The following is a 115,343-nucleotide window of genomic DNA, read 5'->3' as shown; positions in this document are numbered from 1 at the left end:
GACACCCCCGCGACGCTCGTCTCGTTCGAGGACCTCCTCTCGCGCGCGGACCTCGCGTCGGTCCACTCCCCGCTGACCGACGGGACGCGCGGCATGCTCGACGACGACGCCTTCGCCCGGATGAAGTCGACGGCGTACCTCGTCAACGCGGCGCGCGGTCCCATCGTCGACGGCGACGCGCTCCGGACCGCGCTGGAGGCCGGCGAACTCGCCGGCGCCGGTCTCGACGTCTTCCCCGAGGAACCGCCGGCGCCGGACGACCCGCTCCGGGACCACCCCGCCGTCGTCGCGACGCCGCACGTCGGCTGGTACTCCGAGGAGGCGAACGAGCAGCGACGACGGGACGCCGCCGAAATCGTCCGCGCCGCACTCGACGGCGACGACGTCCGGAACGTCGTCAACGGGGTCGATGCCTGACACCACGAGGCCCAGCCCGTCCCCAGGAGCGTACGACTCCGTCCGCCGGTCGCTGCCCGGTCTCTCGGTCCTCGTCGCCGTCGCCGTCGCCGCGCGAGTCGTCGCCTCGGCGTTTCCGGGCGTCCACCCGCTGGTCGTCGCCGTCGGCGTCGGCGTCGTCGTCGCCAACCTGTACGGAGTTCCGGCGTGGGCCGAACCGGGAGTCCAGCAGTACGGACTGCTACTGGAGACGGGCATCGTCCTCCTCGGTGCGGGGCTCTCGGTGGCGGCCGTCGCGGACGTCGGACCGGCGGTGGTCCTCCTCGCGGTCGGGGTGGTGGCGTTCGGCGTCCTGCTCTCGGAGGCGCTCGGGCGGTACGTGTTCGGCGTCCGCGGGCGTGCGTCCTCGCTCGTGGCCGCCGGCGCGAGCGTCTGCGGCGTCTCGGCGGTCGTCGCCGTCGCCCGGGGCATCGACGCCGACGAGACGGACGTGGGATACGTCGTCTCGACGGTGCTGCTGTTGGACGCGGTGACGCTCGTCGCGTTCCCCCTCGTCGCCGGACCGCTCGGCCTCTCGGGGCGCGCGTTCGGCGTCTGGGCCGGCCTGTCGATGTTCTCGACCGGACCGGTCGCCGCCGCGGGGTTCGCCGTCTCCGAGACGGCGGGGACGTGGGCGACGATGACGAAACTCGTTCGCAACACGCTCATCGGTGCCGTCGTCGTCGGGTACTCGCTGGTCTACGCGGACGCGACCGGCGACGACGTGGACCTCCGCGGGTCGCTCCGCACGCTCCGGAGTCGGGTCCCCTGGTTCGTCGTCGGCTTCCTCCTCCTCGCCGCCGCGGTCAACGTCGTCCCCGTCGGACGGTCGACGCTGGCGACGCTCGACGCCGCGTCGGACGTCCTGTTCCTGCTCGCGTTCGCCGGTCTCGGCTTCAAGATAGAGCTGTCGGCGGCCCGGCGGGCTGGCGTGCGACCCGTCCTGCTCGCGGCGACCCACCTCCTCGTCGTCTCGACGCTCGCGCTCCTTGCCGTCCGCGCGCTCGGCGTCGCGTGAGCCGGGTCGCGGGCGAGGGGCACCCGGGACGGGGACGCAAGGCTTATCGGCCGTAACTGTGTGCGTGACACTACACGTCATGAGCCTAGAGCACACCGACCAGTACGACGCGAACCTGCTCGTCGACGGGGAGTGGATAGCGGGTGACGACCGATTCGAGGTGACGAACCCGTACGACGGGAGCCGGGTCGGCTCCGCGCCGGCGGCGACCGAGGAACAGGTCGTGGCGGCCGTCGAGGCCGCCGACCGCGCGCACCGCGAGTCCGACCTGTCCGCCTACGAGCGGTACGAACTGCTGACCGAGACGGCCGACCGCCTCGAAGCCGACCTCGACTCGGTGGCGGAACTGCTCACGGCGGAGCAGGGTAAACCCCTCTCGGAGGCCGCGACGGAGGTCGACCGCGCGGTCCAGACGCTGCGGCTCTCCGGCGAGGAGGCCAAGCGCCAGTTCGGCGAGTACGTCCCCATGGACGCCCAGCGGGGGTTCGACCGGACGCACGCGTTCACCCAGCGGGAGTCGCTGGGCGTCGTCGCCGCCATCACCCCGTTCAACTTCCCGCTGAACCTGATGGTCCACAAGGTGGGGCCGGCGCTGGCCGCGGGCAACGCCGTCGTCGGGAAGCCGGCGTCGAACACCCCGCTCGTCGGCGTCCGCCTGTTCGAGTACCTCGACGAGGCGTGCGAGGAGGTCGGCGCGCCCGACGGCCTGGTGAACGTCGTCACCGGGAGCGGGAGCGTCGCCGGCGACGTGTTCACGAGCCACGACGCGGTCGAGGCCATCTCGTTCACCGGGAGTACCGCGGTCGGGAAGCGCATCGCCGACGAGGCGGGGATGCGCGAGGTGACACTCGAACTCGGGGGGAACGACCCGACCATCGTCTGGGACGACACCGACATCGAGGCCGCCGCCGCGAACGTCGTCGGCGGGGCGTGTTCGAACGCGGGGCAGGTGTGTAACAGCGTCGAGCGGGTCATCGTCCCGGAACACGTCGAGGAGGAGGTAGTGGCGGCGCTGGTGGACGCCGCGGAGTCGCTCGTCGTCGGCGACCCGACCGACGACGAGACGGACGTCGCCTCGATGGTCGACGACGAGCAGTTCGAGTCGGTCGTCGAGGTCTTCGAGGCGACCGTCGACGCCGGCGCGACCGTCGAGAGCGGCGGCCGGTACGGCGGCGACCTGGGCGACCGCGTGTTCGAGCCGACGGTCCTCTCGGGCGTGACGCCGGAGATGCCGGCCGCGAAGGAGGAGACGTTCGGCCCGCTGGTCCCGGTCATCGCGGTGGCGGACTTCGACGAGGCCATCGCGGAGGCGAACAACACCGAGTACGGCCTGGAGGCGGGGCTGTTCACGCAGGACATCGACCGGGCCAAGCGGGCCGCCGACGAGATAGAGGCGGGCGGCGTCAACATCAACACCGTGAGCGGGTTCCGCGCAGACCACATGCCGTACGGCGGGTTCAAGGACAGCGGCAAGGGCAAGGAGGGCATCAAGTACGCCGTCGAGCACTTCAGCCGGGAGAAACTCGTCGGGTTCCACCAGGGGTTCGGCGACGACGCCTGACGCCTCCGGACGTCCGCCATCGCCCGATAAACGGTGAACGGGACCGACCGGACGACCGAGAACCGAGAAAAGAAAACCGGGGCGTCGAACGCGGGGGGCGACCGAGGGCGCTACTCCGACTTCGGGGTGAGCAGCCCGGCGTCGATCCACGCGCCCGGGGAGTTCTTCATCTTGCGGTGCTTGTCGCCCTCGGTCGGGATGTTCCAGTCGTCGTTCGTGACCCAGCCCATGCTCGACCGCTCGACGATGGGACTCTCGGGGAGCGTCTGGCTGTACGCCCACGCGAGCGTCTGGATTATCTCCGCGTTCCGCCCCTCGTCGACGGACGCCGCGAGTTCCTTCAGCATCTCGCCGACGTTGACGGTCTGGGTCTCCCCGTCGGGGTTCCCGATGGGCATCGGCACCTCCACCTCGCCGCCGTTCTTCTCCTTTCCGGGGTAGCCGTTGTTGTCGTGTCGGTGGCCGTACAGCGAGGCGTTCAGCCCGTTGTACGGGTAGACGCGCCACCCGCCCCAGTACATGAAGTTGGCCGTGAAGTCGTTGCTCGGCCACGTCTCGCCCCAGTACTTCCCGCTCTCCTCGGTGACGAACTGCGCGTTGATGCCGAAGTTGTTCAGTTGGCTCGCGACGGTCTGGCCCGCCTTCACCCACGGGCCGAGGTTCGAGGGGCTCTTGATGGGCAGTTCGAACGGCGACCCGTCCTCGAGCATCCACGTGTCCCCGTCCTTCGACAGCCCCGCCGACTCGAGGAGCGAGGTGGCCCGCTCCGTGTCGACCGGGTAGGTGGGGTAGTTGCTCAGCACGTCCTCAGGGATGTACTGGCTCTCGGAGACGCTGATGCCGGTGATGTACTCGTCGGCCGTGCGCGTCCCGCCCATGTTCCCGGCGATGGTCTCCCGGTCGAGGACGTGGGTGATGGCCTGCCTGACGCGGCGGTCCCCGAGCGGTTCGATGTTGTGGTTGTACCCCAGCCCCAGCCCCGCCGTCTGCGGGATGGTGACCGAGACGGCGTGGTCGGGGAACTGGTCTTGCACCTCGGCCGGCGCGCTCTGCCCGAGCGCGTCGGTCTCGTCGGAGAGGAACTGCTGGAGTTGTCGGTCGCTGTTCGGCGCGAACAGGACTTCCGCCCCTTCGGCGCCACTCCACTCTCCGGAGGCCCAGTGACCGCTGTGTACGTCAGCCTTGTACCGCTGTCCGGTCGCCTCGGTTATCTTGAACAGCCCGTTACCGATGCGCTCGTCGATGGTGACCTGCGCTTCGAGTTCCTGGAGAATCTCGTCGTGGAGGTCGGTGTCTTCGGGGTTCTCGGCGATCCGGTCGGCGTACTCGCCGAAGTGTGAGTACGGCGTCGACATCACCCGCGTCAGCACCTGCGTCTGGAGGATCTGCGGGTTCGTCTCCCCGGTCAGCACCATCTTGAACGTCTTGTCGTCCGGCATCTCGAACGCCTCCGTCACGCTCGGTAGGAACGCCTCGCGGCCGCCAGCCCGCTCCAGTTGCGCCAGCGTCCAGACGTCCTTCGAGGTGACCGGTTCGTCGTTGTGCCACCACGTCGAGTCCTTGAGCGTGATGGTGAGGGACGGCTCGTCGCCGTCGAACGTCCAGTCCTCGGCCAGCATCGGGTAGAACAGTTCGTCCTCCAGCCCGTAGTGGGTCTCGGCGAGTTTGTCCCACACGAACTGCCGCGAGGTTCGCTGTTTCGGGTTGTAGAAGTTGTAGTGAAGTTGGTTCGGTGGGTCCCGAAGCCCCGACGTACTCCAGAGGGGGTCGGCCACCGACCCCCCGCCGCCACTGCTGGTCTCCTCGCTCGCGGTGGTCTCCTCCCCACCGCCCTCCGTATCGGACGCGGTCGTTTCACCGCCGGCTTCGGTGGGTTCGGCGTCGCCTCCGCCGGAACATCCGGCGAGGCCGACGACCGTTCCCATCGACCCGACTTTCAGAAGCGTCCGCCGGGAGTAGGCCCTCTCTCGGTTCTCTTGACTGCCATTCTCTGGCATAACGGGTAGTTCCACACACCGATATAAATATCTTTGTGGTATGACGAAAAATCTTCCTGCGAGCGCTGAGCGGGGACCGCTTCGTCGGCTACGGACCGTGGTCCCCCGTCGTCGTCCACGGGAAAACGAGGCGAACAAGCTTTATTACTGTCGCCACGACTTACCTTGGTAGACAACACATGGCGTACTACTACCTCAAACGCGTCGTGCAGTCGATACTCACCCTCTGGGCTGTCACGACCATCTCGTTTTTCCTCATCAGGCAGCTTCCGGGGGGGCCGGTCGCGTACCTGAAGGCACAACTCATCCAGCAGGAGGGTGAAATCGACCCGGAACGGCTGAACCGACTGGTCGAGGCGTACGCGAACATCAGACCGAACACGCCGGTCTGGGAGCAGTACCTCCACTACATGGAGGCGATTCTGCTTCGTGGCGACTTCGGCACCTCGTTCTGGTACCAGGAGCCGGTCGAGGGGATACTGCTGGAGGCGCTCCCGTGGACCGTCTTCCTCATGAGCACCGCGCTGTTCATCAGCTTCTCGTTCAGCGTCGTGATGGGGTCGATGATGGCGTACTGGGAGTCGAGCCGGTTCGACGTCGGGTCGACGCTCGTCCTGTTCGTGACGGGGTCGATCCCGTACTACGTCCTGGCCATCCTCTTCGTCTACTTTCTCGGGTTCCAGCTCAGTATCTTCCCGACCGGCGGGCGGTTCGACGAGTCGAGCGTGTCCGTCGGGTTCAACCTCGCGTTCCTCTCGAGCGTCCTCTGGCACGCCGTCCTCCCAATCGCCTCGCTCGTCATCGCGCGCAGCGCCGGTGCCATCGGGATGCGCGCGAACGCAATCCGCGTCCTCGGGGAGGACTACCTCCGTGTCGCCCGGTTGCGCGGCCTCCCCGAACGGCGCATCGGGCTCAGGTACGTCGCGCGGAACGCGATACTCCCCGCGTACACGAGCCTGCTCATCGCCATCGGGACGCTGTTCGGCGGGTCGGTCATCCTCGAGCAGATATTCAGCTACCCGGGCGTCGGGTTCTACCTGGTGAAGGCCATCCGCGCGCGGGACTACACGCTCATGATGGGCGGGTTCATCCTCGTCACGGCGGCGGTGGTCGTCGGCGTGTTCGTCGCCGACCTGACGTACGGCTACCTCGACCCGCGGGCGGGAGGTGAGTCGCGTGAAGCGTACTGACGGTGGGTCGACGTTCGACGGACGGGGGAGCGCCGCGAGCGGCGTCGAACTCTCGCGGCGCGAGCAGGCGTTCCACCTCTACGACCAGTACGTCCGCGCGCCGATGGCCATCATCTGGGACGACTGGCGCGCCAGAATCGGCTTCACCATCGTCGCCGCGTACCTCCTCATGGGGGTCGTCGCGTGGGTCAGCACCACCGACTGGTGGGTCCTGGCCGACGTCAGCCTCGTTCCGGCCCCACAGCCGAACGAGGGGCCGCGCCTGCTCAGCCCGTTCGAGGGGTGGTACAACGTGTTCACGGGCGACCCGGGAGCGCTCGAACAGATGATAAAGTACCCCCTCGGGACGGACGGCATCGGGCAGGACCTGTTCGCGTACATGGTCCACGCGACCCCGCCCATGCTCCAGATGATTCTGGCCGGGTCCGTGTTCGCGACGTCGGTCGCGGCCGTCGTCGGCATCATCTCCGGGTACAAGGGCGGTCTGGTCGACCGGGTACTCATGACCATCACGGACGTCATGATGACGATTCCCGGACTCCCGCTCGTCATCGTCATCGTCGCAATCCTCGAACCGCAGAACCCGATGATAATCGGGCTCGCGCTCGCGGTCCACCGGTGGTCCGGGTTCGCCCGGTCGCTCCGCGCGCAGACGCTGACGCTCCGCGAGGAGAGCTACGTGGAGGCGTCCCGGACGATGGGACTCGAGACGAGCCGCATCTTCAGCCGCGATCTCATCCCGAACCTCATGCCGCTCATCGCCATCTACTTCATGAACACGTCGCGCGGCATCATCTTCGCGTCGGTGGGTCTCTACTACCTCGGGCTGCTCCCGTTCTCGACGTTCAACTGGGGCGTCATCATGAACACGGCCTACTCGACGAGCGGGGCGCTGTACACGCTCGACGCCGCCCACTGGCTCCTGGCCCCGATGGTCACCATCGTGGTGTTCACGCTCGGCCTCATCCTGCTCGCGCAGGCGATGGACCGCGTGTTCAACCCGCGCATCCGCGCGCGTCACGCGAAGACCGTCGAGAGCGAGGACGCGGAGAGCGGTGACACCAGCACGGTCAGCGGGGTGATCGAGTGATGACCGTCTCCGAGACCGGCGAGACGGACGGGACCGACGGGACCGACCGACAGTCGGAGGACGTGTTGCTGGAGGTGCGCGACGCGAGCGTCACGTTCGACATGGACCGCGGCGAGTCGCGCGTCCTCCACGACGTGAACCTGGACATCGTCCGCGAGGAGATCGTCGCCATCGTGGGCGAGTCGGGGTCGGGCAAGTCGATGTTCGCCTCCGCGCTCCTCGACGCGGTCGTCGCCCCCGGTCAGCTCTCGGGGAGTATCACGTACCACCCGACGGACCGCGCCCCCGTCGACGTGCTCGACTTGAGCAAACGGGAACTCGACCGGGTCCGCTGGGAGGAGATCGCCATGGTGTTCCAGGGCGCGCAGAGTTCGTTCAACCCCACGATGAAGATTCGCGGGCACTTCAAGGAGACCATCAAGTACCACAAGCAGGACATGGCCGAGGGGATGGAACACGCCCGGGACCTGCTCTCGGACCTGTACCTCGAACCCGAACGCGTGCTCGACGCCTACCCGCACGAACTGTCGGGCGGGATGAAACAGCGCGCGCTCATCGCGCTCTCGCTCGTCCTCAAACCCAACGTGCTGGTGATGGACGAACCGACGGCCGCGCTCGACCTGCTCATGCAGCGGTCGATACTCAGCCTGCTGAAGAACCTCCAGGAGAAGTACGACCTCACCATCGTGTTCATCACGCACGACCTGCCGCTCGTCGCCGGCCTCGCGGACCGACTGGCGGTGATGTACGCCTTCGAGTTCGTCGAGGTGGGACCGACCGTGGACGTGATGCAGGACGCCGCGCACCCGTACACCCGGTCGCTGCTCAAGGCGGTGCCGAACCTCACGGTCGAACTGGACGAGATGCGCCCCATCGAGGGGTCCAGCCCCGACCCGGTCAACGTGCCGGAGGGGTGTTCGTACCACCCGCGGTGCCCGCTCGCGACCGACGTCTGCGTCGAGAACGACCCTGGGCTGGACGGTATCGACGAGGAGGCGGCCCACCGCGTGGCGTGTTACCACTGGGACGAGGCCGCCGACGCGATTCCGTACCAGCTCGACGAGGAGGAGGGACGATGAGCGGCGACGACCCCCTCCTGTCGCTGGAGAACGTCGACGTCCACTTCGAGGACGAGGGGCTGGTCAACCGACTGCTCTCGCGGGACCGCACCGTGCAGGCCGTCACGGACGTCTCGCTCGACATCCACGAGCGGGACATCGTCGTCCTGGTCGGCGAGTCGGGCTGCGGGAAGACGACGCTCGGGAAGACGACCATCGGTCTCCAGCGCCCGACCGCCGGGAGCGTGAAGTACCGGGGGCAGGACGTCTGGGAGGCGCACGACGGCCGCAATAGCGACATTCCGTTCCGCGAGATACGGAAGTCGCTCCAGATAATCCACCAGGACCCCGGGAGCAGCCTCAACCCCAACAGGAAGGTCGTCGACAGCCTGGTCGAACCGCTCCGGAAGTGGCAGCCGAGCCTCTCCGGGGCCGACCGCCGCGAGCGCATCTACGAGATGCTGGAGCGCGTCGAGATGACGCCGGCGGAGGACTACGCGCACCGCTACCCCCACCAGTTGAGCGGCGGGGAGAAACAGCGCGTCGCGCTCGTCCGGGCGCTGTTGATGAACCCGGACCTCATCCTCGCGGACGAGGCGGTGTCCGCGCTCGACGTGAGCCTGCGCGTCGACATGATGGACCTGATGTTCGACCTGCGGGACAGCTTCGACACCGCGTACCTGTTCATCAGCCACAACCTCTCGAACGCGCGGTACTTCGCGGAGAAGGTCGGCGGGCGCATCGGTATCATGTACCTCGGGAAACTCGTCGAAATCGGGCCGGCCGAGCAGGTCATCCGAAACCCGAAACACCCCTACACGAAGATACTGAAGTGGGCGACCCCGAGCCTGAATCCGGTCGTCGCCCGGGAGAAGGTGTCCGACCGGCCGCCGATGCGGACCATCGACATCCCCGACCCGGTCGACCCGCCGACCGGCTGTAAGTTCCACACCCGCTGTCCCGAGGCCCGCGAGTGCTGTACGCGGACGGAACCGGACCTCGTCTCCGAGGCGGGCGGCGGTCACCCGGTCATGTGCTTCCGCCAGTTCGAGGACCACGAGTACTGGGACAGCCCGCCGCTCGACGACGAGGCGGCAGAGCCGGACGTGTCGACGGCCGCGAGCGACGACGACTGACGGCTCCCGGTTCTCTTCGCTCGCTCTGTCGTCCCGAACTGAACCGTCGAGCGTCGGCGACGCCTACTCCCGGCCGGACCACGGCTCCGGCCGCGGCTCTCCGCTCGTCTCCCCCTCCCCCTCTTCGGGACCGAAGCCGTCGCAGTAGCGAGCGAACGCGACGAGTCCGAGCAGCGAGCCGCCGGTCGGCACCAACGCGACGACCGTGATGACGAACGAGGCGGAGCCGCGCGGCACCAGGAACAGCAGGACGGCCAGGAGACTGAACAGGGCGACGTTCACCAGAAGCAGCGTCCGGGAGGCGGCGACGGCGTCGCAGAACACGTCTTTGCGGGTCTGGTGGTCGGTTCCGGGGTCCATGGGCGGTGGACGAACGCGGCTCGGTTAGTGGTGTCGGTCGAACCCCCCGCCCGCGAACCCCGAACCGGGAAGCCGACGGTCGTCACGCGTCACTCGCCGACTTCGTCGTGAATCTCGCGCAACAGCAGTTCGACCTCGTCGAGGAGGAGGTCGTATATCGCCTCCCCCTTCTCGGCGGACGCGAGCGTCGGGTCACCGATGGCGCCGGTTTCGGTGTACCGGCTGAACGGCCGGTACACCGAGAGCGGACCGCCGTCGAACATCTCGCGGCCGGCGTGGCTGTACGGTTCCTCGCGGACGGTCGTCGAGAACTGGTCCGTCCGGACCAGGTCGGGATACAGGTGCAACATGAGCGACGTCTCGAACTCGCCGGCGTGCGCCATGCCGCCGAGGTCCGACTCGCGGACCTCGTCGATGAACGACGCAGCGAGCGCGAAGTAGGTGACACCGAGCACCTCCAGGTCCGGGTGAGAGACGCCGAGCGTGTTGACCGCCGTCGACAGCACGGCGCTGTTGCCGCCGTGTCCGTTCACCAGGAGCACCGCGTCGAAGCCGTACGCGGTCGCGGAGTCGACGACGTCCTCGATGTACGCCCGGAGCCGAGGGAACGAGACGGTGACGGTGCCGCCGAAGGAGACGTGGTGCGGGGAGTAGCCGGCCCAGATTGGCGGGAGCACGAGCGTCGGTACCTCCTCGCTCACCCGTTCGACCCCGCCGGTCGCCACCGCCTCGACCAGCAGCGAGTCCGTCGCCACCGGCAGGTGGTGGCCGTGCTGTTCGATACTCCCCACCGGTACGACCAGCACCGAGCCCGCCGCCTCGGCGGTCTCGGCTACCTCCGGATACGTCTTCGTCGCCCACTCGCGAGCGCCTGCGTCGGTGGCGTCGAACATCACGTCTACCCGTTTCCCGGAAAGGGTATAGCTGTTCGCGCCGCGGGTCCGACGCCGACCCGGTCGAATCGGTCACTCGACGTGAACAGAACGGAGGGCGACGCACCACGGTCCGGCGAGACGCGTCCGTGTGCCGGCGGCGGCGACGGCGTCGACGTTCGGGGAGGTGTCCCGTCCGTAACCGTACCAGCGAGGTGGTCCGGTCGCAGCGAGTCGACGTCGAGGAGCAACACCCCGTGGAACCGGTCCGGGTCGCGTCGCCACATAGCTTCGTCGGCGGAGCGGGCGTCGCACCGGCCGTGCGGTCTCTCTGCGGAAGCGCGGGGTTCCGGTCGGCGGCCCCCGACGAGGGTTTATGTGGCGCGTCACCGAACGACGGTACCACATGACACGCCCGAACGTGGTACTCGTCCTCGTCGACGACCTGGGGTGGCGCGACCTGGAGTGTTACGGGAGTACCTTCTACGACACCCCGAACATCGACCGACTCGCCCGGGCGGGCGCCAGGTTCACCGACGCGTACGCGGCGGCGCCCGTCTGCTCGCCGACCAGGGCGAGCATCGCGACCGGGAAGTACCCGGCGCGCGTCGGCGTGACGGACTGGATAGACTTCTCCGGCGGCACGCACCCCGCGAGCGGGAAGTTAATAGACGCCCCGTACGTCGACCACCTGCCGGCGTCCGAGACGACGGTGGCAGACCTCCTCAGCGAGGCCGGTTACCGGACGTGGCACGTCGGCAAGTGGCACCTCGGCGGGGGACGGAACCGTCCGGAACACAACGGGTTCGACGTGAACGTGGGGGGGTGCGAGTGGGGGATGCCGACCAACGGCTACTTCAGCCCCTGGGGGATTCCGACGCTGTCCGACGCGCCGGATGGGACGTACCTCACCGACCAGTTGACCGACGAGGCCATCGAACTCGTAGAGGGGTGTGACGACCGACCGTTCTTCCTGAACCTGTGTTTCTACGCCGTCCACACGCCTATCGAGAGCAAACCGGAGTACGCCGACGAGTACCGCACGGAGCGGACCGAGCGCGGACTCGACGACGTTCGAGAGTTCGCGGAGGGGGCACGGTTCCCCTGCGAGCACAAGAAGGACCGGCGGATTCGGCGGCGCCTCGTCCAGTCCGACCCCGAGTACGCAGGCATGATACGGAGCCTCGACGGGAACGTCGGCCGCCTGTTGGACGCCCTCGACCGGACCGGCGTGGCCGACGACACCGTCGTGATTCTGACCTCGGACAACGGCGGACTCGCGACGGCCGAGGGGTCGCCCACGTGTAACGCTCCGCTCCGCGACGGGAAGGGGTGGATGTACGAGGGCGGCAACAGGGTTCCGCTGCTCGTCCGCTGGCCGGGCGTCACCGACCCCGGCACCGTCGTCGACGCGCCCGTCACCAGCCCGGACCTCTACCCGACGATGGCGGACTGCGCGGGGGTGTCCGTCCCGGACGGACAGGCGGTCGACGGCGCCTCGCTCGCTCCCCTACTTCGCGACGGGGAGGCGCTCGACCGCGAAGCCATCTTCTGGCACTACCCCCACTACGGGAACCAGGGTGGCACGCCGGCGTCGGCCGTTCGAGCGGGCGACTGGAAACTCGTCGAGTTCCACGAGACCGGTCGCGTCGAACTGTACGACCTCCGTGACGACCCGAGCGAGCGGGCCGACCGGAGTTCGGCGGCGGAGGCGAGAGCCACCGACCTCCACGAGCGACTGGTCGAGTGGCGGCGGTCCGTCGGTGCGCGACTCCCGGACCGCAACCCCCGGTTCGAGTCGTGGGACGACAGAGCGGAACCGGGGCACGGCCGGTCCGACGCCGACGGTGAGAGCGCGCCGGGGGTCGACAGGGAGCGGTAGCCCGCGGGCAGAGTAAAGAGTGGGTGCGCGACGAAAACCGGGTCGAGAGATAGAGTTCCCCCTCGACGCCGGCGCCCTGTCGGAGTACCTGGAGAACCCGGCCGTGACCGCGGAGTACCAGCGGCCGGCGCCCGAACCGACATCGTTCGCGTACGGACTCGAACCGTTCGGCCCGGCGGACGGACTTCCGTTGTAGAATCACTGGCGTGGGGGGTCGACGAGACCGTTCTACCTACCCGGATAGTTGGGTCTAGCAGAGTTGGTCACGTTGGGTGAACGGTTCGCTCGAACGGGCTCTCCGAACGACCTCGACAGAGTCGGTTCCGTAGCGGCGTCGTCACCGTGTGCTTCCCCTCCGACGAATCTGCCGCGAAGCTGGAGTCGCCGAAATATCGGGGGAGGACCACCGGACAGCCGACCGACGGTAGTTCACGTCGAGTGAACCGAATCGTCCGAATCCCCGGCTCTGGCGGTGCGGTGAGCCAGCCGCCGCACGCCATTACATAGGTACGGGTGTAATTCGAGTCGACCGCCGGAGGAGTCACGCTTCGCACGGACTACGCGGAAACGGTCGCGTCGCGCACGAACGAGACAGAGGAGCGTGGCCGCCGTCGGCCGAGCGGACTCCTCAGGAAGCGCGTTCGTTCACGTCTGGAGAACAGGAGGGTCGAGTTGCGTTCCGGTCCCCGACAACGCCGGAATACCCGCCTCTCGTTCGACCGTAACCGAACGACCGTCGACTGTCGAGTCTCCCGTCGTGCCCGCCGGGAGTGGGGTCGCTACACGCCGTCCCAGTCGTCCCGGAACGCCCGGTACCCGGCGGGTCCCGTTCGTGCGGCGTCGCGCAGCGGGTCCGGGTGGTCCCCCCGGTGCGTCTCGATCCACGAGGCCAGTTCACGGTCCAGGTCGGCGACCACGCCCGGGTGTTCGTCCGCCACGTCCTCCTGTTCCCACCCGTCCGTCTCGACGTCGAACAACTGCCGGTCGGGGACGACGCCACCCCACATCCCCGGGTGGTAGGTTCGGACGTACTTCCACCGGTCCGTCCGGACCGCCCGTTGAGCCGTGTACAGTCCGTGGTCGACGACGACGCGGTCGCGCCAGTCGGCGGTGGCGTCCTCGAGTATCGGCCGCAGCGAGCGGCCCTGCCAGCGCGCCGGACGGTCGAGACCGGCGTAGTCCGCCAGCGTCGCCGGCATGTCGACGTTCGTGACGAGGTGGTCCCGACCGCCGTCCTCACGGGGACTGTCCGCCGGGGGCTTGACGAGCAGCGGGACCCGCTGAGTGCCGTCGTGGGTGCTCCAGTGTTCGCGGTAGACGCCGTGTTCGCCGAACTCCTCGCCGTGGTCGGCCGTGACGACGACGAGCGCGTCCTCGTACAGACCCGCCTCGCGCAGGGCCGCGAACAGCCGTCCGAGGTGGCGGTCGGCGTAGCGTATCTCCGCGTCGTAGTTCGCTAGCATCTCCCCGAGGTCGTCCCTGTCCCCGATTCCCATGTGCTCTGCCGACCGCCACGCGTCCCACCTCCGGTGCTCGCGTATCGCCTCGGCGGTGGGGTGCGGCGGGAGCGGACCGTCCCTGAAGGCGTCGACCTGCTCGTCGGACCGGAGATACGGCCCATGGGGGTCCCACAGCTGGACGTAGAGGAAGCCCTCGTCGCCGTCGTGTCCGTCGAGTATGTCGACGGCCTCGTTTACGACCGTCTCCGCCCGGACCGTCTGAAAGGCCTCGTCGGGGCCCTCGGGTTCCTGCGGCTGGCGTAGTTGGTGCCACGTGTTCTGGAACCACGGAGCGGGATGGCGCGGGAAGGAGGTGACCGCGTACGTCGGCGTCCGGTTCTCGTAGAACAGTTGCGGGAGTGTCAGCCACGGCGTCCCGTCGACGTGGTCGACCCACGACCCCGCCCAGGCGACGTCGTGCGCCGGCGTTCTGAGCGTCTGTGACGGCGGGCCGTGCGTCTCTATCCCGTTGTTGATTCCGTACCGGCCTGACAGCAGCGCGGCCCTGGAGGCCATACAGGGGGAGTTCGAGACGTACGCACGGTCGAACCGGACGCTCTCCTCGGCGAACGCGTCGAGGTTCGGCGTGGTGGGCTGCTCGTACCCGTACGCTCCGATGTGGTCCGGTCGGAGCGAGTCGACGTCGATGTAGATTATCACGCTGAAAGCCCTACACGGACCGACCGTATAAGTCCGGACGGTCGTGGCGTCACGCCTCCGAGGCTGGAATCCGGCGACCGACACCTGGCGAGAGCCACCTCGTCGATTGAGAGACCGAAATTTTTTCACGTCGACTCATCGAGAGGTGCGAGTTGATAGTTTTGAATCGACAGACAATCCAGGCGGGAGTTCCCGACTTCGTCGTCACCGTTCGAACGGCGGAGTTCGAAGGGACCGGAATCGCTGTCGACGTCCCGGTCGTCTCTCGCCCTCGGCCAGTCGTACGACTCCACCTCGCTCCCGTCGTCCGGACGTCGTCACCTCCGTCACTCGTTTCTCTCGGTCCAGTGAGCGATAAGTTCGATAGGAGGAGTGAACCACCGCGTCCGCTCGTCCACTACGCCACTGCACAGCCCCGGCGAGCGCTCGGACCGGTGGCTGTATCGCGTTTTCTCCCTTGGTCGGGTCGGCCACGAGCCGTCGTACTCGGAGACGGTCGCTCTCGAGTCGAACCGTATCCTCGCTCGTAGCGGTTCTATCTATTTCGAGTACTAGAAGAGAACTAGATATGTTCGTCCCGACTCTCAGTTCGGGGTCCGGACGAGAGCGTTCCAGCCCCGACGCCGACGGGATAGAGTGCAGCCCGGTCGAAGCGCTCTTCGGGACCGACTCGGCTACTCACGGGGGAGCCGTCTGAGCACGTGGGCCCTTATCGGAGTTCCGGAGCGATACCGGGACACCACGTTTCCGGTGAAATCACGCGCTTGGACCCGTCGAGTTCCGCCCGAGGAACCGGTGACGAGGAGACGCGGTAGCGGTTCCGCCGACCCCACGCGAGCGTGTTTCACCGGAAGTCCGGTGTGCAGCTCAGCGCTCGGACGACGCCAAGTAGACACCCCCCGGGAGACGGTCTGGTGTCGCGCACACCGGATTTCCGGTGAACTGCACCCGAACCCGAGGACGGGCGGTCGTCGTCAGTCGATCGTGTCGGCGAGGACGTCTCTCACGACCCCGGGTTCTTCCAGGAGCGTGTGCTCGGTGTAGCTCCCCTCGGCGCTCCCGCCGCTGTGGCGGGACTGCTCGACGATGTCGAGGAAGGCGTGCTCCTTGAGCAGATCGCGGACGCGACGGAGCGACAGCGAGTCCGACCCTTCCTGTCGGCAGATCTGCTCGTAGAGTTCGTAGATTCGGGTGGTGCGGAACCCCTGGTTCTCCACGTCGTCGTCGGTGTCCCCGGGCCCGTTGAGCGAGAGCATCGTCAGCGCCTGGAGCACGTAGCGCGAGTGCGGCGTCGACCCTCGAATCAGTTCGCGGAACCGGTCGGTCTCGGCGCGCTCTCGCGCCTGCGTGATGAACTCCTCGCGGACGGTCGCCGCCTCCTCCGACTGGGCGATCTCGCCCGCGTATCGGAGGATGTCGATGGCCTTCCGAGCGTCCCCGTGTTCGCGGGCGGCGAGCGCCGCGGCGCGCGGAATGACGCCGTCCTCGAGGACGCCGTCGCGGAACGCGTCGCTCCGAGCGGTCATGATTTCGTTGAGCTGTGAGGCGTCGTACGGGGGGAAGACGAACTCCCGTTCACAGAGACTGGACTTGACCCGCTCGTCCATCCGGTCCTTGTACTTTATCTTGTTGCTGATGCCGACGACGCCGATCTTACACGAGGTGAGCTTCCCGGCCTCTCCGGCCCTGGAGAGTTGCATCAGGATGTCGTCGTCCTCCAGTTTGTCTATCTCGTCCAATAGGATGAGGACCACGTCGTACTCGTCGTCGAGAATCTTCCAGAGCCGCTTGTAGTACGTCGCGGTGCTGATACCCTTGTCGGGGATGTAGACGTCGGTACCCTCCCTGTTGACGCTGCTCGCGATGGTCTGGACCGCCTGCGTCTCGGTCCCGTCCTGCGCGCAGTCGACGTACGCGTGGGTCGCGCGAACCCCCTCTTCGTCGGCCGTCTCGACGAGTCGACTGGAGACGTACTTCGCGCACAGTGACTTCCCCGTGCCCGTCTTCCCGTAGATGAGGACGTTGCTGGGACTCTGGCCGAAGATGCCCGGGTTGACCGCGTTCGCCAACTGGCTTATCTCCTCGTCCCGGCCGACGATCCGTCCCTCGTCAGGGAGGTGGTTGATCTCGAGGAGTTCCTTGTTCACGAACACCGGGTCCTCCCGTATAAACAGATCGTCTGACTCGGACATGCTCTACACACCGAGTTTCCGGTGAATCGTGTTGACTCTTTCCCTCACGCGCACACACCACGTTTCCGGTGAAACCGCACGCGACGGTCCCTCCCCTCCACGGGAAGAGTAGGTAGTGGTTCACGGGAAACACGGGAAAACCCGGCATCCAGCCCGGGCGCGGTCTCGCGGAGACGGCGTCCGCCGCTATCAGTACTCGGAAAACACGCCGTAGGAGGGTCGCTTCGACTGGACCCTATCGGATACCCGAGCGACATCCATCGCTCTCCTAGTTGGTTAACGACTTAGTCAATGAACGGTTGGGGATGAGGGATGATAAAGGTACGTCAGACGCCGTTCGTCGACAGTCGCCGTGAACCTCCACGACGCCGGCTTTCCACCCCGGTTTCACCGGAAACGTGGTGTGTATGTGCCCGAGGTATCTGCCCGAGTATCGACACCGCCGCTGTCCGAGGGCCAGTCTCACCGGAAACACGGTGTGCGACGGGGGTGGCGTCGGTGTGTGACAGCGGGTGTGTGAGACGACTGGTTGCGACGTACGTGAGGCGACTGGTTAACCCGGACGTGGGGCGTCGAATCGACCGAGAGGCGGGATTCCACCGGAAACCCGGTGTCCGAGTGAAGGCGTACCGAATCCTCACTCGTTTAGTGTCGGCCGGACGAGAGGGGCCGCGTGAACCACCGCGACCTCACGCACGCCGTCGAAACGGGACTCCCCGTGTACCCGGGTGACCCTCCCGTGACAGTCGAACCACACGCGACGATTTCCGCGGACGGATACCGGGTCTCCGCTATCGAGTGCGGAAGTCACGCGGGGACGCACGTCGACGCACCGAGTCACACCGAGCCCAGCGGTCGGAGCATCGACGACTTCGACGTCGACCGGTTCGCGCTCGACGCAGTCAAGGTGGACTGTCGGGGCCTCGCCTCACGGGAACCCATCGAACCGGAGGCGCTCCCGACAGCCGAGGCGGACCTCCTCGTCGTTCACACGGGCTGGGACGAGCACTGGGGCGAAGACGAGTACCTCGACCACCCGTATTTGACGCCCGCGGCCGCCGACCTCTGCGTCGAGCGGGGGTACGACGTCGCCGTCGACACGCTCAGCGTCGACCCTACTCCGACGGACGACGCAAGGTCCGATGAATCGACCGGAGACGACCCGGAAGACGAACTGGTCGGAGACGACCCGGGAGTCCGGGCGCACCACGCGTTGCTCGGACACGACCGGCTCGTCTTCGAGAATCTGAGGGGCTTGTCCGGACTCCCCGAGCGATTCGAGTTCCTCGCCTTTCCGCTGAACCTCGCCGGCTGCGACGGCGCGCCGGTCCGGGCCGTCGCCCGCTACGACTGAGCCGTGGCGCGGGGGCCGCGGCACGTCCCTCGTTCGCCGACGGTCGGCGCCAACCGGTTCGCGCCCGGTTCGTCGAACCCGCGTGTGGTCCCCGGGACTACGCCGAGGTCGGCGACTTCGGGTCTCGACGCGGACGTGGTCGGGTCTCCAAATCGGACGATTCGAGGACGGCTTTCAGTTCGTCGAGTTCCGCGCGGAGTCGTCGCGTCATCCCCCACCGCATCAGTGGCGGGAACACGGTGAACAGGAACGCCGTGACCCGGCCGTCCGCGCCCGCTTCGACGGTACTGGTCACTCGAGTCGCTCCCCCCTCGTCGGTGAGCGCGAGTTCGTTCTCGAACGGGAACGGTCCCTCTCGCGACCGCATCGCGAGCCGAGTCGGCGCGTCGAGCGCCGTGACCTCCACTCGTGTCGGCGTCGTCCGGCCCGCGTACGTGTACTGGAACTCGTACACGTCACCGACGCTTCTGCCGTCACCGGAGCGCAGTCTCGTCTCGGACACCCCGGCGACCCAGTCGTCCATCGTGGTGAACTCCGAGAGATACTCGAACACGTCGTCCACACTGCGGTCGACGAGCACTGACGCCGACGCTCGGATACTCGGAACCATGGTTCTCAGACGTTCTCTCGGCTAATAACTGCGACACTCGATTCACGAACTGTGGGTTCCGACCACCTACCTCACCAGTGGGCGGGAGTCGCCCCGTTCGCCCAGAATCCATCCATCCTCGGAATCCATCCACCCGCCCGGAGTCCACCCACCCGCCCGGAGTCGACCCACTCGCCGACGGTCCGCTCTCCCGTCGACGCTCGACTCAGTTTGACGACAACTCCTCGACGTCGAGTCCCCCGCCGATCTCGAACGTGTACACGTCGCACTCGACGCCGGTCGCCGAGCGGTAGCGCTCGGTGACGGTCTCGGTGACCGACCCCCCGGTGTCGGGGTCGATGAGGGCGACGACGCTCCCCCCCCACCCTCCCCCGACCAGCCGGGACCCGTAGACGCCCTGGCAGTCGTCGAGGATGTCGACGACCGTGTCCAGTTCCTCACAGCTCACCTCGTAGTCGTCCCGGAGGCTCCGGTGGGACTCCCGTACGAGCGCGCCCGCGCTCTCCACGTCGCCGCGGGACAGTGCGTCCGCAGCGACCTCGACGCGGCGAATCTCGGTCGTGACGTGGCGCGCTCGACGGTCGAGCGGGGGGTCGAGTCGCTCGATGTACGCGTCGAGTTCCTCGGGCGTCACGTCCCGCAGCGACCGAACCCGCTTGCCCATCGCCGCGTCGAGCGCCGCGGTCGCCTCGTGACACTCGCGGACGCGGTCGTTGAACCCCGAGTCGGTCAACTCGTGTTTGACTCTGGTGTCGACCACGAGGAGGCTCACCGCGTCCGGGTCGAGCGGGATAGGTTCCACGTCGCGGGAGCGGCAGTCGATTCGGAGGGCGTGGCCGGGTTCGCCGAGCGCGCTCGCGAACTGGTCCATGATGCCACAGGCCATCCCCACCTCCTCGTTCTCCGCTCGCCAGCAGACGTCCGCGAGCCGTTCGGCGCCGAGCCCCAGCCCGTGTACCGCGTCGAGCGCGCCGGCGACGGCGACCTCGAGCGAGGCGGACGAGGAGACGCCGGCGCCGAGAATCATGTCGCCGCCGATAGCGAGGTCCGCCCCCACTTCCCGGTCGACGTCGCTCGAGAGGACGGTCGCCGTCCCGACGACGTAGGCGGCCCAGCCGTCCGCGTCGGCGCCCACCTCCGTTTCGATGCTCTCGTCCATCTGGGCGGAGTACGCGCGCACGACCCCGTCGTCGCGGGGTCGTGCGGCGACCGCCGTCGACCGGTCGATGGCAGCCGGCAACACCAGGCCGTCGTTGTAGTCGACGTGTCCGCCGATGATGTTCACCCGACCCGGTGCGCGCGCCCGAACCGCCGGTTGCTCGCCGTACTGGGCCTCGAACACGGCCGTGACGGCTCGCCCGTCGTCGTGACCAGTCATCGTCTCCGTTACCACCTCTACGGCTGTCACCTTGAATCCTTACCGGACGACGGCGAACGTCCTCGACTCTAGAGGACGACATCTCACCCCGGCGCGCTTCGGTCGGCCCACGTCGCTCTCTCCCGCATCGCCGTCCGCCTCACTCCACAAAAATTACTATAACTATAGTAAATTCACGAAAAGCCCTATATCCCTCCGCACCCTCCATGAGAACGCTATGAACGTACCCACCGAGCGCCCCGCGAACTCGACCGGGTTCGAAACCGTCCTCCTCGCCGTCGGCGGACGCGACGACGCTCGCGTCGACGCACTCGTCGAGGCGGTCGAGGAGGTGGCGGCCCCGAACGGTGCGACGGTCGTCGTCGGGCACGTGTTCGACCCGGACTCCTACCGGGAGACCGTCGAACAGATTCTCGGCACCGACACCGGACACATCGAACCCGACGAACTCGCGTCCCGGATGGCGGTCACCCGAGCGGTCGGCGACCGACTCGCGGAGTCCGTGGACTGTGTCCCCCGCGGCACGACCGGATCCAGCGGCGAGGGAATCGTCGACATCGCCGAAGCGGTCGGTGCAGACCGCGTGTTCATCGGCGGCCGGCAGCGCTCCCCGGCGGGGAAGGCCATCTTCGGGAGCACGGCGCAGGAAGTGATGCTGAACGCCCCGTGCCCGGTCACGTTCGTCCGCGACCAGGAGTAGCTAGACGAAACGCGCGGTCTCTCGACGCTCTCCGACCGGTCGCGCGCTCTCCCGCCCGTCAGTCGGCGTGCGTGAAGATGTACGCTTTCCCGTCGTCGACGCCCACGCAGAGGTCGAGCCGTTTCGAGAGGTCGAGGCTGGTCGGGTTCTGCTTGCAGACGACCAGGTCGTCGAACGGCTTTCCGCAGGCCGGGCAGGCGACCGCGACGGTGTTCTGGAACGACTTGATGGCGGTGTTCTCCTCGCGCGGCGTCAGCGAGGAGCGGAGTTCGTCGGTGTCGATGTCCATACTCCCGGGTACGACTGGGTCCTAATCAATCTCCGGACGCCCGCGCTCGCCGCCGTCGCGCACCGGGCGAGTCCTCCATCTCGACCGCTCGCTCTCACAGCTGTCGCGACCGTCCGCCCGTCACAACTGCCGTCCGACCGCGTTCAATCCGCCGTCGACGTCCAGCGTCGTCCCGGTGACGTACGAGGCGGCGTCGGCGGCGAGAAAGGCGACTCCCTCGGCGAGTTCCTCGGGTGGGCGTGGCGCTTCAGAATGGCCGGTCCGTTCTCGCGGCGCGTCGTCACCTCCGCGACGCGCTCCGTCGGTCGCGTCGCCGCGGTGGGAGTCGGTGATGGTCCAGCCGGGCGACACGGCGTTCGCCCGGACGCCGCCGGCATAATTACGTTCTCGAACGACGTTGATTTCAGTATGGACGTTCGCCGCTGGACCCCGTTCACGTACCTCGTCCCGGGCCGGTACGTCGACAGGGACGAGTGGTGGGAGCGGTTCGACCTGGTCGAGTGGTCGAGGTCGGAGTACGTCTGGACGGCCGACGACTGGAACGGGTTCCTCGACGTCGCCCAGCATCCGCGCGAGTGCGTCGCCAGCGGACGGGGCGACTGTGAGGACTACGCGCTCGTCGCCGTCTCCTGGGCGGTCGCACGTGACCGGGACGGCGTCGGACTCGGGTTCTGCTGGGACCGTTCCCGCCCGTGGCCGACGCACGTCGTCGCGTACGACGACGAGCGCGTGTACTCGTCGGGCGACATCGTCACGGGGAGCGTCGACGACTGGATACGCGACTCGAAGTACGTGTTCGCCCTCCGCCGCCGGATCACCTGACCTCCACGCGGACCCGACGCGACCACCCTGCGGCAACGCGACGCGCGAGGGTGGGTGCGGCCGAGTCGCCGGCGGGTCCGTCCGTCACGGCGACTCGCGACCGGTCGGTGCCGGAGCGGCCTCACGGTGGACCGGACCCGACTGCGATTCGAGTACTCTCTAAACAGCGTAAATAGCAGAGGTGGACGGAGGGACCGGAGAAGCCACCACGAGACGGTCTGTATCGAGCTATTTCTGAATAGCGTGAATACTGTGGATAGAATGAGTACGTCCACCACGAGACCGCACAGCGAGGCTTCCGTGCGGCCGCCAGCGTCGCCGTGGACGAGGTCGTCGACACGCTCGACGTCCCGACGGGGGCGACCCGAGTGCTGGATGTGGGGGTGGTCACAGCCTGTACGCGATAGAACTGTGCCGGAAGCACTCGTCTCTCTCGGCGACCGTCTTCGACCACCCCGAGGCACTGGCCGTCGACCGGGACGACATCGCGGCGGCCGGGCTCTCGGACCGGGTTGAGACGGCCGGCGGGGAGTACTGGACCGACGACCTCTGAACGGGGTACGACGTCGCACTCGTCTTCAACGTCGTCCACGCCCACGACGACGCGGAGAACGGACGACTGTTCGACCGCGTCGGGGGGGCGCTCGCGCCGCGGCGCGCGGAATGACGCCGTCCTCGACCAGTTGGCGGGGTCCGCCCGGACGCCGGTCGGCGCGACCGGACTCGGCTTCGTCGGGCTGACGTACCCGACGACCCTCGGCGCCGAACTCCACCCGTACGTGGAGGTGAGCGAGTGGCTCCGTACGGCCGGATTCACCGACGTGCGTCGGTCGTCCATCCGCCGGACGAGTCCGGGTAACACGCTCGCCCAGGCGACGAAGGCGAACGCGTGACCGGCGTCGGGGCCGGTTCGTTCAGACGAGCGTGTCCGTTCGGGTCCCGCGGTCAGGCGCGGTCGCCCGGCGAGCGGTCGACCAGCGACGCCACCGTCTCCACGGCGTACGGGACGAACCGCTCCGAGTAGCCCGCGGCGAAGCCGACGGCGAGGAGGAGTGCACCCGGGACGGGGTCCGCGTCGAACACCCGCAAGTGGAGGAAGACGTACAGGAACAGCGCGGATATCGCGCCGATGACTCCGCGAGCGAAGGTGACGGCGATGCTGGTAATCTGCTGGGGGACTCTCGTCGAGACGGGCCGCTGCCGCAGCGACAGCATGCCGAACAGGGAGGCGCCGATGACGCCCATCAACAGGACGAAGACGGCGAAGCCGGCGCGCTGCGTCTCCGGACTCGCCGCCAGCGCGCCGAACGGGGAGACGAGGAACTCGCCGAGGGTGGCGAGCGGGCTGTCCGCGTCGACCGCTCCCGCGGCGGCGAACTCCGCGAGCGCCGCCAGCAGGACGAACGTCGCCGTCGAGAGGATGCCCACCCACATCAGTTCGTTGAACTGCGACTGGAAGTAGCGCCGCCGTCGGTGGACGCTCTCGAACCGGTCGTCGAGGACGCGACTCGCCTCCCGGACGACGTCGCCCGTCAGGTCGGGTCTGAGCCGGCCGTCGGAGTCACACAGCAGCGCTTCGACCGCGCTCCGGTGGTGAGCGTCGAGGCCGGCGCGAGCCTCGTCGCGAATCCGCGTCGCCCTGGCCGTCAGCCCGTCCCCGCCGGCGGCTTCGAGCCCGACGATTTCGACGCGCTTCGCCGCGTGGAACAGCGCCCACCCGTCCTCGGTCCGGCTCTCGGCGAGCGCGCGCTCCGCTTCCGTCATCAGCTCCCGGCCACGGACCGCCCAGTTCGGGTCGGCGTCGAGGGCCAGGTCCTCCCGGACGGTGTCGGCCAGCCACTCGAACTCGGACCTGAACGCGGTGAGTTCGTTCTGGAGTCGGAGATAGCCGACGTCGGTCCGACGCGCCCGGGAGCGCCGGATTCGAGCCAGCACGCCGACTCGGTCGTCCCGCGTCGTCTCCAGTTCCGCGCCCTCCGTCTCGACTGCCATCTCTGTTCACTCCCGTACCTGTTACAGATAGTACGGTTCGTCCGAGTATAGTCGTATCTCCGCTCCGAACGGTGCGGGAACGCCCGTCACCGGGAGGATTCGCAACCGCGACTCGACGGTACGACGCGAGCGTCGTCGGTCACTCGAAGTAGCGTTCGACGATCTTGTCGGCCGTCCGAGCGGCGAGCGCCTGTCCGGTGTTGGTCGGGTTCGCGCCGCCGACCCCGTTCGCGAGCGCGCTGTGGTCGGCGACGAACAGGCGGTCCACGTCGTACGCCTCGCAGGCCTCGTCGACGACTTTCCCCATCCGCATCGTGCTGTGGACGTGCAGGGCGGTCGGCGGCGAGTCCGACCGGTGGACGTGTGAGGCGCCGGCCTCGCGGAGTATCTCCGCGGCGATTTCCGCGAGCCTGTCGCGGCGTTTGCGGTCCCCGTCGCTGGGTTCGTAGTTCACCAGCGGAATCGGCCCGTGTTCGTCGGCGACGCCGTCCGCTACCGACACGCCGTTTCGCTTCCACGGGCGGTCGTCGCTCACGACGAGCACCTGGAGCATCCGGCAGTAGTCCGACAGGAGGCGCTTGAGGTCCGCCCCGGCGAGGCGCCCCATCGTGTCCCACGGCGCGTTCGTCGTGTCGTTCTGGAACGCGAAGCCCGACGCGCTGGTGCCGAACCCGAGGATGGCACCGAGTCCGGGCGTCGTCCCGACGGTCTGGAGCATCCCCAGCCCGGGGTAGTCGAAGCGAGCGGCGATGTCCTGTCCCTGGTGCTGGTCGACGGTGTCCGTTCCGAGCGTCTCCTCCAGGTCGTCGGCGTCCCACAGGCCCATCACGTTGTCGCCGAAGTGGATGGTCATGCCGCGGCCGACCCAGTCGTTCCGCGGCAGGTCGGCGTTCAGCCAGAGGCGCGGCGTCTCGATGGCGCCCGCCGCGAGGACGACCACCTCGGCTTCGACGCTCGTCGTCTCCCCGACCACGTGTCGCGGAACGTCACGCCCGTCGCCGTCCGACGGTCGGCGAAGCGCGACTCCGTGTCGACGTCCGTCGCGAACGCGTTGGGGCGGACGGTGACGTTGCCCGTCCGCAGCGCCGGGGGGACGAAGCTGACGTTGCTCGCCCGCTTCGCCTTCTCCTCGAAGGGCGCGCCACGCGGGTGGGGGTTACCGGCGATGTTCCCGAGCGCGAGGGTGTCTCCCTCGACGTCGGGGTACCGGAAGTCGCCGTCGTATCCCGCGTCGACGTGGAGTTTCTCGTCCGGTTGCCGGATGGCGTTTGGCTGCGGTCGGTACCCCGGTTCGGTGACGTTCAGCCCGTCGAGGAGGTCCCACCCGGCGGCCGCCGCCCCCCGGAAGAACAGTTCCTCCTTGGCGGTGACGGGCGCGGGCGTCACCTCGCACATCGCCTCCATCTCCTGGTAGTACGGGACCAGGTCGGCGTAGTCGAGTGGCCAGTGTCCCTGCTCGTCGATGGACGCCGGGTACGCCCGCGGGTGACTACCGGTGTAGTGGAGCGTCGTCCCGCCGACGCCCGCACACTGGAGGATGGCGCCGTCGCCCGGGAACTTCCGGAACCAGAACCCCCGCTCGTGGTCCGCGGGGCCGAACACGAGCTTGTTCACCATCTCGAACTCCCGGGTCGTGAACTGCTCGTCGAGCAACTCGCCGCTCAGGTCACCGACGTCCGACGACGTCTCCCCGCCGGGGTCCTCGTGCGGTTTCGGCCACTGCTCGTTACCGTGGAACGGTCCCGCCTCCAGCAGGAGGACGGACAGCCCCGCCTTGCCGAGTCGCCACGCCGCGACGGGGCCGTCTCCGCCGGCGCCGACGACGACGGCGTCGTAGCGTCGGTCGACCATCAGACGCCCTCCGGGAACGGCTCCTCGTAGCCGCTCGTGTCGTACTCGTTCTCGCGGAACGCCCCCGACCGGTGCACGACCCGGACGGGCGAGGGGACGTCCGCGTCGATGGTCGTCCACGCCTCGCCGTCGCCCAGCGGGCTGTCGTCGCTCCCGAGGTACCCCCGGAGCGCGGCGTACCCGTCCGCGAATCCCGGGAAGTCGGTCTGTCGCCAGCTCTGGACCGCCGAGGGGACGTTCGGGTGGACCCGTTCGCTGGGGGGCTGCGTGAACTCGTCGTACCCCTGCCACTCGCTGTAGTATATCATCTCAGAGAACCCGACCACGAGCTGTCCGACCAGCCCGGCGTCCACCTCGAACAGCGTGTCGTCGAACGGAGTGATCTCGAGTTCGAACTCGTCGAGGATGGCGATAGCGCGAAGCCTGTCGCGCCGCGACAGCTTCGAGAAGGGACCGGCCGCGCGCCGGACGACCCACGGGGCGGGGTCGTCCGGCCCGAGCAGCGCCGTCACGCGGCGCTCGTCGAGGGGGGATTCGGTGTCGTTCCGCGCCCGCAGCGTCAGCGCCGCCGCGTCGAGGACGTGCGCTATCGGCTCCGAGAGGGGGAGGTTGCCCAGCGGCCCGAAGTGGGGCAGACCGAACTGGAACAGGTCGTTCGCGTACGTGACGAGGAACTCCTCGAGGTCCACCTCCAGCCCGCCGGGCACGTGTTCGGGCCCGAGTTCGTCCCCGAGCGCGGGCGTCGTCGGAATCACCGCGTCCACAACCGCTCGGAACGTCACCAGGGTGTGGACGTCCTCGTCCGGGTCGCCACCCCACCCGAGCAGCGACGACAGTTCGCGCCACGCGGCGTCGACCCGTCGGAGCAGTCGTCGCCGCAGTCGTTCGTGCTTCACGCCCTCGAGTGGCGCCGAACCGACAAATCCGTTTCTACCGATTAGTGGATGGAAGAACGCGTGGGCGTGGCGCTCCAGGGCGCTCCGGCCCCGAACGGGTCCCTCCGATACGGAAACCCGCCAGCGGACGACGCTACGCGGTCGTCTCGTCGAGGGCGGCGCGCTCCCGAGCGACAGCGGTCTCGCGTGCGGCGACCAGCGCCACGCCCGCCGCCATCGTCATCAGCGCGACGTACAGCGCCAGGAGGTCGACCGACGACTCGCCCTGCGCGACGGCGAGCACGAAGTTCGCGTTCGTCCCGAACAGCCAGGGGACGGTCAGCCCCGCCACCGTCGGCGTGTGCCAGTCCGCGAGCAACAGGAGTCCGAACGCCGCCTCGGACAGACCGGCGAGCAGGAACACCGTGTCCAGCGAGACGAGCGCCGTCGGCCACGCCGACGCGATGAGCGGGGCCAGATACGCCTGGTAGACGGCCGGCTCCAGTACCTTGTACCCGCCGCCCAAGAGGAAGGAGACGCCGAGCCCCCACCTGAGGACGTCGTTCGCGCTCCCCGCGTACGGGACCGCGACGGCGTCGAGGCGGTCGAGCAGGTTCGTGCGCGCGGTCGTCCCCGTTTCGGCCCGGTCGTCTCGTGTGGTCGCCATCTTCGTTCGCGGCCCGATACGCACCAAGAGGATTTAAATTATATCGATATATGAGACAAGTTTAGATAACTTCCGTGTACGGCCGCCGGTACGACAACGAGCGTTCACCGATAGCTCGAACGACCGGGCGTACGGATAATCTTTATATATTTCAATACATTATATTATTATGCTAGTCGAACGAACGAAGCGGGTCGTAGACCGGCTGACCGGCGGGCTCTCGGCGCGGCCGACGGACGAGACCGGGGGGAGCGCGTCGACCACCCCAGTCCGGTCGGCGGGACTCGCGAATCACGCGTACTACTTCGAGACGGGCGTGGGCTACTGGGTGGGGACGTTCGGATTTACGCTGACCGACTGGCGGGCGTTCCGGGCCGCTCGAATCGGCCTGCGAAACCGGGTGCTCGTCCTGGCGATGGTGGTCGCCACCGGTCTGCCGGGCGCGGCGAGAATCACGTCGCTCCTCGAGGGGTTCCCCGGGGAGGGACCCGCCGGCGTCGTCACCAACGAAGTCCGAATCCGGAAACTCGGACTCACGCTCTACCTGCTCCGGGAGCGCTACCTGCTCCACCCCGACGGCCGCGGCGTGACCGTCGACGCGACCGAGCGGTTCGGACCGGTTCCGTTCCTGTTCACGGCTCGGAAGGCCCACCCCGCCGAGGCGCTCGACGGCGGGCGGCGCGCCGTGTACTACCTGCCGCTGCTCGGTGTCGACTGGGTGGGGCAGTACCGGGTTCGCGGCGACGACCGCATCGAGTCGACGCTGTCGTGCCCGTGGGCCGAGGCGACGGAAGTGATCGAACGTGTCCGCTGACGCGGACCCCGCGTCGGCCGCGGCCGCGCGACGGGTCGAGGACCTCGCGGCCACGCTCGGAGAGTACCACCGGAAGTACGAGGCGGAGCGCGACGCTCGGGCCGTCTTCGCGTACACCTACCGTACGATGACACACGACCTGGCGCAGTTGCTGGCCGCGCCCGACGCCGGCTTCCACGACCCCGAGTGGGTCGGCGACCTCGCGCTGGCGTTCGGCGCGCGCTACGTGGCCGCGATGGACGCGCTGGACGACTGGCAGCGACTCCGTCCCGACGCCACCGAACCGGACGAGACGCTCTACGCGACGGTCTCCCGTCCGTGGGCCGACGTGTACTGGGCCATCTGTCGGGAACCATCGACCGTCCTCGAGGACCTCGTGTTCGCCATGGGCGCCCACGTCAGCTACGACCTCCCGTACGCGCTACTGGATGTGGGACTCGACCCCGACCAGTTGCGCGACTACCACCGGATGAACGACGTGCTGGCGTCGAACACCGACGCGATTCAGGACGCCGTGGTGACCCGCTACGACCCGCTGCTCGCCCGATTCGACCGGTTCGCCGGCGAGTCGGACGAACTCTTCACCGACTACTGGATTCGGGTCGGGCGCTCGATGGCGTGGTACAACGCCATGCGGCTGGCGTCGCCGCTCTCCCGGTCGGAGGCGGAGGGGTCCATCGCTCGGACGACGTTCTACCTCATCCGGTCGGTCCGCTCTTCCGCCCCGTGGCCGCTCCGGTGGAAGTCGCGGGCGGTCCGAACGCTGTTCGAACGCACCCGCCGGTGGCCGGACGCGTCGTTCGTCTCACCGGAGGCCACGATTCCGGTGGCGGCGTTCGAGTGACGGTTTCGGGGGGCGCGTGGCCCCTGAACGTCCCAGCTCCCGAACGGACGGCGATATTTATTATTTTTACTAACGTTTGTTCGTTATGATTTCGCGGCTCCTCGGTACCACCGAGCGGTCGGAGCTCTCGACCGACATCGAGCGGATTCGTCACCTCCCGGAGGGGCCGCTGAAGATGGCCAAACTGGCCCTCTGGTGGGTCCGGAAGACGGTGTTCACACGCCCCAAACCGGACAACCCGGCCGTGTTCGTCCGGCTGTCGGAGCGCGAACTCGTCGCGCTACTGGGCGGGGCGTACTTCGAGCCGGGGTGGGAGTTCTCCTACAGCTACCGGAACGAGAAGCTGAACATGCGACGCGTCGAGTACGTCGCCGACCACCCGCTCGGTTTCGAGTGGTGGCAGGTCCACGTACGGGGGTACCTCCACACGGCGGGCGACCGCTTCGAGGAGGACACGTTCGAACTGGCGCCCCACTTCGAACTCGAACCGACGGAGTACCCGACGGCACACGTCAACCACGTCGGCCTCGAAATCGAACGCGGGGCGACGGCGCTGATGGAGGTCCTGGACGCCAGCGGCATCGAGTACGAGTATCTCCACCCCGACGGGCGACCGGCCGAGCCTGGGGTCGAACCGCCGGCGTGAGTCGTCGACTGGGCCGCCTCACGTCGGCAGCCGACACCCCGTGTCCGAGTCGGCTCCCCCCGTGGTAGTCGTCCCCCTCGACCACCGTGACCGGGCCGGCCGCGCGACAGAAAAGGCCGCGCGGCCAGTCCGGACTTGAGCGTACCTCACCCGCTGACGGGAGCACGCGGTCGTGCGACCGCACCCCGACCTGCGAGGTTTCGACTGATAAATCTGCCTCCCTAAGAATCGTTTCTGAGAACTCGGGGCGCTGATAAGCTACTTGGGTGGGGAGCCCCGAGACTTTTGCACGCTCCCTGCGCCGTGTTACCGGGGAACGCGCTCCCCACCTGGCCCGGAGAGTCGCTCGCCACCGCCGAACGTCGCGCCGGAGTTCCGTCCCCGGAGCGGTACCGAGTCGGTCCCCGCCGTTCGGGTCCGGCCGTCTCGACGCCGGTCGGACTCGAACACTCTCGTCCAGTCCGCGTCGTCGGAGAGTCCGTCCACGGGTTCTCGAGGTTCCGCGGTGACACCGGCGTACAGCGTCGCGTCAGTCGAGTCGGACGCGGCCCGAACGCAGTCGGCGTCCGACCCAGACGGACCACAGGACCGTCCCGCCGAGAGCGACCAGGGCGCCGCCCGCGAACGCGGGGTGACCGGGACCCCACGCGAGCAGGCTCGCCCCCATCGTCACTCCGCCGACCCCCGCTCCGACTCCCGCCCACCCGACCCGCCGGTCGACCGTTCGAACGGCCAGTTCGAGACCGCTCACCGAGAGCAGCCAGACGCTCCGCGCGGCGTTCCCCACCTGCGGCGCGACCAGCACCGACCCCGTCACCACCGCCGGGTCGCCGGCGCGCGCCGTCCAGAGCCAGACCCCGACGACCAGGGACGCCGCCAGCCCCACGACGCCGACGACGAGGACGAGCGAACTCGGCGTCGGGGCCGCCGAGCGGTGGAGTCGGTGGAACGCCCACGCGACGAGGAGGAGGGGACCGTTGACGAGGACGACGGCGAGCGTGGCCAGTTCGCCGTACGCGCCGCCCTCGGACAGCCAGAGGACACCGGTCACCCCCCCGAGCAGGTACCCGGCCAGACTCGCGTACGCGGCCAACCCCGCGTACCGGAGGAGCGGCCGTCCGACGGCGCGCTGTGGCCGCTCGGAGGCGGCCGCTGTCGACTGCATCACCGCCTCCGCTCGGTCGGTGCTGCGCGCCGTGCGCCGAGCGAGCGACCGAGCCAGGTGTTCTCCCTCGCGCTCACCCGTTCCCGCGTCAGTCGGGTCGAGTTCATCTCGCTCTCCGTAGGGTCGGTGACGGGATAACGACGCTTCGTGAAATCCCTTCAGCCCGTGTCGGGCTCGCGCCCGAAGTCGTCGGGACCGAGTTCGGAGGCGCGACTCCGCAGCGTCTCGAACGTCGCGTCGAACCAGGCGCGGACGGCGTCGTCGTCCGTCTCCACCTGCGCCCGGGCGACGTTCTCCTCGTCCGTGACGAGGATGGCGACCGTCCCGTCCAGCAGCGCGGCCTCGACCGCCACCGTCCCCTCGTACCGGTGGGCCTCCACGCGCTCCGAGTCGAGGAGGTCCCGCGCCCACCCCGCCATCTCCGGGTGCTCGCGGAGTCGGTCGACCGCGCCGGCCGAGAGGACGGCGTCGACCGTCTGGCCCCCCTCGAGCACCCCCTCGCGGAGTGCGTCGAGGACGAGCGGGGTCGCCATGCGCGTGATGAAGCGAACGTGGCGAGCACCCCGGAGGAGTTCCACGGGCCGCTCGAACGGCGCCATCGGGTCGTTCGGGTCCGGGACCGTCACTCTCGCGTCCTCCAGCCGGCGGACGTCGAACCCGAGTTCGGGGAGGTGCGGGGCCACGGCACGGAGTTTTCCCGCCGTCTCGACGGTGGTCTGCAGCCGCGAGAAGTCCGCGGCGACCGCGTCGCCGGTCGCCGTCGTCAGGTACTCCTCGCCCGCGCGGCGAATCCACCCCCGGTCGAGGAAGTCGTCGAGGGCCCGCCCGACGGTCACCTTCGAGACGCCGGTCGTCGCCTCCAGTTCGTCGCGCGCCTGCTGACGGGCCGACAGCGCCTCCAGCACGGCGACCCGGTTCGCCGACCGCGCGAGGAACTCGACGTCGTCGAGCGGCCGCGTCATGTGAGAACGCACTGCGGTCCGTGACAATAAATCCGCCCGCGCCCTCCGGGGCCGTCGTTCCGGTGCGGCAACACGGAGATTCATGTCGCTGCCCGATTCAGAGGGACCAATGCCGACCGTAGACCCCGACTCGCTGCGGACGTTCGCCGCTCGAACCGTCGAGGCGTGCGGCGCGGACGCGGACACGGCGACGGTAGTCGCAGAATCGCTCGTCGACGCGGACCTCGTCGGGCACACGTCCCACGGCGTCGTCCGCCTCCCCAACTACGCGGAGAGCGTCGACGACGGCGAGATAGACCCGACGGCGGTGCCGACGGTCGAGTCCGCCGGTCCCTTCCATCAGGTCGTGGGCGGCGACGCGTACGGGCAACTGACCGGCCGGCGGGCGGTCGAGTTGCTGGTCGAGACGACCCGCGACCGGGGCGTCGGCGTCGTCGGCGTGCGCAACTCCGGCCACATGGGCCGCATCGGGGAGTGGGCGGAGCGCGTGGCCGACGAGGGGTTGCTGTTCGTCTCGTGGGTCAACCTGCAGGGCGGCTCACAGCGCATCGCGCCCCACGGGACTGCCGACAGGCGACTGGGGACGAACCCGCTCACGTTCGCCGTCCCCGCGTTCGGGGCGCTGCCGTTCAACCCGGTGTTCGACGGCGCGACGAGTCAGGTCGCCCACGGGAAGATAATCGAGCGAGACGGGACCGACGAGACGCTGCCCGACGCCTGGACCGTCACCGACTCGGGGGCGCCCGTCGAGCGAGCGGCCGACTTCGAGGAGGGCGAGGGCGCGTTGCTCCCGCTGGGCGGGCGGGAGACGGGGTACAAGGGGTTCGGGCTCGCGACCATGGCCGAACTGTTCGCGGCCGTCGTCGGCGACGGCCCCGTCGCCTCCGAGGAGCGCCAGGAGTGGCTGGGCAACGGTGCCGCGTTCGTCGCCATCGACCCGACGCTGTTCTCGCGGCCGGACGACGTCGAAGGCCGGATGGTCGAACTCGCGGCACACCTCCGGTCGGCCACGCCCATCGACGACGACGAGGTGTTGCTGCCGGGCGAACTCGAGCATCGAACCGCCAGCCGTCGGTCCGAGGAGGGCGTCCCGATGCGGGAGACGGTCGCGGAGAACCTGCGTTCGCTCGCCGACTCGCTCGGCGTCGAGGACGCTCTGCCGGCCGGACTCCGATAGCGTCCGGTAGCGCCGCGTCCGAGGAACGCTCACGATTACATGGCCGACCCGTGTCCGTCCCGACAGTCTCTGACGGCCTCCACCCGGCGGGCGTCGGCACGCGCGCCGGTATCTCGCTCGAACAGGCCGGCCGATTCGAATCGGAGCAGTTCGACGAGGGCGAGACCAGATAACCGCGCACAGCGCGGCCGTCGACAGTCGCTTCGTGGCGTGAAGTAGAGCAGACAGCACGAACAGAACAAATAGTCTAAATAGCCTAAATAGCGACTCCGCGGCTCGGCTCCGGTGCAGGAGGCGTCGTCCTCACCGTCCGTTCCGTTCTGGTCGCCTCCCCGGTGCCCCGGCCGGGGAAAGAGTTAGTCCGCCGGCCGAAGAGTGGCCTCTATGAGAGCGCGGTCTCATCACACGGAACCAGCGGACGAGCGGAGGGTACCCCTCCGAGCGACCACCGCCAGCCGGCGGGGAGCGGGTCGATGACCGGACCGCTGTCGGGGGTGCGCGTGCTCGACCTGACGCGCGTGCTGGCCGGACCGTTCTGCACGATGGTCCTCGGGGACCTCGGCGCCGACGTCGTGAAGGTCGAGATTCCGGACGTCGGCGACGACGCGCGCGCGTTCGGGCCGTTCGTCGACGGCGAGTCGGCCTACTTCGCGAGCGTCAACCGGAACAAGGCGAGCCTGACGCTCGACGTGAAGACGGACGAGGGGGACGCGATTCTCGCCGACCTCGTCGAGACGGCGGACGTGCTGGTCGAGAACTTCAGGCCTGGGACGCTCCCCGGACTGGGGTTCGACGAGGAGCGCCTCGACCGCCTCAACCCGGACCTCGTGTACGCGGCTATCTCCGGGTTCGGCCGCACGGGTCCCGACAGCGACCAGCCCTGTTACGACGCCATCGCGCAGGCGCGGAGCGGGCTGATGAGCATCACGGGTCCCGACGCCGACCACCCCACGAAGGTGGGGACGTCCGTCTCGGACATCTCGTCGGGGCTGTTCGCGACCATCGGCGTCCTGAGCGCGTTGTACGCCCGCGACGTCGGAGACGCGGGCGGACAGACCGTGGACGTGGCCATGCTCGACAGCACCGTCGCGTTGCTGGAGAACGCCGTCGTCCGCTACGTCGCCTCGGGGACCCCGCCAGCGCCGCTGGGGAACAGACACCCCTCCATCGTCCCGTTCGAGTCGTTCGAGACGGCCGACGGCGACCTCGCGGTCGCGGCGGGCAACGACGACCTGTGGCGGCGCCTCTGTCTCGCGCTCGACCGCGAGGACCTGGCCGACGACCCCCGGTTCGAGACGAACCCCGACCGCGAGGCGCACTACGACGACCTCCGCCCGCTGCTGGCGGAGGCGTTCGCCAGGCGTCCGACCGAGGAGTGGATGGAACTCCTCGACGCCGCGGGCGTCCCGAACCACCGCATCAACGACGTGGCCGACGTCCTCGCGGACGAACAGCTGCGCGCGCGGGGAATGTTCGCCGAGGTCGGTCTCCCCGGCGGGGACGAGACGGTGACCGTCCCCGACAGCCCGGTCAACCTCTCCGAGACGCCGACCCGGACGGCGGGGAGCGCCCCGGCGCTCGGCGAGGACTCCGAGCGCCTCCTCGTCGAGGACCTCGGGTACGACCGCGAGCGCGTCGCGGACCTGCGCGAGGAGGGCGTGATTTGAGTCCGAACCGTTCCCCGCGACGCGGGTCGACCGGAGCGGATTACCGCACGGCGGTCGAGAACGCCGGGTAGTGGCCGACACCGACAGTCGGGTCGACATGACGACGGGGGCGGTGACGCCCCGCCTGTTCGCGCTGGCGTGGCCGCTGGTCGCCGGCAACCTGCTCCAGACAGCGTACAACCTCGCGGACATCTTCTGGGTCGGCCGCGTGAGCGCCGAGGCCGTCGCCGCCGTCTCGCTCATGTTTCCCACCTCCTGGATGTTCGTCTCCGTCGCGATGGGGCTGACCGCGGCGGCCAACGCCCTCGTCTCACAGCACATCGGCGCCGGGAACGAACGGGACGCGGAGCGCGCCGTCGGGCAGACGGTCCTGCTCGCCGTCGCCGTCGCCGCGGTGCTCGCCGTCGTCGGCTACCTCGGCAGGCGACCGCTCGTCGCGCTCATCGGCGCGGAGGGGGCCGTCTACCGCATCGCCGTCGCGTACATCGAGGTCATCTTCCTCTCCATACCGTTCACGTTCCTGTTCTTCGCGTTCCGCGCGGTGTTGCGGGCGGCCGGCGATACGCGGACCGCGATGTGGCTCGTGGCCGTGAGCGCCGGGCTGAACATCGTCATCGACCCGCTGTTCATCCTCGGGTTCGGTCCCGTCCCGGCGATGGGCGCGCGCGGGGCGGCGGTCGCGACGCTCGTCGCGCGCGTCGCCGCCGCCGTCGCCGGCGTCTACATCCTCCTCGACGGTGGCTGGGGCATCCGGCTGCGCGTCGCGGACCTGACGCCCGACCCGACCGTCCTGCGCCGCCTCGTCGACGTCGGCTATCCCGCGACGTTCGACGGCCTCACGCGGAGCGTCGCCGCCGTCGCCTTCGCCGGCCTCGTCGCCCGCTTCGGCGCCGCGCCGACCGCGGCGTACGGCATCGGGCTCCGGTACATGTCGGTGTCGTGGACGGTCTCGGGCGCCGTCGGGCAGGCGGTGGCGACCGGCGTCGGACAGAACCTCGGCGCGCGGACGCCCGACCGGGCGGCGGAACTCGCGTGGAAGGGGACGGGTGCCACGATGGCGCTCCTGTTCGCCGTCGGCGGACTCCTCGCGGCGTTCCCCGCGGGCGCGATGCGGCTGTTCATCGACGACCCGGCCGTCGTCGCCGAGGGGGTCACGTTCCTCCGGGTCATCGCGCCGTTCCTCGCGGTGCTCGGCGGGCTGATGGTCATCCAGGGGGCGTTCCGGGGGGCGGGCGACACCCGCGTCGCGTTCGTCCTCTCGCTGCTGTCGCGGTGGGTGTTCCGGATTCCAGTCGCCTGGCTGCTCGCGTACGCGCTCGCGTGGGACGCCGTCGGGCTGTGGTGGGCGCTCTCGCTCTCCGGGCTCTGCTCGTTCCTCGTCGCCGTCGTCTGGTTCCGCCTGGGTAACTGGGAGGCGGGAGTCGTCGATTCGGGCGGGACACCGGTCGACGCCGCCGACCCGGCGGAGGCGGACGAGGAACCCACGGTCGACTGAACACGGCCCGTCGGCGTCCCGCCGACTGCGCTCGCCTCCCCGAACGCCGGTTCCGGCCGACCCCTGCCGTCGGTCGTCCCTCGCTACGACAGCGACGCAGCGTCACTGAATCCACGTGTCGTCGGACGGCGTTCGACCGTCGTGGAACCTACCGCCGTCCACGAGGGGAGAGACGCGACCGGAGACGAGCACCGTTTCGCGTTCGTGGCGCCTGGCGACCGGCGTCCGGCGTCGCCCGTGCGTCCGCCGCCGCACCCGTCCACTGACGGCCGTTCGCCGGCGCCGAGACGGGCACTGATTCTCGGCCGCGCCTTCCATACATTTTTAATATGAATCGGTGGAATAATGTGGCGGGCCGGCATCACTCCACTATGCGCTACGACGGTTCAGCCGCTGACGCTACCCCCTCCAGGCCCCTCCACCGGTCGGTTCACGCCCGCATCGGTTCCTCCGACTCCGCTTCGCCGTACCCTCGGGACGTCCGAGAACACACGCTCGAGGCGCCCGTTCGCGGCCGTCGACTCGGATTCGCGCCCCGTGTTGTTGGAGTCCTGGCCGGGAGTCACGCTCCCCGCTCGGGGACCACCGCCGACCGGACCGACCGTCGCGCCGGCGGTTCGCGGGCGGCGGCCGTCGCTGTGGCGGTGGGCGACTGATGCGTCGTTACCGCTGTGACGACTGCGCGGAGGTCGTCTCGGCGCTCTGGTGGGAATCCGGCGGCTTCGGGGTCGGGTGCGACTGCACCGTCCTCGCGTCGTTTCCCGAGGAGATGACGCAGTTCGAGGCGCCCGACTCGTGGGTCGTCGAGCGGCGCGACTGTTGCGGCGGCGTCGACGCCACGGCGCTCGACCCGTACTACGACGAACCCGACGCGGACTTCCGGTGTCCGGACTGCGGGGCGACCTACCGCTGGGACGGCGCGATGATGAGCGCACCGGACGCCGACTCGGCGGCCGTCCAGTAGCACACAAAGGTCCCGGCCCCGCGTTCGCTGCCCGGTCGGCCGACGCGCTCTGACGCCGTCGAATCGCCGCACTGCGCGCGCGCAGTCCCTGCCCTTATCGCCGTCCGGCCCGTAGCCGACACCGATGGAGTACGGCGCTCTCGTGGACGTGTACGACCGCCTCGACGCCACGTCCTCGACGCTCGAGAAGACCGACGTCCTCGCCGAGACGCTCGCCGAGGCGGGTCCCCTCCTCCCCCACCTCTCGTTGCTCCTCCGCGGCCGCCTGTTCGCTCCGTGGGAGGCGGACGAACTGGGCGTCTCCTCGTCGCTCACGACGGACGCCGTGGCGACCACGACGGGGGTCGACCGGGCGCGCATCGAGTCCTGGCGGCGCGAGACGGGCGACCTGGGCGACGCGGCCGCGCTGGCGGTCGAGAACCGGAAGCAGGCGACGCTCGTCTCCGACTCGCTCGACGTGGAGACGGTGTTCGCGACGCTCCGGGGGTTGGCCGCACACGAGGGACCCGGGAGTCGCGGACGACGGGTCGACGACGTCGCGGACCTGCTCGCGGACGCCGACCCCGACGAGGCCCGATACGTCGTCCGCACGGTGCTCGGAACGATGCGCCTCGGGGTCGGCCGCGGCACCCTCCGCGACGCCGTCGCCCGGGCGTTCCTCGACGACTCGCCGGAGGCGGTCGAGGCGGTCGAGCGCGCCTACCGGGTGACCAACGACGCGCGCGTCGTCGCGGAGACCGCCCGCGACGCGGGGTACGACGGTCTCGCCGACCTCGACGTGGAACTCTTCCGGCCGGTCCGGGCGATGCTCGCGGAGAAGGCCGACTCCGTCGCGGACGCTCTCTCGGGGAGGGACGAGTCGCTCGTCGAGTACAAGTACGACGGCGTCCGCGTACAACTGCACGTCCGCGGCGACGACGTTCGCGTGTTCACCCGCCGGCTGGAGGACGTGACGGCGCAGTTCCCCGACGTGGTGGACGCCGTCCAGGCCGGCGTCGACGCGCGGAGCGCTATCGTCGAAGCCGAAGTCGTCGGGCGCGACCCGGAGACCGGCGCGGTCGTCCCGTTCCAGCGGCTCTCGAAGCGCATCAGGCGCGAGACGGACGTCGAGTCGACGGCGTCGGAAATCCCCGTGACGGTCCACGCGTTCGACCTCCTCTATCGGGACGGCGAGTCGCTCCTCGACGCGCCGCTCGCCGACCGGGTCGACCGCCTCGACCGCGTCCTCGACGCTCCAGGCGACGGCGCCGACCGCGAATTCACCGGACTCGGTCGCGCGACGGGAGCCCGTCTCGACGCCGTCGAGACGGCCGAGTCGTTCTACGCCGACGCGCTGGACGCCGGTCACGAGGGGGTGATGGTGAAGAACCCGGACGCGGCCTACCAGCCCGGCGCCCGGGTGGGCTACATACTGAAGGTGAAACCGACGATGGATCCGCTCGACCTCGCGGTCGTCGGCGCGAAGTGGAGCGAGGGGCGAAAGAGCGACTGGCTCGGACGGCTCCGGCTCGCCTGCTGGGACGCCGACCGGGAGCAGTTGCGCGAGGTCGGTCGGCTGTTCTCGGGACTGACGGACGACGAACTCCGCGAGGTAACCGCGAAGCTGGAACCGCTCGTCGAGTCGGTGGACGGCCGCACCGCGACGCTCCGGCCGGAGGTCGTCGTCGAAGTCGAGTACGAGGAGATTCAGTCGTCGTCGACGTACGACTCGGGGTACGCGCTCCGCTTCCCCCGGTTCGCCGGCTTCCGGGACGACCTCTCGCCCGCGGACGCCGACACCTTCGAGCGCGTGACGCGTCTCTACGAGGCCCAATGAGAGCCGAAGCCGCCGCCCCGCGCCGGTCGTGTCGACCGGCGAGAACGCCGATCCCTCGGGGCACGGAGGGGAGACGCCGATGACCGTCGACGGCACCGTGAGCCTGCGCGACGGGGTGCGGTTCGACCTCTCCACCGGCGAGACGGTGGTGTTCGACGCCCGGGAACCCGACGGCGACACGGTCGTGTTGAGCCACGCCCACGGCGACCACCTCTACTCGCGCGCGCCGGACGGCGTCGTCTGTTCGGACCTCACCGCCCGGCTTGCCGCCGCCCGCCGCCCCGACGAGGGACCGGTCGAGCGCACCACGGCGCCGAACGTCGAGCAGGTGCCCGCCGGCCACGTCCCCGGGTCGCGCGCGACGCTCGTCGACGACGACGGGACCACGTACCTCTACACCGGCGACCTCTCGACGCGCGACCGGTTCCTCCTCGACGGGTTCGACCCCGGGGCCGTCGCCGCCGAGTGGGACGTGGACGCGCTGGTCGTCGAGACGACGTACGGCAAACCGGAGTACGTCTTCGACGACCAGGGCGCGCTCGAACGGCGCGTCGTCGACTGGCTCGACGACGCGTACGAGACGCCCGTCCTCCTCTTCGGGTACACGCTGGGCCGGGCGCAGGAACTGGAGTTGCTCGTGGGGCGCTCCGAGCGGGACCGCCTGTTCGTCACGGAGGCCGTCGAGCGAATCAACGACGTCGTCGGCCCGGCGTGCGGCGTCGACTTCGGCGCCGAGCGGTACCGCTCGGAGGTGACCCTCGGGGCGGGCGACGCGCTCGTCCTCCCGGCCCAGACGAGCACGCTCTCGTTCGTCGACCGCATCGCCGAGCGAACCGGCGCAATCACGGCGGGGTTCTCCGGGTGGGCGGTCGCGGAGTCGTTCAAGTACCGCGGCGGTTACGACGAGACGTTCGTCCTCTCCGACCACTGCGACTTCGCCGAACTCGTCGACGTCGTCGAGACGCTCTCGCCCGAGCGGGTGTACACGCAGCACGGCTTCGCCGACGAGTTCGCGACGCACGTCGAGACGGACCTCGGCGTCCGGGCGCGGTCGCTCAAGCGGAATCAGACGTCGCTCGGGGAGTTCTGAGCCCCCGTCCACGCCTGGAACGTGTTCGCGATACTGACTCTGGCAATTTGTGTTACGAAGAGTGGTTGGAATTATACACTCGACGCTTGAACCCGGCTACAGCAGCGACCCATGCCAGCCGACACCGACACCGATTCGAGGGGGAAGGGGGGCGGTCGAACGAACGGCTCGACCGGGGTGGGGGGACTCGACACGGTCCTCCACGGGGGCCTCATTCCCGAACGGAGCTACCTCGTCAGGGGAGAACCGGGAACGGGCAAGACGATTCTCGGCGTGCACTTTCTCACCGTCGGAGCGCAACGGGGTGAGACGGCGTTGTTCATCAACCTCGAGGAGACGACCGCCGACATCAGGCAGAACGCGGCGGCGCTCGGGTTCGACCTCGACGCCGTCGACTTCCTCGACCTGAGTCCGAAGTCCGACTTCTTCCTGGGCGACCGGGGGTACGACGTCTTCGAACCGAGCGAGGTGGAGCGCGACCCGGTGGTCGACGCGATAACCGAGCGGGTGGCGGAACTCGACCCCGACCGCGTGTTCGTCGACCCCGTCAGCCAACTCCGCTACCTCTCGCCCGACGAATACCAGTTCCGCAAACAGGCGCTGTCGTTCATGCGGCTGCTCAGCGAGGCGGGGGCGACGGTCCTGTTCACCACGCAGGCGACCGACAGCACGCCCGACGACGGGCTCCAGTTCCTGAGCGACGGGACGGTCGAACTCGGGTACGCGTCGACCGGGCGGACGGTCAGGGTCCCCAAGTTCCGCGGGTCGGAGACCGAGAGCGGCGACCACGGGATGGCGATAACCGACCGGGGACTCGTGGTCTACCCGGTGCTTTCGCTCGGCGAGCAGGAATGGGAGTTCGACCCCGAGACCGTCTCCTCGGGGGTCCCGGAGGTCGACGAGTTGCTCGACGGCGGACTCCACCGGGGGACCGTCACGGTCGTCAGCGGCCCGACCGGAGTGGGGAAGACGACGCTGGGCACGCAGTTCATGAAGGAGGCGGCCGGTCGGGGAGAACACTCGGTCATCTACCTCTTCGAGGAGTCGGAGGCGACGTTCGTCCGGCGTCGGAGACCGTCAACATCCCCGTCTCGCGGATGCGCGAGCGGGGGACGCTCAGCGTCGAGGAGGTCGAACCGCTCCAGGTGTCCCCGCAGGAGTTCGCCCAGATGGTGCGCCGGGAGGTCGAAGAGGACGGGGCCGACATCGTCATGATAGACGGCATCGCGGGGTACAAACTCGGGCTCCAGGGGCACGAGGAGGAACTCGTCGCACACCTCCACGCGCTGAGTCGCTACCTCCAGAACATGGGCGTGACGGTCGTCCTCATCGACGAACTGCCGGACGGCACCGGGGAGTTCGAGGCGACGGACGCCGACATCAGCTACCTCGCGGACGACATCGTCTTCCTCCGCCACGTCGAACTCAAGAGCGAGTTACGCAAGGTCATCGGGGTGTTGAAGATGCGGACGAGCGACTACGAGCGGACGCTCAGGGAGTTCGAAATCACCGAGTACGGTATCTCCGTCGGGGAACCGCTCACCGAACTCCGCAGAGTCCTGAGCGGCACACCCGAGTGGACGGGCGCCGACGACCGGACCGCGGAGGACGAGTAACCGGGCGATGGAGGCCGTAGCCACCGACGAGTCGTCGGTTCCGACGCTGCTGCTACTGGTCGGCGACGACCGAAACCGGGAGTTGCTCGCCGACCAGTTCGCCGACGGGTTCGAGATACGGACGGGCAACGACGACTCGCTGGACGGACCCTTCGACCTCTGTCTGCTCGACGGTGCGTCGTTCCGCGCCCACCGGCCGAAACTGCGAGCGCGGAAGGCCGACGCCGCGCCGACGTTCCTCCCGTGTCTGCTCCTCGCGGGGCAGCGCGCCCCGTACGAGTTCTCCTCCGAGGTGTGGGAGGTCGTCGACGAGGTGGTCCGCCGACCGGTCCGGCGGGCCGAACTCGACGCGCGCATCGAGAACCTCCTCCAGCGACGCCGCCTCTCGGTCGAACTCGCCCGGCGGAAAGAGCGCAGCGACCGCCGGTTCGAGTCCCTCTTCCGTTCGACGCCCGACCCGGTCGTCGTCGCGCGCACGGACGGCACCGTCACGGCGGCGAACGATGCGTTCGTCCGGGCGTTCGGCGTCGACCCCGACGACGTGGGGGACCGCCGCCTCCCCGACCTCGACCTCTCGCCGCCCGAATCGGTCGTGCGGTTGCTGGTCCAGTTCACGGACCCGGACGCCTCGACGACCACCGTCGACTGGGAACTCGACGGCGGGGAGTCGTTCGTCACCGAGTTGAACGTGAGTCCCGTCGACGACGGGAGCGCGGCCGAGCGCGTCGGCGTGTTCAGAGACGTCACCGAGCGGGTGGAGCGGGAGCGGGAACTCGAGCGGCAGAACGACCGACTGGAGGAGTTCGCCGACACGGTGGCGCACGACCTGCGGAACCCACTCACCGTCGCGCAGGGGAGACTCAACCTCGCACGCGAGACGGGCGACGCCGACCACTTCGACTCCGTCCGGGCGGCACTCGAGCGGATGGCACAGATGATAGACGAACTGTTGACCCTCGCGAAACAGGGACAGGTCGTCCGCGACGCCGACCCGGTCCCGCTCGGCGCGGCCGCCGAACGCGCGTGGCGCGCCGTCTCTACGCCGGCGGCGTCGCTCGAAACCGACGCGGGCCGACCGGTGCTGATCGCGGCAGACGAGGGACGTCTGCGTCAACTCCTCGAGAACCTCTTCGGGAACGCCGTCGACCACGGGGGCGAGACGGTGACGGTTCGCGTCGGGTCCCTCCCGGACGAGCGGGGGTTCTACGTCGAGGACGACGGTCCCGGCATCCCGTCGGAGAAGCGCGACGAGGTGTTCGACGCCGGTTACACCGACGCGGACGGGGGGACGGGCTTCGGTCTCTCCATCGTCCAGCAGATAGCCGAGGGACACGGCTGGGCAGTCACCGTCACCGAGAGCGACGCCGGCGGCGCCCGGTTCGAGATTTCGACCGTTCCCTCCTCGGCGTAACCGCGTTCGACCAGAGGCGCTCACCGTCGTCGCGCGCCCCCGCGACTCACGACGCCACGGTGGAGTAGAGCACACCGCGGGTCGGTCGCGGCGGGGTCGGGACCGCGCTACGCCGACTCTCCCGCCGACTCGGCCGATTCGGTCGTCGACTCGCCGCGCATCCCGGCGAGCGTCCCGTCCGACCGCCACGTCTCGACCACCTGCCGCAATCCCGCGCGGTAGGTGGGGTACTCCGGCTCCCACCCGAGTTCGCGTTTCGCCTTCCCGTTCGTCGTCGGCATCGGCGCGGTCAGTCCCTTCGCGGTTACCTTCCCGACGAAGAACCGGGCCAGCCACGCCGGCACCCGACTCGGTTCCGGCGCGTCCAGCAGGTCGGCGAACGTCTCGAAGAAGTCGGCCGGGGTCGCGGGTTCGTCGTCGACGACGTGGTAGACCCCGCTCGCGCCCGCTTCGACGGCGGCGACGCCTACCGCCGCCGCGTCGTCGGCGTGGACGAACGAGAGAGCGGCGTCCCGTCGGCCGAGCAGTCCGCCGCCCACGATCGGCAGGTCGCCGTCGAGCAGTTGCTCGCCCCACTCTCGCGTGTCCCTCGCGTCCGGCGCGTAGAAGAATCCACACCGGAGGACGGCGGCGTCGAACCCCTCGGCGTCGGCGCGCGCGTCCAAGAGGTCCTCGACGGCCGCGGCCGACCGCGTGGCCCTGTCCGGGTGACGCTCGGCCGTCTCGTCGAACCGCGACCCGTCCGGCTGCCGGGCGACCCAGACGACGCTCGGGAACACCGCCTGCCGGAGTCCGGCGGGGGCGGTGTCGAGCAGGTTCTTCGCTCCCTCCAGCCGAACGCGGTCGTTCCGTGCCCACTCCTCGTCGCTGGGCTTGGTCGAAGCCGGGATGGCCGTCGCGGCGTGGACGAGTACCTCGACGTCGTCGTCCATCGCTCGCTCGACGGACCCGTGGTCGAGCACGTCGCCCCGGCGCGGGCGTCCGCCGCGACGTTCGACCGCGCGCTCACCTGCGTCGTCACGGACCAGTCCGACGACCGCGTGTCCACGGTCGGCGAGTCGTTCGACGAGTCGACCCCCGAGGACGCCCGTCGCGCCCGATACGAACACCTTCATGCGCGGACGGTAGACGGCCGTCGGGGAAGGCTTGCTGCCGGAGTGGCGCGGGTGATTTATGCCAGCCGGGTCGTGGCTCCTCACGTGAAGCACGTCCGGGTCCGCATCACCGCGGGGGGCCGCGAGGCCGAGATCCACCCGATGTACGACCTGTGGGCCAACGCCCCGTTCGTCGAGCGAGCGACCGCCCTCCAGTGGAACTTCACGGGCGACGCGCTCGGCATCCTCCACTACGCGGTGGGCGACGCCGACGCGTTCGAGGCGGCGGTACGGGAGGTCCCGGAGGTGGTGGGCTACGACATCGTGCGCGCCGGCGAGGACGCCTTCTACGTCTACATCAGGGACGCGACGACCGACGCGCTGGCCGACCTGTTCGACCCCATCACCCGGGGCGGACTGGTCGTCGTCCCTCCCATCCGGTACCACGAGGACGGCACCGTGACGCTCTCGCTGTTCGGACCCGACGCCGAGGTGCAGGCGGCCATCGAGGCCGTCCCCCCGCCCGTCGACGTGACCGTCGAGACGGTCGGTGGACTGGACGCGACGGCGGCGGCCGTGGAGATGACGACCCGCCTCAGCGACCGGCAGCGCGAGGCCGTCGAGGCGGCGCTCGAACTGGGGTACTACGAGGTCCCGCGCGACGCCGGACAGGACGCCGTCGCCGCGGCGCTCGACTGCGCGCCGAGCACCGCGGCCGAACACCTGCGCAAGGCCGAGGCGAAACTCGTCTCCGCGGTGTTCGGCCGGTGACGCGGCTCGCCCGGTTCGAAACGCGAGCCGTCCCGGTCGTCTTCGAGCGACGTTCGTCCCTCCCCGCTCGCTCGTCTCCACCGCCTACGTCGAAGCGCCCCTCTCGGTGATGTTGAGCGCGGCGACGAGGCGGGCGGTGACGACCTGTTCGACCATCGCGACCAGTTGTTCCTCGTCGTCGTAGTCGGCGAACAGCCCCAGCGGCACCTCGCCTCCGGCCATCTCCCGGTGACCGCCGGCGCTCCCGACGGACGCGAACGCCTCCTCCAGCAACTCGCCGGCGTGGAGGCGCGCGTCGGTCGACCGCGCGCTCAGGTGGATGGAATCGTCGACGATGCCGAACACGATGGCCGTCTCCACGCCCTCGAGCGTGGCGAGGTAGTCGGCCGCCTGCGGGAGGGCGTCCCGCTCGCTCGTCCGCCCGACGTGCGAGACGAGCACCGACCCCCGGACCGTCCGGTTCCGGATGGCCTCGGCGATGGCGTCGACGGTGGCGCCGCTGACGGACGGCGTCGACAGCCGCCGGAGCAGGTCGTTGTCGGCGCGGCCGTGGAGGTAGCCGGCGGCGTCGTACTCGCGTTCGGTCACCCCGCGGAGGAAGCCCAGCGTCTCGCGCCGAATCGCGAACAGGAGCGCCGGGGCCAGCGACGTCTCGAACGGTACCTCGAGTTCGCGGACGTACTCGGTGAGGATGGTCGCTGTCGCGCCGACCGACTCGCGGTGGTCGACGAACCGCGCCTCGACGTCGTCGGCGGGGTGGTGGTCGATGACGATGTCGATGGGAGTTCCCTCTGGTACCGTGTTGTTCTGTCCCGGCCTGGCGTGGTCGACGAACGCGACGAGCGAGTTCGCCGGACGGTCGACCACCGCGTCGGGTTCGAACGGCGTGAGGTCGATGTCGAGGAGGTTGATGAACGCCCGGTTCTGCTGGTGGGAGATGTCGCCGCTGTAGAGGACCCGCCGCTCGTCGATTCCGGCCTCGGCCGCGATGCGGCCGAGCGCGAGCGCGCTCGCGAGACAGTCGGGGTCGGGGTTGTTGTGACAGACGATGGTGAGTTCCTCGCCGTCCGCGAGCAGGGCTTCGAGGGTCGCTGGACCGGTCATCCCTCGTTCGGTTCGGACGGGAGGTACAAGGCTCTACTCGTGGCCCGGCCGCCTCTCCTCGCGACGCTCGCGCCGCCCGCCGCGGGACTCCGTCGTTCGCGTCGGTCGCCGGAGCGCCCGGCGCTCACGCGGAACAGGAGGAGAACGGGACCGAGAACGAATCGCGGTATTGATGCGTTCGAACGGCGAACCCGGTAGTGATGCCCGCAGAGCTACCGCCGCTCGGTCTCGGGACGTACTCAGACGACGACCGCGACCAGTGGACCGAGAACGTCCGCACCGCGCTGGACGTCGGGTTCCGCCACGTCGACACGGCGCAGGTGTACGAGAACGAACAGTACGTCGGCGAGGGGATTCGAACCTCGGGCGTCGACCGCGACGAGGTCTTCCTCGCGACGAAGACGGTCCACCACGACGTCCCCTCGACCGCCGAGGAGGTCCCCGACGCCATCGACGGCTGTCTCGACCGCCTGGGCGTCGACGCCGTCGACCTGCTGTACGTCCACTGGCCGTCGGGCGTGTACGACGCCGAAGCCGTCCTCCCGTCGTTCGACGACGCCTACGAGGCCGGCAAGACGCGCCACGTCGGCGTCGCCAACTTCACGCCGGAACTGCTCGACGAGGCGAGCGAGGTCCTCGACGCGCCGCTGTTCGCCAACCAGGTCGAGATGCACCCGCTGCTCCCCCAGGAGGAACTGGTGTCGTACGCGCAGGAGCACGACCAGTGGCTCGTCGCCTACTCCCCGCTCGGGAAGGGGGCGGTGCTGGACGTCCCCGAAATCGTGGAGGTCGCGGAGAAACACGACGCGACGCCGGCGCAGGTGAGCCTCGCGTGGGTGCTCGACCACGACAACGTCGTCGCCATCCCGAAAGCGAGCAGCCGCGAGCACATGGAGCAGAACTTCGCGGCGCAGGACCTCGAACTCGACGACGAGGACCGCGAGCGCATCGACTCCATCGACCGTCGCCACCGGGAGATCGACCCGGACCACGGCCCCTGGAACTGGTGACTGGTAACCGGTGACGCGCCGGTCTCGGGCCGCGATGTCGCCTCAGAGCCGGTAGACGACTGCCTCGTACGGTCGGAACGTCGCCCCCTCCGGGTCGCTCGGCGGGTCGTCGTGGTTGTGCGCGAGCGGCTCCGCATCGCGGTCCTCGACCGCGGGGCTGTCGAACGACGCGGGCTCGGCCGACCAGTTGAGGACGACGAGCATCGCCTCGTCGCCGAGCGTCCGCGTGTACGCGTACAGCTGTTCGTCGTCCGGGAGGAGCAGGTCGTACTCGCCGTACACCAGCGCCTCCTCGCGCTGTCGCAGGTCGATGAGCCGCCGGTACTGCCGCCAGACCGAGTCCGGGTCGGCGCGCGCCGCCTCGACGTTGACCGTCTCGTAGTTCGGGTTGCACTTTATCCACGGCTCGCCGTCGGTGAAGCCGGCGTGCTCGTCGGCCGACCACTGCATCGGCGTCCGGGCGTTGTCGCGGCTGGTGTGGTTGACCAGGTCGCGGACGTCCTCGAAGGAGTCGATTCGCCCCTCGGCGACGAGGTCCTCGACCGCCCCGACGGTCTCGGTGTCGTCGATGTCGTCGAGGCTCTCGAACTCGGTGTTCGTCATGCCGATCTCGTCGCCCTGGTAGAGGAACGGCGTCCCGAGGCTCGTCAGGAGGAAGGTGGCGAGCAGCGTCGCGCTCTCCTCGCGGTACTCGCCGTCGTCACCGAACCGGGAGACGATGCGCGGCTGGTCGTGGTTCCCGAGGTACACCGAGTTCCAGCCGTGCCCCCGGAGGTCAGTCTGCCAGCGGCTCATGATGGCTTTGAACTCCGGGAGGCTCCACTCGCCCCACCCCTCGGGGTCCCACCGCCCCTCCGGCCCCACGTCGACGTCCATGTGCTCGAAGTGGAAGATGGTGTCCAGCCCGGTGCCGCCCTCGCCGAGCATCTCCATCGCCGTCTCCACCGGCGTGAGCGACATCTCCGCGACGGTCAGGACGTCGTAGTCGGAGAGCACGTCGTCGTACAGTTCCCGGAGGTACTCCCGCAGGCGCGGGCCGTGGAAGAAGTGCTCGATGCCCGTGGCGCCCTCGTCGAGCGCGCCGTCCGGCAGCCCCTCGGGTTTCGAGAGCAGGTTGATGGCGTCCATCCGGAACCCGTCGATGCCCTTCTCCAGCCACCACCGCATCATCGACTTCACGTCCGCGCGCACGTCGGGGTTGCGCCAGTTCAGGTCCGGCTGGTGTTCGTCGAACAGGTGGAGGTACCACTGTCCTCGCTCCTCGTCGTACGTCCACGCCGACCCGCCGAACAGCGAGTCCCAGTTGTTCGGCGGGTCGTCCGGCGCCCCGTCGCGCCAGTGGTAGTACTCCTCGTACTTCCCCTCGCGCCGCCGGGAGCGCTGGAACCACTCGTGTTCCTTCGACGTGTGGTTGACGACGAGGTCCATGATGAGCCGGACGTCCCGCCCGTGGAGCTCCGCCAGCAGCGTCTCCCAGTCGTCCATCGTCCCGAACTCGTCCATGATGGAGCGGTAGTCGCTGATGTCGTACCCGTTGTCGACGTTCGGCGAGTCGTACACCGGCCCGAGCCAGACCAGGTCGACCCCAAGGTCGTCGAGGTAGTCCACCTTCTCGACGATACCCGGGATGTCACCCACCCCGTCACCGTCCGAGTCGTTGAAGCTCCGCGGGTAGATCTCGTAGCCGACCGCCTCCTTCCACCACTCCCGCTCCGGGGAGTCGACGGGGTCGGTCCGGCTCATCGCTCACCGCGACCCCCGGGTTCACGTCGCCGTGGCGTTCGAGCCCGTGTCCGGCGTGCGTCCGTCGGTCCGGGGCGTCGGAGCCGTGTCGCCTCCCGGTCGTCGGCGGTGGTGGTGTCGCCGCGCATCTGTCTAAACCTATGATGAAACTATTCCACGAAATTTTTTCTATGTTCGGGCGGGAGTTCGACCAGAGCTATGACGCAGCCACGTCCGACGAGTCGCTCGGGGTATCGGGCGACCGGAGAGGAAGTTTCGAACAGACGCGCGTCCGGGGCGCCGTCGCGGGACGGACGCGGACGCCCGCGGCGAGGGCGGTAGACGGATGGGAGACGAACTCGACCGGACCTGGTGGAAGGAGGCGGTCGTCTACCAGATATACCCCAAGAGCTTCAACGACAGCGACGCCGACGGCGTCGGCGACCTGCGCGGAATCGAGCGGAAGGTCGACTACCTCGACGACCTGGGCGTCGACGCGGTGTGGCTCTGTCCGGTGTACGAGTCCCCCCAGGCGGACAACGGGTACGACATCAGCGACTACCGCTCCATCCTGAGCACGTACGGGGACCTGGGCGACTGGGAGCGGGTGCTCGAGAAACTCCACGAGCGGGACATCCGACTCATCATGGACCTCGTCGTCAACCACACGTCCGACGAGCACGACTGGTTCCTCGAGTCCCGCGAGTCGCCCGACAGCGACTACCGAGACTACTACTTCTGGCGACCGGGCGACGGCGACGGTCCGCCGAACAACTGGGACTCGCTGTTCGGCGGGTCGGCGTGGACGTACGACGAGGAGGCGGGCGCGTACTTCCTCCACCTGTTCGACGAGAAGCAGGCCGACCTGGACTGGACGACCGACGCGGTCCGCGAGGAGGTGTTCGACCTCATGCGGTGGTGGCTGGAGAAGGGCATCGACGGGTTCCGGATGGACGTCATCAACCTCATCTCGAAGACGGAAGGACTCCCCGACGGCGACCCCGAGTCCGGACTCACGGGGGCGGAGCACTTCATGAACGGGCCGAACGTCCACGAGTACCTCCAGGAGATGCACGAGGAGGTGCTCGCCGACCGGGACGTCCTGGCCGTCGGCGAGACGCCCGGAGCGGCAGTCGAGGACGCTCGGCGGTACGTCGGCGAGGACGGACTCTCGATGGTGTTCCAGTTCGAACACGTGAACGTCGGCCACGACGGGGACAAGTGGGCGGCGACCGACCCGGACCTCGTCGAGTTGAAGGAGGTGCTCGCCAAGTGGCAGAACGGCCTGGCCGACGAGGGGTGGAACAGCGTCTACCTCAACAACCACGACCAGCCGCGGATGGTGTCGCGGTTCGGCGACGACGGCGAGTACCGCCGGAAGTCGGCGAAGTTGCTCGCGACGCTCACCCACACCCTCCAGGGGACGCCGTTCGTCTACCAGGGCGAGGAGATCGGCATGACGAACGCGCCGTTCGAGTCGCGCGAGGAACTCCGCGACGTCGAGAGTCTCAACTTCGTCGAGGACGCCATCCGGAACGGCGACGCGACCGGCTACGAGGACGTCCGCGACGCCGTCGAGTACGTCGGTCGCGACAACGCCCGGACGCCGATGCAGTGGTCGGCCGACGAGCACGCCGGCTTCACCGACGGCGAGCCGTGGATAAAGTGCAACCCGAACTACGAGACGGTCAACGTCGAACGCGCCCGCGAAGACCCCGACTCGGTCTGGCACTACTACCGCGACCTCATCGAACTCCGGAGTGAGCGTGACCTGCTGGTGTACGGCGAGTTCGACCTCCTGTTCCCCGACCACCCGTCGCTGTTCGCGTACACGCGGACGCTCGGCGAGGAGCGCGGCCTCGTCGCGCTCAACTTCGACGACGAGCCGACCGAGTTCGCGGCGCCCGACGACGTGACGGTCGACGGACTCGAACTCGCGATGTCGAACGCCGACGCGCCCGCGGTCCCGCGCGAGTCGGTCGAACTCGGGCCGTACGAGGCGCGCGTCTACCTCACGCCCCCTCCCGAGTGACCCGAACGCGGCCGCTCGTGGCCGCCTCCGTCAGAACGGGTTCCAGTCGGCGCGGATGAGAGCGCCGAGTCCCAGTAGCGACGCTCCGATGATGCCGAACCCCAGCAGCGCGATGGCGCGCGACGCCGACCCCGGCTGCTGGAACGGGAACGAGACCGCGAGCAACACCAGCAACACGAGGTTGAACGCGAACATGAGCCGCCAGACGGTCGTCGCGGGCACGGCTGTCAGTCCCTCGGTCGGAGCGTGGTGACCGCGGCCCGGTAGTCCTCGATGAACGCGCCCGTCCCGCCGACGCTCACCCGCTCGCCCCCGTCGGTCTCGACGAGCAGGCCGTTCTCGACCGGGAAGTCGCCGCTCACCGGTTCGACGAAGCTCTGTCGCACGTCGACGACCCGGCCGGTCAGTTCCTCGCCGCCCTCGGTCAGTATCTCGACGTCCAGTTCGGTGCCGTTCCGGCGGTGAAGCGCCGACTGGAACACGACGTGCCGGAACAGTTCGAACCGTCGCGGGAGCGGACTCGGCCCGGTCACGTACGTCTCGGACGCGACGGGCCAGTAGCTCCCCATGAACGACCCGAGGACGGAGCCGGCGAGGTGTCGCTCAGAGAGGACGACGGCGTCCTCCTCGTCGTGGGTCCCCGAGAGCAGTCCGCCGTCGCCGACGATGGCGTCGTGGTTGTCGACGACGACCATGAACGGCGCCCGTTCGCGCCACGCGCGAGCGACGCTCGCGCTCCCTTCGAACTGCGACGGCGACAGCGTCGTCGGGTCGACGTCGCTGTACAGCCCGATGACGAGCACGTCCCCCTCGACCGCCGCCGCCAGTTCCTCCTCCACGTGGTCGTGTTCGGCGAACGGCACGGAGATGAACACCTCCTCGCGCGCGCTGGCGATGAGCCGTCCGAGGTGTTTCAGCGCGGTCTGTCTCGACTTCACCGTCTGGAACTGCGACGTCTGGGGTGCCGTCTCGGTGTAGCGCTCCTCGAGCGCCGGGGTCAGCGACTGGATGCGCTCGGTCACCTCCGCCATCGCCTCCGCCGGGGGCCGCGCCCGAATCGTCGTCGGCGACGCGTGGTCGTTCACCTGCACGAACCCGCGGTCGGCCAGCCGGGACGCGATGCTGTAGACGTAGCGCTTCGAGACGTCGGCGCTGTCGGTGATGGCGCTCGCGGTCGTCTCGCCGTGCTCCAGTACCGCGAGGTACGTCTCTATCTCCTTTTCGGACAGGCCGAACGTGTTCAGTTCACGCCGGAGCGACTCGCCGTCGAACGTCGTCTCGGGCGTCTCGGACTTCTCGGGCCGTTCGGAGTTCTCGGGATCCATGGTGTGTCTCGACCTCCAGCTCAGTCCGAGAGACCGGTCGGCTCTCCCGGTTGCGAGGGGTCGTAGAGGTGGCACGCGACCGGGTGGGCCTCGTCGGTCGCGGTCGGTCGACTCCGCTCACAGACGCTCTCGTAGCGCTCCCGGAGCGTCTCGCTCGCGCGCTCCCACTCGCCGTCGGCGAGTGCGGCGAGCGCCTCGTCGACGCGCTCGCGGTGCCGTTCGGGGAGCGACTCGTCGAAGGCGGTCTCCCGCAACTCTTCGACCGTCGCGTCCGTCGGGTCCCCGCCGAACGGTTCGGTCGAGCGCTCGTCGACGGCGTGGCGGAGGGTCATTATCTCGTTGTAGACGGCCTGGTCGATACTTATTCCCTCCGGAGGGATGACGTTCGGGCACCGCGTGTGGAACCGGCAGCCCGACGGCGGGTCGACCGGGTCCGGGATGTCGATGTCGCGCACCGGCGGTTCGGCCACCTCCTGCTCGGGCTCGAGGTCGGCGGTCGCCCACCGGAGCACCTTCGTGTACGGGTGTTTCGGGTTCTGCAACACCGACTCGGCCGGCCCGATCTCGACGAGTTCGCCGAGGTACATGATGCCGACGCGGCCGCCGGACGTCTCCGAGAGGTAGCGCGCGTTCGAGAGGTTGTGGCTGATGAACAGGTAGGAGGTGCCGAACTCCTCCTGGAGTTCCAGTAGCAGGTTCATCGTCTCGACGCGCAGGCTCACGTCGAGCGCGGACACCGCCTCGTCGGCGAGGATGAGGTCCGGGTTCATCAACAGCGCGCGCACCAGCGCCACCCGCTGTTGCTCCCCGCCGCTCAACTGGTGCGGGAAGCGCCCCGCGTAGTCGCTCGCCGGCGTCATTCCCACCCGCTCTAACATACGGAGGATGCGCGCGCGGCGGTCCTCGCTCCCCATCTCCGACTTCCAGCGCTTCAGCGGCGCGGCGAGCGTCTTGACGACCGTCCGGTTCGGGTTCAGCGCGCTCCCGGGGTCCTGGTGGATTATCTGGAGCGACTTGCGGATGTCGCCGAACGGGACGTCGCCGTTCCCGTCCTTCGCCTCCCAGACGTCCTGTCCCCGATACTCGACCGACCCACCGGTGGGCCGCTGGGCGGCGATGGCGGCCTTGCCGAGCGTGGTCTTCCCGCAGCCCGACTCGCCCACCAGCGCCACCACGTCGTCCTCGGGGATGTCGAGGTCGACGCCGTCGACGGCGCCGACCGTCTGCGGGTCGTTGAACAGCCCCTCGATGAACCCCTGGTCCTTCTCGAAGTGGACCTCGACGTCGTCGAGCGAGACGACGGCCTCCCCCTCGGTCTCGTGACCCTGTGTCGCGGCCGTCTCGGCCGGGTCCACGCTCGCCCCGTCGGTGTCGAGCGAGCCGAGGTCGTAGTCGACGGCCTCGCGCGCCTCCTCCCAGTAGTGGCAGGCGGCGGCGTGGTCGTCGTCGACGTCGTACATCGGCGGGTCGTCGGTCCGGCACCGCTCGTCCGCGAGCGGGCAGCGGTCGGCGTAGGTACACCCCGTCGGGATGTTCACCGGGTCGGGGGCGCTCCCCTCGATGGAGTCCATCGTGTCGAGCGGCGCGTCCAGGTTCGGGACGGCCTTCAACAGCGCGCGGGTGTACGGGTGCGCGGCGTTCCGGACGATGTCGTTCGCCGGGCCGACCTCCGCGAGTTCGAACGCGTAGAGCACCGCCAACCGGTCGGCGAGGCCGGCGACCAGCGGCAGGTCGTGCGTGATGAACACGACGGTCAGGTCGTACTTCTCCTGGAGTTCCGACAGCAGCGAGAGGATGGAGCGCTGCATCAGGAGGTCGAGCGCGGCGGTCGGTTCGTCCATCACGAGCACGTTCGGTTCGAGGACGAGCGAGAGCGCGATGAGCGCCCGCTGGCTCATCCCGCCCGACAGTTCGTGCGGGTAGGAGCCGAGGACGCGCTCGGGGTCGAGGTAGAGGTCCGCGAGCAGTTCCCGGGCCCGCTCCATCCCGGCGTCGACGTCGGCGTCGTGCGCCTCGAGCGTCTCCTCGAAGTGGCCGGCGATGGACATCGTGGGGTTGAACGAGGAGAGCGCCCCCTGGAACACCATGGATATCTCCTCCCAGCGGAGCCGTTTCAGCTCCTCGTCGGAGAGGCCGAGCACGTCGACCGGGTCGCCGTCGGGCGGGTAGTAGGTGACGTCGCCCGTCAACCGGCCCGACTCCTCGATGGCGTCGAGCATCGCGGACGCGAGCATCGACTTGCCCGACCCCGACTCGCCGACCACTCCCAGAATCTCCTGCCGGCGCACGTCGAGGTCGACGCCGTCGAGCACGCGGGAGGTCCCGCGGCTCATCTCGAACGTCACCTTGGCGTCTCGCATCTCGATGATGGTGTCCTGTTCCGTACCGGCGTCCGGGTGGTGTTTCGTCGTCGCCATTAGCGAACCACGTCCGTTGACCGCGCGTCGGTCGACCTGTCGTCGGCGTCCTCGTCGTCCGCGCTCCGGTCGAGGTGGCGGGCGCGGACGCGCGGGTTGAACAGGCGGTCGGCAGCCTGTGCGAACATCGTCAGCGCCAGCGCGAGGACGATGATGGCGAGCATCGGCATCAGGAGCCAGTGGAACGCCTCCGGCGAGGAGACCGCCCCGGCCTGGCTGTACGCGTTGTTCATCATCACGCCCCAGTTGGCGTCGCTGTACGGCAGGATGCCGAGGAAGTACAGCGCGACCGACCCGAAGATGACGCTGCGCGCCTGCTGGACGAAGTTCATCGTGATGTACGGCATGAGGTTCGGGACGATGTCGACCGCGATGATGTCCCTCGTCGAGATGCCGATGATGCGCGACGCCTCGACGTACGACTCGTCGCGCAGCGTGAGCACCTGCGAGCGGATGGAGCGCGCCAGCCCCGCCCACGCGTTGATGGTGAGCAGGATGCCGATGACGATTGGGCTGCCCGTCAGCACGTCCTGGAGCGCGCCCGCGAGGACGATGACGAGCACGAGTCCCGGCAGCGTCATGGCGACGTCGGTGAACGTCATGATGAGGCTGTCGACGGTGCCGCCCTTGTAGCCGGAGACGGTGCCGAGCACCGTCCCCAGCACCACCGAGAACACCGCCCCGGAGGCGATCATCAGGAGCATCGCGGGCGTCGCGTGGACGATCTGCGCGAAGATGTCGACCCCCGAGAACGTCGTCCCGAGCGGGTGGGCCATGTTGTAGAACGCGCCCACGAGCGCCGGCCCCTGGTTCGGCCGGGGGACGGGGACGAGCATCACGCCCACCGTCCCCATCAGGACGTAGCCGAGGATGATGAACACCGACAGCAGCGCGCGCCAGTCGTTCATCACGATGCGCGTCGGCGCGAGGACGACCTCCTCGAACGACTGCCGGTAGCGCTCGCGCCGCGAGAGGTTCTCGCCGGCGACGGTCTCGAAGTCCGACGCCGGCGCGTCCGCGGACGTGCCCTCAGTAGGACTCACTGTTCTGGCCTCCCTTGGCCCGCGGGTCGATGTAGCCGTACGTCATGTCGGCGACGAACACGCCGATGGTGACCGCCACCGCGATGAGGATGAACGCTCCCATCATCACCGGGTAGTCTCGTTGGCCGATGGACTGGATGAGGTAGTAACCCACGCCGGGGTACGCGAAGATCTGTTCGAGGATGACCGACCCTCCGAACATGAACCCGATGGCGATGAGCAGCCCCGTGTACATCGGGAGGATGGCGTTGCGCCCGACGTACCGCAGCGCGATGCGCCGCTCTGGCAGGCCCCGCAGGCGGGCGACGCGGAGGTAGTCCTCCCCGAGGACGCGGATGCTGTTGCCCCGCATCGTCAGCGCCCACCCGCCGAAGCTGGCGATGACCAGCGAGAGGATGGGGAGCGCCCCGTGGTACAGCACGCTGAGGAGGAAGTCGGGGTTCGCCAGCGAGACGGTCACCGCGGACTCGTAGCGCCCGCCGGTCGGGAACAGTTCCGCCCGGTAGCCGAGGAACGTGATGAACAGCAGTCCGATGACGTAGAAGGGGATGGAGTTCGACACGAGCGACACGGCGGTCGACCCCGTGTCGAACAGGCTCCCCTCCCGGTACGCCATGAACGCACCCAGCGAGACGCCGACGACGAACTGGACGAACAGCGCCGACGCCATCAGGAACACGGTCCACGGGATGGCCGGCCCGAGGATGGCCGTCACCGGCTCGTTGTACCAGATGGACTGCCCGAACTGCAGGTGCAGGATGTCCCAGATGTAGTCGAAGTACTGGACGTACAGCGGTTCGTCGGCCGCGATGTTGGTCTGGGCGGCGACGCGCTGTGCGATCTGTTCTTGCGTGAGCGACCCCCCGCTCTGCTGGATGAGCTGTGCCCGGAGGTAGTCGGCCGGGCCGCCGGGGAGCAGCCGAACGATGCCGAACGAGATGGAGATGACTGCGAAGACGGTGAACACCGCCTGTCCGGTGCGACGGAGAACGTAACTCATGGTTGTGTGTGTTCTACGCCCCCGTTACTCCTGCCGCTTGGCCGTCCAGGCGCCCATGCGGGGGAGCCACTCGGTGGGCCAGTACTGCTGCACCTTCTGACTGTCCTTCGGGGGGACGTTCCACTCGTCGGCGGTGAGGAACGTCTGTGCGAGCTTCTCCTGAAGCGGGAGCACCGGGAGCGTCTGGTTGGTGACCCACGCGAGTTCCTGAATCCCGCCCAGCGCCTCGTCCCGACCGGTCTTCGACAGCTCGGCCACCATCTCGCCCGGCGTGACCGACTGGGCCTCGCCCGACGGGTCCGACAGCGGAGCCACCTCGAAGCTGTCGGGCACGCTCCAGTACTCGTTGGAGTCCGTGCTGTTGTAGAGGAAGTCGTAGTGGAAGTACGGGTAGCTGTTACTGTAGTCGGCCCACCCCTGCAGGCCGATGGTGAACTCGTGGTTCGAGTACACCTTTCCCCAGTACGTCGAGGTGTCCTGCGCGTTGAGCTGGGACTTGATGCCGAACGTGGAGAGCTGGCTCGTGACCGTCTTCGCCCCGGCGACCCAGTCGGTGAACCCGGACGGCGCGGAGATGTCGAGTTGGAGCGGGCTCCCGCTCTCGTCCTGCCAGGTGCCGCCGCTCTTGGTGTAGCCGGCGGACTCCAGCAGGCTCGTCGCCTTCTCGGTGTCCGTCTCGTACGCGTCGAACTGCTCCTCGACACCGTCGAGCCACTTGTCGGTCACCGTGCCGCTGAACTGCCCGGTGAGCCCGCTCGGGTACTGGACGGGGAGCTTCGACTCCGTCCCCGCCCCGGAGTTCTTCGCCACCGCCTCGCGGTCGATGACGTGCGCGAGCGCCTGCCGGACCTCCCGCTTCGCGAGGTGCTCGTTGCGGAAGTTGAACACCAGTCCGAGGCCCCAGTGACGCGGGATGAGCCCGACCCGGGTGTGGTCGGGAAGCTGACTCAGTTTGTTCGAGGGCATGAACAGCGTCGCCGAGCCGTCGGTCCGGTCGTTGATGAGCGCGTTCCAGCGCTTCTGGTTCGACGGCATGTAGAGGTACTCCATCTCCGGGAAGTTGATGCTCCCCGCGTCCGGGTGGTCCTCGTACTGCGACAGCAGCGTACGCTGGCTGTCGGCGTCCTCGAACTGGAACGGCCCGTTGCCCACCGGGTCGGTGACGGCCATGTTCTGGAGTTCAGTGATGACCTCCCCGCGGGCGGACTCGCCGCCCGCCTCGTCGGCGCGTTTGACGAACTCGCCGTAGACGCTGTCCTTCGCGACCAGCCGCTTCGGCTGGAGGTACGACAGAACGATCTGCTCGTTGACCTGCTGGTTCAGCGCGATCTCGACCGTCTTGTCGCCGGTCTCCGTGACCGCGCTACCCACCTCGTCGACGTACTGCTGGAGCGACCCGCCGGTGTACATGTCCAGTTTCAGCTGGTTCACCACGTCCGTCGCGGACACGGCCGTCCCGTCGTGCCAGGTGAGGCCGTCGCGAATCGTCAGCGACACCGACCCCTCGCCGAACGACCACTCCGAGATGGCGTACGGGTAGAACTTCTGCTCCGCGATGTTGTACCGCATGAACCGGTCCCACAGCACGCGCCGGGGCTCGGCGTAGTTCTTCCCGTTCCAGGGGTTGTACTGGGAGTCCTGCGGCACCGCCCACTGCGCCACCGTCAGCGCCGAGTCCATCGGTTGACCCTGGCTCTCGGGGGTCGCGCTGTCGCTCTGGGTCGTCGCGGCCGGTTCGGTCGTCGCGGGTTCGCCGCTCGTGCTCCCGCCACCGCTCTGGGTCGCCTGCCGTCCGCCACAGCCCGCCAGTCCGGCGACGACGCCGGCCGCTCCGACTCGTTTCACCAGACTCCGCCGGTTCAGTCCACCGTCCGCGCCGCCGCCGTTGTGGTCCGACATTGTTCATGTTCGTCTCTAGGAGACACCGGGTTAAAAATTTCGGTGAAATCCTATCTCACGATTTTCGTAACGAATATCTCTTCTCCAGAATGTCTTCGTAATCAACCGTGTCGAATCGGAAAACTCGACTGCCAGCCCGTCTATCGACCGGACTAGCGAGACCGACCACTCCTCGTAGTTCGGGTTGGACCGTCGAGCCGTGTGGCTGGAGGGGGAGGAATCGGTCGGTGTCACCCCTCTCTGGGCCGCCAGACCACCGCTCGCCGGGGTGACGCACGCGGCGCCGAACGGACGTCGGCGGCCGGACTCGACACGGCTCTCAGTGCTGGGAGTCGCCGATGAACCGCTGCACGAAGTCCCGTACCGTCTCCTGTTTGTAGTACCCGACCACCGACAGTACCACCACCACGCCGATGAGCGCCAGCGCCCGACGCACCTGCCCGCTCGCCAGTTCGCCGCCCGCGTAGACGGTGATGACGTACGCCGGGAGCCGACCGATGGTGATGGCTACCATGAACGTGCGGAGGCGCCAGTTCGTGAGACCGGCCAGGAAGCAGATGGCGTCGTCCGGGAGGCCGGGGACGATGACGAACGCGAGCAGGCCCGGGAACCCGATCCGCTCGACGAACCCGTCGAAGCGCGCCATCACCTCGTCGTTGAGCATCCCCTCGACGAACTCCCGCCCGTACCGCTTCGCCAGCGTGAACGCGACTGCGCTCCCGAGGAGGACGCCCACCAGACTGTACACGGTGCCGGCCACCGGCCCGAACAGGTAGCCGGCGACGAGCGCGACGACCTGCCCGGGGACGGGAGCCACCACGACCTGTACCGCCTGCAGGAGCGTGAAGACGACGGGCGCGAGCGCGCCGAACTGGGCGATCCACACGCGGAGTTCCTGCGGGTCGAAGACGAACGGCGCGTACCGACGGAGCGCGACGTAGAGGGCGACGAGCGCCGCCGACCCGAGGACGGCGAAGAGAACGCCACGCCGGCGGGCCTTCGCCGACGAGAATATCTCCATCTACTCTCAAAACGGGCACCTGTCGACTTTAGTGTTGTCGCCTCGGGACGACGGCTGAGCGATACGCGCTACGCACGCGAGCCGAGAGCCGCTCGCCTTCGGTCTGGCGACCCGCCGGTTACTCCTCGAGCACCTCGACGAGCGCCCCTTCCGGGTCGCGGAGGAAGAGGATTCGCGTGCCGCTGTCGGTCGTCTGGGGCGGGCTCAGCGTCTCGACGTGCGCGGGGAGTTCGTCGTAGAACGCGTCGACGTCCGAGACGGCGAACCCGAGGTGTGCCGTCCCGGGTTGGTTGAGCGAGTCGGCCGCCGACCGGTCGCCCTCCGGGTCGTACTCCACGAGTTCGACGCGCGCGCCGCCCGCGTCGAGGTGGACGAACGACCCGGTGGCGTCCTCGACGCCGACGCCCGTCGCGAACGCGTCGTCGGATAGCACGAACTCGCTGAGGACGTCGAGTCCGAGGGTGTCGCGGTAGAACTCGACGGCCCGGTCCAGGTCTTCGACTGTCACCGCGTAGTGGTGGGATTCCAGAGCGACCATGCGACACGTCGGTGGGGAGGCCCCGAAAAGACTCCGCCTCGCTCGTCCGGTACCTCGCTTGATTCGTGTTCGGTCGATCCGCCCGTCTCGGCTACCCGGTCTACTCCTATCCTAGTATGACCGATTGTTGTCCTATTCTATTTAGTACTACTCTCTGGAGGTTTCGACGCCGAGATAATATGTTCATAATTGAACTCCCAACGTGAACTTTTACGAATATGAATATGTATATATGTGGGAGGAACGAAAAAGAACCCCGCACCACCAACTGTTCCCGACGAATACCTAAATACTTCATACATAACAATAGTGAAGTATGATTCGATTACAACCACGCTCGTGATTCGTCCGTTCGGTGTCGGGTCCCGTCGTCTGCGCTACCGCTCACTGCGGTGGTCGTGGTCGGCGGGAGAGGCCTCGACGGTTCGGCGAGTGGAGTCCCGTTCCGACGCCCGGTGTCCCGGTCGCGCTCAGGCGGTGACGCCCCACTCCGCCTCGTCCTCGGCGGTGAACTCCCTGTTCTTGAGAGCCTCGCCCGTCCGTCCGTCGAACAGGTGGATGCGCTCCTCGGGGAACCGGATGGTCAGTTCGTCGCCCTCCTCGACGGAGAGACGGCCCGACACCGTCGCCGTGCACGCCACGTCGCCGACGTCGAAGTGGACGAACGTGGTCTCGCCGAGCGGTTCGGTGACGTTCACGGTGATGTCTATCGCGTTCGGACCGTCGTCGCCGACGACGATGTCCTCGGGGCGGATGCCGAGCGTGACGGTCCCGCTGTCGGACGCGTCCAGTTGCCGGACGGTCTCCTGGGAGAGCCGATAGCCGAACGCCTCGTGTTCCAGCAGGTCGTCGGACCGTGACATCGCGAAGAAGTTCATCGAAGGGGAGCCGATGAAACTCGCGACGAACTGGTTCGCGGGCTTGTGATAACACTCCATCGGCCGTCCAATCTGCTGGAGTTCGCCCCCGTCGAGGACGGCGATGCGGTCGCCCATCGTCATCGCCTCCGTCTGGTCGTGCGTCACGTAGATAGTGGTCACGTCCAGCCGTTGCTGGAGTTCTTGGAGTTCGGTGCGCATCTCGGTCCGGAGTTTGGCGTCGAGGTTCGACAGCGGTTCGTCCATCAGGAACACCTCCGGCTCCCGGACGATGGCGCGCCCGAGCGCCACCCGCTGCTGTTGCCCGCCCGAGAGCTCTCCCGGCCGGTCGCCGAGCAGGTCCTCGATGCCCATCACCCGCGCCACGTCCTCGACGCGCTCGTCGATCTCCGCGTCCGAGAGGTCGGTCGTCATCCGCAGGCCGAACGCGATGTTCTCGCGCGCGGTCATGTGGGGGTAGAGCGCGTAGCTCTGGAACACCATCGCCATGTTCCGGTTCATCGGTTCCCGGTCGGTGACGACCTCACCGTTGAGCACGATGTCGCCCTCGGTCAGCGTCTCCAGGCCGCCGACGCATCGGAGCGTGGTCGACTTCCCGCATCCGGACGGGCCGACGAGGACGAGGAACTCCCCGTCCTGAATGTCGATGGCCAGGTCGTCCACCGCGACGACCGAACTCCCCGCGGCACCGAACGTCTTGGTGAGGTGGTCTATCTGCAACTCGCCCATAGACGGTAGATAACAATCCTCAGTGTTATATCTGTGTGTTCCCCCGCGTGGAACGACCGGTCCGAGCCTCGACCTGGTGGCCGGGAGCCCCGACCGTCCGACGTTCACCTCCCCTGGCCGGCGGCCCGCCCGAGACGCTGCGCGGCCGGCGCCGTCACGGCGGCGCGAACAGGACGTCGGTGAGGAAGTAGTAGCCGCCCGGGGACGCCGTCCGTCCGGTCGCCGCCGGGACGACGTACGCGGCCAGCGGACCGTCGCCGTCGTGTTCGAACGCTATCTCGAGTTCGTGGTCACCGGCGTCGATGTCGAGTCCGCCCCCCTCGCTGTGGTGGTCGAGGTCGGTCGCCAGCATGTCGGGTTCCCGGCGCGCGGGCCTGTCGATGAACGCCTCCCCGTCGAGCGCGGCGACTACGGCCGCCGACGAGTGGACCTCTATCTGCGCGGTCCGCTCGCGGGGGTTCGTGAGGGTGGTTCGGGCGGTGTACCGCCCCGGTTCGGTCGTACCGAGGGCGTCGGACACGGACAGGCGGTTGCCCGCGAACTCGGCGGTCGTCTCCGCACCGTTCGGCCCGGTGAGTCGCCAGTGCGTCGCGGCGACCAGCGCGAGGTCGACGGTAGCGGTCGCCCACGGCGACCCGTCGTGAGTCCGGTGTATCCGTAGCGTCACCTCGTTCGACGACTCGACTCGCCCGTCGGAGCGGACCGACGCGTCCCACGCGAGTCGGTCGCCCGGCCGCAGGTCGTACGGCCTGGGGTCGGGGCCGTCCCACCCGCTGGGAACGTCGAGACCGAGTTCGCCGCGCCGTGACTCGCTCGACGTGTTCTCGACCGCTATCCTGAGTTCTCTCTCGGAGTGGACCCCGATGGCCGGTTCGCCGCCGTCGAACGTCACCTCGACGACGAGGCTGGGGTCGTCCCGGGACCCCCGCGGTAACGGGACGGTGAGCGTCGAAGGGTCCTGCCCCCAGCGGCTCCTTGGGTCCACCCACTCGTCCAGTTCTCGGAACGACGCGACGGCTCCGTCCGGAACGACGGTCGACGCCTCGCGCTCGATGCTGACCGGAAGGTCGCGGGCGACGATGACCTCTCTCGCCGCCGCCAGCGTCCGGTCGGTCAGTTCGGTCAGGTCGTCGGGCGCGGGGAACCCCTTCACCTGCGGGCGAGTGACCACCGAGTGGCCGATGGGCTCGACCCACCGGTCGGGAATGCCGTCCCTGCCGTTGAGGATACCGAGGACGGCGCCGAGCGTCGCGCCGGAGCTGTCGGTGTCGTACCCGCAGTTGACGCACTTCAACAGCGCGTCGCCCACGTCGTCGCCGTACAGCCACCCCAGAACGACGAACGCCAGGTTCTGGGGTGCGTTCGTCATGTCGGGGTGGCCGTGCTCTTCGAGGACGAATCGGCGCGTCGTCTCCCAGTCGTGACCGTCCCGGTGCCAGTCCACGACGTCCCCGACGGCCCGGGCGACACGGCAGTCGTCCGGGACGTGCGCGAGGCCGACGTCGACGAGGCGGTGGGGGTCGTCTTCGACGAACGCGGCGCTCTCCAGGGCCGCGTTGAACATCTCCCCGTAGACGCCCTCGCCGCCCGCGTGGTCGACGACGGCGTCCTCGTAGGCGTAGGCGGCCGCGACGCCGGGCGCTCCCGGTGCGACCAGCGCCCAGATCTCCGACCGGATAGGCGCGCCCATGCAGTCGTTGTAAAACCCGTTGTTGAACCGGCCGGAGACCGGCGGGTCGACCCCGCGCCGGAGGTTCGCCAGCGCGTAGCGGTACTCGTTGTACGGGAAGAACACGTGGTCGACCCACTCCCGGCCGAGGTCGGTCGCGGTCAGGCCGGGGCCGTGCTGTTCGAGCGCGTGGAGCCAGATCAACTGCAGGTCGAGGTCGTCGTTCGCGAGCGGCGTGGGTTCGCCCGCGTCGGTCGAATCGGGATAGTAGTCGATGTCGGTCGTGTCGAACTCGGCGGGGAGTTCGGGGTAGAACGACAGGTCCAGCAGTTCCTTACGCCCCTCGACCGGTTCCCCGAGCGTGCCACCGACGTTCTTGCCGAGCCAGGCCCCGTACGCCTTCCGGTAGTACTCCTCCTCGTTGAGGCGGATGGACGACATCTCGTCGTCCTACACCGACGGAGATGATAAACGTCCGGCCGCGGGAGCGGGGGAGTCGAGGCGCTCGAACCGCCGGTCCGTGGCGGTCAGTCCCGGTCGAAGACGAGGTGGGGGCTCTCGACGCCCACGGGGACGGTCGTGTACTCGTCGGTCCAGGTGTTCCGGTCGAGGTACGCGTTCTCTTCGTCGGGACGGAACGACTCGGGGGTGACGAACCGCGGCGACGGCTCGTCGGTGTGCAGCGGCCCCGTCAGGTTGCGCAGACTCGTGACCAGGCGGAACCGGACCGTGTTCTCGCCTGGGGTCAGGTCGACTCGCCCCCTCCACGGCGGCCAGCGCAGTTCCGTTCGCCGTTCGCCGACGGCGGCCTCGGCGAGGGCGACGCCGGTCGACAGGTCGTCGACCACGAGCGTCGCCGACCCGTCGCGTTCGACGTCGACGTCCGTCTCCAGTGTCGCTTCGCCGGCGAAGAACGGGTAGCCGTGTGCGGTGAGTTCGGGCTCCGGAACCGTCTCCGGTTCGGCGACCAGCCGGTGCGTCTCGGAGTCGACCGCGAAGTCGCCGAGCACGTACACGGGTTCGACGCTCGCCGTCTCGCTACGGGTCCCGCTGACGGTCACGACGTTCCTCCCCGCTTCCACGTGCGCGGAAACGTCGAACCGGTGCCAGTGGACGTCGCGCCACCGCTCGTCCGTCGGCGGGAGTTCGACGCCGTCGACGCGGACGTCAACCTCGTCGGCGCTCTCGACGACGAGCCCGAACTCGCCGTCAGCGACCGCCTCGCTCACCTCGAACGAGTAGCGCGCCGTGAACGGGACGTGACCCGCAGGGTCGTCGAGTTCGGTCTTCGCCTGCCAGTGGGCCGCGACGTTCGTCTCGCCGAGGTCCCGGCCGTCGAGTTCGAGTTCGCAGACGTCGAGCACCAGCGCGTTCGGGTCGTGGCGTCGGACCCGCCAGTCGCCGTCCAGCGGCACCCGCTCGCCGTCGGACGACCGCCCGGCGCGCCCGAGCGTCGTCCCCTCGTCGCGAGGTTCGGCACTCGGGTCGAGCGAGAGCAGCAGCGACCCGGTCGGCGGGAGTTCGACCTCCACCTCCGTTCCGTCGCTGTCGCCGCCGGCGGCGACGGGTCGACGCTCGCCCGTCGCCGCGTCCCAGCGCTCGAGAGCACCCCCGCGGTCCAGTCGGAGCGTGAACCGCTCGGCGCGCTCGCGGTCCGAGTTGGCGAGGAGCGCGAGGAGTCCGCCGTCGACCCGCCGCACCTGCACCATCACGTCGGACGCGGTTTCGTCTCCTCGGTCGTCGAGCAGTCGGACGGGCCGGTGCGTCCGGTCGGCGACTTCGGCCGGCGTCACCCACTCGGTGGCCGCCAGCAGGTCGTCGAGCCGGCCGTCGGCCGGTCGACCTTCTACGAGCGACGGCTCCTCGCCGACGACCAGCACGCTCCCCCCGCCGTCGACGAACGCCTCGAGCAGGTCGACGGTCGACGCTTGGAGTGTCCGGCAGTACGGCACCACGATGGTGTCGTACTCCGACGTTCCGACGACGAGCGAGCCGTCCTCGACGGCGCCGTCGCTCTCCAGGACGAGTTCGTCGCCAAGGTCGAACTGGACGTGGTCCGCGACCAGACCGTCGACCAGGTCGGTGAACCGATCGTTCAGTTCTCGCGCCGACTCGCGCGCCATCGTGTGGTGGCCGGTGAGTGCGGAGAGGTCGGTCTCCGAGGCGTTCGAGTACGCCAGCCACCCGCTCTGGACCGGGTGGAGCACCAGTGTGTCGGCGAACGCGTCGCCGCGCCGGAGCGCGTACGCCGTCCGGGCGACGTAGTCGGCGACGCGGTCGTTGTACGCCCACCAGGGCTGCTGGTAGAAGAGGTTCGGCGGGTAGTCGCGCTTGCGCTCGCCGCGCATCGAGTACAGCGAGAGGTGGTGGTTGACGAACGTGACGCCGTGGACGAGGTTCCAGTCGGCGAGCCACTTGCGCGCCTCGAACGAGAGCTGCTGGCCGGAGGTCCCGTACAGTTCACACAGCGCGGGTCGGTCGAACTGCCGCGCGACGCTCGTACACTGCTTTATCTTCAGCGGGTTGTTCTGCCGGTTGACGACCGCCCGTCCGAGGTGGTCGATACCGGGTTGTCCCTGGTGGCGGTAGTGGGGCATGACGGCCCCCGAGGTGCGAATCTGCTCGGGGACGGAGTGTTCGTGCTGGTAGTGGCCGGTCAGCTTCAGTCCCCGCTCGTCGCACCAGTCGCCGAGGCGTTCGGAGTACGTCTCGACGAACCGCTCGGTGACGAAGCGCCAAAAGTCGTACCGGACCGCCTCGTACGACCGTCCGTTCGTCTCGCGGTCGAAGAAGAGCGCGGGCAGGTGCTCCGTCAGGTCGTAGCCGTTCGCCTCGCGGAACGCCGTCGGGAGTCCGGCGGTCCACGGGACGAACCCGTGGAGGTTCTCCGCGTCCGGGCGGGTGTACAGTTGCGGTTCGTCCGTGAAGACGCCCTCGACGCCGTCGCCGAAGTGTTCGCCGACGGCGTCCGCGTACCCCTCGTACGCTCGCTCGACGAACTCCGCGACGACGTCGGGGTTCATGAGGTCGGCGTAGGGCGTCCCCTTCGCAGTCTCGTCCGCCTCGCGTCCGGTGGTGGTCACACAGACGTAGTAGCGTTCGCCGTCGTGGTCGACGGGTTCGACCACGTCGTCGTTCGCGGTCGGCTCGCTCTTCAGCGACAGGCACTTCAGCCGGTACTCCGGTCCGAGCGCCGGGATGGCTCCGCCGGCGTAGCCGCTCGGCCAGTGGTCCTCGTCGTACAGCCACGGAGTCATCCCGGCGTCGACGCCCGCCTCGACGCAGGTCGACACCCGCTCGAACCACTCCTCCGAGAGGGGGTCGACGGTGTTGCCGAACCGGGCGTGCGGGAAGAACCCACCCCACCCGGCGTCGTCCATCGTTGCTACCTGGTCGAGGAGGTGCGACTCCTCCAGCGTGTCGTTCCACACCCAGAACGGATGCCCCCGGTACTCCGACGGCGGGGAGCGGAACGTCTCCTCGTCGAGTTGCATGGGTTCGGTTCACACACTCGGTCCGGGGTGATGATTGTTTCGACAGCGGGCGGTTCGACCGGGGTCGGACGCTTCGGAGTAGCGAGCCGAGTGGTCTCCTACACGTCGATGGTCACGAGCGGTTCGACCCGGACCGTCACTGGCCCCAGGAGTCCGGACGGGAACTCGTCGCGGTCGACGGTCGGGAGCACCTCGACGTCGCCGGCGAAGTAGTCGAGTGCCTCCCGCGCGTACCGCTTGGGGGTCTCGGCGTCGAAGTGGTTCGCCAGCGTGTTCGCCACCGTCACCTCGACGTCGTTCGCGCCCGCCTCGACGGCGTCGGTCACGTCGAACGAGAACGGCCGGCGGAACGCCGACCCGACCGGTGTCCCGTTGACCGCGACGGCGGCGCTGACCGCGACGTCGCCAAGGTCGAGCACCACCCGGTCGTCGGCGTCGAGGTCCGGCAGTCGAACCGTCGTCCGGTAGCGTGCCCGCCCGGAGTACGAGTCGAGACCGAGGTCGCTCCACGCCGTGCGGTCGACGGTCACGGAGTCGGTCTCGACGCGCGGCGACCGCTCGAACGTCGCACCGCCGTACGCGCCCCGCTCCTGTTCGACGCGAACCGCGACCGTCGCGGGCGACTCGAGCGTCGACCCCAGGCTCACGGCGTCGTCTTCGACCGGGTGCTCCTCCCCGTCGACCCACGCCCGCGCGTCGCCCCGGACCGGGAGGCCGAACGAGCGGGTTCCCGTCGGCACCTCGAACCGGTACCAGCCGACGGGCGCGGGGTCCCACGGCCTGTAGTCGAACGCGACGTCCGCCGTCTCGAACCACCTGAGCCGGGGCACGTAGCGGAGGTCCCGGTCGAGGGCGCTCCCGTCCGTCGACTCCACGGCGAAGTACGTCTCCACGCCGGGTTCGGCCCGCACGAGCGCAGCGGTCCGTCCCGCCGGGAGGTGGGCGATTGCGGTACCACCCCCGTCGGGCCCGGCCCCCCGCGCGAGTTCGTGGTCCTCGCCGGGTCCGTCGAAGCGGAACTCGCCGAGTCGCACCTCCTCGACGCCGGGTCCGTAGTGACACGCGACCGTCTGGGGCTCCTCGGCACGCAGTGTCGTCCAGAAGTAGGTGCTCTCCTCCCCCTCGGGGGAGACGAGGTAGTCGTCCGAGACGACCGTGGTGTACCCGAGCATGTACGGGTGCGTGTCCGGTTTCCCGAATCGGGTGGAGAACTCGTACGGTTCCCACCCCGCGGTGTCCTCCGTGGGTGGTGTCGGGTCGTCACCGTCGCCGGTGCCGGTCCGGCGCCAGAAGTACGGCCCGTACGTCCGGTCGACGGCGTCCCACGCCGCCGTCTCGACGTCCGGTCGGTGCCAGCCCTGCCGCAGACCGTCCCGGTCGGTCCCCTCGGCGCGGTGGCGGATGTCGCGCACCTCCGGGCCGATGACCGTCTCCTCCGGCGGGTACCGGAAGTCGCCCCACTCGTTGTCCATCGTCGGCTCGAGTTCGACCTCCCACTCGCCGTCGACCTCGACGGTCTCGGGCACGACGACGGAGTCGACGCGCCCCGCCCTGTTCTCCTCCCCGTCGGCGACGGTCGCGGTCTGGGACCCCGAAGAACGGGCTCTGCCGGTCACTTCGACGCCGTCTCGCGTCGCCTCGACGGACTCGACGCTCGACAGCGACGTCTCCACCACGCGAGCGGCCTGTTCCCTCCCGTCGTCGCTCCCGTCTACGACGACGACGTGGAAGTCGTGCGGGGCGAACGAGAGCGTGAGTGTCAGGTAGGCCCCCTCGCGGTCGTACGTCCGAATCGGCTCCACGTCGCCGGTGAGCGGGTCCCACCGCTCTGGGGTGCCGTCGGCCCGGAGGCTGACGTCGACGGTTCGCTCCTCGTCGCGGACGTTGAACAGCAGGTAGACGTCGCGCTCCCCCGCCCGTCGGTGCGCGTGGTAGAGGTCCGGGTCGGAGCGCCGGACGTCCCGGTCGACGACCCCGTCGAGGAGGCCCACTATGTCGGTCTCCGCGTCGGCCAGTACCCCCACGCCCGCGTCGGCGGGGTCGTGGACGTGGTGGCCCGCGGCGCCGCCGTCCTGCCCCGCGCGGTAGGCGTCGCCGAAGACGGCTTCGAGGGCCTCGTCGAGGAAGCCGTCGTCGTCACCGTCGTCGCCGACGAGGGTCGTCGGAAGCCGACCGACGGCGAGCACGACCCCGTCGGCGTCGTGGAACGCTCGAATCGTCTCCAGCGTCTCCCGCCGAATCGCGGTGGTCGGTCCGAGCAGGAGCGTCGGAATCTCCATCCCCTCGACGCCGAGCGTACTCCCCTCGACATCGGCGTCGGCCAGCGAGTCGGGGTCCGCGAGCACCAGGTCGCTGCCGGCGTCGTAGACGCGTTCCGCGAGTTCGCGGGTCCGCTCGTCGACGTGTTCGCCCGCATCGCCGATGCCCTCGTCGGGTCGCCAGTCGGCGTGCAACGACGTCGACGGGTACAGCATCGCGACGTCCACGACCGGCTGTCCCCGACTGAACAGGTAGCTCAGCCGCGCCGCGGCGTCGTTGAGTTCGCCCACGTCGTCCCAGTACGGCTGCCGGAAGTGGACGTCCGGTGGGGCGTGTTCCCACCAGCCCCCCTGCGTCGTGTAGTAGCAACCGTGCTTGTCGTAGAGGTTCGCACCGTAACAGACGTTCTCGACCAGACCCGCCAGTTGCGCCTCCGGCGTGAAGCCCCACCCCGTCGAGTGGAACAGTTCGCCCCAGACCCGGTCGCGGTCGTAGCAGGCGGCGATGGAGGCGGAGAGCTTCGCGTCGAAGAAGTTGCGCGACCCGATGGCCGCCTGTCCGCCGTCGTCGTAGCCCGGGACCTGGAACCACCGCATCGTCCGGTAGTAGTCGCCGTACTGGGTGGTCCCCTCGGTCAGGTCGTTGCGCCCCCAGTTGTCGTGCGAGCGGACGAGTCCGTGTTCCTCGTGCCAGTCGTACAGCGGTTCGAACCAGTTCTCCTCGAGGAGCGCCGTCACCACGTCGTAGTAGGCGGTCCGGAAACGCTCGGTGTCGGGGCCGACGTCCTCGTACAGGCCGACGAGGTGCGGGACGGGGTCGTAGCCGTGGTCGGACTCGAACCGTTCGAGGACTCGCTCGTCGCACGGCACCTCGTCGTCGAGGAGGACGAGTTCGTCCTCGAACGTCCCGACCAGCGGGTCGCCGACCAGGTCGTCGCCGAGGCGACGGCGGTACTCCTCGAAGTGCAGGTCGACGTACCGCTCGGCGGCGTCGGGCGTCGTGTACCGCAACCCTTCCGGACGGGTCCCGACGACCGCGACGTGGTAGTCGCCGTCGTCGGCCTCCCACCGGACCGTCCCGTCCTCGACCGGGAGGTCGACGGCGTCGTCGACGCGCAGCGACCCGTCGTCTGCACGGGGGTACGCGGCGGCGACGCGTACCGACAGGTCGTCCGGCACCGAGAGGGCGACCGACTCCGTCGCGGTCACGTCCGCGCTCACCCGGTCGAGGACGCGCCCCTGGAGCGCCTCGTTCCCGGTCGTCTCCGCGCGGATGCGGTGCTGCCAGAACTCCCGCCAGGTCGGCGGGCTGTGGTGGTACGTCTCGTCGTGAACCCAGAGGGTCATCCCGAGGCGGTCGCACTCCCGCGCCGCGTGCTCCATCCGGTCCCACCACTCCTCGCCGAAGTACTGCTCCTCGTCGCCGGCCGGACCGGTCGGGTACTTCTGGATGAAACACACGGACGGGACGCCACCGTCGGCCAGCGATTCCAACTGTTCGGTCATCCGCTCCGGGTCGAGGTCGTCGCCGTCCCACCACCACAGCGGAACCGGGCCGTACTCGGGGTCCGGGTCCCGGAACTCATCTCGGAGGCGGTCGTGTAGCTGGTCACTCGGACTGTCGCCGCCGCTGGTTGCCATGCGGAATCGTGGCACGGTGCCGTACTTAACTGTTCGCGTCGAGCGTCAGTCGTAGTCGAGGAGGGGGACCGGCGCGGCGGCGTCGACGTCGTCCCAGGGGACGGTCAGCTCCGCGACTTCGGCGGCGAGCAGGACCAGAAAGCCCGGGAGCAACAGGACCGGCGTGACGACGGTGACGGCGGCGATGAACGTCCAGCCGAGCGCCTGTAGGAGCAGCCACAGCGCCGCGAGCGGTTCTCTAACGACTGTCTCGACGCTCGACGCGAGCGCGAATCGACACTCGCGGACCGGGAACCGACGACGGTCGGGGTCCGCGGTGCGGACGTACACCGGCAGCGCGAACGCGAGGAGGAGCCCCCAGCCGACGACGAGGTAGACGCTCGCCACCCCGACCGTCCGGCCGGCGAGCCCGGACACCGGCAGGTTCGTCAGCACCGCCGCGAGGACGACGAGCGCGAACGTGACGGCGCCGACGGCGACGCCGACCGGCCACTCCTCCCGGAGCCCACGCCAGAACGGGGTCAGCGGGATGGTCTCGTGGCGGGCCGCCACTTCGGTCGTCAGGCGGAACCCCGCAACTACGACGACGCCACAGAGGAGACAACTCGTCCAGAGGCCGACGAGCCAGGCGGACCGACCGGTGACGAGAACGGTCGACGCGAACGGTAGCAGCGCCGCCGAGAACAGCAGGCTGACGAACAGGACGCCGACGGAGTTGCGGACCGTGTCCCGGACGGTCAGTTCGACGCTCTCGCGATACACTGTGCCGACCAGACGGGGAGGGGTCGGTTATAGACTTCGACTGCCGGGGAGAGGTCGGTGCGTCGCCTCGCTACTCTCCTTTCATGCCGCCGATGCGGAACCCGCGGACGTACTGTTTCTGCATCGAGACGAACAGCACGACCACGGGGAGCATCGTCAGCGTCGTCGCGGCCATCAACCCCGACCAGTCGGTGTACAGTTGGCCCTGGAAGAAGCCGAGCGCGACCGTCAGCGGGTACAGCGACTGGTTCCGCGCGAGAACCAGCGGCCAGAGGAACGAGTTCCACGTCGTGATGAACGTGATGAGGCCGAGCGTGACGAGCGCGGGCTTCATCATCGGGAGCACGATACGCCAGTAGATGTCGAACTTCGAACAGCCGTCGATGAGCGCCGCGTCCTCCAGCGAGGAGGGGAGCGTCTTGATGAACTGCCGCATCAGGAAGACGCCGAACCCGGTGACCGCGTGCGGGAGGATGATGCCGATGAAGGTGTTGACGAGCCCGAACTGACTGAACAGGACGTACACCGGGATGACGAGCACCATCGGCGAAATCATCATCGTCGCCAGCACCGCGACGAACGTGGCGTCGCGTCCCCAGAACTCCAGGCGCGCGAACGCGTAGCCCGACAACGAGTCGAACACCAGGACGATGAGCGTCGTCCCGCCGGCGATGATGAACGTGTTCACCAGGAACTGCCCGAAGTTGAACTCGGTGAACAGCTCTTGGTAGTTGATGAAGCTCCAGTCCACCGGGAGCATCTTCGGCGGTTGGACGGGTTGCCAGCCGTTGCCCATGAGCGAGATGAGCAGCATCAGTACGTACGGACCGAACGTGAACGCGGCCAGCAGGAACAGGTAGCCGTGGGCCACGGTTCGCTCGGCGTAGTCGCGGGGCGTCTCGGGGTCTGGGAGGAGGTCGAACTTCGTCATGGTCTCACTGGTAGTACTCCGTCCGGCTCTGCAGCGGTTTGTACAGCAGCAGCGTCACGACCGCCGTCAGCAGGAACATCACGATGCTGGCGGCGGCGGACCGGCCGAACGCGTTGTAGCTGAACGCCGTCGAGTAGATGAAGAACGACGGCACCTGGGTCGCGTTGATGGGACCGCCCTCGGTGAGCACGTACACGGCGCTGAACCCCAGGCGGAACACCTGGATGAGTTGCACCACCACGAGGAAGAACGTCGTCGGTTTCAACAGCGGCCAGATGATGTACCGGAGCCGCTTCCACCGGGTCGCGCCGTCCATCCGAGAGGCGTCCATCAGGTCCTCCGGGAGCCCCGCCATCGCGGCGAGGTAGATGAGCATCGAGAGCCCGAACCCCCACATCAGCGACGTGATGACCGACGGGAGCGCCCACGTCACGTTCGTCGTCCACCCGACGGCCCGCTCGACGATACCGATCGTGAGCAGCCACGAGTTCAGGAACCCGCCCTCGTTCGGGAACAGGATGAACCGCCAGACGATGGCCCAGATGATGGGCGGGCCGGCGACCGGAACGATGAACGCGAGGCGGTAGAGGTAGTTCCCCCTGAGTCGCTCGGTCAGGATGAGCGCGGTTGAGAGCGAGAAGAAGATGTTCGTCGGGATGAGCACCGCGCCGATGACGAGCACGTTCAGCACCGACTTCCACCAGACACCGTAGCCGACCAGCCAGGCGTAGTTGTCGAGGCCGACGAACTCACCGGGGAGGTTCATCAGGTTCGACGAGGTGAAGCTGACGTAGATCCCGAACAGGATGGGGAACGCCAGCACCAGCAGGATGAGCCCCACTTTCGGCGTGACGAACAGCCACCCCTCGACGTTCTCCTGGGTCTCTAGGTCCAGGTCCAGACTCGGGAACAGCGAGTCGGTCGTCGCCTCCTCGTCGGTCCTGCTGCGTGATTCGACGTCAGCCACGGGTGCCCCCTCGGGTGCGCACTGCCGACGCCCGCGGTCCGTCCGCCTCCACTCGGCGGTCCGTCGACGCGACCCGGTGGTCGGAGACTGCTCTCTCGTTGCACGACATCCTTGCCAGAGGGAAAGTGGACAAACGTATCGCTCTCTGGGTACCGGACTATATTGCCCCTACGTCCGCAGCGTGACTACCCAGTGTCTCCAGTCCTCGGAGGTCGGCCCGTACAGCGACGACAGCGACGGTCGTGGGCCAGCCGACGGGGGCAGGGGACCGCCGCGCCGGACGCTCACCTCGGTCGGTCAGTCGCTCACGTCGAACTCGTACGTCCCCGACTCGACCGTCAGGGACACCGCGCCGTCGTCGGCCGTCGCCGCCTCCACGCCGGTCGGGAGCGTCCCCTCGCCGCCCTCGGTCCAGACGACGTCGTCGCCCTCGGTGACGGTGGCGCCGTCGGCGTCACCGGGGAGGCGGACCGTCGCGGTCGTGTTCCACGGTACCTCGACCGCGAGCGAGAGGCCGTCGTCGGTCCGCTCCCACTCCGACGCGAGCGGGCCGTTCACCGTCTCGATGCGCCCCTCGGCCCAGTCGAGGTCGTCGACGACCGTCGGGGCGATTTCGACGCTCCCCCGGCCGTGCATCGAGTCGTCGAACCGGAGGCCGGCCAGCGCGTAGTAGAACCACTCCGAGACGAAGTTGAACGGGGAGTGGTTGAACGAGTTCATCCCGTCGTCGATGCGGTCGTCGCTGTCCCACCGCTCCCACATCGTTGTCGCCCCCTGCCGGACCATGTACACCCAGCCGGGACGCTCGGGCTGGCTGACGACTTCGTAGGCCACCTCCTCGTGACCGTGGTCGACGAGCGTGTGGATGAGCGGCCGGGTCCCCAGGAAGCCCGTCCGGAGTTTGCCGCCGTCCTCGCGGACCTTCTCGGCGAGGTTCTCGGCGACGGCGTCGACGTGGCCGTCGGGGACGAGTCCGACGTACAGCGGGACCGCGTACGACGCCTGCGTGCCCGGTCCGTACCGGTTCGCCTCGGCGTCGAGGAACTCCTCGTTGAACGCGGCCGCGATGTGTTCGGCGCGGTCGGCGTACCGCTCGGCGTCGTCCTCGTGACCGAGCACGGCCGCTATCTCCGCGAACAGGTTCGTCGTGTGGTACTGGAACGCGGTGTTGAACAGGTCGTGGGGGAGGCCGACCCGGTCGTCGTTGTTCTCGAACGCGAGCCAGTCGCCGTAGTTGCCGTACTCGTCGGGGATGATTCCGTCGTCGGACTCGTCGTACCAGAAGTCGACGTACCGGCGCATCCCCTCGTAGTGGCGTTCGAGCACGCCCGCGTCGCCGTAGTGGCGGTAGAGGTGCCACGGCACCGTCACCTGCGTGATGCCCCACGTCGGGTCCTCCGGAATCGTCCCGTACCCGTACGGGATGGTGTCGGCGATGTACCCGTGTTCGGACTGGACGTCGGCGTGGTCGCCCATCCACTTCTCGTAGAAACGGGCGGAGTCGAAGTTGTAGACGAGCGCCCGGGCGGCGATGTGGTTGTCGCCGGTCCACCCGAAGCGCTCGTCGCGCTGCGGGCAGTCCGTGAGGACGCTGTGGAGGTTTCCGCGCAGCCCCCACTGGGCGTTCTGCTGGAGCTGTGCGAGGTCGTCGTTCGAGCAGTCGAACTCGCCGATGGGGTCGACGTCCGTGTGGACGACCTTCGCGGTCACGTCCGCGGGGTCGAGTTCGCCGGGGTAGCCGACCACCTGGAGGTACCGGAACCCGTGGTAGGTGAACCGCGGCTCGTAGGTCTCGGTCCCCTCGCCGCTCGCGACGTACGTGTCCGTCGCGTCCGCCGACCGGAGGTCCTCGAGCGCGAGGCTGCCGTCGTCGAGCAGCACCTCGGCGTGACGGAGTTCGACCTCGTCGCCCGCGTCGGCGCCGTCGACGGTCAGTTCGACCCAGCCGACGAGGTTCTGTCCGAAGTCGAGAATCGGTCCCTCGTCGCGGTCGAGCACCTCCTCGGCGTCGAGCGTCTCGGTCACGCGTATCGGCGGCGTCCGCTGGGGGACCAGGTCGCCACCCGGCCCGTCGACGACGGCGACGCCCTCCCAGTCGCGGTCGTCGAACCCCGGTTCGGCCCAGCCGTCGTGTTCCTCGCGGGCGTCGTACACCTCGCCGTCGTACAGGTCGTTCTGGAGGAGGGGACTGGGCGCCGCGCGCCAGGAGCCGTCCGTCGACACCGTCCGGGTCCGCCCGTCGGCGTACTCCACCTCCAACTGGAGGATGGCTCGCGGCGCGCCGAACCCGGTCCAGTCGCGGGCGTTGCGCCCGAACCAGCCCTGTCCGAGCCAGAGGCCGAGCGCGTTCTCCCCCGCGTCGAGGTGGTCCGCAACGTCGTACGTGCTGTAGAGTACGCGCTCGTCGTACTGGGTCCACCCCGGGTTCAACACCTCGTCGCCGACGCGCTCGCCGTTGACGTACAGTTCGCCGTACCCCAGCCCGCAGACGTGCGCGCGGGCGCGCTCGACTTCTCCCCCGAGGTCGGCGTCCGCGCGGAGGAGCGGCGACTCGGGCGCGGTGTCCGACTCGTACCGACCGTCGACCAGTTTCTCGCGCCCCCACGACTCCTCCTCGACGCTCGAGGAGGCAGCGACGGTCCCGCCGGCGGCGAGGTCCTCGCCGTCGCCGTCGCGGACCGCCAGCGCCGCCAGCGCGAACGTCTTCCAGGGGCGGCGCTCCTCCCGGACGTACTGGGTCTTCAACTGCTTGCGCCCGCTGCCGGACGGGTCACCGGGGTCGAACTCGTAGAGGTCGGTCGCGGTGACCCGGACGTACCGCGCGTCGTCGCCGTCCACGTCGAACGAGACCGACTCGCTCCCGGGGTTGGGCTGGTCCTCGTCCGTCCGGTCGACGACGGTCCGCGAGTCGCCGAACTCGGGGTCGTCCGAGACCTCCACCCGGTAGCGGACGGGGAAGCCGAACCCGCCGGGACCGGGGACGGTCACCCGCTCCGCGGCGTCGGGGTCCTCAGAGAACACCGACGAGACCGTCATCCCGTCGGGCGTCTCGGGGCCGTCGAACGGCTCCGTCGGGTGGAGTTCCACCCGCTCGACGTCGCCCGTCCGCCCGAGGTCGACCTGCACCCACTCCTCGGCGTCGTCGTCGGCCGCGTGCCACTCGCTCCGGTAGCCGTTCGAGTCGCCCCCGTTCGGCCGGTAGCCGACCCAGCTCCCCTCCCACTCGTGGGCGCCGGCGAGCGCCGTCGAGAACCGCGCGGGTTCGGCCCACGCGGACGGCTCCCCGTCGGCGTCCCACGCGCGGACGGTCCAGTAGTAGTCCGTCCCCGACTCCAGCGCCGCGCCCCCGTAGGGGACGTTCGTCGAGTCGGGCGACTCCACCCTCCCGGAGTCCCAGAGGTCGCCCCGCTCGTCCGCGAGCGCCGCCTCGGAGCGGGCGACCAGCACCCGGTAGGCCGACTGCCGCGCGCCTCGCTCGTCGGTCTCGGCGCGCCACGAGAGACGCGGCTCGGCCGGTGGGACGTTGTTCGGCTCTCGCTCGTACTCGACGCGGAGGTCGGTGACGGTCACGCCGCTGCCGCTGTCAGCACTGTTCGGCATGCTCGCCACATAACCGCACCTCCAATTATAGATTGGGGTGCCGGCCCTTCCGGGCGGACGTCCACCACTCCGGGTCGGTTCGGGGGTCGGAGCGCAGTCGCTCTTCCCCCCGTTCGAATCGCCCGGTTCACCCCTCGACCCGCCGGACCGGACCCGGGGTTCGGGCTATCCCCAGTCGTAGCCCGGTTCCGGCTTGTTGAAGCCGACGCTCTCCGAGTCGACGGCGTAGTCGTCGGCGCTCAGCGTCTGTTGCCACTGCTGTTCGATCTGGGTCAGGCCCTCCTGACCTCCGAGCCGACCGGCGATCATCCGCTGTAGAACGTTGCCGGTCTGCTGTTGGAGCTGGCCGCCGCCGGCGCCCCGTGGGATGTTCATCTCCAGGCTCGTCACGCCCTGGACCTCGGTGCTCTTGATGTTGGAGTAGCGCTCCTGCCGTCTGCTCGTGAGGTCTTCGAGCGACTTGAACGCGGAGTCCATCGCCTCCATCACGGAGAGCGCTTGCGACTTCTTGACGAAGTCGGAGAGTTCGTCGGGGTTGTCCTGCATCATCTGGTACGCCTTCTGGTTCGGAACGGACTGTCCGGAGACGTTGAAGAACTTGAACGCCTGCTCGGCGGCCGTCCGGTACTGGATGAACTCGGTCGCCGCCTCGACGTTACCGCCGGCCTCGTCGGCGAACGCGGACATCCCGGCTCCGCTGGCGTTCCGAATCCAGACGTCCTCACCGTTGCGGGTCGGAATGGGAACGACCTTCCACTCGAAGTCGGCGTTCTCGGCGATACCAGCGCGTGCCCAGGTGAACAACTGCGCCGTTGCGGCCTGCCCCTCGTAGAACTGCTGGACGGTCTGGTGGGCCGTGTACGCCGACGGGTCGGTGGTCCAGCCGTTCTCGATGTGTGTCCCGTACCAGTCTTTCCATCCCTGCACCATCGCGTCGTCGGCCATGGTGAGGACGTATTCGTCGTCCGTGTTCTGGTAGCCTTCGTCGATTATCTTCCCCTCGGTCCGGCCCTTGTACATCACTCGAGTCCACCGGTTACGGCTGCTGATGTCCTTCAGACCGAGGATGTACCCGTTGATGTTGGTCCCGTTGACCGAGGTGCCGTCGATCTGTTTGACGGCGTCGTGCCACTCCTGGATGGACCAACCGTCGGTGGGGAGGTCACCCAGTCCCGCCTTGTTCCACGCGTCGACGTTGATGTAGAACAGTCCCGGGTCGACGCCACCGACGAACGGGACCGTCACGACACCTTTGTACGTGGCGCGTTGTCGGTCCCAGAACGTCGGCCAGAATTGCTTCATGAACGAGTCGTCGAAGTGGTCGCCGAGGTACGCGTACGGAGCGTTGTTGGCGATTTCCTCCCGGCTCTTCCCCGCCGTCTCGTAGAGGTTCCCCGGTGCGAGGTTCCACCCGACCGCCGGTGCGTTACCGGACCCGATGGCCGACTTCAACTTCGTCGGGAAATCCTGGTAGGGGGTGCGGACCTGCTCGACCGTGATGCCGTTGTCCAGTTCGTTGAACGACTCCACGATGGCGTTCTCCGCCTCGTTCGACGGCTGCGTCGAGTGGGGCCACCGCCAGTACTCGATGGTCGTCTCCTCGCCGCCCGTCGATCCCGTGGTTCCGCCGTTCGTCGAGTCACTGGTCTCTCCGCCACCGTCGCCACTGCTGGTGTTCCCGCCGCCCCCACCGCCGCCTCCGCCGCTACAGCCGGCCAGCAGGGCGACGGACCCCAGCCCGGTCGCTTTCAGCCACGACCGGCGCGACGGTGTGCTCAGCGGTCTGTCAGTACTCGACTCGGACTGTCCGTTGGTATCGTCTACCATGATTGGCTGCCTCGTTTGCTAATTTTCACCATCCTTGTTGAATGTTTCGGTAACGACGCTCGCTCGACGACCGGCGTCAGGTGGAGGAGGTGAACGGGTCGGTGCCCGCCGCTTCGTCCTCCGGGTCGACCGAGGGGTGTTTCAGCGCGTCGCCCGACTCGCCGTCGAAGAGGTACATTCGGTTCTCCGGGAACCGGAGTTCGACTTCGTCCACGTTCGCGAGGCGTCGGCCCGGGGGGACGTTCACCGTGAGGTTCTGGTCCCCGACCGTCACGTAGACGTAGCTGACGTCGCCGAGCGGTTCGACGACGTTGACCGACGCCGCCACCGTCTCGTCGCCTGCCTCGTCGACCATCTCCACGTCCGCGGGTCGGTACCCGACGGTGAGCGTCGACGATTCGCCCGTGACCCGTTCGGCCAGCGCGCCGGAGACGGGGTAGGTGAACGCGTCGTGCTCGAAGACGGTCCGACCGTCGACCTCCTCGACTCGAACCTCCAGGAAGTTCATCGAGGGGGAGCCGATGAACCCGGCGACGAACCGGTTCGAAGGCTCGTAGAACAGTTCCATCGGCGTGCCTACCTGCTGGAGTTCGCCCCCGTCGAGGACGGCGATGCGGTCGCCCATCGTCATCGCCTCCGTCTGGTCGTGCGTCACGTAGATGGTCGTCGTATCGAGCGACTGCTGGAGGTCCTGGAGTTCGGTGCGCATCTGCGTCCGGAGTTTGGCGTCGAGATTCGACAACGGCTCGTCCATCAGGAACACCTCCGGCTCACGGACGATTGCGCGCCCGAGCGCCACCCGCTGTTGCTGGCCACCTGAGAGCTCCCCCGGTTTCTTGTCCAACATGTCCCCGATGCCCATCATCCCCGCGGCGTTCTCGATGCGGCTCTGAATTTCCTCGCGGGGGAGGTCGGTGGTCATCTTCAGCCCGAACCCCATGTTCCTCCGGGCGTTCATGTGAGGGTACAGCGCGTAGTTCTGGAACACCATCGCGATGTTCCGGTCTTTCGGTTTCCGGCCCACGATGCTCGTGTCGTTGATGCGGATGTCCCCCTCGGTCAACTTCTCGAGACCGGCTATCGTCCGGAGCGTGGTGGACTTCCCGCACCCGGACGGGCCGACCAGGACGAGGAACTCCCCGTCCCGAATCGAGAGGTTCAGGTCGTCCACCGCGACGACGTCGCTCTCGTCGTCCTCGTACACCTTGGTCAGGTCGTCGATCTCTACGCTACCCATTGACACCCTCGAATTTCGCAGTGACCTACAAGAATCTTCGGGTGGATCGCGCCCCGACGAACGCCGCCGTCACCACGGACTCCGGGTGTGGCGGTCTCTCCGAGATCGCGTCCCACGGTCGCCGCTGGAAAGGGCAGCGGTCACAATCCGGATTAACGACCATCCATGTCCGATATTGTCGGACAATCCGGACGGAACCTCGTCGGTCCCACCGTCTTTTTTGACACGGTGTACTACCGTCGCTGCAGTTCAATTACAGTCGTACCATTGTAATTCAGAGCGCTACGGAACGCCGCTACCGGTCGTCGCCGAGTCCTCCCCCCTAGGCCCCGTCGATACGAGCCGAACGGTTCGGCCAAGAGACGCCGTCGACGGCCCGAGAGGCGCGAACCGGGCGGACTCACATCGTCCGATATCATCGGACGGCGAGCGGCTTTCGGCGTCGGCACCGCGACGACAGCGGTCGGTTCGAGCCTCGGTACCGCCGACGGGGAACTCATCTCGCCCCGTTACCGACCGCCTGCTCACGGCGATACCTGTTCGAGGCCGGTCAGAAGTACGTCGTCCGTAGTGCTCCGATATAGTCGGATGGCGTCCCCGGACGGGGGGTGGTGGTCTGTTCGTACCGGCGGGGCGCTGAGTCCACGCGTGGTCGCGGGGGAGCCGACGACCCGTCACTCCGCGCCGAGGGCCGGTTCGACCGCCGGCTCAGACCATCCGGTAGACTTCCTCCATCCACGGGTCCGACTCGTCGACCAGGAGCGGGTCCATCGCCTCGTCCCAGTCAGCCTGCGCGTCGCTCTCGCGCACGACTTCCCGTATCCGGTCGGGGTCCTCGACCTCCATGTAGCCGAAGACGTGGCCGTCTCGCTCGAACACGCTGTACGTCTCCAGTCCGGCACCCGAGTCCAGATACGCCGCCTCGAGCGCGGCCGGAACGCTCTCGTGTTCCGCTCGGTACGCCTCTCGCTGTCCTTCCTCGAGGCGAAGGTGAAACGCGATTCGTTCCATCGCTCCCCTGGTTCGACGGCCCGGGAGTTAGCTCTTGCCCGGGGAAGATTTACTACGGCGAGCCACGATTCCCACCGCGTGTTCGACAGTCACACACACGCGTGGGGCGCGGCGAGCGAGCGACACCCCTGGGTGAACGGACCGCTGTTGGACCTCGTCGACGAGTTCGACGTCCACACCGTCTACACGGCCGACCGACTGGTCGCCGACCTGGACCGGAACGGCGTCGACGGAGCCGTCGTCGTCGGCTATCCCATCTGCGACTGGACGGACAACTGGTACACCCTGCGGGCGGTCGAGGAGCACGACCCGCTGTACGGCATCGTGATGGTCGACCCGTTCGCGGACGACGCGGCCGACCAGCTCAGACGGTGCATGGAGACCGAGGGCGTTCTGGGGGTCCGTCTCGGGGCGGCTTGTCCGTACGACCGGATGTGGGAGACGTTCGCCCCGAGGTCACCTGGCTACGCGACGCCATCGGCGAGACCGAGTTCTGGGAGGCGGCCGTCGAGACGGACGCGGCCGTGCAGATACTCTGTGACCACGGGCAGTTGGACCAGGCGCTCGAACTGGTCGACGCCTACCCCGAACTGACGTACCTGTTCGACCACTTCGCGCACGCCGGCCCCGAGACGCCGACAGACGAGGGGACGTTCGCCCGCTTCGCCGACCTCGCGGAGTACGACAGCGTCGCGGTGAAGGTGTCCGAGATAGTTCACATGTCCGAGACGACGTTCCCGTACGAGGACATGCACGACCACGTCCGGTGGTTCCTCGACACGTTCGGCCGCGAGCGCGTCGTCTGGGGCTCGGACTACCCGAACGTGAGCGACGTCGCCAGCTACGCCGAGTCGCACAACTGGCTCCGACAGGTCGACTCGCTCTCGACGGCGGACCGCGACTGGCTGACCGGAAGGGCGTTTCGGCGCCACGTCGGACTGGACTGATGCCCGGGGCTTCTCGACTCCTCCAGCGGGGTATGACCGGCCGACGCGACGGGTGACGCTCGCGCCGGTGGTCGGAAGCGACCCCTTCTCGGCACCCAAAATTATTAATCCAAGTGAATAGAAGCAGTGGGTGAGTCGACCAGACCGGGTTACTCGAAAATTATGAAAGCAATCGTCCAGACGGGGCCACGATTCGTGGAGACCCAGGAACGGGAGAGACCGTCGATACACCCCGACGAGGTACTCGTACAGGTTCACACGGCCGGCCTCTGTGGCAGCGACGCTCACGCCTACAAGTACGACGGCGGCTACGAGTGGGTCCCTATCCCGCGGGTCATGGGCCACGAGTACTCCGGGCGGGTCGTGGCCGTCGGCGACGACGTCGACGGGTTCTCGGAGGGAGACAAGGTCATCGAGGAGCCGATTCACAGTTGTGGACACTGCTTCCAGTGCAAGAGCGGACAGCCGAACATCTGCCAGAACTTCTCTATCACCGGGATGCACCGCGACGGCGCGTACGCGGAGTACGTCTCCGTCGACCCGTCGTTCCTGCACGCCGTCCCCGACGACGTCCCGCTCTCGCACGCGGCGATCACCGAGCCGACGAGCATCGCCACCCGCGCCGTCCTCGGGCAGTCAGTGACGAACCCGGGCGACACGGTTCTCGTAGAGGGACCGGGGCCCATCGGTGTCCTCGTCGCGGCCGTCGCCGACTCGCTCGGCGCGAACGTCGTCGTCTCTGGGCTCGAACAGGACGCGCAGTACCGGCTCCCGCTGCTCGACTCGCTCGGCATCGAGACGGTCAACGTCGAGACCGAGGACCTCTCGCAGCGGGCCGAGCGGCTCACGGACGGCGTCGGCTTCGACGTCGTGTTCGACGCGACCGGCCACCACGCCGGCGTCGAGACGGCGCTCGACCACGTCCGGAAGGGGGGACAGGTCGTCGTCGTCGGAATCCCGAACGAGGCGAGCGAGGTCACGCTCACCTCGGCCGTCCGCGGGGAGGTCGACGTGAATACCTCCTACGGGTCGACGTGGACGAACTTCGAGCAGGCGCTCCGGCTGATGGAGCGTGACGAGATAGCCGTCGACCAGATCGTCGACACGTCGTTCAGCGCGGACGACCCCTCGAGCGCGTTCGAGGCGTTTCTCAGCTCCGAGACCTGCAAGCCGGTGTTCCAGTTCTCGTAGCGGCCTCGTGAGATTCTCGCGGCGTCCGCTTCGCCCCTCCTGACCGGTCGGTGGGCGAGTAGGCCGGTGCGCGACGCGGATCGACCGCCGCGGCGCGCCCGCCGACACCGACTACACGGAAAGGTTTTAACCCCGACGACGGGATGGTTGCGACAGCGTACCATGGAGATAACGGACGTATCAGCGACCAGAGTTAGCACGGATTCGTGGGGCGAGTTCGTCGAGTTCCCGCTCGTCACCGTGATGAGCAAGTACGACGAGTACAACAACGCCGAGGGCGACAATCCGCAGGCCCGACGGAAGTGGATGGGCCCGGTCGGCGACGTCGTCGTCGAAGTCGAGACGGACGCGGGCGTCACGGGCGTCGGCCACGGCAACTGGGCGACGGGCGCCATCGCGACCATCGTCGACGAGACGCTCTCGAAACTCGTCGTCGGCGAGGACCCGCGAGAGCGGGAGAAGCTCTGGGACCTCATGTACCGCGCGACCATCCCCTTCGGCCGGAAGGGAGCGGCGGTCGAGGCCATCAGCGCCGTCGACCTCGCGCTGTGGGACATCGCCGGCAAGGAGGCAGACAAGCCGGTGTACGAGTTGCTCGGCGGGCCGGTGACCGACGAGATTCCGTGCTACGCGAGCAACCTCCACCCGGTCGACCTCGAGACCCTCGAACGGGAGGCGCTCGACTACGTCGAACAGGGGTTCGACGCGATGAAACTCCGCTTCCAGCACGGCCCCGAGGCGGGCCGGCGGGGGATGGAGAGGAACGAGGAAATCGTCCGGACGGTCCGGGAGGCCGTCGGACACGACATCAAGGTCGCCGGCGACGCGTACATGGGTTGGACCGTCAAGTACGCGACGGAGATGCTCGACCGCCTGGAGTCGTACGACATGGAGTGGGTCGAGGAACCGGTCATCCCCGACGACATCGACGGGTACGCCGAGGTGCGCGAGGCCGCCCCCATGCCTATCTCCGGGGGCGAACACGAGTTCACCCGCTGGGGCCACAAGGAACTCCTCGAACGGGAGGCCGTCGACGTCCTCCAGCCCGACGTCCACCGCTGTGGTGGCCTGACCGACCTCCTGAAGATAGATGCGATGGCGAGCGCCCACGACGTCCCGGTGATTCCGCACTCGGGGACGAACCCGCACCTCCACTTCATCGCTGCCTCGACGAACGCGCCGATGGCCGAGTACTTCCCCATCCCGGAGTGGTACAGAGAACAGAAAGAGGACAAGGAGTCGACGTACGCCGACGCCATCTACGCGGACCCGCCGAACGCCGAGGACGGCGTCATCCCGCTTCCGGACGGCGTCGGCCTGAGCGCGGAACTCAACCGCGAGGCGCTCGAACACTTCGCCGTGGAGGACCATGCCTGACGTCAGCTTCGAGTACAACGTGCCCGTGTTCGCCGGCGCGCCCGACGCGGGCGAACAGGAGCCAGTGCACAGGGACACGCCCGAGTACGGGGCGCTCGACTGGGAGACGACCCGCGCGGGCATCGAGAAGGCGGAGGAACTGGGGTTCGACGCGGCGTGGGCGCCGGACCACCTGATGCTCGGCCGGGACCGCGCGGAGTACGAGTGCTGGACGCTCCTGTCGGCGATGGCCGGGTTCACCGACGAGATGAACGTCGGGTCGCTCGTGCTCTGTAACGACTACCGCAACCCGGCGCTCGTCGCGAAGATGGCGGCGACGCTCGACGTCATCTCGGACGGACGGCTCGAACTCGGTCTCGGCGCGGGCTGGCACGAACCGGAGTACGACGCCTACGGCTGGGAGTACCGCGACGGCTTCGAACGGCTGATGCGTCTCGACGAGTCGATCCGCCTGATGAAGCGCATGTGGGAGGCGGGCGGCGACGGCGCGAGTTTCGACGGCGACCACTACCAGATCGAGGACGCCGCCTGCGCGCCGGCGCCGGTGCGAGACCCTCACCCGCCGATTCTCGTCGGCGGACAGGGGGAGGAGGTGACGCTGAAACTCGTCGCCAAGCACGCAGACGTGTGGAACACGGACGTGTTCAACGGCGACGTCGAGACCCTCGAACACAAGATCGGCGTCATCGAGGACCACTGCGAGACGGTCGGGCGGGACCCCGACGACGTCGAGTACTCGTGGGACGGGCACGTCTTCTGCACCCGCGACGAGGAGAAACTCGACCGACTGCTCGACCTGATGCTCCCCATCCAGTTCGAGGAGGAGTATCAGGACCAGGCGACCATCGAGACGGAGGCGGACGCCCGGGAGTACTTCGTCATTGGGACGCCCGAGGAGTGCGCGGCGGCCATCGAGGACCGCATCGAGGCGGGCGTCACCAAGTTCCAGGCGTGGTTCGTCGACTTCCCCGACCACGACGGGATGGAACTGTTCGCCGACGAGGTGATACCCGAGTTCGCCTGACCGGTCGACCCGTCTCGTCCCGTCCGTCGTTCGGCGTCGTCCTCGTTCTCGGTTCGGGGCGGACGCCGAGCGACGGATGCTCGTCCGCGGTCGTCTCCGGTGATACGTTCTCACGACGGACAGGTACCTGCGACGTGGCCGCTCGGTCGGCCCTCGGGACCCGGCTCCTCCTCGGTCCGGTGAGAGCGGAACGCGTTCGTCTCCCTCCCCGTCGCCCTGTCGGTACCAGTCGCTCGTGCCGTTCTCCGTCCCCAGTCGACGAGCCCGTAGTCCCGGATTCGTCGGCCGGTGCGCCGACCGGGGTCGTGTCGGTGCGGCGCTCCCCCGATACCTGTCGCCCCGGTTGACTGCTTCCGGTGTCTCGCAGAGGTCCGACAATATCGGAAACTCTTTTCCAGCGCGAGCGCAATGGAGTCGCGTATGCCCGGTCCAATCAAGGCGACGAAAATCTCGTTCGAGATCATCGAAACGCTCCGGCGACTCGACGGGGCGGGCGTCTCGGAGGTGGCCGCCGAACTAGACCGGCCGACGAGCACCGTCCACGACTACCTCCGGACCCTGGAGGACGAGGAGTACCTCGTCAAGGAAGGCAGTACGTACTACGTGGGGACCCGATTCCTCCAGTTGGGCGACCAGGCCCGGGCCAGGACGGAGCCGTTCGAGATCGCCCGCCCGGAGGTGGACGAACTCGCGGAACAGACCGGCGAGCACGCCAACCTGATGATAGAGGAGCACGGCCTCGGCGTGTTCCTCTACAAGGCGCGCGGGGACGACGCCGTCCAACTCGACACCCACGCGGGTATGCGCGTCCCGCTCCAGACGGCGGCGCTCGGCAAGTCCATCATGGCCTTCCGACCGCGCGAGGAGGTCGAGCGGTTCATCGACCGGCACGGCCTCCCGCCGGTGACCGAGAACTCGATTACCGACCGCGGGGAACTGTTCGACGCCCTCGAGGAGATTCGCGAACGCGGGTACGCCTACGACGACCAGGAGCGCGTCAAGGGGATGCGGTGCGTCGCCGCGCCCATCACGGACGACGACGGGTGGGCTATCGCGGCGGTGAGCGTGTCGGGCCCGCAGAGTCGAATGCGGAAGCAGCGTTTCACCGAGGAGATTCCCGAGATGGTGCTCAGGACGTCGAACGTCATCGAGGTCAACCTCACGTACTCGTAGCGCCCCCCTCTCGAGGCCCCGAACGACTCCCGCCCCACTGCCAGAACGAAAACAGTTAGGGTCCCCCACGCACCACGGGCACACGATGCAGTTCGTCCGTTACACCACCGGTGGCGCTCCCCAGTGGGGCGTCCGACGCGACGACGACGTCGTACCGCTCGGCGGCCTCAGAGAAGACGTCTCCTACGAGCAACTGACCAGCCCCGGGTTCCTCAGGGTGATCGAAGACGCCGTCACCGCGTCGGAGACGGACTCGGTTCCGACGGACGACGTTCGTCTGCTCGCGCCCGTCCCGCGCCCGGGGAAAATCGTCTGCGTGGGGCTGAACTACCACGACCACGCCGAGGAACAGGACGAGGACATCCCGGAGCGTCCGCTCCTGTTCGGCAAGTCCGACACGTCCGTGACGAACCCGGGCGACCCCATCGTTCACCCGTCCGAACTCGACGAGGTGGACTACGAGGTGGAACTCGGCGTCGTCATCGGTCGGACGGCGAAGGACGTCCCGGCGTCCGAGGCGCGCGAGTACGTCGCGGGGTACACGGCCGTCAACGACGTCAGCGGGCGGGACGCGCAGTTCGACGACGGACAGTTCTTCCGCGGGAAGAGCTACGACACGTTCGCGCCGATGGGACCGACGCTCGTGCCGGACGCGCGCCTCGACCCGGGGAACCTCGACGTGGCGTGCCGCGTGAACGGCGAGACGAAACAGGAGTCGAACACCGAGGAGTTCATCTTCGGCGTCGAGGAAGTCGTCGAGTACATCAGCGGCTTCACGACGCTCCGCCCCGGCGACGTCATCTCGACTGGGACCCCGGGCGGCGTCGGCATCTTCCGCGACCCGCCGGAGCTGCTCGAACCCGGCGACACGGTCGACGTCGAAATCGAGGGCATCGGCACCCTGACCAATCCGGTCGTGGCGGAAGACGACTGACGCCGGAGCGGCCGCTCCGGCGCGAACGGGCAGAGCGGTGCCGGTCATCCACTCGCCCGCCGACCGACGCGCCGACGGACGTCCGGCTCGACCCGCAAGGTACATATCCGACTGTCTGGTACCACGCCCCATGACCGCTGCGCTGGTAGACTCGTTCGTCTCCGCGTGCGCCGGACTCGACGTGCCGTGCGAGCGGACGACGCCGGAGGGGTTCCGTGCGACGCTCGCCTCCCACCTCGGACGACCGGCGGTCGGCGTCCCGTTCGGGGAGGGATCAGTCTCGCTCGCCGAAACGGAGGTGACGGCCGACCCGACGCCGGCCGAGTTGAAGGCGGCTCACACCGGGGTCACGCCCGGCGCGTTCGCCGTCGCCGACTACGGCTCCGTCGTGGTTCCGACGTCGGCGGACGGGGCCGACCTCGTGAGCCTGTTCGTCGACCGGCACGTCGCCGTCGTCGACGCGCGCGACGTCGTCCCGGACATGGACGCGGCGTTCGAGCGGTTCGGCGAGACCATCCGCGGCGAGGGGGGCGGGGGTATCGTCGCGACCGGTCCGAGCGCGACGGCCGACATGGGAGCGCTCGTCCGCGGCGCGCACGGTCCGAGCGAGGTTCGCGTCGTCGTGGTGGAGCGCGCCGATGAGTGACGCGGACGAACTCCGGGAACTGCTGTCGACCGAGGGTCCCGCCGTGAGCGAGAACACGCGCGGGTTCAACCGGGGACGCTACGAGTCCGTCGACCGCCTCCCGGAGTACGAGGACCTGAAGGCAGAGTCGCGCTCGATAAAGGCGGACGCCATCGACCGGCTTCCGGACCTCGTCGACCAGTTGCGCGAGACGGTCGAGGCCAACGGCGGCACGGTGTACCTCGCCGACGACGCGGCCGACGCCAACGAGTACGTCCGGTCGGTGGTCGACGACCGGGACGCCAGGAGCGTGGTCAAGAGCAAGTCGATGACGACGGAGGAACTCGACGTGAACGAGGCACTCGAGGCCGACGGCGTCGACGTGGTCGAGACCGACCTGGGCGAGTGGGTGTTGCAGGTCGCCGACGAGACGCCCTCGCACATCGTCGCCCCCGCCATCCACAAGTCGCGCGAGCGCATCGCCGACCTGTTCAACGAGCGGTTCGACCCCGACCCGCCGCTGACGACAGCGGCAGAACTCACGGCGTTCGCCCGCGAACGGCTGGGCGGGCGAATCGAGGCGGCCGACGTCGGGATGACTGGTGCGAACTTCATCACCGCCGACACGGGGACCATCGCGCTGGTGACGAGCGAGGGGAACGCCCGGAAGACGGTCACGGCGACGGACACACAGATAACCGTCGCGGGCGTCGAGAAGGTGATTCCGAGCGTCGAGGACCTCCAGCCGTTCGTCGAACTCATCGGCCGCTCGGGCACGGGACAGGACATCACGTCGTACGTCTCGCTGCTGACGCCGCCGGTCGACACGCCCACGGTCGACTTCGACGACGACGAGACGCCGCTCTCGGAGGCGGGTGCCGACCGGGCGTTCCACCTCGTGCTCGTCGACAACGGCCGGATGGCGATGCGCGAGGACCCGGACCTCAGAGAGACGCTCTACTGCATCCGGTGTTCGGCCTGCTCGAACTCGTGTGCGAACTTCCAGCAGGTCGGCGGGCACGCGTTCGGCGGGGAGACGTACTCGGGGGGTATCGCCACCGGCTGGGAGGCGGGCATCGAGGGGCTCGACACCGCCGCGGAGTTCAACGACCTCTGCACGGGCTGTACGCGCTGCGTCAACGCCTGCCCGGTGGGAATCGACATCCCCTGGATAAACACGGTCGTCCGCGACCGAATCAATCGCGAAGCGGACGAGACGGAGTTCGACTTCCTCGTGGACGGGCTGACCCCGGACGCCGAGGAGGGGTCGCCGCCGCTCGGGAAGCGCTTCTTCGGCAACTTCGAGACCGTCGCGCGACTCGGAAGCGCCACCGCGCCGCTGTCGAACTGGCTGGCGAACACCACCGGGGCACGCCTGGCGATGCAGCGCTTCCTCGGCGTCGACCCCCGGCGCGACCTCCCGTCGTTCGAGCGCGAGACGCTCGTCGACTGGGCCGCCGACCGGGACGTGATCGTCGACGACCCCGACCGACGGGCCGTCCTCTACCCGGACCTCTACACGAACCACGTCCAGGTCGACCGGGGGAAGGCCGCGGTTCGCGCCCTCGAAGCGCTGAACGTCGACGTGGTGGTTCCGCCGACCCCGTCGAGCGGTCGGGCGCCGCTCTCGCAGGGGATGGTCGCGACGGCGCGCGACCACTCCGAGGGCGTCGCCGAGACGCTCCTCCCGCACGTCGAGGCGGGGCGCGACGTCGTCGTCGTCGAACCGAGCGACCACGCGATGATTCACCGCGAGTACGGCCGACTGCTCGACGACGAGACGTACGACCGCCTGCGGACGAACAGCTACGAGGTGTTGGAGTACGTGTACGGCCGGTTGGAGAACGGCGCGTCGACCGACGCGCTCGCGACCGCTGACGACCACCGGGTCGCGTACCACAGCCACTGCCAGCAACGGACACTGGGGTTAGAGGCGCACACGGTCGCCGTCCTCGAGCGCTGCGGGTTCGACGTCCTGACCTCGGACGTCGAGTGCTGTGGAATGGCTGGGAGCTTCGGATACAAGTCGGATTACTACGACGTCAGCGTCGCCGTCGGCGACGAACTCGCGGCCCAGTTCACCGCGGACGACGCCGAGACGCGGACCGTCGTGGCGAGTGGGACGTCCTGTCTCGAACAGCTAGACCAGTTGCTCCGCCGCCCGGGCGTCCACCCGGTAGAACTCCTCGCGCCCTGACCGAGGCGTCTCGTATCGACGTTCGACGCCCGAAGAGAGACGGGCGCGAACGCTCCGGACGCGCCGACGAGTCCGTCACGAGGAGCCTGACCGTGCACGCGACCGACAGTCGATATCCAACAATGAACAGATTGACATACATAAAATACATGCTATATTAACGTACCGCCGAGGCCGGTTCACCTCGGCCGTTCCGGACGAAGGGGTGGAGGAACGAGTCGAGCGAGGGGCTATCCGGGAGTGACGTTCTCCGGGACGACCCGACGGCGGTGCCTCCAGCGAATTACTTTTGTGCGAGCTATGATATCACACCACTAGAGACGATGCATCACACCGCCACACAGACCGAACGAGACGGACCCGCGGGAGGAGCGTGACCGGATGGCGTTCGACACCATCCGTCCCGACGACGCCGTTCCGAGCGAACTGGTCGGTGCGGCCGTCCAGCGCCGCGAGGACCCCCACCTCATCACCGGCGACGCCGAGTACACCGACGACATCTCGTACGACGGCGAGGTCCACCTCGCCCTGCTCGGCAGCCAGTACGGCCACGCGACCGTCGAGTCGATAGACGTGAGCGGCGCGGAAGCGATGGAGGGGGTGGTCGCCGCCTACACGTGGGACGACGTCGTCGCCTCCGACGCCCCCGGGTACATGCGGACGGACGACCCGGAGGGCGGGTCCGCGGAGTCCGACACCGAGACCGGCGCCACCTCGCCGGACCACCCGATGCTGGCCGACGAGCGGGTCACCTATCAGGGGCAACCCGTCGCGGCCGTCGTCGCCGAAGACCGCTACACCGCCGCGGACGCCCTCGGTCGAATCTCCGTCGAGTACGACCGCCTCGACGCGGTGGTCGACCCGCGCGAGGCGACGTCCGAAGACGCCCCGACCGTCTACGAAGACGCCCCGAACAACGTGGCGTTCACGTGGGACACCGGCGACGAGGACGCCGCCGAAGCGGCACTCGACGACGCGGACAACGTCGTGGAGTTCGAGTTCGAGATAAACCGAATCATCCCGACGGCGATGGAGCCACGGGCCGCGCTCGCGCGCTACCAGCCGTCGGAGGGGTCTGAGGGCGAACTTGCCGTGGAGATGTCGACGCAGAACCCCCACCAGGTCCGGGAGGACCTCTCGGAGACGCTCGGACTCTCCGAGGGTCGAATCCGGGTCAGACCGCCCGACGTCGGCGGCGGGTTCGGGGCCAAACTGTTCCCCTACACGGGCCACCTGCTCGCGGGCTGGTGTGCGATGCAACTCGACCGCCCGGTGAAGTGGATCGCCACCAGGACCGAGGACTTCCAGTCGATGGTCCACGCCCGCCACCACCTCGTCGAGGTTCGGGCGGCGGTGGACGACGACGGCACCCTCCGCGGCTTCCACGCCGAGACGACGGCCCCCGTGGGCGGGTTCCTCGTTCCCGGCGGGTCGGGCGTGCCGACCAACCTCGGCATCATGGCCAACGGCCAGTACGACGTTCCGGACGCGTACGTCCGCACGACGGGCGTGTTCACGAACACCACGCCGCTGTCGGCGTACCGCGGTGCCGGTCGACCCGAGGCGACGTACTTCATCGAGCGACTGGTCGACACCGCCGCCCGGGAACTCGACGTGGACCCGGCGGAGTTCCGCCGGCGGAACTTCGTTCCGCCCGAGGCGTTCCCGTTCGAGACGGGACTCGGACGGACCTACGACTCGGGCGAGTACGACAAGACGCTCACGAAGGCACTCGACGTGGTCGACTACGACGAGTTCCGCGAGCGTCAGGAGCGCGCACGCGAGGAGGGTCGTTACCTCGGAATCGGCATCTCCTGTTACGTCGAGGCGTGCGGCGCCGGTCCCGGCCTGATGGAGAGCGGTATCGTGGAGGTCGAACCCTCGGGTCGGGTGGTCGTCAAGAGCGGCACCGCCGAAATCGGGACGGGCCACCGCACCGGGTACACGCAGATCGTCGCCAACGAGTTGGGCGTCCCGTTCGACGACATCGAGGTCATCGAGGGGGACACCGCCGAGGTCGAGGAGGGGAACGGCACGGCCGGGAGCCGAGCGATGCCCGTCGGGGGCGGCGCGCTCAAGCGGAGCGCCGAGCAGATCGTCGAGAAGGGACGACGTATCGCCGGCCACCGGTTCGAGGCGGCCGAGGAGGACGTGGAGTTCGCCGACGGCGAGTTCTTCGTCAGGGGGGCGCCGGACCGGTCGTTGAGCATCCGGGAGGTGGCCGAACTCGCCCACGGTGACGACGACGAGCGTCCCGAGGGAACCGAGCGAGGACTCGACGCGACCACGAACTTCGACCCGCCCAACTACACGTTCCCGTTCGGAACGCACGTCGCCGTGGTCGAGGTCGACCCGGACTCGGGGGAAATCGGGTTCGAGCGGTACGTCGCCGTGGACGACGTGGGAACCCAGATAAACCCGAAACTCGTCGAGGGGCAGATACACGGCGGCGTCGTACAGGGACTCGGACAGGCGCTCCAGGAGGAGACCGTCTACGACGACAACGGCACCCTGCTCACGGGGTCGCTCCAAGACTACGCGATACCCAAGGCCGAACACGTCCCCGACCTGGAGTGGGAGTCGACGGTGACGCCCTGCCCGCACAACCCGCTCGGAGTGAAGGGGGTGGGCGAGGCGGGCGCCATCGCCGCGCCGCCGGCGGTGGTGAACGCCGTCGTGGACGCGCTCGAACCGCTCGATGTCGACAGCGTCGACATGCCGCTCACGCCGGAGCGCGTCTGGCGAGCCATCGACGAGGCGGCCTGACCGGAGCCGTCGGAGCCGTCGCCTCGCCGCTCAGTTCGACCAGGGAACGGCGTACAGCATCGCGTAGACGACGAGTCCGAGCGTGAACGACACCAGCCACAGCGTCGCCGCGACCCGGCCGACCCGCGGGTGGGCCGTCGCCGCCAGTTCCGCCGGGGAGTGCGTCGCCGCCAGCAACAGCGCGTAGTACACGAGCGGGACGCAGACGACGGCGAGCAGGACGTGCACCACGAGCACCGGGAGGTAGACGAACCGATAGACGACTCCGGGACCGGGGAACGCGGTCGGTCCCTCCAGCGCGACCCGGTAGAGGTAGAGGGTCAGGAACGCCGCGAACAGGAGGAAGCTCGTCACCATCGCGGCGCGGTGCCTCGCGACCCGGCGTCGCCGAATCCAGTGCCACCCGGCGGAGATGGCCCCGATGGCGGCGAGGCTCAGGGCCGCGTTGACGTGCGGAACGGCCCGGACCACCGTCTCCGACCGCGGGAGCGCTCCGACGGGGAGGTAGCCGAGGACGGCGCCGAAGACGAGTGCCAGCGAGACGACCGTGAGCAGTCCGGTCAGTTCGGGGACGCGGTCCCGGACCGAGATGTCCATGCCTCCTCGTGGGTCGGGGACCGTATCGGCCTGCCGGTTTCGGTCGACTCCCGGGTCAGTCCGGTCACGGCCGGGACTCACAGCCGGTACAACGCGAGGAAGGCGACGGCACCGACCGCGCTCACGCCGGCCATCAGCGGGAACGCCGCCCCGAGACCGACCCGCTCGGCGACCGCGCCGAACAGCAGGGGGCCGCCGGCCCCCCCGAGCGACCCGGCGGTGAGCATCACGCCGAAGAGGCTCCCGCTGAACTCGCGCTCGGAGTACTGCGACGTGATGGCGTTCATCACGGGCAGGGCCGCGTACATCACCACGCCGAGGAAGAACCAGACGAGCAACGCGACCGGAACCAGGGGGAGGAAGGCGGTCGCACCCAGTCCGACCGTCGAGGCGACCATGGCGGCGACACCCAGCGTCCGCCGGTCGGCGACGTCAGCGAGCGAACCACCGCCGAGCGAGGAGACGCCCGCCCCCACGAGCATGACGAAGAACACCCCGTTTGCGGCGGCGGCGGTCATCTCCGCGTGTTCGACGAGGTAGGAGGTGAGGAACGTGCGGACGGCACCGAGTTCGGTGGCGATGGCGAGGTTCGCGAGGAACAGCACCGCGACCCAGCGTTCGAGCGGAACCGAGACGCGGTCCCTCAGGGCGGACAACCGGCCCCCGGGGTCACCCGACGTCCGTGTGTGGTCCTCCCCTCCGGTCCCCCCGTCTGGTTCGACCGCGGCCGCGGAGTCGGTCGGGTCCACGTCGCGGAAGACCGCCAGAAATACGAGCGCGTAGCCGACTCCCACCGCCGCACTCGCGGTGAGAGCGGTCCGCCAGTCGAACAGCGCCGCGAGGCCGCCGACGAGTGCGGGGGCGAGGGCGGTCCCCACGACGCCCCCGAGGCCGTGGATGCCCATCGCCTTCCCCTCGGTTTCTCCCCCCTCTAGGTCGCTGATGAGCGACATCCCGGCGGGGTGGTACGTACTCCCGCCGACGCCTGCGAGCGTCTCGGCGAGGACGAGCGTCCGGTAGTTCTGCGCGCCCGCGGCGACGAGGATGCCCGCCGCTAGCACGACCATTCCGCCCGCGAGGAGCCACCGCTGACCCACCCGGTCCGCGAGCATCCCTGCGGGCAACTGGAAGACGGAGTACGTGACGTAGAAGACCGTGAGCAGCGCCCCCGCCTCGCCGTACGAGATGGAGAAGTCGTTCACCAGCAGCGGGAGGATGGGAGGGAGCGCGACGCTGTAGAACTCGTTGACCGCGTGAGCGACCGTGATGAGCCACACCTCGCGGGGGTTCGAGACGGAGACCAGCCGCGAGGCGAACGAGCGCGACACACCCCCACTCCAGCCCTCCGGGCAATGAGCGTTGCCCTCACGGAAGTTCCGGCAGCGACTCCCCGAGACCGACTCCAATCGGCCGTCGCCACATCATGCGAGAAATATATGTAAGTTACCAAAACGGAGACGTAACGGATTGTCGACTTCTAGAACGGGGTGCCCGTCGACGTACGGGGAGCGAAGTCGTCCGCGGAGACGGAGAATCACGGCCGCGCCGCCTCCGCACGGCGCAGTACGCGCCACCGGATACCTACTCCGTACTCCGCCACCTCCTCGCCACGGGTTACGGTTTCTCGGCGTTCGTTCCCGACCGTTCGACGTTGTCCAACGGGACCCACCTGTCGTCCTGGAGGCGGACGATGTCGTGCATCGCGAGCACTTCGAGGTAGATACGTATCTCCCACGGTTCCTCGAGTTCGAACTCGACCGCGTCGTATATCTCGCTTCGAATCCCGCCACCGGTCCTGACGACTGCACGCAGCGTCTCCTCGACGTTGTCGACGAGGGCGTCGAGTTCGCTGTGCGTGAGCGCGCTCGGCTGTTCGAGGCGGTCGAGCACGCTCTCGTACTCCCCCTCGATCGTCACTGAGACGCGTGGCTGCGGCTCCGCGGTCGCCGAATCGGTCGGGGAAGTGGGGTCCTCCGTCGGCGGCCCGGTGGATTCGGTGGTCTCCGGGCCGCTCGCCTGCGTCTCCTCGTTCGGGCGCTCGTTCTCGTCGGACGAGAACGGCTCCTCCGACGTCGAAGCGTCGTTCGCGTCGTCTTTCACGTCGGTACGTGTCGGGTCGACCCCCAAATCACTGTCCCCCGGCAGTACCGACCGACGAGGACCCCCGCTCTCGTGAACCGTTGCCCGCGCGGACGAGAGCCCATCGGTCGCGTCACTGTCGCGTACTACTTGGAATATGAGTGGTGTAGAAACCCGTCACTTTCGACGCGCTCGATTATCGGTCGACGGTTCGCGCGGCCAGCGCGCGACACACGCGTCGGCGACCGCTCTTCGTTCGAACGACGTGAACAGAACTATCAGACGGGGACTGTACGTCGGGAGCATGAGCAAGGCCCCCGTCGACGCCGTCGAGACGTCGCTTCGAATCCTCCGACGACTCGCCGCCGAGGGGCCGTGCGGTGTCACCGACCTGGCGGCGCGACTCGACAGGCCGAAGGCGACGGTGTACTACCACCTGAAGACGCTCGAAGAACACGGCTGCGTCGTGGCGACCGACGACGGGTACGCGCTCGGACTCCGTCCGCTCGAACTGGGGGGGCGAGCGCGCACTCGGTTCCCGGCCGCCGGGGTCGTGCGTCCGAACCTGAAGCGACTCGCCGCCGAGACGAACGAGACGGCCGTCTTCGCCGTCGAGGAACGGGGGTTCGCCGTCGTCTTGGACGTGGAACGGCCCGACGGCATGACGGACGACATCGACGTCCTCCTCGGAACGCACCGACCGCTCCACGCGAGTGCGACGGGCAAGGCGCTGTTGGCTGCGCTACCGGACGACCGCCTGACGTCGACGCTGGACGAGGTCGACCTCTGTCGGTACACGGCGAACACCATCGTCGACAGGACGGCACTCCGCGAGCATCTCGCCGCCGTCAGCGAGGCGGGGAGGGCGTACGACCGAGGCGAGCGAGACGCCGACACCAACGGCGTCGCGTCGGCGATACTCGGTGCCGACGGGTCGGCCGTCGGTGCGGTCGGAATCGTCGGACCGGAGTCCCGCCTCTACAGCGACCGGTTCGAACGGGAACTCCCGCATCTGGTCGAACGGACGGTGAGACGAATCGAGGACGCGCTCCAGGCCTGATTCACGACGACTCTCCGCCGCCGTCGGGTTATCTCGCCCCGTCGAGAGTGGGAAGCAGGATTCGGTCCACCCGAACCGGACCGGAGCGGCGGTCCGCTCCGGTCCGCCCGCCTCACCGAAGCGTCGCCTGCACCTCGATTTCGACGCCGATGTCGACGGGCAGGTCGGCGACTTCGACGGCGCTCCGCGCCGGGTACGGGTCCGAGAAGTACTCGGCGTACACCTCGTTGATGGCGTCGTAGTCGTCCATGTCGCGGACGAACACGGTGGTCTTGACCACGTCGCCGAGCGACGCGCCGCCCGCTTCGAGCACCGCCGCGACGTTCTCGATGGTCCTCGCCGTCTCGTCTTGGATGTCCCCCTCGATGACGTCGCCCGACTCGGGGTCGACGGGACCCTGCCCCGAGACGTGGACGGTCTCCCCGTCGACGATACCCTGCGAGAACGGCCCGATGCTCGGCGGTGCGTCCTCGGTGACGAGTTCTCTCACGCCTCTCCCCCCAGGTAGGCGTCGCTCTGCTCGTGGAGCGGTTCGAACCCCTCCGCGTACCGCGCGCCGACCCGTTTGCCGAGCGCCTCCGCCTCGCTGCGAACCCCGGAGACGAGATTGTCGAACTCGGCGTCGATGCCGCCGTGCTCCTGGAGGAACTGGACCTGCGACTGGTGGCGCTCGATGGCGCGTTCCTTGCGGTCCTGGTAGTCGGTGACGTCGATGAACACGCTCGGCTCGAACGACGAGGTGGGCTTGCCGACGAAGTAGACGTTCGCCACCTCGCAGGGCGCTTCCGGCACGTCGACCATCGGGAGCGAGGCCATGTAGTAGGCGTCCGTCACCAGTTCCGACGTGGTGCGGTGGTCGGGGTGCATGTCGTCGCCGTAGTGGGTCACGACGTACGTCGGGTCGTGCCGCCGGAGCAGGCGGACGAGTTGCAGGCGGTTCTCCAGCGAGTACTCGACGCGGCCGTCCTCGAAGTCGAGGAACGTCGCGTCCGCGCCGAGTTCCGCGGCCGACTCGGTCGCCTCCTCCTCGCGGACGGCGGCGAGTTCGGACTCGGTCGTCTCGAACCCGCCGTACTCCCCGCGCGTCATGTGCACGACCGCGACCTCGTCGCCGCGGTCGGCGTGTTTCGCTATCGTCCCGCCGCAGAAGATGTCGGCGTCGTCCGGGTGTGCGACTACCACTAACAGGTCGGTCATCTACCTAACGGCTGGTCGTACGAGCGACATAAACGTGTCCCCCGACGGTACCGCCGCCCGCCGGCAGCCAACCCGTGGGTTTTTGCGCGCCGTTTCCGAACCCCGGAACGTGCAACAAGAGTCAGTGTACGACGAGTTGGGCGTTCCGACCGTCGTGAACGCGGCGGGCACGAAGACTCGCATCGGGGGGAGTCGCATCAGGGAGGGGGCGCTCGACGCGATGCGGGAGGCCGCCGGCTCGTTCGTTCGGCTCTCGGACCTCCAGGCCCGAGCGAGCGAGCTAATCGCCGACGCGACGGGCTCGGAGGCCGGCTACGTCACGAACGGCGCCGCGGGGGCGCTGCTGCTCGGGACCGCTGCGTGCATCGCCGGGACGGACCCGGGCGCGATGTCGCGTCTCCCCGACACGGAGGGTCTGGCGGACGAAGTCGTCATGCCCCGAACCCATCGAACCGGCTACGACCACGCCATCCGGACGGCCGGGGCGACGGTGGTCGACATCGGGACGAACGACCGCCACCTCGGGACGGGCGCGCGCAACGTCGACCTCTGGGAGTTCGAGGACGCCATCTCCGAGGAGACGGCGGCGGTCGGCTACATCTACAAGAGCTACGTCGACCCACCGCTGGCGGACGTCTGCGAGGTGGCGCACGACCACGACGTGCCGGTGGTCGTCGACGCGGCCGCCGAGTTGCCGCCCGTCGAGAACCTGTCGTGGTTCACCGACCAGGGCGCGGACCTGGTCGCGTTCAGCGGCGGGAAGGGCATCAGGGGACCCCAGACCACGGGCATCCTCGCCGGTCGAGCGGACCTGCTGGAGTCGGTCGCCGTCCAGCACCTCGACCTCCACGCGGCCGAGGCGGTGTGGGAACCGCCGTCGTCGCTGCTCGACGTGGGACAGTTCGCGGGCGTCCCGAACCAGGGAATCGGCCGGCCGCTGAAGGTCGGCAAGGAGGAACTCGTCGGCCTGCTCCGCGCGCTGGAACTGTTCCGCGAGGAGGACCACGACGCCACCCGGCGGGAGTGGCGCGAGCGGGCCGAGCGAATCGCCGACGCGCTCCGGTCGCTCGACGGCGTCGACCCGGTCGTCGACGAGGGGGAGACGGACGTCGCGGCCACCGTCTCCGTCCGCGTCGACGCCGAGGTCGCGGGTCGCTCGGCCACCGACGTGGTCGGCGGCCTCCGCCGCGAGGAGCCGCGGGTGTTCGTCGGCGCCGACCACCTCCGCGACGGGCGGTTCACCGTCAACCCGATGTGTCTGACCGACGAGGAGACCGAGTACGCCGTCGAGCGGATTCGGGCGCACCTCGGGGACGAGGCGGACGTCGGGGAGGGCCGCTGAGATGCGGGCCGTCTGCGTCGAGCAGGGGGAGACGACGCCGCAACTGACCGAGATTCCCCGCCCCGAGCCGTCGTCGGGGGAGGCGCTGGTCCGGACGCTCAGGGTGGGCATCGACGGCACCGACCACGAGGTCATCGGCGGCGGCCACGGCGGCTTCCCCGCGGACGCCGACCGGATGGTGCTGGGGCACGAGGCGGTCGGCGTCGTCGAGGACCCGAACGGCACCGGTCTCGACGCCGGACAGGTAGTCGTGCCGACGGTCCGGCGGCCGCCCGCGGACGGCACCAACGAGTACTTCGAGCGGGGTGAGCCGGACATGGCGCCCGACGGCGCGTACGTCGAGCGCGGCATCGTCGGCGCGCACGGGTTCATGGCCGAGTACTTCACCAGCGCGCCGGAGTTCCTCGTCGAAGTGCCCGCGTCGCTCGCCGAGACGGGATTCCTCGTCGAACCGGTCAGCAACAGTGAGAAGGCCATCGAGCACGCGTACGCCTCCCGGTCGGCGTTCGAGTGGCGACCGGAGTCGGCCATCGTACTCGGGAACGGTCCGCTCGGCCTGCTGACGCTCGCGATGCTCCGCGAGGAGTTCGACCGGCGCTACTGCCTCGGCCGGCGCGACCGCCCCGACCCGACGATAGACGTCATCGAGCGACTCGACGCCACCTACGTCGACTCCCGGGAGACGCCCGTCGACGACCTACCCGTGGCACACGAACCCGTCGACTTCCTCTACGAGGCGACGGGGTACGCGAAACACCCGTTCGAGGCGGTGGAGGCGCTCGCGCCCAACGGCGTCGCCGCACTGCTCGGTATCCCCGAGTCGTGGGAGTTCGCTGTCGACGGCGGGCGGTTCCACCGCGAGTTCGTCCTCCAGAACAAGGCGTTCGTCGGGAGCGTCAACTCCAACGTCCGTCACTACGAGGCGGCCGTCGACCGGCTCCGGCGGTTCCCGGACTGGTTCACCGACGCGCTCGTCACCGGCGTCTACGACCCGTCGGACCTGGAGGAGGCGTTCGCCCGAGGTGACGACCGCATCAAGTCCGTCGTCGAGTTCGACACGCCGTAGCGCCGGCGACGAACGGCCGGTGCGACGCCGTCGCCGTGGGTGGCGCGAATGTCGCGGAACGCTCGGCCGGGTCCCGTACATTGAGGGTGGTCGTCTCCGTCCGTCCGCTCGATGGACGGAACCCGCCGGTTTCAGGCGCTGTACTTCGTCTTCTACGCGTCGTTCAGCGGGTTCGTCGCGTTCCGGAGCGTATTCCTTCAGGAGATCGGGATGACCGGCACGCAGATCGGACTCGTCGGGACGCTGTGGGTCGCCGGCGGCGTCGTCGCCCAACCGGTCTGGGGGGTCGTCGCGGACTACACCCAGTCGCCCACGCGGGTCCTCCTCGTCGCGGCCGTGGCGTCGGGCCTCGCCGTGTTGAGCTACCCCTTCGGTGCCAGTCTCCCCGAGTACGGCTTCCTCGTCGTCGCCGTGGGGACCGTCCTCTACTCGGCCACGCGTGCCCCCATCGTCCCGATAGCGAACGCGCTCGTCCTCCGGCAGGGCGTCGAGTACGGAACGGTGCGGAGTTTCGGCTCCATCGCGTTCGGCCTCACGGTGCTCGTCGTCGGGTTCGTCCTGGCGTGGGTTGAGACCGTCCTCGTCGTCTACGTCTACGCCGCCGGGATGGTCGTGTTCGTCGCGTTCCTCCGGAGCGTCCCCCGCGTCGAGAACCGCGTGTTCGAGGGGAGCCTCGGCGCAAGGGCCGTCTCGCTCGTTCGTCGCCCTCGGTTCCTCGTCGTCCTCGCCACTGCGTTCGGTATGGGGCTGGTCGCCTCCCCGGGGAGCGCGTTCTTCTCCATCTACATGCGCGCGGTCGGCCTGGGCGACGGGCTGACGGGGGTCGCGTGGTTCTGCAAGACCGCCACCGAGGCGGTGGTGTTCCTGGCGGTGGCGCGCTGGGGACGTTCGTACGGGCTGGCGGTCGTCGTCGGCGGTACGGGGTACGTCGCCGCCTTCGGGATGCTCACCACCTGGGCGACGCTCGGGACGGTCCTCCTCGCGAACCTCCTGTTCGGGGCGGGGCTCGCGCTCCTCTACTTCGCGCTCGTCAACCTCGCGCACGAGCGCGCGCCCGCCGGACTGGACTCCACGGCGCAGACGCTGCTCACGAGCGTCGGCGTCGGTGCCGGCGGCGCGGTCGGGCAGGCCGGCGCGGGCTACCTCGTCGACCTCGTCGGCGTCCGGGAGATGTACGCCGCCCTCGCCGTCGGAGCGCTCCTCATCGTGGCGTTCGGTTTCGTCGGTGCCGGGATGGAGGCCCGACCCGGTCGGTCGGTGGGCTGACTCCGGGTCCGCGCGGTTCGGGAGGCGACTCGCACCCGGCAGACGCGAACGGTCCCGGCGAGGCGCAGCAGCCGTCGCCGAACTGCTCGACTCGCCGCCTCACCGGTCGGTCCGGAGGCGGTCGACGGCGTCCTCGTCGACCGTGATTCCGAGCCCCGGACCCTCGGGGACCGTCATCGTGCCGTCGCGCACCGGGAGCGGCGACTCGAGCACGTGGTCCGCCCACGCGTAGTACACCGAGTCGGGTGCGAGGTCGATGGCGGGCGTCGTCGCGACGGTCTGGAGGACGGCCGCGGTCTTGACTCCCAGGTCGAAGCCGTTGTGGTGGGCCACGGAGATTCCGGCGTGCGCCGCCAGCCCGGCGAGTTCTCGGGTCCGGAGGATGCCGGCTCCGGGGACGATGTCGACGACGGCGACGTCGACGGCGTCGGCCTTGAGCAGGTGGTGGAGGTTGAACCGCGAGTACGTGTCCTCGTTGACCGCGAGCGGCGTCTTGATGCGCGAGCGGAGTTCGCGGTAGCCGCCGTACGTCTCGATACGCTGCGGCTGTTCGAGGTACTGGAGGTAGATGCCGGCGTCCTCGAGCGTCGCGGCGGCGCGGACCGTCTCCTCCGGCGACCACCCCTGGTTGGCGTCGAGGCGGAACTCCATCTCGCCGTCCACGGCGTCGGACATGGCCGCGATGCGCTCGACGTCCTCGCGCCAGTCGTGACCGGCCTTCGTCTTGAGCGTCTCGAACCCCGCCTCGTGCGCGCGGGCGGCGTAGGTGGCCGACTCCTCCGGGTCGAGGATGCCCAGGCAGTACGCCACCGGAACCTCCTCGCGGACCGCCCCGCCGAGCAACTGGTGGACGGGAGCGCCCAGTTCTTTGCCGAGGACGTCCCACAGCGCCATCTCGACGCCGCCGAGGTACGGGTCGACGGTGACGTACGGGAAGTAGAAGCTCTCGACGAACTCGCGTATCTCGGTCGTCGACCGGCCGACCAGTTCGGGCGCGACGACGGCGTCGACGACGGCCTTCGTCGCCTCGGGCGACTGCATCGTCACGAGCAACTCCCCCCACCCGGTCGTCCCCTCGTCCGTGTCTACCCTGATGAGCATCCGGTCCCGGGAGCGGACGACGTCGTGGTTGCTCACGTACGGCGCTATTCCCCCCTCCTCCAGCGACTCGACGCCCACAGTTACAGGTATCGCTACCACGTCCGTGATGACTGCCATGCGCCCCGTTTCGCTCCGGAGGGGAAATAAATACTCCCTGATGCAGTTGTGACGCCGTCGCGGAGGCCGCGTCGCCGTCGGCACCGACGCCGCTCCGGACCACCGGCGCGGGGCGGCAGCCGAGCGTACAGTTAAGCGGACGGGTTCGCTTGGTGGTGTATGGCCGACGCGCCTCCACCGCGGACGGACTCGAAGGACCACCCGCTCGACCGCATCGTTCGCGAGGGGGTCGACCGGGACCTGTTCACCGGCGCCGTCGCGGCAGTGGGCACGAGCGCCGGCGTCGACTGGCGGACGGCCGCCGGGGAGCGCGACCCGCGGTCGGGCGAGCCAGTGACCCCGGACACGCTGTTCGACGCCGCGTCGACGACCAAGGCGACGGTGACCACCACCGTCGTACTCCGACTCGTCGAGGAGGGCGTCCTCGCGCTCTCGGCGCCGATCGAAACGTACGTCCCGCCGCTCGAAGGCACCGAACGCGGGGCGGTCCCGCTTCGCCACCTCCTGACGCACACGTCGGGACTCCAGCCGTACCACTACGACCCCGACTGGACGTCGCCCGAAGCGGCGCGCGCGGACATCTACGGCGCGGACCTGCTGGAGGCGGAGCCGGGCGAGCGGTTCGCGTACAGCTGTCTCAACTTCGTCCACCTGGTCGACGCCGTCCGGCGCGTCACCGGCGAGACGCTCGCCGACCTGGCGCGCCGGTTCGTCTTCGACCCCGCCGGGATGGACACCGCCCGGATGGGGCCGCTCGGCGACGACGCCCCCGCGGCGGTCACCTACGAGCACGAGTACGCCGACCGCGCGCTCGTCGGCGAGATTCACGACCCCATCGCCCGCGCGCTCGACGGCGAGAGCGGGAACGCCGGACTGTTCGTGACGGCGACGGACGCGACGCGCTTCGCCCGCGCGCTCCTGACTGACGCCCGGCGCGAGGCCGGGGGGGACGGAATCCGACTGCTCGCGCCCGGGACACTCCGCCGGATGCGCGAGAACTGGACGCCCGGCCTCGAACGACCCCACGGGCTCGGCTGGCGGCTGGCGCGGGAGTGTTACCCCGCCCCGAACTGGTCGCTCGACTCGTTCGGCCACACCGGGTACACCGGGGCGTCCGTCTGGCTCGACCCCACCGCAGACCGGTTCGCCGTCCTCCTGACGAACGAGGTGTATCGGGGAAAGGGCGACGGGATGCTCCGCCTCCGCGAGCGGTTCCACGGCGCGGTCGCCGGCGAGCGGTACTGAGTTCGGGGCTCCTGGAGGCGCTCACTCGACGTCCGGCAGCACCGTCGACCGCACGAGCGACAGGTCGCGCTCCTCGACGACCCGGTCGACCGTCCCGTACGCCTCGTCGGCGACGCGGTCGTCCGGGTCGAACAGGACGGCCGTCCCCGCCACCTCGAACGCCGCCTCGTCCGAGCGGGAGTCGCCGACGTACGCCACGTCGGCGGGGTCGACGCCCGCGTCGGCGCACAACGCCCGCAGGATGTCGCCCTTCGACCCCGGCGGGACGCGCGGTATCACGTCGACCGGGACTTGGTCGTCGTAGACGACTTCGTTCGAGACGACGAACGCGGGGTCGAACCGCTCGACCGACCGGGCGAGTCCGCGAACGCCGGCGCTGACGACGCCGAACGGGACGCCGCCCGCCCGGAGGTCGGCGAGGAGGGCGGGCGCGCCGGCGGTCAGCTTCACCGCCTCGGCCGCGCGCTCGACGTGTTCGCGCCTGACGCCCCGGTCGCGCCAGTCCGCGACGTTCTCCTCGGCCCACGTCTCGTAGTCTACGTCGCCGTCCCAGAACGCCGCCGTGCGCGCCTCGCCCGCGTCCTCGACGCCGAACAGGCGGTACAGCAGCCCCCACCCGCCGCGCTGTTCCGCCAGCGTCCCGTCGAAGTCGAACGCCACGAACGCGGGACCCGGCCCCTCGTTCGGTTCGACGGACGCCCCGTCGGGGAGGCGTCCGGTCACGGCCGGCCCTCCGAGCGCTTGCCCATCGAGACGGGGCGGTCCGCGCCGGTCGCCGACGGGACGTTGTTCGGGACGCCGTCGAGCCGCGACGCGCCGAGCAGCGCGAACAGGGCCGCCTCCTTGCAGTCGGCGTCGACGCCCAGTTCCCGCGACCGGGCGACGGGACAGTCCGTCGCCTCGTCGAGCATCGCGAGCAGCGTCGGGTTGGACGCGCCGCCGCCGGAGACGTATATCTCGTCGGGGTAGCGCGGGGCGAACGACTCGTAGGCGTCCGCGATCGAGCGGGCGGTCAGCGCGGTGGCGCTCGCGACGACGTCCTCGTCGGTCAGCCCGCGGTCCCTCCCGGCCGCGAGGAACCGTCGGGCGTAGTCGTGGCCGAACCGCTCGCGGCCGGTCGACTTGGGTGGCGCTCGCTCGAAGTACGGGTCGTCGAGGAACGCCGCGACCAGTCCCTCGTCGACGCCGCCGGCGGCCGCGCGCTCGCCGTCGACGTCGTACGTCCGGTCACCGTCGGTCAGGAGTTCGACCACGGCGTCGATTACCATGTTCCCCGGGCCCGTGTCGAACGCGACCACGTCGTCGCGGTCGGGCGCGGGCGGCAGGAGCGTGCAGTTGCCGATGCCGCCGACGTTCTGGACGGCGCGGACCGCCTCGTCGTCGGCGAAGCACGCCGCGTCGAGGAAGGGGGTCAGCGGCGCGCCGTGGCCGCCGGCGGCGACGTCGCGCATCCGGAAGTCGGAGACGGTCGTCACGCCCGTTCGCTCGGCGACGACGCAGCCGTCGCCCACCTGGAGCGTCGAGCGCGACCGACCCTCCACGCCGGGGTACGACTCGGGGTCGGGGGCGTGCCAGACCGTCTGGCCGTGGCTGGCGACGACGTCCACCTCCTCCCGGTCGCGGCCGGCCTCGCGCCAGGCGGCGGCCGCGGCGTCGGCGAACAGTTCGGCAAGCGCGACGTTCGCCCGGCAGACCTCGTCCACGGTGCCCGTCCCGTCGTCGCACAGCGCGACCAGTCGCTCGCGCGTGGTCCGGTCGTACGAGCGCTCGACGAACGACTCGACCGTCAGGTCGTAGCCGAACGGGTCGTCCGGGTCCGTCCGGGCGACGCGACAGCAGGCGGCGTCGACGCCGTCGAGCGACGTGCCCGACAACACGCCGACGGCGGTGCGCTCTCGCTCGCTCGGGTCGTCGCCCGTGTTCGGTCTGGGGGGGTGTCCGGTCATCGGTGGTCGTCCCGCGATACTCTCGACTGCGACCCGACTCTACAAGTGCGTGACGGTCGGTGGCACCCTGCACGACCAGCACACGGCGACGGAGCACGACCCCCCGCCACGTCGCGGACGGTCCGTACCAACGCTTATTACGCTGTTCCGGGAACGGGTCGGCGTGAGTCTGGAGTTTCACTACTACGTGCCGGGCTGTTTCCGAGACCCCCGGTCGGACGTCGAACTCGGGAAGTACGCGGCCGAGCGCGGGTTCGAGGGCGTCTGGGTCGGCGACCACTTCCTCCCGTGGCTCGACAACCGGCCGTACACCCACCAGATTCTCCCCTGGCTCGGCGCGTTCATGACCGAGGTGCCGGACGTCACCGTCGGCACGTTCGTGACGTGCCCCACGGTCCGGTACGAACCACCGGTACTCGCGCAGGCGCTCGCGACGCTGGACAACATGTACCCCGGCCGGTTCGAACTCGGCGTGGGGACGGGGGAGGCGCTCAACGAGGCGCGGTTCCTCGACGGCGAGTGGCCCGACTGGGACACGCTCGCGGGGATGCTCGTCGAGTCGCTCGACGTCGTCGACCTGCTGTGGGACGCCGACGAGTACGTCTCGTACGAGGGCGACCACTACAGCTACGAGCCGATGCGGCTGTACACGCGGCCGAAGGGGCCGCTCCCGACCCACTGGGCGGCCTGGGGTCCCCGCTCGGCGCACAAGGCGGGCGAGCACGCGGGGAACCTGATGACCGTCTCCTCGCCCGAGCACATCCGCGACCGACTCCTCCCCCCGTTCGAGGATGGACTCGAGGCGGCGGGGCGCGACCCGGGCGACGCGCACGTCTCGACGCAGGTGACCGCGCACGTGGGCGACCCCGACGCCATCGTCGAGGAGATACGGGAGATGGGCGAGCACACCCCGCACGACACCGAACTCGACAACCCCGACCCGCGCGACGTGCAGGCGGCCGCGGACGCCGAACTCGCCGAGATGAGCGACGCGGAGGTCCGCGCGGAGAACAACGTCGTCGAGGACCCCGCGGAGCTGGTGGACCAGCTACGGGCGCTCGAATCCGCCGGCGTGACCCGGGTCATCCTCGTCTCGAAGGCGGGCGACCCCCGGGGGACCATCGACGCCGTCGCGGACGAGGTGATGCCCGCGTTCGAGTGAGCAGGCGGCGGACGAGGAAGCAGTCATTCGACCCGCCGATGCGTAGTTTTATCCCGGTCATCCGCCCAGTTGCCGTCGATGGTGGAACTCGGCGTCGAGCGACTCCTGTCGAGGCGAACGGACGTGTTGGCCGGCGAGCGCGTCGGACTGATAACGAACCCCTCGGGGGTGGACTCCGAGCTCCGGTCGACCATCGACCTGCTGGCGGCGCACGACGACGTCGACCTGCGGCGACTGTTCGGGCCGGAACACGGCATCCGGGGGCGGGCGATGGCCGGCGAACACGTCGACGACGAGGTGGACGCCGAGACGGGTCTCCCGGTGTCGAGCCTCTACGGCGAGACGCGCCGGCCGACGGAGGAGATGCTCTCCGACGTCGACGTCCTCGTCTACGACATGCAGGACGTGGGCGTCCGGTACTACACGCTCGTGTACACGCTGGCGTACGCCGTCGAGGGGGCGGCCGACCACGACACTCGCGTCGTCGTTCTCGACCGACCGAACCCGGTCGCGCCGCTCGACCCGGCCGGGAACCGCGTACCCGACGAACACGCCTCCTTCGTCGGCAACTACCGGCTGCCGGTCGTCCACGGTCTCACGCTGGGGGAACTGGCGCGCTACGTCGACGGCGAGTTCGACGTCGGAGCCGACATCGACGTCGTCGAAGTGACCGGGTGGTCCCGAGACACCTGGTACGACGAGACGGGCCTCCCGTGGGTGCCGCCGTCGCCGAACGTCCCGTCGCTCGACACCGCGACACTGTACCCGGGGACGTGCCTGTTCGAGGGGACGACCCTCTCGGAGGGCCGCGGGACCGCCCGGCCGTTCGGGCTCGTCGGCGCGCCGTGGGTGGACGCGGCCGAGTGGGCGGGGACGCTGAACGCGCTCGACCTGCCGGGCGTCGACTTCAGGCCCGCCCACTTCACACCCCAGTACCAGAAACACGAGGGCGAGCACGTCGAGGGCGTACAGGTCCACCTGCGCGACCGGGACGCGGTCCAGCCCCTCGAGACCGGGCTGTCGATGCTGGTCTCGGCGTTCCGCGACTACCCGGAGAGCGACTGGCGCACGTTCGGCGACGACGACTACTTCATCGACCGGTTGGCCGGCGGGCCGTACCTCCGGGAGCGCCTCGACGAACTCGGTGCGCGCGGCGACGAGGACGTGACCGCCGTGGTCGACGGCCTCCGGGAGGGGTGGGAGGCGGACCTCGCCGAGTTCGTGACCGTCCGCGAGCAGTACGAACTGTACGACTGAGGACGATACCATGAGAGACGACACACGCACGACGGGCGAATCGCTCGTGGACGACCTCTCGCTCGCCGAGAAGGTCGGTCAGCTGTTCCAGGTCGGGTTCCACGAGACGGAGACGACGCCGACGATACGGGAGCTGGTGGCGGACTACCACGTGGGCGGCGTCGTCTACTTCAGCCGGAACGTCGAGACGCCGGAGCAGACGGCGGCGCTCTCGGCGGACCTGCAGGCGGTCGCGGCCGAGTCGACGGGAGTGCCGCTCTCGATATCGACCGACCAGGAGGGCGGCGTCGTCTCCCGGGTGCCGTTCGGCACTGTCCCGCCGGGCCAGATGGCGCTCGGTGCCGCCGCCGACGCGGACCTCGCCCGCGAGTTCGGGCGGGCGGTCGGCGGCCAGCTCCGGGCGGTCGGCGTCAACGCGAACTTCGCGCCGGTGGTCGACGTGAACAACAACCCCGACAATCCCGTCATCGGCGTCCGGTCGTTCGGGAGCGACCCCGGTCTGGTGGGAGAACTGGGTAGCGCCGTCGCGGCCGGCCTCCAGGACGCGAATGTCGCGGCCTGCGCGAAGCACTTCCCCGGTCACGGCGACACCGCCGTCGACTCCCACGAGTCCGTGCCGACCGTCGGCCACGACCGCGAGCGGCTCGACGCGGTCGAACTCGCGCCGTTCCGGACGGCCATCGACGCCGGCGTCGACGCCGTCATGACCGCGCACGTCGACTTCCCGGCCGTCGAACCCGACGACGTCCCGGCGACGCTGTCGCGTCGGGTCCTCACGGGAGTGTTGCGCGAGGAACTGGGGTACGACGGGGTGGTCGTCACCGACTGCATGGAGATGAGCGCCATCGCCGACGGCGTCGGCACGGTCGAGGGGGCGGTCCGGGCCGTCCGTGCCGGGGCGGACGTGGTACTCATCTCGCACACCGCGGACAGACAGCGGGCGGCCGTCGAGGCGGTGGTCGACGCGGTCCGCTCGGGCGACCTCTCGGAGGCGCGAATCGACGAGTCGGCCCGGCGCGTCCTCCGCCTCAAGCGCCGCCGCCTGGCGTCCCCCGAGTCCGTCGAGACGCCGACGGTCGCGGCGGCGAGCGACGGTTTGACCGAGACGGCCCGCCGCGTCGCTCGCCGCGCCGTGACGGTCGTGCGCGACGAGGCCGACCGGGTACCGCTCCCCGAGGGCGCTCGCGCGTTCGTCTGGGAGTTCCCGCTCGACCGTGCCTCCCCGGCGGAGGACGCCGAGGAGACCGGACTCGCTCTCGACGAGACGCTCGCCGACCGTGGGGTCCCGACTCGCCGGCACGCGTTCGACGCCGAAGCGGACCTCGCCGCCGCTCCCCTCCCGGACGTGGAGGAGGGGGAGGTCGTACTCGCGTGTACGTTCGACGCCGCCGCGAACGAGGGGCAGGCGGCGCTCGTCGAGCGAGCGGTCGAGGAGGGCCTCCCGGTGGTCGTCGTCGCGGTTCGGAACCCCTACGACTGCCGCGTGCTCCCGTCGGTACCGACGTTCCTCACGACGTACGACTACAGCCCGGCCATGCTCGCCGCGGCGGCCGACGTGTTCGCCGGCCGCGACCCGCCGCGCGGGACGCTCCCCGTGTCGCTGTCGTAGCGGCTGGCCCGTCCTCTCGAAGGGTGGTCGACGGGAAGAGGGAGAGCCGAGAAACGCGAGGACGGCCGAACGGTCCGCGTCTCCTACTCGGTCTTCGCCGCGATGTGACCCTGTGTCAGACTCTCGAAGAACGCCACGTAGTGTTGACGCATGGTCTCGTCACCCGTGGGGTGGTGAGCGGGGTCCGACGGCATCTCGAAGTTCGTGGTGTCGCCCCAGTAGGTCCACTTCTCCTCGTAGAGACCGATGTGCGGCTGTGACCAGTTGTACCACCACGCGAGTTTCTTCGTCACCTCCTCGATCTCCTCGCGCGACTGGCTCTGTCCGAGGATGTTGTTCCACATGACCGGCTTCAACTGCTGCCCGCCGTCCGAGACGCTCTCTGCCCCAACCTGGCTCGGGAACGTCTCGTCGACGGGTATCTTGTACCGCTCGCTCTGTTCGGCCGAGTAGGTCGGCTGGTTCCGGTTGACCTCGCACCCGCCGGGAGCGTTCCGGCTCTCGACGATGCCTTGGAGCGAACCCACGCCGCCGACGAAGTTGTCGATGCCGGCCGAGGACCCCGTGCTATAGGCGGCCGCCGGGGTGGACGCGCTCAGGTACCAGTTGCAGAGGTCGAAGTCGAAGTTGTTCAGCCAGTTCTGCCAGAAGGCGTCGCCCGACGGCATGTTGGTGCTGTTCGTGATGCCGAACTCGTTGAGCTTCGGGCTCAGGTACTTCAGCGTGGTCTGGTAGATGGGCCACGGGGGCGTGATGTAGGTGAGGTCGATGGCGTCGCCGTCGGGACCGACCCACTCGCCGCCCTCCTTCGAGTAGTCCGCCGCCTCGAGTCGCTGGCGCGCCTTGTCGGGCTGTGCGGTCTGCCCGTAGTCGAACACCTTCCCCAAGAAGTCGCTCCCGAGGTAGTTCTTCGCGAGATTGCTCGGCATCCCTACCTGGTGGGTGTGGGGGAGGTAGTCCGAACCGTGCGCGCTCCTGATGACCTCGCGGAGTTCCTCGTAGTCGATGACGTACGCGAGCGCCTGCCTGACCGCCGGGCGAGCGAGGTGTTTGTTCCCCTGGTTGATGGCCAGTTTCGGGACGCCCCCCTGCGGGAAGTTCTGGAACACCTCGACGTCCTCGTTCGCGCCCTCCTTGACCTGTGGGAGCATCGACTCGCCGATGTCGAACTGGCCGTTCTGAAACGCCTGGATGGCCTTCTGTTGTTCCGACATCAGTATCCAGCGGTCGGTGTCGATGTTCGTCCAGCCCGCGCGCGGGTGGTCCTCGTTCTTCTCGAGAACGACCTCGGTCGGACTCCACTCCTGCGGGATCCAGAACCCGTTACCAAGGCCCTCGTCGACGAGTTCCTGCATCGATATCTGCTTCTCGGTCAGGTTCGTCGTTATCTCGTCCATCGCGCTCTGGGAGCCGGCGTCCCTGTACTTCTCGAGCCAGGGCTTCCAGTAGCTGTGTTTCGTGTGGAGCGGCGTCAGGTAACTCCCCCGGGTAGCCGCCGGGTTCTGGGGCGTGCTGTGGACCTCCTTGAACGTGTAGTCGTCGACGAGTTCGAACTCCACCTCCCAGTTCTCCGTCGCCCCCCACGTCTGGTAGGCGTTCAGTTCCCGGAACGTCATGTAGTCCCGCGCGGTGACGTCGCTCCCGTCCCACCAGGTGTAGTCGTCCTTGAAGTGGAGCAGGACCTGACAGCCGTTGTTCTGGAACTCCACCTCGTCGACGCTCCACTTGACCGCCTCTCCCATGTACGGCCCGTCGGCGGGGTAGGTGACGCCCTCCCACCACATGTACTCCATCCAGTACTGCATGTTCCCCGTCGGCGAGTACGGATTGACGTTCGAGTTGCCGGGCTGCCACGAGACGGCCGCCCGGTGGGCGATCTCGGTACTGCCGTCACCGCTCGCCGACGTGGACTCGGAACTCCCCGTCCCCTCGGCGCCGGCGGACGTCTCGCCCGACGCGGACGTCGACGCCCCGGCACCGGTCGGCGTCGGCCCCCCTTCTTCGCCGCTACACCCGGCCAACCCACCTGCCGCCGCCGTCGACGTCATCGCGAGTACTCTCCGTCGTGAGATGCCAGAACCGTCGGTCTCCGCTGACTGTCGCTCCTCTCCGGCCATGCTAACATCGACCGGGAGATATACACATAAATGTTATGTAAACTGACGTATGTGTGGTCGGACCGGGGGGAGAGCCTGGCCTACCGGGCTGCGATTCGCTCGCAGGCGTCGGCGGCGATTGCGCGAATCGTCTCGTCGGGGTCCGTCTCCGCGAGTTCTCGGAGTCCCTGTTCGACTTCCTCGCCGCCCACGAACGAGAGCGCCCAGACGGCGTTCCCGCGCACGAACGTCGGCCCGTCGGCCGCGAGTTCGAGCAGTCGCGAGCGGGCGGGAGCCACGCGGTCCGGGTCCGCTTCCGCGACGTACGAGAGCACCCCCGCCGCGCCGCCCCGGGCGAGTTCCTCGTCCGCCTCGAGCATCGCCACGAGCGTCGACACCTCGTCCTCGACGGCGCTCGTGACCGCGTCGGCGAACGCGTCGGCGAGGAGACCGAGCGCTCGCGCGACTTTCCCCCGTATCTCGGGGTCGTCCTCGGCGGCGAGACGGGCGGCGAGCGGGTCGACCGCGACCCGCGCCGCCTCCGGTCGCTCACCTGCGACGAACCACACCACGTCGTACGTCGCCTCCCGGACCGCCAGGGTCGCCTCCCGGTCGAGTCGGTCGACCAGCGCCCCGAGAGTGCCGTCGAAGCGGGCGGGGTCCGTCTCCGCGATCTCGACCAGCGTGAGCGCGGCGACCGTCCTGAGCCGCGCCCAGCGGACCTCGTCCTCCCGTAGTCGCGACCGGACCTGGTCGGGGAGGTCGGCGAACTGCTCGTCGTCGGTGCCGAGGTCCGGGTCGCGGGCGACCAGGTCGACGAGCCGAGGGGTCAGGGGAGCGACGGCGCCGGGTCGCTCGCGGGCGAGTCGAGCGGTGACCGCCGTCGCCGGTCCGTTGTCCGCGAAGAGGTCGCTCGACAGGTTCGCCCGCAGCACCGGCAACACGTCCGGGAGCAGGTCGTCCGGCCGCGCCCCGGCGAGCGGTTCGAGCGCGTGGATCGCCCGGGCACCGACCAACTCGTCGTCCCGGTCGGCGAGTTCGAGTACTACCTGTACCGCGCCCGCGGCGCGGTCGGGGTGTTCGGCCGCGACGTCCGCGAGCGCGACCGCCGCCGGCCGGTCGGTCGCCTCGTCCCCGGTCAGCGGCCCCAGCGCGTCTACCACCGCCGGGACCACAGTCGGGTCCGCGGTGGCCAGCGAGCGGAACGCCTCGCTGGCGCGGTCCGCCGCGTCGGGCGGGTCGGTTCGGAGTGCGTCCGCGAGTTCCTCGACGGTGACGGCGTCCGGGTCGGACACCGCCCGGTCGGCGACCGCCGAGAACCGTCCCTCGCCCGCGTCTGAGGTCATGACGCGGAGGTACGTCTCGGCGAGAAAAAAGACTGCGGTCGCCCTGGTGTCGTCCGTGCCCGGTCGCGAGTGCGCTCGGCTCCCGTCAGATGCGGTAACACTTCACCACGAGGACGCCGGTGAAACTCATCAGGCCGAGCAGCCCCACCAGGTCGAGGAGGGCGACCACGAACGTAGCCGACCCCCGTTCGACGACGAGGAAGGCTGGCAACAGCAGGAGGAGACCGAGACACTCCGCGACGAACAGCATCAGGAGTTTGTCGACGTTGTCGCAGAGTTGGACCAGAATCCCGGACAGATGCTCCCTCATCGGGCTTCGCTACGGAAACCGACCGAATATATCCTTCGCAGCCGCCCGACGGCCAGGCCGCCGCACTCCGGACGGTCCGCACGTCCCGTCGGTCCGTTCGGACCGTGCGGCACCGTCCCACAGATTTATTAACTGGCCGAGAACAGCTAACCGCACCGGATGTACTACCTCAAGCGAGTCGCACAGTCGGTTCTGGTGTTCTTCCTCGCCGTCACCGTTACCTTCGCGCTGTACCGGCTCCTCCCGTTCGGTCCCGTGGAGATTCTGCGTGTCCAACTCATGCAGGAGTACGCCACGACCGGCTCCCCCTCCCCGCAGCAGGTCGAGCGGATAAACAACCTGGTCGAGATATACACCGGTATCCGCCCCGACCAGCCGCTGTGGAGGCAGTACCTCGACTACATGTCGGACGTGTTCCTCCGCCTCGACTTCGGCCGGTCGATATTCAAGAACCGCCCGGTGTTCGAGATGCTGTTCTCGGCGATGCCGTGGTCCATCTTCATCAGCGTCTACGGACTCGCGCTGGGGACGACGGTCAGTCTCCTGCTCGGCGCCGCGATGGCGTACACCGAGGGGAGCAAGTTCGACACCGGGATGACCGTCTTCTCGATAGTCAACACGACGGTACCGTACTACATCGTCGCCGTTCTCCTGCTCATCGTGTTCGCGTTCAACCTGGGATGGTTCCCCAGCGGGGGCCGGATGACCCAGGGGACGACCCCCGGGTTGAACTACCCGTTCCTCGCGGGGCTGGTCGACCACGCCGCGCTCCCCGTCCTCTCGTCGTTCGTCGCCGGATTCGGAGGGGCGCTGGCGTACCGAGGCAACTGTATCCGCGAGATGGGGAAGGGGTACATCCGCGTCGCGGAACTCCGGGGACTCAGCCGCGGGCGAATCTCCATCCGCTACGTCGGTCGGAACGCGCTCCTCCCGGTGTACACCAGCCTCATGATGGGCATCGCGAGTATCTTCGGGAGCAGCATCATCCTGGAGACGATATTCAACTACCCCGCGATGGGGTTCGTCACCTTCGAGGCGCTCATGGCGCGCGACTACCCGGTCATCATGGGCGCGTTCGTCTTCTTCACTGCCATCACGCTGCTCGGTATCCTCATCGCCGACCTGACCTACGGTATCATCGACCCGCGCGTCAAAGGGGGTGGGAAGCGTGAGAGCTT

At 68.8% G+C, this 115,343-nt stretch carries 92 protein-coding genes and 2 pseudogenes (2 of these 94 cut by a window edge); 45 read left to right on the top strand and 49 right to left on the bottom strand.

Annotated elements, in window-relative coordinates; all coding sequences use genetic code 11:
• The 3 genes from AC6RUA_RS16410 to AC6RUA_RS16400 all read left to right on the top strand — a co-directional run.
• On the top strand, positions 1-417 hold the final stretch of the coding sequence (locus AC6RUA_RS16410; protein WP_499815824.1) for a C-terminal binding protein. The gene continues 555 nt to the left of window position 1, outside the view; 417 of the gene's 972 nt are visible here — the last part of the coding sequence; its start codon lies off the left edge, out of view; it ends in the stop codon at positions 415-417.
• On the top strand, positions 410-1,453 hold the full coding sequence (locus tag AC6RUA_RS16405; protein WP_499815823.1) for a YeiH family protein: 1,044 nt from the start codon (positions 410-412) through the stop codon (positions 1,451-1,453). The genes AC6RUA_RS16410 and AC6RUA_RS16405 overlap by 8 nt, the downstream gene beginning before the upstream one ends.
• Before the next feature lie 79 nt (positions 1,454-1,532).
• The gene (locus tag AC6RUA_RS16400) at positions 1,533-3,014 is read left to right on the top strand and encodes an aldehyde dehydrogenase family protein (RefSeq protein ID WP_499815822.1); all 1,482 of its coding nucleotides are present in this window, start codon (positions 1,533-1,535) and stop codon (positions 3,012-3,014) included.
• Between the two features lie 110 nt (positions 3,015-3,124).
• On the opposite strand, the gene AC6RUA_RS16395 is transcribed toward AC6RUA_RS16400, so the two are convergent.
• Positions 3,125-5,011: an ABC transporter substrate-binding protein gene (locus tag AC6RUA_RS16395; protein WP_499815821.1), complete on the bottom strand. Its 1,887-nt coding sequence runs from the start codon at positions 5,009-5,011 to the stop codon at positions 3,125-3,127.
• 179 nt (positions 5,012-5,190) lie between these two features.
• Between AC6RUA_RS16395 and AC6RUA_RS16390 the strand changes: the two genes are divergently transcribed.
• The 4 genes from AC6RUA_RS16390 to AC6RUA_RS16375 are packed head-to-tail and all read left to right on the top strand — an operon-like array spanning position 5,191 to position 9,485.
• A complete protein-coding gene (locus tag AC6RUA_RS16390; protein ID WP_499815820.1) occupies positions 5,191-6,201 on the top strand; it encodes an ABC transporter permease in 1,011 nt (336 codons plus the stop codon).
• The gene (locus tag AC6RUA_RS16385) at positions 6,188-7,291 is read left to right on the top strand and encodes an ABC transporter permease (protein ID WP_499815819.1); all 1,104 of its coding nucleotides are present in this window, start codon (positions 6,188-6,190) and stop codon (positions 7,289-7,291) included. The genes AC6RUA_RS16390 and AC6RUA_RS16385 overlap by 14 nt, the downstream gene beginning before the upstream one ends.
• Positions 7,291-8,370: an ABC transporter ATP-binding protein gene (locus tag AC6RUA_RS16380; RefSeq protein WP_499815818.1), complete on the top strand. Its 1,080-nt coding sequence runs from the start codon at positions 7,291-7,293 to the stop codon at positions 8,368-8,370. Before AC6RUA_RS16385 ends, AC6RUA_RS16380 begins: the two co-directional genes overlap by 1 nt.
• Entirely contained in the window at positions 8,367-9,485 is a 1,119-nt protein-coding gene (locus tag AC6RUA_RS16375; RefSeq protein WP_499815817.1) for an ABC transporter ATP-binding protein, read from the top strand. The genes AC6RUA_RS16380 and AC6RUA_RS16375 overlap by 4 nt, the downstream gene beginning before the upstream one ends.
• A gap of 63 nt (positions 9,486-9,548) precedes the next feature.
• On the opposite strand, the gene AC6RUA_RS16370 is transcribed toward AC6RUA_RS16375, so the two are convergent.
• Together AC6RUA_RS16370 and AC6RUA_RS16365 are read right to left on the bottom strand one after the other, a co-directional pair.
• The gene (locus AC6RUA_RS16370) at positions 9,549-9,845 is read right to left on the bottom strand and encodes a hypothetical protein (RefSeq protein ID WP_499815816.1); all 297 of its coding nucleotides are present in this window, start codon (positions 9,843-9,845) and stop codon (positions 9,549-9,551) included.
• An 89-nt stretch (positions 9,846-9,934) separates the two neighbouring features.
• Positions 9,935-10,738: a creatininase family protein gene (locus tag AC6RUA_RS16365; protein WP_499815815.1), complete on the bottom strand. Its 804-nt coding sequence runs from the start codon at positions 10,736-10,738 to the stop codon at positions 9,935-9,937.
• Positions 10,739-11,123: 385 nt separating this feature from the next.
• On the opposite strand from AC6RUA_RS16365, the gene AC6RUA_RS16360 reads away from it, so the two are divergent.
• On the top strand, positions 11,124-12,599 hold the full coding sequence (locus AC6RUA_RS16360; RefSeq protein ID WP_499815814.1) for a sulfatase: 1,476 nt from the start codon (positions 11,124-11,126) through the stop codon (positions 12,597-12,599).
• 779 nt (positions 12,600-13,378) lie between these two features.
• On the opposite strand, the gene AC6RUA_RS16355 is transcribed toward AC6RUA_RS16360, so the two are convergent.
• Positions 13,379-14,758, bottom strand: a complete 1,380-nt coding sequence (locus AC6RUA_RS16355) for a sulfatase family protein (protein ID WP_499815813.1) — start codon at positions 14,756-14,758, stop codon at positions 13,379-13,381.
• Positions 14,759-15,732: 974 nt separating this feature from the next.
• Positions 15,733-16,950: a Cdc6/Cdc18 family protein gene (locus tag AC6RUA_RS16350; RefSeq protein ID WP_499815812.1), complete on the bottom strand. Its 1,218-nt coding sequence runs from the start codon at positions 16,948-16,950 to the stop codon at positions 15,733-15,735.
• Positions 16,951-17,623: 673 nt separating this feature from the next.
• Between AC6RUA_RS16350 and AC6RUA_RS16345 the strand changes: the two genes are divergently transcribed.
• Positions 17,624-18,304, top strand: a complete 681-nt coding sequence (locus AC6RUA_RS16345; RefSeq protein WP_499815811.1) for a cyclase family protein — start codon at positions 17,624-17,626, stop codon at positions 18,302-18,304.
• A 97-nt stretch (positions 18,305-18,401) separates the two neighbouring features.
• Here the strand turns inward: AC6RUA_RS16345 and AC6RUA_RS16340 are convergent, their stop codons facing one another.
• The gene (locus AC6RUA_RS16340; RefSeq protein ID WP_499815810.1) at positions 18,402-18,914 is read right to left on the bottom strand and encodes an SRPBCC family protein; all 513 of its coding nucleotides are present in this window, start codon (positions 18,912-18,914) and stop codon (positions 18,402-18,404) included.
• A gap of 205 nt (positions 18,915-19,119) precedes the next feature.
• The gene (gene galK, locus AC6RUA_RS16335; RefSeq protein ID WP_499815809.1) at positions 19,120-20,292 is read right to left on the bottom strand and encodes a galactokinase; all 1,173 of its coding nucleotides are present in this window, start codon (positions 20,290-20,292) and stop codon (positions 19,120-19,122) included.
• A gap of 217 nt (positions 20,293-20,509) precedes the next feature.
• Here galK and AC6RUA_RS16330 point away from each other — a divergent pair, with 217 nt between their 5' ends.
• On the top strand, positions 20,510-20,992 hold the full coding sequence (locus tag AC6RUA_RS16330) for a universal stress protein (RefSeq protein WP_499815808.1): 483 nt from the start codon (positions 20,510-20,512) through the stop codon (positions 20,990-20,992).
• A gap of 58 nt (positions 20,993-21,050) precedes the next feature.
• On the opposite strand, the gene AC6RUA_RS16325 is transcribed toward AC6RUA_RS16330, so the two are convergent.
• Together AC6RUA_RS16325 and AC6RUA_RS16320 are read right to left on the bottom strand one after the other, a co-directional pair.
• A complete protein-coding gene (locus tag AC6RUA_RS16325; RefSeq protein ID WP_499815807.1) occupies positions 21,051-21,281 on the bottom strand; it encodes a DUF7385 family protein in 231 nt (76 codons plus the stop codon).
• Between the two features lie 120 nt (positions 21,282-21,401).
• Positions 21,402-21,683 (bottom strand): SDR family oxidoreductase, encoded by a 282-nt coding sequence (locus AC6RUA_RS16320; RefSeq protein WP_499815884.1) that lies wholly within the window; start codon positions 21,681-21,683, stop codon positions 21,402-21,404.
• Positions 21,684-21,689: 6 nt separating this feature from the next.
• Between AC6RUA_RS16320 and AC6RUA_RS16315 the strand changes: the two genes are divergently transcribed.
• A complete protein-coding gene (locus AC6RUA_RS16315) occupies positions 21,690-22,103 on the top strand; it encodes a hypothetical protein (RefSeq protein ID WP_499815896.1) in 414 nt (137 codons plus the stop codon).
• A gap of 683 nt (positions 22,104-22,786) precedes the next feature.
• A complete protein-coding gene (locus tag AC6RUA_RS16310) occupies positions 22,787-22,996 on the top strand; it encodes a hypothetical protein (RefSeq protein WP_499815806.1) in 210 nt (69 codons plus the stop codon).
• Positions 22,997-23,048: 52 nt separating this feature from the next.
• Here AC6RUA_RS16310 and AC6RUA_RS16305 read toward each other — a convergent pair whose 3' ends face one another.
• The 5 genes from AC6RUA_RS16305 to AC6RUA_RS16285 all read right to left on the bottom strand — a co-directional run bounded on the left by AC6RUA_RS16305 (position 23,049) and on the right by AC6RUA_RS16285 (position 27,488).
• Positions 23,049-24,095, bottom strand: a complete 1,047-nt coding sequence (locus AC6RUA_RS16305) for a hypothetical protein (protein WP_499815805.1) — start codon at positions 24,093-24,095, stop codon at positions 23,049-23,051.
• Positions 24,096-24,234: 139 nt separating this feature from the next.
• Positions 24,235-25,068, bottom strand: a complete 834-nt coding sequence (locus AC6RUA_RS16300) for a GMC oxidoreductase (RefSeq protein WP_499815804.1) — start codon at positions 25,066-25,068, stop codon at positions 24,235-24,237.
• A complete protein-coding gene (locus AC6RUA_RS16295; RefSeq protein ID WP_499815803.1) occupies positions 24,987-25,946 on the bottom strand; it encodes a GMC family oxidoreductase in 960 nt (319 codons plus the stop codon). The genes AC6RUA_RS16300 and AC6RUA_RS16295 overlap by 82 nt, the downstream gene beginning before the upstream one ends.
• A complete protein-coding gene (locus AC6RUA_RS16290; RefSeq protein WP_499815802.1) occupies positions 25,946-26,842 on the bottom strand; it encodes a hypothetical protein in 897 nt (298 codons plus the stop codon). Before AC6RUA_RS16290 ends, AC6RUA_RS16295 begins: the two co-directional genes overlap by 1 nt.
• A 133-nt stretch (positions 26,843-26,975) precedes the next feature.
• A complete protein-coding gene (locus AC6RUA_RS16285; protein WP_499815801.1) occupies positions 26,976-27,488 on the bottom strand; it encodes a hypothetical protein in 513 nt (170 codons plus the stop codon).
• Between the two features lie 169 nt (positions 27,489-27,657).
• On the opposite strand from AC6RUA_RS16285, the gene AC6RUA_RS16280 reads away from it, so the two are divergent.
• The 3 genes from AC6RUA_RS16280 to AC6RUA_RS16270 all read left to right on the top strand — a co-directional run bounded on the left by AC6RUA_RS16280 (position 27,658) and on the right by AC6RUA_RS16270 (position 29,792).
• Positions 27,658-28,302, top strand: a complete 645-nt coding sequence (locus AC6RUA_RS16280) for a hypothetical protein (RefSeq protein WP_499815800.1) — start codon at positions 27,658-27,660, stop codon at positions 28,300-28,302.
• Complete coding sequence (locus tag AC6RUA_RS16275; protein ID WP_499815799.1) at positions 28,292-29,146, top strand: DUF5995 family protein; 855 nt, start codon at positions 28,292-28,294, stop codon at positions 29,144-29,146. Before AC6RUA_RS16280 ends, AC6RUA_RS16275 begins: the two co-directional genes overlap by 11 nt.
• A gap of 85 nt (positions 29,147-29,231) precedes the next feature.
• Positions 29,232-29,792, top strand: a complete 561-nt coding sequence (locus AC6RUA_RS16270) for a hypothetical protein (protein ID WP_499815798.1) — start codon at positions 29,232-29,234, stop codon at positions 29,790-29,792.
• A 529-nt stretch (positions 29,793-30,321) separates the two neighbouring features.
• On the opposite strand, the gene AC6RUA_RS16265 is transcribed toward AC6RUA_RS16270, so the two are convergent.
• Together AC6RUA_RS16265 and AC6RUA_RS16260 are read right to left on the bottom strand one after the other, a co-directional pair.
• A complete protein-coding gene (locus AC6RUA_RS16265) occupies positions 30,322-30,957 on the bottom strand; it encodes a hypothetical protein (RefSeq protein ID WP_499815797.1) in 636 nt (211 codons plus the stop codon).
• Positions 30,958-31,115: 158 nt separating this feature from the next.
• The gene (locus tag AC6RUA_RS16260; RefSeq protein WP_499815796.1) at positions 31,116-31,919 is read right to left on the bottom strand and encodes a helix-turn-helix transcriptional regulator; all 804 of its coding nucleotides are present in this window, start codon (positions 31,917-31,919) and stop codon (positions 31,116-31,118) included.
• A gap of 109 nt (positions 31,920-32,028) precedes the next feature.
• Here AC6RUA_RS16260 and AC6RUA_RS16255 point away from each other — a divergent pair, with 109 nt between their 5' ends.
• The 9 genes and pseudogenes from AC6RUA_RS16255 to AC6RUA_RS16215 all read left to right on the top strand — a co-directional run bounded on the left by AC6RUA_RS16255 (position 32,029) and on the right by AC6RUA_RS16215 (position 43,155).
• The gene (locus AC6RUA_RS16255) at positions 32,029-33,096 is read left to right on the top strand and encodes an Ldh family oxidoreductase (protein WP_499815795.1); all 1,068 of its coding nucleotides are present in this window, start codon (positions 32,029-32,031) and stop codon (positions 33,094-33,096) included.
• A gap of 50 nt (positions 33,097-33,146) precedes the next feature.
• Positions 33,147-33,269 carry a hypothetical protein gene (locus tag AC6RUA_RS16250; protein WP_499815794.1) on the top strand — a complete coding sequence of 41 codons (123 nt, stop codon included), beginning with the start codon at positions 33,147-33,149 and terminating at the stop codon, positions 33,267-33,269.
• A gap of 300 nt (positions 33,270-33,569) precedes the next feature.
• The gene (locus AC6RUA_RS16245) at positions 33,570-34,763 is read left to right on the top strand and encodes a CaiB/BaiF CoA transferase family protein (RefSeq protein WP_499815793.1); all 1,194 of its coding nucleotides are present in this window, start codon (positions 33,570-33,572) and stop codon (positions 34,761-34,763) included.
• 70 nt (positions 34,764-34,833) lie between these two features.
• On the top strand, positions 34,834-36,258 hold the full coding sequence (locus tag AC6RUA_RS16240; protein WP_499815792.1) for an MATE family efflux transporter: 1,425 nt from the start codon (positions 34,834-34,836) through the stop codon (positions 36,256-36,258).
• 655 nt (positions 36,259-36,913) lie between these two features.
• The gene (locus AC6RUA_RS16235) at positions 36,914-37,222 is read left to right on the top strand and encodes a hypothetical protein (RefSeq protein WP_499815791.1); all 309 of its coding nucleotides are present in this window, start codon (positions 36,914-36,916) and stop codon (positions 37,220-37,222) included.
• Positions 37,223-37,346: 124 nt separating this feature from the next.
• Positions 37,347-39,038: an ATP-dependent DNA ligase gene (locus AC6RUA_RS16230; protein ID WP_499815790.1), complete on the top strand. Its 1,692-nt coding sequence runs from the start codon at positions 37,347-37,349 to the stop codon at positions 39,036-39,038.
• A gap of 79 nt (positions 39,039-39,117) precedes the next feature.
• Positions 39,118-40,128: an MBL fold metallo-hydrolase gene (locus AC6RUA_RS16225; RefSeq protein WP_499815789.1), complete on the top strand. Its 1,011-nt coding sequence runs from the start codon at positions 39,118-39,120 to the stop codon at positions 40,126-40,128.
• Positions 40,129-40,239: 111 nt separating this feature from the next.
• Positions 40,240-41,744: pseudogene (locus AC6RUA_RS16220) on the top strand (ATPase domain-containing protein).
• A 7-nt stretch (positions 41,745-41,751) separates the two neighbouring features.
• Complete coding sequence (locus AC6RUA_RS16215) at positions 41,752-43,155, top strand: PAS domain-containing sensor histidine kinase (protein WP_499815788.1); 1,404 nt, start codon at positions 41,752-41,754, stop codon at positions 43,153-43,155.
• Between the two features lie 107 nt (positions 43,156-43,262).
• Here the strand turns inward: AC6RUA_RS16215 and AC6RUA_RS16210 are convergent, their stop codons facing one another.
• Positions 43,263-44,270: an NAD-dependent epimerase/dehydratase family protein gene (locus AC6RUA_RS16210; RefSeq protein WP_499815787.1), complete on the bottom strand. Its 1,008-nt coding sequence runs from the start codon at positions 44,268-44,270 to the stop codon at positions 43,263-43,265.
• Positions 44,271-44,354: 84 nt separating this feature from the next.
• Between AC6RUA_RS16210 and AC6RUA_RS16205 the strand changes: the two genes are divergently transcribed.
• Entirely contained in the window at positions 44,355-45,020 is a 666-nt protein-coding gene (locus tag AC6RUA_RS16205) for a helix-turn-helix domain-containing protein (RefSeq protein ID WP_499815786.1), read from the top strand.
• A gap of 84 nt (positions 45,021-45,104) precedes the next feature.
• On the opposite strand, the gene AC6RUA_RS16200 is transcribed toward AC6RUA_RS16205, so the two are convergent.
• Positions 45,105-46,124, bottom strand: a complete 1,020-nt coding sequence (locus AC6RUA_RS16200) for a DHH family phosphoesterase (protein WP_499815785.1) — start codon at positions 46,122-46,124, stop codon at positions 45,105-45,107.
• Between the two features lie 200 nt (positions 46,125-46,324).
• Here AC6RUA_RS16200 and AC6RUA_RS16195 point away from each other — a divergent pair, with 200 nt between their 5' ends.
• Complete coding sequence (locus tag AC6RUA_RS16195; protein ID WP_499815784.1) at positions 46,325-47,134, top strand: aldo/keto reductase; 810 nt, start codon at positions 46,325-46,327, stop codon at positions 47,132-47,134.
• A gap of 42 nt (positions 47,135-47,176) precedes the next feature.
• Here AC6RUA_RS16195 and AC6RUA_RS16190 read toward each other — a convergent pair whose 3' ends face one another.
• Positions 47,177-48,877 (bottom strand): glycoside hydrolase family 13 protein, encoded by a 1,701-nt coding sequence (locus AC6RUA_RS16190; protein ID WP_499815783.1) that lies wholly within the window; start codon positions 48,875-48,877, stop codon positions 47,177-47,179.
• Positions 48,878-49,202: 325 nt separating this feature from the next.
• Here AC6RUA_RS16190 and AC6RUA_RS16185 point away from each other — a divergent pair, with 325 nt between their 5' ends.
• Positions 49,203-50,888, top strand: a complete 1,686-nt coding sequence (locus AC6RUA_RS16185; protein WP_499815782.1) for a glycoside hydrolase family 13 protein — start codon at positions 49,203-49,205, stop codon at positions 50,886-50,888.
• Positions 50,889-50,918: 30 nt separating this feature from the next.
• On the opposite strand, the gene AC6RUA_RS16180 is transcribed toward AC6RUA_RS16185, so the two are convergent.
• The 19 genes from AC6RUA_RS16180 to AC6RUA_RS16090 form a co-directional block, all read right to left on the bottom strand.
• Positions 50,919-51,110: a hypothetical protein gene (locus tag AC6RUA_RS16180; protein WP_499815781.1), complete on the bottom strand. Its 192-nt coding sequence runs from the start codon at positions 51,108-51,110 to the stop codon at positions 50,919-50,921.
• 5 nt (positions 51,111-51,115) lie between these two features.
• Positions 51,116-52,213: a TrmB family transcriptional regulator gene (locus tag AC6RUA_RS16175; protein WP_499815780.1), complete on the bottom strand. Its 1,098-nt coding sequence runs from the start codon at positions 52,211-52,213 to the stop codon at positions 51,116-51,118.
• A gap of 20 nt (positions 52,214-52,233) precedes the next feature.
• Positions 52,234-54,630 (bottom strand): ABC transporter ATP-binding protein, encoded by a 2,397-nt coding sequence (locus AC6RUA_RS16170; RefSeq protein ID WP_499815779.1) that lies wholly within the window; start codon positions 54,628-54,630, stop codon positions 52,234-52,236.
• Complete coding sequence (locus AC6RUA_RS16165) at positions 54,630-55,673, bottom strand: ABC transporter permease (RefSeq protein ID WP_499815778.1); 1,044 nt, start codon at positions 55,671-55,673, stop codon at positions 54,630-54,632. The genes AC6RUA_RS16170 and AC6RUA_RS16165 overlap by 1 nt, the downstream gene beginning before the upstream one ends.
• Positions 55,660-56,673 carry an ABC transporter permease gene (locus AC6RUA_RS16160; RefSeq protein WP_499815777.1) on the bottom strand — a complete coding sequence of 338 codons (1,014 nt, stop codon included), beginning with the start codon at positions 56,671-56,673 and terminating at the stop codon, positions 55,660-55,662. Before AC6RUA_RS16160 ends, AC6RUA_RS16165 begins: the two co-directional genes overlap by 14 nt.
• Positions 56,674-56,697: 24 nt before the next feature.
• Positions 56,698-58,572 carry an ABC transporter substrate-binding protein gene (locus AC6RUA_RS16155; protein WP_499815776.1) on the bottom strand — a complete coding sequence of 625 codons (1,875 nt, stop codon included), beginning with the start codon at positions 58,570-58,572 and terminating at the stop codon, positions 56,698-56,700.
• Between the two features lie 319 nt (positions 58,573-58,891).
• Positions 58,892-59,593, bottom strand: a complete 702-nt coding sequence (locus AC6RUA_RS16150; RefSeq protein WP_499815775.1) for a TVP38/TMEM64 family protein — start codon at positions 59,591-59,593, stop codon at positions 58,892-58,894.
• Positions 59,594-59,711: 118 nt separating this feature from the next.
• Entirely contained in the window at positions 59,712-60,131 is a 420-nt protein-coding gene (locus AC6RUA_RS16145) for a VOC family protein (RefSeq protein WP_499815774.1), read from the bottom strand.
• 470 nt (positions 60,132-60,601) lie between these two features.
• On the bottom strand, positions 60,602-61,738 hold the full coding sequence (locus AC6RUA_RS16140; protein ID WP_499815773.1) for an ABC transporter ATP-binding protein: 1,137 nt from the start codon (positions 61,736-61,738) through the stop codon (positions 60,602-60,604).
• A 154-nt stretch (positions 61,739-61,892) separates the two neighbouring features.
• Complete coding sequence (locus AC6RUA_RS16135) at positions 61,893-63,848, bottom strand: ADP-ribosylglycohydrolase family protein (RefSeq protein WP_499815772.1); 1,956 nt, start codon at positions 63,846-63,848, stop codon at positions 61,893-61,895.
• Between the two features lie 86 nt (positions 63,849-63,934).
• Positions 63,935-66,901: a glycosyl hydrolase gene (locus AC6RUA_RS16130; protein ID WP_499815771.1), complete on the bottom strand. Its 2,967-nt coding sequence runs from the start codon at positions 66,899-66,901 to the stop codon at positions 63,935-63,937.
• Positions 66,902-66,999: 98 nt separating this feature from the next.
• A complete protein-coding gene (locus AC6RUA_RS16125; protein ID WP_499815770.1) occupies positions 67,000-70,800 on the bottom strand; it encodes a glycosylhydrolase-like jelly roll fold domain-containing protein in 3,801 nt (1,266 codons plus the stop codon).
• 45 nt (positions 70,801-70,845) lie between these two features.
• Positions 70,846-71,562, bottom strand: coding sequence for a hypothetical protein (locus AC6RUA_RS16120; protein ID WP_499815769.1), 717 nt, complete (start codon positions 71,560-71,562; stop codon positions 70,846-70,848).
• Positions 71,563-71,632: 70 nt separating this feature from the next.
• Complete coding sequence (locus tag AC6RUA_RS16115; RefSeq protein ID WP_499815768.1) at positions 71,633-72,493, bottom strand: carbohydrate ABC transporter permease; 861 nt, start codon at positions 72,491-72,493, stop codon at positions 71,633-71,635.
• A 4-nt stretch (positions 72,494-72,497) separates the two neighbouring features.
• Positions 72,498-73,460 carry a carbohydrate ABC transporter permease gene (locus AC6RUA_RS16110; RefSeq protein WP_499815767.1) on the bottom strand — a complete coding sequence of 321 codons (963 nt, stop codon included), beginning with the start codon at positions 73,458-73,460 and terminating at the stop codon, positions 72,498-72,500.
• 297 nt (positions 73,461-73,757) lie between these two features.
• Complete coding sequence (locus tag AC6RUA_RS16105; RefSeq protein WP_499815766.1) at positions 73,758-77,060, bottom strand: family 78 glycoside hydrolase catalytic domain; 3,303 nt, start codon at positions 77,058-77,060, stop codon at positions 73,758-73,760.
• Positions 77,061-77,225: 165 nt separating this feature from the next.
• Positions 77,226-78,887, bottom strand: coding sequence for an ABC transporter substrate-binding protein (locus AC6RUA_RS16100; RefSeq protein ID WP_499815765.1), 1,662 nt, complete (start codon positions 78,885-78,887; stop codon positions 77,226-77,228).
• Positions 78,888-78,963: 76 nt separating this feature from the next.
• A complete protein-coding gene (locus tag AC6RUA_RS16095; protein ID WP_499815764.1) occupies positions 78,964-80,124 on the bottom strand; it encodes an ABC transporter ATP-binding protein in 1,161 nt (386 codons plus the stop codon).
• Positions 80,125-80,832: 708 nt separating this feature from the next.
• Positions 80,833-81,135 (bottom strand): L-rhamnose mutarotase, encoded by a 303-nt coding sequence (locus AC6RUA_RS16090; RefSeq protein ID WP_499815763.1) that lies wholly within the window; start codon positions 81,133-81,135, stop codon positions 80,833-80,835.
• Positions 81,136-81,213: 78 nt separating this feature from the next.
• On the opposite strand from AC6RUA_RS16090, the pseudogene rhcC reads away from it, so the two are divergent.
• The 9 genes and pseudogenes from rhcC to AC6RUA_RS16045 all read left to right on the top strand — a co-directional run bounded on the left by rhcC (position 81,214) and on the right by AC6RUA_RS16045 (position 93,369).
• A pseudogene (rhcC, locus tag AC6RUA_RS16085) lies at positions 81,214-82,082 on the top strand (L-rhamnono-1,4-lactonase).
• Between the two features lie 162 nt (positions 82,083-82,244).
• Positions 82,245-83,273, top strand: a complete 1,029-nt coding sequence (locus tag AC6RUA_RS16080) for a zinc-dependent alcohol dehydrogenase (protein ID WP_499815762.1) — start codon at positions 82,245-82,247, stop codon at positions 83,271-83,273.
• 162 nt (positions 83,274-83,435) lie between these two features.
• Positions 83,436-84,650 (top strand): enolase C-terminal domain-like protein, encoded by a 1,215-nt coding sequence (locus AC6RUA_RS16075; RefSeq protein ID WP_499815761.1) that lies wholly within the window; start codon positions 83,436-83,438, stop codon positions 84,648-84,650.
• Complete coding sequence (locus AC6RUA_RS16070) at positions 84,643-85,674, top strand: LLM class flavin-dependent oxidoreductase (RefSeq protein WP_499815760.1); 1,032 nt, start codon at positions 84,643-84,645, stop codon at positions 85,672-85,674. The genes AC6RUA_RS16075 and AC6RUA_RS16070 overlap by 8 nt, the downstream gene beginning before the upstream one ends.
• 420 nt (positions 85,675-86,094) lie before the next feature.
• Positions 86,095-86,847 (top strand): IclR family transcriptional regulator, encoded by a 753-nt coding sequence (locus tag AC6RUA_RS16065; protein WP_499815759.1) that lies wholly within the window; start codon positions 86,095-86,097, stop codon positions 86,845-86,847.
• Positions 86,848-86,932: 85 nt separating this feature from the next.
• Complete coding sequence (rhcF, locus tag AC6RUA_RS16060) at positions 86,933-87,781, top strand: 2,4-diketo-3-deoxy-L-rhamnonate hydrolase (RefSeq protein WP_499815758.1); 849 nt, start codon at positions 86,933-86,935, stop codon at positions 87,779-87,781.
• Positions 87,782-87,911: 130 nt separating this feature from the next.
• Positions 87,912-88,427 (top strand): LUD domain-containing protein, encoded by a 516-nt coding sequence (locus AC6RUA_RS16055; protein WP_499815757.1) that lies wholly within the window; start codon positions 87,912-87,914, stop codon positions 88,425-88,427.
• Positions 88,420-90,603 (top strand): LUD domain-containing protein, encoded by a 2,184-nt coding sequence (locus tag AC6RUA_RS16050; RefSeq protein ID WP_499815756.1) that lies wholly within the window; start codon positions 88,420-88,422, stop codon positions 90,601-90,603. The genes AC6RUA_RS16055 and AC6RUA_RS16050 overlap by 8 nt, the downstream gene beginning before the upstream one ends.
• Before the next feature lie 381 nt (positions 90,604-90,984).
• Complete coding sequence (locus tag AC6RUA_RS16045; RefSeq protein ID WP_499815755.1) at positions 90,985-93,369, top strand: xanthine dehydrogenase family protein molybdopterin-binding subunit; 2,385 nt, start codon at positions 90,985-90,987, stop codon at positions 93,367-93,369.
• Between the two features lie 30 nt (positions 93,370-93,399).
• Here the strand turns inward: AC6RUA_RS16045 and AC6RUA_RS16040 are convergent, their stop codons facing one another.
• The 3 genes from AC6RUA_RS16040 to AC6RUA_RS16030 all read right to left on the bottom strand — a co-directional run bounded on the left by AC6RUA_RS16040 (position 93,400) and on the right by AC6RUA_RS16030 (position 96,066).
• The gene (locus tag AC6RUA_RS16040; protein ID WP_499815754.1) at positions 93,400-93,966 is read right to left on the bottom strand and encodes a DUF420 domain-containing protein; all 567 of its coding nucleotides are present in this window, start codon (positions 93,964-93,966) and stop codon (positions 93,400-93,402) included.
• A 77-nt stretch (positions 93,967-94,043) separates the two neighbouring features.
• A complete protein-coding gene (locus AC6RUA_RS16035; RefSeq protein ID WP_499815753.1) occupies positions 94,044-95,294 on the bottom strand; it encodes an MFS transporter in 1,251 nt (416 codons plus the stop codon).
• Positions 95,295-95,580: 286 nt separating this feature from the next.
• Positions 95,581-96,066: a hypothetical protein gene (locus AC6RUA_RS16030; RefSeq protein WP_499815752.1), complete on the bottom strand. Its 486-nt coding sequence runs from the start codon at positions 96,064-96,066 to the stop codon at positions 95,581-95,583.
• 283 nt (positions 96,067-96,349) lie between these two features.
• Between AC6RUA_RS16030 and AC6RUA_RS16025 the strand changes: the two genes are divergently transcribed.
• On the top strand, positions 96,350-97,105 hold the full coding sequence (locus AC6RUA_RS16025) for an IclR family transcriptional regulator (RefSeq protein ID WP_499815751.1): 756 nt from the start codon (positions 96,350-96,352) through the stop codon (positions 97,103-97,105).
• 112 nt (positions 97,106-97,217) lie between these two features.
• Here AC6RUA_RS16025 and AC6RUA_RS16020 read toward each other — a convergent pair whose 3' ends face one another.
• On the bottom strand, positions 97,218-97,595 hold the full coding sequence (locus AC6RUA_RS16020; protein ID WP_499815750.1) for a Rid family detoxifying hydrolase: 378 nt from the start codon (positions 97,593-97,595) through the stop codon (positions 97,218-97,220).
• The gene (locus tag AC6RUA_RS16015) at positions 97,592-98,302 is read right to left on the bottom strand and encodes a PIG-L deacetylase family protein (protein WP_499815749.1); all 711 of its coding nucleotides are present in this window, start codon (positions 98,300-98,302) and stop codon (positions 97,592-97,594) included. Before AC6RUA_RS16015 ends, AC6RUA_RS16020 begins: the two co-directional genes overlap by 4 nt.
• Before the next feature lie 109 nt (positions 98,303-98,411).
• On the opposite strand from AC6RUA_RS16015, the gene AC6RUA_RS16010 reads away from it, so the two are divergent.
• The 3 genes from AC6RUA_RS16010 (at position 98,412) to AC6RUA_RS16000 (ending at position 101,976) form a co-directional block, all read left to right on the top strand.
• Positions 98,412-99,644 (top strand): aminotransferase class V-fold PLP-dependent enzyme, encoded by a 1,233-nt coding sequence (locus AC6RUA_RS16010; RefSeq protein ID WP_499815748.1) that lies wholly within the window; start codon positions 98,412-98,414, stop codon positions 99,642-99,644.
• A gap of 1 nt (position 99,645) precedes the next feature.
• Positions 99,646-100,710 (top strand): glucose 1-dehydrogenase, encoded by a 1,065-nt coding sequence (locus AC6RUA_RS16005; RefSeq protein WP_499815747.1) that lies wholly within the window; start codon positions 99,646-99,648, stop codon positions 100,708-100,710.
• Between the two features lie 111 nt (positions 100,711-100,821).
• Positions 100,822-101,976: an MFS transporter gene (locus tag AC6RUA_RS16000; protein ID WP_499815746.1), complete on the top strand. Its 1,155-nt coding sequence runs from the start codon at positions 100,822-100,824 to the stop codon at positions 101,974-101,976.
• Between the two features lie 99 nt (positions 101,977-102,075).
• Here the strand turns inward: AC6RUA_RS16000 and AC6RUA_RS15995 are convergent, their stop codons facing one another.
• Complete coding sequence (locus tag AC6RUA_RS15995; RefSeq protein WP_499815745.1) at positions 102,076-103,194, bottom strand: mandelate racemase/muconate lactonizing enzyme family protein; 1,119 nt, start codon at positions 103,192-103,194, stop codon at positions 102,076-102,078.
• A gap of 159 nt (positions 103,195-103,353) precedes the next feature.
• Here AC6RUA_RS15995 and AC6RUA_RS15990 point away from each other — a divergent pair, with 159 nt between their 5' ends.
• Positions 103,354-104,439: a serine hydrolase domain-containing protein gene (locus AC6RUA_RS15990; protein WP_499815744.1), complete on the top strand. Its 1,086-nt coding sequence runs from the start codon at positions 103,354-103,356 to the stop codon at positions 104,437-104,439.
• A 21-nt stretch (positions 104,440-104,460) separates the two neighbouring features.
• Here AC6RUA_RS15990 and AC6RUA_RS15985 read toward each other — a convergent pair whose 3' ends face one another.
• Both AC6RUA_RS15985 and AC6RUA_RS15980 read right to left on the bottom strand, forming a co-directional pair.
• Positions 104,461-105,162, bottom strand: a complete 702-nt coding sequence (locus AC6RUA_RS15985; protein ID WP_499815743.1) for an HAD family hydrolase — start codon at positions 105,160-105,162, stop codon at positions 104,461-104,463.
• Entirely contained in the window at positions 105,159-106,385 is a 1,227-nt protein-coding gene (locus tag AC6RUA_RS15980; RefSeq protein WP_499815742.1) for an anhydro-N-acetylmuramic acid kinase, read from the bottom strand. The genes AC6RUA_RS15985 and AC6RUA_RS15980 overlap by 4 nt, the downstream gene beginning before the upstream one ends.
• Before the next feature lie 163 nt (positions 106,386-106,548).
• Between AC6RUA_RS15980 and AC6RUA_RS15975 the strand changes: the two genes are divergently transcribed.
• The 3 genes from AC6RUA_RS15975 to AC6RUA_RS15965 all read left to right on the top strand — a co-directional run bounded on the left by AC6RUA_RS15975 (position 106,549) and on the right by AC6RUA_RS15965 (position 110,413).
• On the top strand, positions 106,549-107,547 hold the full coding sequence (locus AC6RUA_RS15975; RefSeq protein ID WP_499815741.1) for an LLM class flavin-dependent oxidoreductase: 999 nt from the start codon (positions 106,549-106,551) through the stop codon (positions 107,545-107,547).
• Positions 107,548-107,625: 78 nt separating this feature from the next.
• Entirely contained in the window at positions 107,626-108,804 is a 1,179-nt protein-coding gene (locus AC6RUA_RS15970) for an exo-beta-N-acetylmuramidase NamZ family protein (protein WP_499815740.1), read from the top strand.
• Positions 108,805-108,814: 10 nt separating this feature from the next.
• A complete protein-coding gene (locus AC6RUA_RS15965) occupies positions 108,815-110,413 on the top strand; it encodes a glycoside hydrolase family 3 protein (protein ID WP_499815739.1) in 1,599 nt (532 codons plus the stop codon).
• A gap of 83 nt (positions 110,414-110,496) precedes the next feature.
• On the opposite strand, the gene AC6RUA_RS15960 is transcribed toward AC6RUA_RS15965, so the two are convergent.
• The 3 genes from AC6RUA_RS15960 to AC6RUA_RS15950 all read right to left on the bottom strand — a co-directional run bounded on the left by AC6RUA_RS15960 (position 110,497) and on the right by AC6RUA_RS15950 (position 114,165).
• A complete protein-coding gene (locus tag AC6RUA_RS15960; protein WP_499815738.1) occupies positions 110,497-112,530 on the bottom strand; it encodes an ABC transporter substrate-binding protein in 2,034 nt (677 codons plus the stop codon).
• 80 nt (positions 112,531-112,610) lie between these two features.
• Entirely contained in the window at positions 112,611-113,855 is a 1,245-nt protein-coding gene (locus tag AC6RUA_RS15955) for a HEAT repeat domain-containing protein (RefSeq protein WP_499815737.1), read from the bottom strand.
• 85 nt (positions 113,856-113,940) lie between these two features.
• Complete coding sequence (locus AC6RUA_RS15950) at positions 113,941-114,165, bottom strand: hypothetical protein (RefSeq protein WP_499815736.1); 225 nt, start codon at positions 114,163-114,165, stop codon at positions 113,941-113,943.
• Positions 114,166-114,324: 159 nt separating this feature from the next.
• On the opposite strand from AC6RUA_RS15950, the gene AC6RUA_RS15945 reads away from it, so the two are divergent.
• Positions 114,325-115,343 carry the 5' portion of an ABC transporter permease gene (locus tag AC6RUA_RS15945; RefSeq protein WP_499815735.1) on the top strand. It continues 4 nt past the right edge of the window, so only the first 1,019 of its 1,023 coding nucleotides appear in the window; its start codon is at positions 114,325-114,327; its stop codon lies beyond the right edge, outside the window.

The organism is Halorarum sp. SLYT50, assembly GCF_059821265.1.
Note: the sequence above shows the minus strand (reverse complement) of the source record. Positions and strands in the feature narration are given on the sequence as shown.

Bases quoted from the DNA above. Each gene is read 5' to 3' on its own strand.
- AC6RUA_RS16405 (WP_499815823.1), top strand. From the start codon at position 410: ATGCCTGACACCACGAGGCCCAGCCCGTCCCCAGGAGCGTACGACTCC.
- AC6RUA_RS16400 (WP_499815822.1), top strand. From the start codon at position 1,533: ATGAGCCTAGAGCACACCGACCAGTACGACGCGAACCTGCTCGTCGAC.
- AC6RUA_RS16395 (WP_499815821.1), bottom strand. From the start codon at position 5,011: ATGCCAGAGAATGGCAGTCAAGAGAACCGAGAGAGGGCCTACTCCCGG.
- AC6RUA_RS16390 (WP_499815820.1), top strand. From the start codon at position 5,191: ATGGCGTACTACTACCTCAAACGCGTCGTGCAGTCGATACTCACCCTC.
- AC6RUA_RS16380 (WP_499815818.1), top strand. From the start codon at position 7,291: ATGACCGTCTCCGAGACCGGCGAGACGGACGGGACCGACGGGACCGAC.
- AC6RUA_RS16375 (WP_499815817.1), top strand. From the start codon at position 8,367: ATGAGCGGCGACGACCCCCTCCTGTCGCTGGAGAACGTCGACGTCCAC.
- AC6RUA_RS16370 (WP_499815816.1), bottom strand. From the start codon at position 9,845: ATGGACCCCGGAACCGACCACCAGACCCGCAAAGACGTGTTCTGCGAC.
- AC6RUA_RS16365 (WP_499815815.1), bottom strand. From the start codon at position 10,738: ATGTTCGACGCCACCGACGCAGGCGCTCGCGAGTGGGCGACGAAGACG.
- AC6RUA_RS16360 (WP_499815814.1), top strand. From the start codon at position 11,124: ATGACACGCCCGAACGTGGTACTCGTCCTCGTCGACGACCTGGGGTGG.
- AC6RUA_RS16350 (WP_499815812.1), bottom strand. From the start codon at position 16,950: ATGTCCGAGTCAGACGATCTGTTTATACGGGAGGACCCGGTGTTCGTG.
- AC6RUA_RS16340 (WP_499815810.1), bottom strand. From the start codon at position 18,914: ATGGTTCCGAGTATCCGAGCGTCGGCGTCAGTGCTCGTCGACCGCAGT.
- galK (WP_499815809.1), bottom strand. From the start codon at position 20,292: ATGACTGGTCACGACGACGGGCGAGCCGTCACGGCCGTGTTCGAGGCC.
- AC6RUA_RS16330 (WP_499815808.1), top strand. From the start codon at position 20,510: ATGAACGTACCCACCGAGCGCCCCGCGAACTCGACCGGGTTCGAAACC.
- AC6RUA_RS16325 (WP_499815807.1), bottom strand. From the start codon at position 21,281: ATGGACATCGACACCGACGAACTCCGCTCCTCGCTGACGCCGCGCGAG.
- AC6RUA_RS16315 (WP_499815896.1), top strand. From the start codon at position 21,690: ATGGACGTTCGCCGCTGGACCCCGTTCACGTACCTCGTCCCGGGCCGG.
- AC6RUA_RS16305 (WP_499815805.1), bottom strand. From the start codon at position 24,095: ATGGCAGTCGAGACGGAGGGCGCGGAACTGGAGACGACGCGGGACGAC.
- AC6RUA_RS16295 (WP_499815803.1), bottom strand. From the start codon at position 25,946: ATGGTCGACCGACGCTACGACGCCGTCGTCGTCGGCGCCGGCGGAGAC.
- AC6RUA_RS16285 (WP_499815801.1), bottom strand. From the start codon at position 27,488: ATGGCGACCACACGAGACGACCGGGCCGAAACGGGGACGACCGCGCGC.
- AC6RUA_RS16280 (WP_499815800.1), top strand. From the start codon at position 27,658: ATGCTAGTCGAACGAACGAAGCGGGTCGTAGACCGGCTGACCGGCGGG.
- AC6RUA_RS16270 (WP_499815798.1), top strand. From the start codon at position 29,232: ATGATTTCGCGGCTCCTCGGTACCACCGAGCGGTCGGAGCTCTCGACC.
- AC6RUA_RS16265 (WP_499815797.1), bottom strand. From the start codon at position 30,957: ATGCAGTCGACAGCGGCCGCCTCCGAGCGGCCACAGCGCGCCGTCGGA.
- AC6RUA_RS16260 (WP_499815796.1), bottom strand. From the start codon at position 31,919: ATGACGCGGCCGCTCGACGACGTCGAGTTCCTCGCGCGGTCGGCGAAC.
- AC6RUA_RS16255 (WP_499815795.1), top strand. From the start codon at position 32,029: ATGCCGACCGTAGACCCCGACTCGCTGCGGACGTTCGCCGCTCGAACC.
- AC6RUA_RS16245 (WP_499815793.1), top strand. From the start codon at position 33,570: ATGACCGGACCGCTGTCGGGGGTGCGCGTGCTCGACCTGACGCGCGTG.
- AC6RUA_RS16235 (WP_499815791.1), top strand. From the start codon at position 36,914: ATGCGTCGTTACCGCTGTGACGACTGCGCGGAGGTCGTCTCGGCGCTC.
- AC6RUA_RS16230 (WP_499815790.1), top strand. From the start codon at position 37,347: ATGGAGTACGGCGCTCTCGTGGACGTGTACGACCGCCTCGACGCCACG.
- AC6RUA_RS16225 (WP_499815789.1), top strand. From the start codon at position 39,118: ATGACCGTCGACGGCACCGTGAGCCTGCGCGACGGGGTGCGGTTCGAC.
- AC6RUA_RS16215 (WP_499815788.1), top strand. From the start codon at position 41,752: ATGGAGGCCGTAGCCACCGACGAGTCGTCGGTTCCGACGCTGCTGCTA.
- AC6RUA_RS16210 (WP_499815787.1), bottom strand. From the start codon at position 44,270: ATGAAGGTGTTCGTATCGGGCGCGACGGGCGTCCTCGGGGGTCGACTC.
- AC6RUA_RS16200 (WP_499815785.1), bottom strand. From the start codon at position 46,124: ATGACCGGTCCAGCGACCCTCGAAGCCCTGCTCGCGGACGGCGAGGAA.
- AC6RUA_RS16195 (WP_499815784.1), top strand. From the start codon at position 46,325: ATGCCCGCAGAGCTACCGCCGCTCGGTCTCGGGACGTACTCAGACGAC.
- AC6RUA_RS16190 (WP_499815783.1), bottom strand. From the start codon at position 48,877: ATGAGCCGGACCGACCCCGTCGACTCCCCGGAGCGGGAGTGGTGGAAG.
- AC6RUA_RS16185 (WP_499815782.1), top strand. From the start codon at position 49,203: ATGGGAGACGAACTCGACCGGACCTGGTGGAAGGAGGCGGTCGTCTAC.
- AC6RUA_RS16175 (WP_499815780.1), bottom strand. From the start codon at position 52,213: ATGGATCCCGAGAACTCCGAACGGCCCGAGAAGTCCGAGACGCCCGAG.
- AC6RUA_RS16170 (WP_499815779.1), bottom strand. From the start codon at position 54,630: ATGGCGACGACGAAACACCACCCGGACGCCGGTACGGAACAGGACACC.
- AC6RUA_RS16160 (WP_499815777.1), bottom strand. From the start codon at position 56,673: ATGAGTTACGTTCTCCGTCGCACCGGACAGGCGGTGTTCACCGTCTTC.
- AC6RUA_RS16155 (WP_499815776.1), bottom strand. From the start codon at position 58,572: ATGTCGGACCACAACGGCGGCGGCGCGGACGGTGGACTGAACCGGCGG.
- AC6RUA_RS16150 (WP_499815775.1), bottom strand. From the start codon at position 59,593: ATGGAGATATTCTCGTCGGCGAAGGCCCGCCGGCGTGGCGTTCTCTTC.
- AC6RUA_RS16145 (WP_499815774.1), bottom strand. From the start codon at position 60,131: ATGGTCGCTCTGGAATCCCACCACTACGCGGTGACAGTCGAAGACCTG.
- AC6RUA_RS16140 (WP_499815773.1), bottom strand. From the start codon at position 61,738: ATGGGCGAGTTGCAGATAGACCACCTCACCAAGACGTTCGGTGCCGCG.
- AC6RUA_RS16135 (WP_499815772.1), bottom strand. From the start codon at position 63,848: ATGTCGTCCATCCGCCTCAACGAGGAGGAGTACTACCGGAAGGCGTAC.
- AC6RUA_RS16130 (WP_499815771.1), bottom strand. From the start codon at position 66,901: ATGCAACTCGACGAGGAGACGTTCCGCTCCCCGCCGTCGGAGTACCGG.
- AC6RUA_RS16125 (WP_499815770.1), bottom strand. From the start codon at position 70,800: ATGGCAACCAGCGGCGGCGACAGTCCGAGTGACCAGCTACACGACCGC.
- AC6RUA_RS16115 (WP_499815768.1), bottom strand. From the start codon at position 72,493: ATGACGAAGTTCGACCTCCTCCCAGACCCCGAGACGCCCCGCGACTAC.
- AC6RUA_RS16105 (WP_499815766.1), bottom strand. From the start codon at position 77,060: ATGCCGAACAGTGCTGACAGCGGCAGCGGCGTGACCGTCACCGACCTC.
- AC6RUA_RS16100 (WP_499815765.1), bottom strand. From the start codon at position 78,887: ATGGTAGACGATACCAACGGACAGTCCGAGTCGAGTACTGACAGACCG.
- AC6RUA_RS16095 (WP_499815764.1), bottom strand. From the start codon at position 80,124: ATGGGTAGCGTAGAGATCGACGACCTGACCAAGGTGTACGAGGACGAC.
- AC6RUA_RS16090 (WP_499815763.1), bottom strand. From the start codon at position 81,135: ATGGAACGAATCGCGTTTCACCTTCGCCTCGAGGAAGGACAGCGAGAG.
- AC6RUA_RS16080 (WP_499815762.1), top strand. From the start codon at position 82,245: ATGAAAGCAATCGTCCAGACGGGGCCACGATTCGTGGAGACCCAGGAA.
- AC6RUA_RS16075 (WP_499815761.1), top strand. From the start codon at position 83,436: ATGGAGATAACGGACGTATCAGCGACCAGAGTTAGCACGGATTCGTGG.
- AC6RUA_RS16070 (WP_499815760.1), top strand. From the start codon at position 84,643: ATGCCTGACGTCAGCTTCGAGTACAACGTGCCCGTGTTCGCCGGCGCG.
- AC6RUA_RS16065 (WP_499815759.1), top strand. From the start codon at position 86,095: ATGCCCGGTCCAATCAAGGCGACGAAAATCTCGTTCGAGATCATCGAA.
- rhcF (WP_499815758.1), top strand. From the start codon at position 86,933: ATGCAGTTCGTCCGTTACACCACCGGTGGCGCTCCCCAGTGGGGCGTC.
- AC6RUA_RS16055 (WP_499815757.1), top strand. From the start codon at position 87,912: ATGACCGCTGCGCTGGTAGACTCGTTCGTCTCCGCGTGCGCCGGACTC.
- AC6RUA_RS16050 (WP_499815756.1), top strand. From the start codon at position 88,420: ATGAGTGACGCGGACGAACTCCGGGAACTGCTGTCGACCGAGGGTCCC.
- AC6RUA_RS16045 (WP_499815755.1), top strand. From the start codon at position 90,985: ATGGCGTTCGACACCATCCGTCCCGACGACGCCGTTCCGAGCGAACTG.
- AC6RUA_RS16040 (WP_499815754.1), bottom strand. From the start codon at position 93,966: ATGGACATCTCGGTCCGGGACCGCGTCCCCGAACTGACCGGACTGCTC.
- AC6RUA_RS16025 (WP_499815751.1), top strand. From the start codon at position 96,350: ATGAGCAAGGCCCCCGTCGACGCCGTCGAGACGTCGCTTCGAATCCTC.
- AC6RUA_RS16015 (WP_499815749.1), bottom strand. From the start codon at position 98,302: ATGACCGACCTGTTAGTGGTAGTCGCACACCCGGACGACGCCGACATC.
- AC6RUA_RS16005 (WP_499815747.1), top strand. From the start codon at position 99,646: ATGCGGGCCGTCTGCGTCGAGCAGGGGGAGACGACGCCGCAACTGACC.
- AC6RUA_RS16000 (WP_499815746.1), top strand. From the start codon at position 100,822: ATGGACGGAACCCGCCGGTTTCAGGCGCTGTACTTCGTCTTCTACGCG.
- AC6RUA_RS15995 (WP_499815745.1), bottom strand. From the start codon at position 103,194: ATGGCAGTCATCACGGACGTGGTAGCGATACCTGTAACTGTGGGCGTC.
- AC6RUA_RS15990 (WP_499815744.1), top strand. From the start codon at position 103,354: ATGGCCGACGCGCCTCCACCGCGGACGGACTCGAAGGACCACCCGCTC.
- AC6RUA_RS15980 (WP_499815742.1), bottom strand. From the start codon at position 106,385: ATGACCGGACACCCCCCCAGACCGAACACGGGCGACGACCCGAGCGAG.
- AC6RUA_RS15970 (WP_499815740.1), top strand. From the start codon at position 107,626: ATGGTGGAACTCGGCGTCGAGCGACTCCTGTCGAGGCGAACGGACGTG.
- AC6RUA_RS15965 (WP_499815739.1), top strand. From the start codon at position 108,815: ATGAGAGACGACACACGCACGACGGGCGAATCGCTCGTGGACGACCTC.
- AC6RUA_RS15960 (WP_499815738.1), bottom strand. From the start codon at position 112,530: ATGGCCGGAGAGGAGCGACAGTCAGCGGAGACCGACGGTTCTGGCATC.
- AC6RUA_RS15955 (WP_499815737.1), bottom strand. From the start codon at position 113,855: ATGACCTCAGACGCGGGCGAGGGACGGTTCTCGGCGGTCGCCGACCGG.
- AC6RUA_RS15950 (WP_499815736.1), bottom strand. From the start codon at position 114,165: ATGAGGGAGCATCTGTCCGGGATTCTGGTCCAACTCTGCGACAACGTC.